Origin of the sequence: Actinomycetospora endophytica (assembly GCF_021026375.1) — a bacterium.
GTDB lineage: Bacteria > Actinomycetota > Actinomycetes > Mycobacteriales > Pseudonocardiaceae > Actinomycetospora > Actinomycetospora endophytica.
In genome coordinates this window covers 57,672-169,565 of the sequence record NZ_JAJNDB010000010.1, presented here as the reverse complement: position 1 = coordinate 169,565, position 111,894 = coordinate 57,672, and the positions used below count along the sequence as shown (strand labels likewise).

The window sequence follows — 111,894 nt, the reverse complement described above, 5'->3', positions numbered from 1 at the left end:
CGTACCGGATGGCGTCGGAGCTCAAGATGCCGCCCTGGAAGGTCAAGAAGGCCCAGGGGCAGGCCCGCGGCTGGGACGGCCCGGGCCTCACGCGCGCCATGTCGCTGGTCGCCGACGTGAACGCCGACGTCAAGGGCGCGGCGGCCGACCCGTCGTACGCGCTGGAGCGGGCGACGGTGGAGCTGGCCGCGCTGGCCGGGCACGCCCGCCGTCGTTGACGCCCGCCGGCGAGCTCGCCGGCGCCGTTGATCAGGGGCACGTCAGGCATCGCGGAGAGCTCAGCGCGGAGCGTGCTGTGCCCCTCGCCGCGAGGCGGCGCGACCACCGCTTGATCAGGGGCACATGAGCCATCCCGCAGGGCCCCTCGCGGCGCGTGGGGTGCCCCTCGCCGCGACGGGCCGCCGCCGAACCCACCCCCGAACACGACGAAGGGCACCGCCGACCACGTGAGGCGGCCGAGGGTGCCCTTCGAAGGGTCGAGCCGGGGTCGACTACTTGTTGTCGACGCTGTGCCGCGCGGCGCGGTGCGCCATGCGCGACTTCTTGTTCGCCGCCTGGTTCTTGTGGATGACGCCCTTGCTCACGGCCTTGTCGAGCAGGCGCCCGGCCTCGCGGCGGCGCTCGTCGGCGGCCGCCGTGTCACCGGACTCGACGGTCTCGCGGTAGCGGCGGATCGCGGTCTTGATCCGCGACTTCACCGCCTTGTTCCGCTGACGAGCCTCCTCGTTCTTGCGGTTGCGCTTGACCTGCTGCTTGATGTTCGCCACGGGGCCTTCGAACCTCGATCACTCGTGTCTTCTGGATGGTGCGGGCGCGCCCGGGAGCGACACAGGCGTCCAGCCCGCACGGCGCAGTAGCCATCAGATTACCAATCACCCATGGGCACACTGCCGGTCGGGGGCCATGGGACCATGAGGACGAAAGCCGTGCCCGAGCCCGAGCAGGAACGAGGACCTCGTTGAGCGAGACCACCACGACGCAGCAGTCGGCCCAGACCCCTGGCCGGCCCGGCACCGTGGGGTACGCCGACGAGACGTTCACCCCGCCGGAGCGCATCCGCAACTTCTGCATCATCGCGCACATCGACCACGGCAAGTCCACCCTGGCCGACCGGATGCTGCAGCTCACGGGCGTGCTGGGGGAGCGGGCCTACCGCGCCCAGTACCTCGACCGCATGGACATCGAGCGCGAGCGCGGCATCACGATCAAGGCGCAGAACGTCCGCCTGCCCTGGTACGCGGCCGGCCCGGACGGCGAGATGCGCGACCACGTGCTGCACCTCATCGACACCCCCGGCCACGTCGACTTCACCTACGAGGTCAGCCGGTCGCTCGCGGCGTGCGAGGGCGCGATCCTGCTCGTCGACGCCGCGCAGGGCATCGAGGCGCAGACGCTCGCGAACCTCTACCTCGCCCTGGAGCACGACCTCGAGATCATCCCGGTCCTCAACAAGATCGACCTCCCCGCGGCCGAGCCGGAGAAGTACGCCGGCGAGATCGCGCACCTCATCGGGTGCGAGCCGTCCGACGTGCTGCGCATCTCCGCGAAGACCGGCGACGGCGTGGGTGCGGTGCTCGACGAGGTCGTCAAGCGCGTCCCCGCCCCGGTGGGCGACGCCGACGCCCCCGCCCGGGCGATGATCTTCGACTCGGTCTACGACACCTACCGCGGCGTGGTCACCTACATCCGCGTCGTCGACGGGAAGATCACCCCGCGCGAGCGCATCCGGATGATGAGCACGAACGCGGTGCACGAGTTGCTCGAGGTCGGGATCATCTCCCCGGACCAGAAGCCCTGCCAGGGCCTCGGCGTCGGCGAGGTCGGCTACCTCATGACCGGGGTGAAGGACGTCCGGCAGTCCCGCGTCGGTGACACGGTGACGTGGGAGAAGCACGGCGCCGCCGAGCCGCTGGGCGGCTACCGCGACCCGCAGCCGATGGTGTTCTCGGGCCTCTACCCGATCGACGGCAGCGACTACCCGCTGCTGCGCGACGCGCTCGACCGGCTGCGGCTCAACGACGCGGCCCTGTCCTACGAGCCCGAGACGTCGGCCGCGCTGGGCTTCGGCTTCCGCTGCGGCTTCCTCGGGCTGCTGCACCTGGAGATCACCCGGGACCGCCTCGAGCGCGAGTACGGCCTCGACCTCATCTCCACCGCGCCCAACACCGTCTACCGCCTCGAGCTCGACGACGGCAGCGAGGCGGAGGTGACCAACCCCGCGGACTGGCCCGAGGGCAAGGTCGCGACGATCTACGAGCCGATCACCAAGGTCTCGGTGCTGGCCCCGGCGGAGTTCGTCGGCGCGATCATGGAGCTCTGCCAGTCGCGCCGCGGGCAGCTCGACGGCATGGACTACCTGTCCGACAGCCGCGTCGAGCTCCGCTACACCATGCCGCTGGCCGAGATCATCTTCGACTTCTTCGACGTGCTGAAGTCGCGCACCCGCGGCTACGCGTCGCTGAACTACGAGCCCGCCGGTGAGCAGGCCGCCGACCTGGTCAAGGTCGACATCCTGCTGCAGGGCGAGCCGGTCGACGCGTTCTCGGCGATCGTGCACAAGGACGCCGCCTACGGCTACGGCAACTCGATGGCCACCAAGCTGCGCGAGCTCATCCCGCGCCAGCAGTACGAGGTGCCGATCCAGGCGGCGATCGGCTCGCGGATCATCGCCCGCGAGACGATCCGCGCCATCCGCAAGGACGTGCTCTCCAAGTGCTACGGCGGCGACATCAGCCGCAAGCGCAAGCTGCTCGAGAAGCAGAAGGAGGGCAAGAAGCGGATGAAGACGATCGGCCGGGTCGACGTCCCGCAGGAGGCCTTCGTCGCCGCGCTGTCCACCGACCAGAGCGCCGTGGACAAGGCCAAGTCCGGCAAGAAGTAGCGGGGACCACCCCGGGGTGTACCGGCCGCGGTGTCCGGCTCGCGTAGACTGTTCGTGCAGGTGCCGAGCTGTCGGCCTGGGTGGGACCCCGCACGAGGCGGTCCGCGGACAGCTCCAACCGTCCGCCGTACCCCTCCGCGAAAGAGTTCTGTGACCAACGCTGCTGTCCTGCCCGATTCCGATCTTCCGCTCGACCCGTTCCTCGAGGACTCGGCCGACGCGACCGACCAGACCGCGACCGACGAAGCCGACCAGACCGACCAGGCCGATGACGACGGCGAGACCCCCAACGGGTTCGCCGCCCTCGGCCTCGATGAGCGCGTCCTCGGCACGCTGATCGACCAGGGCTTCCACACGCCCACCCCGATCCAGACCGAGACCATCCCGCTGCTGCTCGGCGGCCGCGACGTCCTCGGCCTGGCCCAGACCGGGACGGGCAAGACGGCGGCGTTCGCGCTGCCGCTGCTCTCCCGCATCGACCCGGCCGTGCGCGCCCCGCAGGCGCTGATCCTCACCCCGACCCGTGAGCTCGCGATCCAGGTCGCCGAGGCCATCGAGTCGTTCTCCGCCGGGCTCTCCCACGTGCACGTGGTCCAGCTCTACGGCGGCGCGCCCTACGGTCCGCAGCTCTCGGCGCTGCGCCGCGGCGCGCAGATCGTCGTCGGGACGCCCGGCCGCGTCGCCGACCACCTCGACAAGGGCACGCTCGACCTCACCGACGTCGGGTACTTCGTGCTCGACGAGGCCGACGAGATGCTGCAGATGGGCTTCCTCGACGAGGTCGAGAACATCTTCGGCATGCTGCCGGCCGACCGTCAGGTCGCGCTGTTCTCCGCGACGATGCCCTCGGCGATCCGCGAGGTGAGCCGCAAGCACCTCAACGCGCCCGAAGAGGTGTCGATCAAGGGCAAGACGACGACGGTGGCGAACACCCGCCAGCGCTACGTCGTGCTCCCCGAGCGCCTCAAGGCCGACGCCCTCGCCCGCGTGCTGCAGGTCGAGGACTTCGACGCCGCCCTCGTGTTCGTCCGCACCCGGCAGAACACCACCGACGTCACCGACGCGCTCAACCGGCGCGGGTTCGCCGCCGTCGCCATCTCCGGGGACCTCTCCCAGGCCCAGCGCGAGAAGACGATCGCCGACCTGCGCTCCGGGAAGATCGACGTCCTGGTCGCCACCGACGTCGCCGCCCGCGGGCTCGACGTCGAGCGCATCACCCTCGTCGTCAACCACGACCTCCCCACCGACCCCGAGTCCTACGTGCACCGCATCGGGCGCACCGGGCGCGCGGGCCGTTCCGGCGAGGCGATCTCGTTCGTCACCCGCGGCCAGATCCGGCTGCTGCGCGCGATCGAGAACACCACCCGCCAGAAGGCGGAGGAGATGTCGGTGCCGGGCACCGAGGAGGTCAACGACCGCCGCCGCGCCCGCTTCGCCGAGCGCATCACCTCCGCGCTCGCCGGTGAGAACGACGGCGGGGACCCGCTGGCGGTGTACCGGAAGATCGTCGACGACTACGTCGCCGAGCACGACGTCGACCCGGTCGCGCTCGCCGCGGCCCTGGCCAAGATGTCCCAGGGCGGCAAGCCGCTGCTGGTCGAGGAGCTGCCCGCCCCGCCGGCGCGCGGCGAGAAGCGTGGCCGCGACCGTGACGACAAGCCGGGCCGCGGGCAGGGCAAGGGCCGAGCGCCCGCCCCGTCGTGGTCGGTCGGTTCCGGCACGGACACCTACCGCATCGACGTGGGCCACAACCAGCGGGTGAAGCCGGGTGCGATCGTCGGCGCCATCGCCAACGAGGCGGGGCTCGACTCGGCCCACATCGGCCACATCGACATCCGCACCGACCACACGCTGGTCGAGCTGCCCGCGGACGTCCCGGGGCACGTGGTCAAGCGGCTGCAGAAGGCCCGGGTCGCCGGCCGGCCGATGGGGCTGCGCCGCGCGTCCGAGGGTGGGGGCTCCTCCTCCGGTGGGGGCCGCCCCGACCGCGGTGGGCGCCCGGACCGCCGGGAGCGCAGCCCGCGCTGACGCACCTCCCGCCGTTCTGACCGAAGGGCCCCGTCGCTCGATCTAATCGAGCGACGGGGCCCTTCGCTCGTTCCGCCCCGGGGCTCCGCGTTCCGGCGGTGGGCGCCCCTCGCCCATCTATTCGAGCGAAGGTGCCCTTCGCTCAGAACGGGGCCGGGACCGGGCCGGGACACGCGCCAGGAATGCCGGGAACCCGGCGCACGTCACACCGGATGGCAGTCGGTGCGCGACGCACCTACCGTCGAGGGGACGAGCGAGGGGAGAGCGGCGGATGGCGCGCTCGGTGGTGATCGTCGGCGGGGGCCCGCGGGGGACCGGTGTGCTCGAACGCCTCGCCGCGTCCGCCCCGGACCACGGCGTCGACGCCGAGCACCCGCTCGACGTGCACCTCGTCGACCCGTACCCGCCCGGCGCCGGCCGCATCTGGCGCACTGCGCAGTCCGAGCTGCTGTGGATGAACTCCATGGCCGCGGACGTCACGATGTACACCGACGACACCGTGACGTGCACCGGCCCGATCGTCCCCGGCCCGAGCCTGATCGAGTGGGCCGAGCAGGTCCGCGACGGCGCACTGGACGGGGAGACCCTCCCGGAGGGCCGCGTCGGCGACGAGGTACGCACGCTGCGGCCGAACACCTTCCCGACCCGCCAGCTGCAGAGCCACTACCTGGACTTCGTGCTGCGCCGCGTGCTCGACACCCTCCCCGAGGGGCTGCGGGTGCACCTGCACCGCGGCCGGGCGGCGGCGATCGTCGACGGCGACGTGCGGCGGGTTCGCATCGACGAGACCGACGGAACGTGCACGGAGATCGACACCGACGCCGTCGTGCTCGCCTCGGGCCACCTCGACGCCAGCCCCTCCGACGACGAGGCCGCGATCGTCGAGTCGGCCGAGCGGCTCGGCCTGCAGTACTTCCCGCCCGAGCAGACCACCGACTCCGACCTCGACGCGATCGAGCCGGGCCGCACCGTGATCGCGCGCGGCATGGGGCTGGCGTTCGTCGACCTGATGGTGCTGCTCTACGAGGGTCGCGGCGGCCGCTTCGTCGAGGACCTCACGGGTGACGACGACGGGTCCGGGCGCGGCCGGCTGGACTACGTCCCGTCGGGACGGGAGGTGTTCCTGCATGTCGGGTCCGGCCGCGGCGTGCCGTACCACGCGAAGACCGAGTACACGCTGCGCGGCCCGCGCCCGCCGCTGCCGCGGTTCTTCGGCCCGGAGCAGGTCGAGGAGCTGCTCACGCGGGGCGAGGTCAGCCTGCGCGACGAGGTGTGGCCGCTCATCGCCAAGGAGGTCGGCTGGGGCTGGTACCACGAGCTCCACCACGGCCATCCGGGCCGCGTCACCACGACCTGGGACGACTTCGCGGCCCGCTACGCCGCGCTGGACTGGTACTCGGAGGCGCGGGAGGCTCTGGTCGCCGAGGCGGTGCCCGCCGAGTCGGACCGGCTCGACTTCGAGCGCCTCGACCGCCCGCTCGCCGAGGTGGACGCCGACCTCGACACGTTGCAGAAGCACCTGCGCGAGTACGTCGCCGACGACCTGGCCCGCCACGTCGACCCGGCCCACACGGCCGAGCTGGGGGCGTTCACCGCGCTGCTGTCCGCGTACATGGTCTCGAGCGAGCTCGCGAGCCGCGGCGGTCTCACCCCGCGGTCGAAGGCCTTCGACCTGTCCTGGTGGCAGAACCTGTTCTCGTCGATGGCCAGCGGGCCGCCCGGGCCGCGGCTGCGTCAGCTGCTGGCGCTCTCCCGCGCCGGCTTCGTGACGTTCCTCGGCGCCGGGATCGACGTGCGGATCGACGAGGCCGACGACGACGGCGCGACCGAGCGCGCCGACCGGAGGCCCGGCTTCGTCGCGACCGGCGCATCGCTGCAGGGCGAGGTGCGCGCGCCCACGTTCGTCGACGCCCGCCTGGCCTCGCCCAGCGTGCGACGCACCGTGGACCCGATGCTCGCCTCGCTGACCGAGCACGGCGTGCTCGACGAGGAGACCCTGCGCTGGGAGGAACGCGCCACCCCCTGCGCGCTCGACGCGGTCGCCGAGCGCGTGGAGGGCGCCACCACGCCCGTCGTCGTGCACTCCACCGGTCTGGTTCCGGTGCAGGCCTCGGACTTCCGGGTGCTGAGCGGGCACGACGGCGAGCCGCATCCGCGACTCTTCGCCGTCGGCCCGCACACCACGGTGCGCCTGCCCGGGGCCTTCACCCGGCCGCGCACGAACAGCCTGAGCTTCCGCGCCAACGACGCGTGCGCTCAGGCGGTCCTGGCGAGCGCCACCGGCGCCTGAGTGGTGCCGGCCTCGCGCACGCGGGCCCGCTCCCGCAGCCGCTCGAGGGTCTGGCTGAGCAGTCGGGACACGTGCATCTGCGAGATCCCCAGCTGGGTGGCGATCTCGGACTGGGTCTGCTCGTGGATGAAGCGCAGCACGAGGATGCGGCGCTCCCGCTCCGGCAGGGTCCCGACGAGGTCCCGGACGAGCGCGCGTGCCTCGACGTGGTCCATGTCCGGATCGTCGTCGCCGAGCACGTCGGCCATCGTCGTGTCGGTGCCCTGGGTCAGCGTGGAGTCGAGGGACTCCGGGCGGTAGGAGTGGTGCGCGGAGATGGCCTCGATGACCTCCTCGCGGTCCATGTCGAGGTGCTCCGCGAGCTCGCTCGCCGTCGGCGCGCGCCCGAGCTGCTGGCTCAGCGTGGTCGACGCGGTGCCGACCTGCAGGTAGCGGTCCTTCACCCCGCGCGGCGTGCGGATGGTCCACGCCGCGTCGCGGAAGTGCCGGCGGACCTCACCCATCATCGTCGGGACGGCGTAGGACATGAAGTCACGACCCTGTGCGGGGTCGTAGCGGCGCAGGGCGTGCAGCAGGCCGATCGAGGCGACCTGCTCGAGGTCGTCGACCGACTCACCGCGCCGCGAGAAACGGCGGGCGATGTTGTGGGCGACGGGGCGGTAGGCGTCGACGAGCTGTGAGGTCAGCTCCTCGCGGCGACGATCGTCGTCCGAGCAGGTGGCGAGCTCGTCGAGCAGGGGGGCGTACTGGTCGTAGGCGCTGGTGCGCTCACTCATGCAGACCTCCGGAACGTGCCGTGAGAACGGCACGGGATGGTCCGCGGTGGCTTGCGGTCTGAACCACGTCGCGGGTCGCGTCTTGCTGTCAGGCACGGCGGACCACGACGGGTCGTTCAGAGGGGATGCGTGTCGCCTGGTGCCTGGAGAACCGGGACTGTGAGCTCAACCCTCGGGTCATCGGCATGCCCCACCACGCGGACGACCAAACATCGCCGCGTGGCGGGGCGTGCGGACTAGCGCGTGAAGACGATCTTGCCGGCGGTGTCGCCGTCGGACATGGCCTGGAAGCCCTTGGCCGCCTCGGTCATCGGCAGCTCCTGGCCGATCTCCGGGTGGATGCCGGTGGTGGCGACGAAGTCGAGCAGATCGCGCAGCTCGGTGAGGGTGCCCATCGTGGAGCCGACCAGGTTCTTCTGCAGGAAGAAGATCTGCGCGAGCTCGGCCGGCGGCTGGTTGCCCGAGGTGGCGCCGGAGCAGACGATCGTGCCGCCGGGCACCAGGGCGCGCACCGAGTGCTTCCAGGTGGCCTCGCCGACGGTCTCGAACACCGCCTGCACCTTGCCGGGCAGCTTCGCGTTGGACTCGAACACCTGGTGGGCACCGAGACGCAGCGCCAGCTCGCGCTTCTCGTCGGTGCGCCCGGTGACCCAGACCTGCATGCCGGCGGCCCGGCCGAGCGCGATCAGCGCCGTCGAGACCCCGCCCGAGGCGCCCTGGACGAGCATCGTCTGCCCGCCGCGCAGCCCGGACTTGGTGAACAGCATCCGGTAGGCGGTGAGCCATGCGGTCCCCATGACCGCACCGGACACCGCCGAGAGGCCCTCCGGACGGGGCAGCGCGTTGCGCTTGGGGACGACGACGTAGTCGGCAAAGCTGCCCTGCGCCCACTCGGTGAGCATCTTGCGCTGCGGGTCGAGGGTCTCGTCCTCCTTCCAGTCCGGGTCGCCCATGAGCGAGTGCAGGACCACCGGGGACCCGTCGTCGAGCGTGCCCGCCCCGTCGCAACCCAGGATCATCGGGAACTGCTCGGGCTTGATCCCGACCCCGCGCAGCGTCCACAGGTCGTGCATGTTGAGGCTCGCGGCCTCGACCTTGACCCGCACCCATCCCTCGGGCACCTCGGGGTCGGGACGCTCGCCCACCACCAGGGAGGCGAGCGGATCGTCGGCGTTGGGCTCGGACGCGTAGACGGCGAACATGGCACCGAACCTATCCGCCGGGTCCGACGCCCGCGATCGTGACGGGGGTCGGGACTCCGGCGGCGGCAGGCGACTCAGGCCGCCACGGCGTCCAGACCGCGCGGCCTGCCCTCGGCCTCCCGCTTCGCGACCTCCTCGCGCACGATCGGGATGACCTCCCGGCCGAACTCCTCGGCGTCGGCGAGCAGGTCGTAGCCGCGGGCGGAGAGGATGTCGACGCCGAGATCCCAGTAGTCGAGCAGGGCGGCGGCGACGGTCTCCGGGGTCCCGACGAGGGCCGTCGAGTTGCCTCCGCCCCCGGTGGCCCTCGCGGTGACCGTCCAGAGCGCCCGGTCGAAGCGCTCGCCGCGCTCGGCGACGGCGAGCAGGCGCTGCGACCCGGCGTTCTCCGGGTCGGTGAGGCGGTGCCGGTTGGTGAGCGGCTTCGTGCCGCCCTCGGTGCGCTCCTCGATCCGCGCGACCGTGGCGTACGCCTTCTCCCACGCGGCCTCCTCGGTGGCGCCGAGGATGGGCCGGAACGCGACCTGGATGCGGGGCATCGTCGAGCGTCCGGCCGCCCGGGCGGCGGCGTGCACCGTCGCGATCTGCCCGGCGGTGTCGGCGAGCGGCTCGCCCCACAGCGCGTAGATGTCGGCCTCGGCGCCGCCTGTTGCGTACGCGGCGTCCGACGAGCCGCCGAACGACAGCCGTATGCGGGGCTGCTGCAGCGGTTTGACGTCGGCGACGAAGTCGGTGAACGCGTAGTGCTCGCCGGCGAAGTCGAACGCCGTGGGACTCGTCCACGCCTGCTTGAGGATCTGCATGTACTCGCGGGTGCGGGCGTAGCGCTGGTTCTTGGACAGGGTGTCGCCCTCGCGGCGCTGCTCGTGGTCGTTGCCGCCCGTGATGACGTGGACGGTGACCCTCCCGCCCGACATGTGGTCCAGCGTCGCGAACGTCTTCGCGGCGAACGTCGGGATCGAGAGGTTGGGGCGGTGCGCGACGAGCAGCTGCAGCCCGTCGACGTGGTCGGCGATGTAGGCGGCCGCCTGGGCCGGGTCGGGGCTGCCCGACGAGTACGCGGTCAGGACGCGGTCCCAGCCGTTCTCGGCGTGGGCGGCGGCGAGGCGCAGGGTGTAGTCGGCGTCGAAGGGTCCACCCGAGCGCGGGTGGATCTCCGATCCGTCGTTGGTGGCGGCGATCCCGAGGAACTCGACGGGCACGGCAGGTCTCCGGTCTCCTGAGGTGTGGTGGGGGGCGTCAGGGACGACGACAGCCCGCGGACCACACCCGGCCCAGGTCGACGTGACGCCGACGCACCAGGGGTTGCACCCCACCCACGCTGCTCCGCCGGGCGTGGCCGGTCAAGCGGTTCACGACCCGCCGCCCGCCACCGGCGCCACACCCGCGCGCGCGTAGCCTGTGGCGCGTGCTGCACGCGGTGGCGACCTGGTGGGACGGCGTCGAGCTGTGGCTGACCCAGCTCGACTTCACGCTCCAGGTGATCATCGTCGTCGGCGTGCTCGGCCCGCTGTGCTGGGGCATCGCCGCGGTCGTCGACTCGGCCGTGGAGCGGACCGTCGCGTGGCGCCTCGCGGCGCAGGAGCGGCGCCGCGGCGCCGGGACCTGAGCGGGTGGACCGTCGCTACGCCCGGCTGTGGGTGACCGGCACCCTCGTCGTGCTCATCGTGCTGGTGATCGTGCTCAACCTGCGCTGAGCCAGGGGCTAGCGGACCACCCCGGCCCGCATCGCGAGGACCACCATCCGCGCGCGGTCCCCGGTGCCGAGCTTGCGGCCGATCCGGGAGAGGTGGCTCTTCACGGTCAGCGCGGAGAGCCCGAGGTCGGCGCCGATCTCGTGGTTGGAGTGGCCGTCGGCGACCGACTGCAGGACCTGCACCTCGCGGGCGGACAGCTCGATCGGGGCGTCGTCGACGCCGGGCACCCGGGCGCCTCCCGCCATGCGGGGCCCGGTGGAGAGGTCCGGCTCGAGGAAGCGCCGCGCCGCGCCGCCGATCTGGACCGACGACGTCGTGAGCAGGTAGGCCAGGGCGCCCGCCCGGAACGCCTCCCGGGCCGCCGCGGGATCGTCGGGGCCGCCGAGGACCACGGTGCGCCAGCCCTGCGCGCGGAGCTCGCCGACGAGGCCGAGCGCGCCCCCGTCGGGCAGGTTCAGGTCGACGACGGCGAGCTCGCACGGCGGGCCGGTGAGCACGCGGGTCCGCGCCGCCTCGGAGGTCTCCGCCTCGAGCACGTTGCCCGCGCCGGCCGTCACCAGCGACCGTGCGACGACCTCGCGCCGGTGCGGATCGCCGTCGACGAGCAGCACCGAGATGCGCTCCGGGATGGAGCCCGCCTCGCCCGCCGGCGTGAAGAACTTGCCGGCCGGCTGCTCCGCGTGCGGGAAGCGAGCCGCCGGAACGGCGGGGGAGACGGCCGTCGACGACGAGGGCCCGGAGCCCCCTCGTCGGGTGACGCCGTGCCCCGACGGGGTCGCGGCGTCCGGCCGGGCGAACGACTGGCGGTCCATGAGCGGGAACACACCACTCCATCGGCGGACCCCCGATCGGGCTTGAGACCCGAACCCGAGATTTTTCCGAGGCGGATTCGAAACCCTCGCTGACCTGCGGTTCAGCCCTCGGGAACCCAGCGTGGCGGGCGCTTCTCGGCGAACGCGGCGATGCCTTCCTGCCCCTCATCGGACGCAAAGAACTCAGCCGACAGGCTCAGCATCGTCGCGAAATCGGTAGCCATGTCCTCGGCCGGACGGCGGCGCAGCATCGCCTTGGTGGCCGCCAGCGCGGCCGGGCCCCCGCGGGCGAGCATGTCGGTGTAGCGGTCGATCTCGGCGTCGAGCGCGTCCGGGTCGACGGCGCGGTTGACGAGTCCGATCGCGGCGGCCCGGTCGGCGTCGAAGGTCTCGCCGGTGAGCATCAGTTCCTCGGCCGCGCGGGGGAGCAGGCGCGGCACCACCGGCACCGAGATGACGGCGGGCACGACGCCGATGCGGACCTCGCTGAACGCGAACGTCGCGCCCTTCTCGCCGCCGCCGGCCCGGGCGGCGATCGCGATGTCGCAGGCGGCGACCAGGCCCACGCCGCCCGCGCGGGCAGGGCCGGCGATCCGGGCGATGACCGGCTTCGGGGAGTTCCACAACGTCGTCAGGATGCCCGGGAACTCCTGTACGCCCTGGTCCCCGGCGCCCGCTCCCCGCGACTCGCGCAGGTCCATCCCGGAGCAGAACACCGTGCCGGTGTGCGTGAGGACGACGACCCGGACGGCGTCGTCGGCCAGGGCGGCGTCGAGGTGCTCGCGCAGTTCGCGGCGCAACTGCGCGGACAGCGCATTGCGGTTCGGTGGCGAGTCGAGGGTGATCGTCGCGCGGCCTGCCTCGACCTCGAGGTGCACCAGTTCGCTCATGGTCGGCCAGTCTGCCTCGGCCGTGCCTGGCTCAGCGGGTCCCCGTCGCACCGACCGTCGAAACGCCGCAGCTCACTCGAACGGGTGGATACGGCCATGAGGTGTACACCACAAGGGCCCGAACGGCGGTATTCGCAGCAACGCAGGTGGCAGACCTACGGTGTGACGTAGGCCACGGGAACCGATCGTCGCTGCGTGACGACGTGGCCACACGGGGTTTTGACGGTCCGTGTGTCCGCATGGTCAAGTTCCGGACATGCACACCGCCCGGCGCTTCGCGATGCGACGCCACGTCGACCTGCGTCTGCAGGCGAGCGCGCTGTGTGCCGGGTCGGCCGGCTGAGCTCCCCACTTTCTCCGGCCGACACCCGACGGGCCCTCGCGGCCCGCTGACGGCCCGGTCCTGCGCGACCGGTGATCCGTCTCCGGACGAACCCGTCCGTTCTGAACCCTCCTCCTTCGCCCCGCCGCACGGCGGGGCGGCGGCGCCCCGCGCCCGCGTGTGACGACGCGGTGCGGGGCGCCGCCTGAGGAGGGCCGTGGTGCTCCTCGACGTCCTCCCTGGCAGGCGTGGCGTCGAGGAGCACCTGTGCTCGACCCGTTCCCCGATCAGAGAGGTTCCCTCACGTGTCCACCTCGACACCAGCGGCGCGCCGTGCGCGCGCCGTTCTCGGCGGCCTGGCCGGCTCGATCGCCGCGCTCGCCGTCGCACCCGGCCTCGCGTCGGCGGCCACCGTCGACACCCCCGCGTCCGGCGCCGCCCAGCCCGGCGCCGCCCAGCCCGGGGCCGCCCAGCCCGGGGCCGCCCAGTCCGGCGGCCGGTCCGGTCTCGGACTGCCGCAGCTGCCGGAGATCCCGAAGGTCCAGGCGCTGCCCGGTGCCGGGGCGCTGGGCGCCGACCCGGTGACCTCCGTCGTCGGTACCGCGCTGTCCTCCTCGGCCCTGCTGGGCAGTGACGGGGCCACCACGCCGGACGACCCGACGCCCGCGCCGACGGGCCCGCAGTACGGCGCGAAGCCGGAGACCGTGCTCGGCGGCGTGCCCGTGGAGGGCACGCTGAACGCCGTCACCGGCGCCGACGCGATCGTGCCGGGCTCGGGTCCCAAGGACTACGCATGAGCGGCGGCGGTCGGCACCGCCGGCTGCTGGACCGGCTCTCGCTCCGGGCGAAGGTCGCGACGATCGTCGCCGCCCTCGCGGTGATCGCCGGGGGGATCGTGATCCCGACGGCGCTCTCGGCCCAGGCCGACATCGTGCCGCAGCGCCAGACGATCAAGGGCTCGGACGGCAAGGACTACTGGGTCGAGAACCACGTCGTCCCGGGTGCCGTCGAGGAGTCGACCGCCCAGGCGCAGGGGGTGGGGAAGCGGCCCGAGTACCTGGTGGTCTGGGCCGGCGACGAGAACGCCGCCGACACCGCGGTCCCGCAGGTGAAGAAGCTGCCGGGGTCGCTGGCCAAGCCGCTGGACACGGTGCGCAACGCCGCCCCGGGTCCGGACTTCCTGGCCGTCATCGACGCCACGAAGGGCTCGCCCGGGTACGGCAAGGTCGTCAACACCGCGACCGTCGGACCGCTGGTGGAGAACGAGCCGCACCACATGCAGTACGAGTGGCACAAGGGCAACACCGTCTTCGCCGGTGGCCTGTTCTCCGCGGTGACCTACATGTTCGACGTCTCGAAGCTGCCGAACGTCGGACTCAAGGGCATCAGCCTGCCGACCCAGACCAAGTGCGGCTCGGTGCCCGACGCCTACTGGACCAACAAGGACGGCAGCGCCTACGGCACCTACATGGGCGGCCCGGTCGCTCCGGGCCCGTGCCGCTACACCGGCGGGGAGGTCCGCTCCGGCAACGGGTTCGCCGGGTCTCCGGGTGAGGTCGTGAAGTTCGACCCGAACGGCAAGCTGATCAACGAGGCGCCGGCGGCGACCACCACGCCGGAGGACCCGAAGCAGTGCCTCGACCTGCCGGCGCTGTCGACGCCGACGTGCGCGAACCCGCACGGCATCCAGGTCCGCGAGGACCTCAAGACGATGGTCACCAGTGACTACGCCGAGCCGCGGGACATCATCCTGGACCCGGTGAAGGCGCCGTCGCCGAACCTGCGGCGCACCACGCTGCGGACCTGGGACATCTCGGATCCGGACCACCCGAAGGTCAAGTCGGTGAAGTACATGCCGACCGGGCCGCGCTCGAGTGCGGCGGACCCGCTGCACAACGAGAACCGGGCGATGATGGAGACCACGGTCACCAACCAGCCCGGCCACAAGGGCGCGTTCACGATGTCGATGCAGGGCGGCGCGATCTACTACACGCCCGACATCACCGCCAAGGACCCGCAGTGGCGTGAGGTCTACGACCTCACCGCGCTGGTCAAGAAGCTCGACCCCAAGGCCGACCAGGGTGCCGGGCTCAACGGTGGCTGGCTGCAGACCAGCCCCGACGACACGACGCTCTACCACGCGGTCATGGGTCGCCAGCCCGGTGCACTGGGCAAGGACGACAAGGGGACCGCGGGCGGCGTGATCTCGCTCGACATCTCCAAGCTCGTCGGTGACGGGACCGCCACGACGTGCTCGGTCACCACCCCGGCGCAGGAGACCAACCCCGGTCCGGGCTGCCCGAGCGAGAAGAGCGTGCTGCCGATCAATGGTGACGAGAAGGCCGGTGGCCCGCACTGGGGCGCGCTGGACAACCTCGCGCTCGGCCAGGACGGCTTCTACCACCAGACGACCCAGCCCGACCGGCTGTCCACGGCGAACTACTTCGTCGCCCGGACCGGCCTCGACGGCGACCACCGCGTCTGCATGGAGGACATCGGCAAGGGCGGCAAGATGACTCTCGACACCGCCTTCAAGGACGAGAACACCGGCCAGCCGTGTGTCGACTTCAACCGCGCCGACTGGCCGCACGGCCCGTTCGGCAACGCGAAGCCGCACTCCCAGCTGTTCGTGACCGCCGATGGTGACGTCAAGTAGCACCACCGCGGCGCCCCCGCCGAAGGCGTCGACCCACCCGGACCCGTCGTCAGACGGGTCCGGGTGGGCCGGCCCCCCGGCCGGCCGCCGCGGAGCCCTGCTGATCGCGGGCGCCCTGGCGCTCGCGACCGTGATCGGCCTCGTCGTGCTGATCACCACCGGTGTCACCGAGACACCCGACGCCGTCCCCGCACTGCTCTCGTTCATCGCACCGGAGGTCTCCCCGGCCTCCGTCGTGGTGCGGATCGTGCTCGTCGTCGCGAGCTCCCTCGCCGCTGGACTGGGGCTGGCGCGCGGGGTGATGGGGCCCGGCGCCAACTCAGCGACCGCGGCTCTCCGGGGGGCCGCGGTCGTCGCGGGTGCCGCCGTCGTCGTCGCCGGAGTCCTCGGCGACGCCGGGTGGCCGGCCGTCGCGGGTCACGTGCTCCTGGTCGTCGGCGTGGCGGCGCTCCCGCGGCGGACCGCGTCCGCCGCGGCCGTGCTGCTCGCCGCGACGGTCGCCCTCGAGGTGGCCGTGGTGCGTTGGGGGCCCGCGGCCGTGGTCGAGCTGCTCGTCACGGTGGTCCTCACCGTGGCGCTCGGCGCGGCCGCGGTCGCCGCGGTGCGGTCCGACGACGCGGTCGCCGCGCGCCGGGCCACGGTGCTGGGGGCCGCCGCGTCGCTCGTCGGCGCCGGTGTCGGGGTGGCGGTCCTCGCCATCGACGGCGCGGCGCCCGTCGATCTGCTGCGCTCGGTGCGCGGGATCGTCGCGCTGGCGCTCGTGGCGCTGCCCCTCGTGGCGGCGGCGCTGCTCGCCCCGTCGCTGCGGACCTCGCCCACCGCCGACGACGACACGGTGACCCGCCGGGCCCGGCAGTGGCACGAGCTCGCCCGGTGGTCGGCGGGGGCACTCGTCGTCGCGCTGGGCGGTGTTGCGCTGCTCGGCGCGCTGCCCGGCGCACCCCAGGGACCGCAGGGAGGCCGCGCGCTGCTGCGTCCGGTCACCCTCGGGACCGAGCGGGAGGCCGTGCTGGTCGCGCCGACCGCGGGCGGCCGGACCCTGGTCCGGCTCTCCGACGGCTCCGACCCGGACCCGGCGCACGCCTCGTCGGGCATGGACATGGGCGGCATGGACATGGGCGGCATGGGTGGCATGTCCACCCCGCCCCCGCCCGACCTGAGCCGCTACACCGTCTCGGCCGGCGGCACCCCGGTGCTGTTCGGGACACGGGCTGGTGCCCCCGGGCGCTGGGCCGTCGTCGACGTCCCGGCCGGCTCCGACGAGCTCACGCTCACCGGGCCGCAGGGCTCCGCGACGGTCCCGGTGGCGACGGGGTCGTCGGCCGCCGACGGCGCCACGCTCGCCGGTCCGGACGGGCCGGAGTGCGCGGACGCCCAGTTCGGTGACCTGCTCGGCGGCGGATCCGGGGTCGCGTGCCCCTCGTCGGCGCTGTCCCCGGCCGACGCCCGCACCGTCACCGCGGCGGTCAGCGACCTGCACTCCCGCGGGCTGCGCTCGCTGTACCTGGTCGGTGACGACTCGGCGCGCTCGCGGGCCGCCGTCGCCGCCGTCCGGGACACCGCGGCGCGGGTCGGGCTGGCGATCTCGGATGCCCCGCACCCCGAGGACGGGCTGCTCGTGCTGTCCGGGTGGGAGTCCGCGCACGCGACGCTGACCGACGTCACGGCGGCCGCCACGCGCGCGCCGACGTTCGCCGGGGGCCAGTTCCTGGCGCCCTGGCTGCTCACACCGGGGGTGCTCTCGGCGGGCTCGTCGACGATGTTCCCGCTGTCGTTCACCCCGCAGGACGCGACCCCGCGCGGGTACGCCGCTCTGCTCACCACGATCACCGGGGACGCCGCCCCGTCGTACGCGGGCTACCTGGCCTGGGCGCACGCACACGGGCTGCCTGACGGGCCGAACCGGCTCTACGCGGCCGCGGCGATCGACGTCATGCCGGGCATGCCCGGCATGTCGGGCGGTGACCGGGCCGGGGCGTGGTTCCCCGGCGGCGGGATCGTGCCGCTCTCGGGGCCGCTGTCGTGATTCCTCAGTCCTCTCCCACCGCCCCTGTGGAGGTGCCATGAACACCGTTCCCGCTCCGGCGGGCTTCACCTGGCCACGCCGTCTGCTCGGCGGCCCCGGCCATGAAGCCGAGCCCTCGTTCACCCGAGCGCCCGAGGCCCCGCCGACCAACCGGCTCGTCGTCGCGATCGGGCTCGTCATCTGGGTCGCGCTCGCGGCCGGGGTGTGGGCGACCGCCGGCCCCCGCATGGCGGCCGTCCTCGGGCTCGGCCTGGCGCTGGGCGTCACGCTGTTCCACTCCCGGTTCGGGTTCACCGGGGCGTGGCGCCAGCTGGTCGCCGTCGGGCAGGGCGCCGCGCTGCGCGCCCACATGCTCATGCTCGCGGTCGCCACCGTGCTGTTCGCGATCATCCTGTCCACCGGGGCGAGCCTGACCGGCACGGCCAGCCCCCAGCTGGGCCCGGTCGGCTTCCCGCTGATCGTCGGGTCGTTCCTGTTCGGCGTCGGGATGCAGCTCGGTGGATCGTGCGCGTCGGGCACGCTGTTCGCGGTCGGCTCCGGCCAGACGACGATCGTCTACACGCTGGTCGGGTTCGTGCTGGGGTCGCTCGCGTCGATCGGGACGTTCACGTTCTGGACGAAGACCGTCCCCCAGGGGCCGGTCGTCAATCTCGGCGCCATCCTGGGCTACCCAGGGGCCCTGGCCCTGTCCCTGGTGGTCATGGGCGCGATCGTCGCGGCGACCTACGCCGTCGGCCGCCGTCGCAACCCCCCGCCGGTCGACGCCCCGCCGACCGACCACGGGTGGTGGCGGGTGCTGCGCGGGTCCTGGCCGCTGTGGGTCGGGGCCGTGCTGCTCGGCGTGCTCAACGCCGCGGTGCTGGTGGTCTCCGGGCAGCCCTGGGGCATCACCTCGGCGTTCGGTCTCTGGGGTTCGAAGATCCTCGGAGCGTTCGGGGCCGACCCGGCGAGCTGGGCCTACTTCCAGGTGCCCGCCAACGCGAAGTCGCTGGCCGGGTCGGTGCTCGCCGACCGGATCTCGGTCCTCGACTTCGGGATCATGGCCGGCGCGCTGGTGGCCTCCGCGCTCGGCGGGGCGTTCGTGCTCCACCGCTCGGTACCCGTGAAGACGATCGTCGCCGCGCTGCTCGGCGGCATCCTCATGGGCTACGGCGCCCGCCTCGCCGGTGGCTGCAACATCGGCGCCTACTTCTCGGGCATCGCCTCGTTCAGCCTCCACGGCTGGGTCTGGGGCGTGATGGCCATCGTCGGAACCGTCGCCGGTCTCGCGCTGCGCCCCCTGTTCGGACTGTCCAACCCGAAGCCGTCCGACTCCCGTTGCTGAATCTCTTGAAAGGATCTGTCATGAACACGTTCACCCGGCTCGTCGCCGGCACCCTGGGTGCCGGCGTCCTCGCCGTCACCGGCGCCGGCCTGGCCTCGGCCGCCCCGACTGCCGCTCCCGCGCCCACCGACCCCGGCCACCTGACCCCGGAGCCCGGCGGCACCCAGACCTACCTGCTCGACGGGGTCGCCGTGCCGCTGCCCGAGGGCACCCTCGGGGTGCCCGAGGCGCTGCGGGCCGCGGTCACCCCGCTGGCGCTGCTCTCCGACGCCTCCGGCGAGAGCGCCCCGGAGAACGCGCCGCAGAGTGCCGCGGACGCGCCGGGCGCGTCGCAGCCCTCCTCCGGGTCCGGCGGGTACTGATGACGGACTCCCGGCGCGCCGATCCGGCCGCGACGGGGGCGGGAGTCCTGCTGGCCGCCGTCGGGCTCACCGCGGCGTGCCTGCGCTCGCCGGTCACGGCGGTGGGCGCCGAGCTCGGGTCGTTGCGCGCCCCGGCGGCGCTCGGTGGCCTCGGGCTCGGCGCCCTGGGCGCCGGGGTGCTCACCGCGATGCCGCTGGCGGTGTTCGCCGCGGCGGGCCTCGTCGCTCCCGTCGTGGTGCGCCGGGTCGGGTCGCGTGCGGTGGTTCTCGGCGGGCTCGCGGTGATCGCAGTCGGGGTGGTGGTCCGGGCCGCGGCCGGTTCCGTCGCGACGCTGCTCGCGGCGAGCGTCGTCGTGCTGGTCGCGGTCGCGTGGATCAATGTCGTGCTGCCGCCGTTGGTGGGGCCGCGGTCGCCGTGGGCGACCGGCGTCTTCTCCGGCGGGGTGCTCGCCGGGATCGCCGCGCCCGCGGCGCTGGCCGTGCCCGTCGGCTCGTCGTCCGGGCTGGGGTGGCGCGGCGGGCTCGGCGTCTGGGCGGTCGTCGCCGTCGCCGCGCTGGCCGGCTGGGCCGTCGCGGGCCGGTCGGCCACGGAACCGTCGTCGACGGCCGACCTGGTCACCCGGCCGATCACCCTCGCCGACCGGCGCCGGCCGGTTGCGCTCGCGGTGTTCTTCGGTGCGCAGAGCCTCGCCGCGTTCGCGGTGATGGGCTGGCTGCCGCAGGTCTACCGCGACGCCGGGATCCCGTCGGGCACCGCGTCGCTGCTGCTCGCCGTCACGGTGGTCCCGGCCCTGCCCGCCGCGCTGCTGCTGCCGGCCGCGGTGCGCCGCGGCCACGGCACCGCGCTCGTCGTCGGGATCGGCGCGGCGCAGGTGCTCGGCCTCGCCGGGCTCACCCTCGCCCCGGCCGGCGGCGCCTGGGTGTGGGCGGTCCTGCTCACCACGGCGCACTGGGGCTTCCCGCTCGCGATGGCCCTGATCGCCCGCCGCGCCGCCGGCGACCCCACCCGGCTGTCCGCCCAGGTCCAGGGCACCGGATACGCGCTCGCGGTCGTCGGGCCCCTGCTGCTCGGCCCGCTGCACGACGCCACCGGCGCCTGGACCGTCCCGCTCGCGCTGCTGGGGGTCGCCGCGCTCGTCCAGATCGCCGCGGGCCTGTGCATCACCCTCACCGACCCCGCTCCGGCGCCCATACCGGTGGCGCCGGACGCCCCCACCCTCCCGCTCCCTGCGCTCGTCACGGAGGACCGCTCATGACCATCGCCGCCCCGCCCGCCGCCCTGCCCCGCGTGTTCGACACCGGATCGCCCGTGGTCCTGCCCGACGGACGCCACGTCCCGGTCGCGGCGCTGAACAACGCCGCCACCACACCGCCGCTGGCCACCGTCGTCGACGCCGTCGTCGGGATGCTCGGGCAGTACGGAGCCCTGCACCGCGGCTCCGGACCGCGGGCGCGCGCCACCGTCGAGGCGGTCGAGTACGCGATCGAGGCCATCGAGCGCTTCCTCGGCCAGCCGCCGGAGAACACGCTGCTCTACACCACGAACACCAGCTCGGCGATCAACCAGCTCGCGCGGCTGCTCGACCTCGGGCCGGACGACGTCGTCGTGACCTCCGAGATCGAGCACACCAGCAACAACCTGCCCTGGCGCCACCAGAGCGCCGCGCAGGTCGTCGAGGTGCGGGCCGACGACGAGGGCGCGCTCGATCTGGGCCACCTCGCGGAGGTGCTGGACGGTCTTCGCGGCCGGGTGCGCCTGGTCGCGGTGACCGGGGCGTCCAACCTCACCGGGTACCGGCCCGACGTCGCCACCCTCGCGAGCCTGACCCACGACGCCGGGGCGCTGCTGTTCGTCGACGCCGCCCAGCTCGCGCCGCACCGGCGCATCGACATGGCGGCGAGCGGGGTGGACGTCCTCGCGTTCTCGGCGCACAAGGTCTACGCGCCGTTCGGCCTCGGCGTGCTCTCGCTGCCGCGCTCGGTGCTCGACCGGGCGCCGGTCGACCCCGGCGGCGGCTCGATCGACATGCTGGGCGCCGATGGTTCGGTGCTCTGGGCGCCGCCGGCCGAGCGGCACCAGACCGGTACGTGGAACGCCACGGGCATCGTCGCGCTCGGTGCCGCGGTGTCGGCGATCCTCGACGCCGGGTGGGGCACGATCGAGGCCCACGAGCGGGCGTTGACCGAGGTGCTCGTGGACCGGCTGGAGGCCGTCGACGGCGTGACGCTGACCGTGGATCCGCAGCGCTACCGCGTCGAGGACCGGATTGGCGCGGTGCCGTTCCGGGTCGCGGGGCTGCACCACGCGCTGGTCGCGTCCGCGCTCGAGGCCGAGCACGGCGTCGAGGTCCGCGCCGGGACGATCTGCAACCACCGGCTGGTGCGCCGCTGGGTGGGTGCCGACGACGCCGAGCAGGCCCGGGTGGAGGCCGCGATGGCCGGCGGCGACCGGCTCGCGAGCTACGGCGTGGTGCGCGCCAGCCTCGGGCTGCAGAACACCGTCGACGACATCGACCGGCTCGTCACCGGGCTCCGCGCGCTGGTGGCCGACGGACCGACGCTGAGCTACCGCGCGGCGCCCGCGGAGGAGTGCTGGGTTCCTTCGGCCTGACGGCCATGTGCGTGCGTTTCCGTGCTCCGACACGGAAACGCACGCACAGGTCCGTCAGGACGAACGGGGTGACCACGGCCACCGGAAGGTGTCGTCGCGTTGCCGGGTCCGGAGCACGCTGCTGGGCTCGGTGACGTGCCCCGTCGCATCCGCTTCAACGCCTTCGACATGAACTGCGTCGCCCACCAGTCCCCGGGGCTGTGGCGCCACCCCGACGACCGGTCGCCCGACTACCGGCACGTCCGGTACTGGACCGACCTCGCGCAACTGCTCGAGCGCGGCGTCTTCGACGGGATCTTCGTCGCGGACGTGCTCGGCACCTACGACGTGTACGGCGCGGACGCGACGGCGGCGGTGCGGCAGGGCGCGCAGATCCCGGTGAACGACCCGATGATGCTGGTCTCGGCGATGGCCGCGGTGACCGAGCACCTCGGGTTCGGGGTGACAGCGGCGACCGGGTTCGAGCACCCGTACCCGTTCTCCCGCCGGGCCTCGACGCTCGACCACCTCACCGGCGGACGATTCGGCTGGAACGTCGTCACCGGCTACCTGCCCGCGGCCGCGCGGGCGATGGGCGAGGCCGACCAGATGCCGCACGACCAGCGCTACGACCACGCCGACGAGTACCTCGAGGTGCTCTACCAGCTGTGGGAGGGCTCGTGGGAGGACGACGCGGTCGTCCGGGACCCGGAGCGCGGGGTGTTCACCGACCCGGAGAAGGTCCACCAGATCCACCACCACGGGCGGTTCTTCGACGTCGACGGGGTGCACCTGTCCGAGCCGTCGCCGCAGCGGACCCCGGTGATCTACCAGGCGGGCGCGTCACCCCGGGGCCAGCGGTTCGCCGCCGAGAACGCCGAGGCGATCTTCACCGGCGCACCGACGAAGGAGGTACTGCGGCAGACCGTCGCCGACATCCGCAAGGGGCTCGCCGACGCCGGCCGCGACTCCTACAGCGCGCGGATCTACACGATGCTGACCGTGATCACCGACGAGACCTCGGAGGCGGCGCACGCCAAGCACGAGGAGCTGGCCTCGTACTCCAGCGACGAGGGCGCGCTGGTGTTCATGTCCGGCTGGATGGGCGTCGACCTGTCCCGTTACGACCTCGACGATCCCATCGGCGACGTCGAGTCCAACGCCATCCAGTCCGCGGTCGCGTCGTTCCAGCAGGCCGACCCGTCGGGCAAGGAGTGGACGGTGCGCGACATCGCCCGGTGGGGCGGGATCGGCGGGATGGGGCCGCGGGTGGTCGGGTCGCCGTCCGAGGTGGCCGACGAGCTGCAGTCGTGGGTGGAGGAGACCGACGTCGACGGGTTCAACCTGCCGTACGCGATCACCCCGGGCTCGTTCGCGGACGTCGTCGAGCACCTGGTGCCGGAACTGCAGCGTCGTGGGGTGTACCCGACGTCGTACGAGCCGGGGACGCTGCGCCAGAAGCTCTTCGGCCGCGGGGACCGGCTGCCGGACGAGCACCGAGGTGCGTCGTTCCGACGCTCGTGAGCACTCCTTGACGCTATAGCGTCAAGGAGTGCTCACAGGCGCGAAGCGCACCTATGTCCACCCCCACCGCTGCGCGACGTCCGGGTGCGAGCGGACCCAGCCCCGGACCGCGTTGTCGCCGTACGCGGCGTGCAGCGGGTTGTCCGGGTCGTGCGCGGGGTCGAAGGCGGCCGGATCGGGCCCCAGTTCGGCGGTGAGCTCGGCCGGCAGCGTCAACGGCTCGACGACGGCGTCCAGGCGCGGCCCGAGGAAGAACGGCACCGAGTAGCGGTCGACCCCGGGCGGCGGGCTCGTCACCCGGTGACGGGTGGCGGTGAGGTACCCGCGGGTCGCGATCTCGAGCATCTCGCCGATGTTCACGACGTACCCGCCCGGCACCGGGTCGGCGTCGATCCACGCGCCGGGCGTGCCGTCGGGGGCGTCGGGCAGCTGGACCTGCAGGCCGCCGACGGTGTCCTGGTGCAGCAGCGCGAGGAAGCCGTAGTCCTTGTGCGCGCCGACGCCCTGGCGGCTCGTCGTCCCGCCCGGGTAGCGGACGATCTTGAGGTGCAGGTGTGACTCGTCGTCGAACCAGCGGTCGAAGTGCTCCGGCGCCTGGCCCAGCGACTCCGCGAGCCCGCGCAGGACCTCCCGACTGACCCGCAGCGCCTCGGACTGCCACGCGAGCACCGCGGTGCGCAGGCCGGGGAGCGCCGCCGGCCACCGGTTGGGCCCGACGAGGCCGGTCCAGGCGGGGTCGCCGACGCGGCGGGGGAGCGGCTCGCGCTCCGGCCCGACGTCGATCTGCTCGCGCTGGTCGGCCGTGCCGCCGGTCTGCTCGGTCCCGACGCGGCTGTACCCGCGGAAGTGCGGCGAGCCGGTGTTCTCGATCGCCCGCCGCTCGGCGACCGGCAGCGCGAAGAAGCGCCGGACGGCGTCGTCGAGCGAGCCCTCCAGGTCCGCTGAGACGCCGTGCCCGGTGACGATGAAGAACCCGACGTCGCGGGCCGCGCGGCGCAGCTCGTCGAGGAACGCCGGCCGGTCCGGGCCGTGCAGGCGGCGGAGGTCGAGCACCGGGAGGGTGGTCGGCGGCGCGGGGGAGAGGATCTCGCTCATCACCCTCGAGTCTGCGCCTCGGCGGACGGCTCCGCGGGCCGCGTGCTCCATGGGTCACACGCGCCCATGATCAGCAGGCCTGGATGGCTGCCGGAGCCATCTCCTGGAGCCACCCAGGCCTGTTGATCATTGCGAGCGGGCGTCCGTGATCACGAGCCGGCGACGGGGGTCCGCACCTGCCGGTCCGACGGCTCCAGCACGACGTCGTGCCGCACGCCGCCCGCGCCGATCGTCACCGTCTCGGCGCGCGGGCGGTACCCGGGCGCCGAGCAGATGAGCAGCGCGGAGCCCGGCCGGGCGCGCAGCGTGAACGCCCCCTCGGCGTCCGTCCGGGCCCGCCCGAGCTGGCGACCGCTCGGGTCGGTCGCGGTGAGGGTCGCGCCGACGGGTCGGCCGTCGGTCGCGGTGACCCGCCCGGAGATGAGGCCGCCCACCGGAGCCGCCGGAGTCGGAGTCGGAGTCGGCCGCGACGGATGCCCGTTGCCATCACCGTTCCCGACGACGGCGGGTGCGGCCGGCGGCGTCGAGGCGGCGGGCGGCGTCGTCGCCGGCGCGTGGTCGACGGTCGGCGCGGGCAGCGCCGGGCCGGCCGGGTCGCCCTCGGCAGGCTCGATGCGCTCGGTGACCGGGGTGTCCTGGTGGACGTACTTGCCGCCGCGGAAGAGCGAGGCGATGGCGCCGACCAGCGAGACCGCGATGGCGACGGCGAACACGACGACGAGGCCGTCGTGGAACGCCCCGGTGACGAGGTTCGGGAAGAACTGCTTGCCCACCAGCGTCGCCGCGTTGCCGGGCGGCAGCGCGCCGAGCACCTGCGGCCCGAGGATCTCCTGCATCGGGTTGTAGCCCAGGAACGCCGCGAACAGCGTCCCGACCGGGGGCAGGTTGGCCACGTTCTGCGCGACGTTCGCCGGGACGTTCTGCGCGGTGAGCCCGGAGAACAGTGCCGTGGGCATCGACGAGGCGAGCCCGGCGATGAGCATCGAGAAGAAGATGCCGATCGAGAGCGCCATGCCGGAGTTCTGCAGCGTCGACATCATGCCGCTGCCGGCGCCGCGCTGGTCGGCGGGCAGCGAGTTCATGATCCCGGTCATGTTCGGCGAGATGAACAGCCCCGAGCCGACGCCGTTGACGAACAGGATCGCCGCGAAGACCCAGTAGTTGAAGTCGGTCGGGACGAGCAGGAGCCCGACGAAGGTCAGCGCGACGATCACCAGGCCACCGGTGGCGAAGAGCCGTGCGCCGAACCGGTCGGAGAGCATGCCCGAGATCGGCGCCGAGACGAGGAAGCCGATGGTCAGCGGCAGCATGTAGATCGCCGACCACAGCGGGGTCTGCTCGTACTCGTAGCCGTGCAGCGGCAGCCAGATGCCCTGCAGCCAGATGATCAGCATGAACTGCAGGCCACCGCGGGAGAGCGCGCTCATCAGCGTCGCGATCAGGCCCGACGTGAACGCCCGGATCCGGAACAGTCCGAGGTTGAACATCGGCTGGCTCACGCGCGTCTCGACGAAGCAGAAGATCGCGAGGACGACGACGCCGGCGATGAGACAGGTGAGCACGAACGGGCTGGTCCAGCCCTCGGCGTGGCCCCCGTAGGGCTGGATGGCGTAGATGACGCCGACGAGCAGCAGGATCAGGCCGACCCCGAAGGTCAGGTTGCCCCACCAGTCGATCTTGTGCTGACGACGGCCGGCGGGGTCACGCAGCGTCTTGTACGCCCAGACGGTGCCGAGCACGCCGAACGGCACGCTGACCCAGAACACCAGGCGCCAGTCGACCTCGGAGAGCACGCCGCCGACGAGCAGACCGATGAACGAGCCACCGATCGCGGCCACCGAGTTCGTTCCGATGGCGAAGCCGCGCCGCTCGGCCGGGAACGCGTCGGTGAGGATCGCGGTCGCATTCGCCATGAGCATGGCGCCGCCGATGCCCTGCACGACCCGGATGAGGATCAGCCAGAGCGCCCCGCCGCCGCCGGAGAACGGGTCGAGGGCCAGCGCGATCGACGCGATGGTGAAGACCGCGAACCCGGAGTTGTAGATCTTCGCGCGGCCGTACATGTCGCCGAGCCGGCCCAGCGTGACCACCAGCACCGCGGTGACCAGCATGTAGCCCATGATCATCCACAGCAGGTAACTGATGTTGCCGGGCTGCAGCGGGTTGATGCCGATGCCCCGGAAGATCGCGGGCAGCGAGATGAGGACGATCGAGGAGTTCATCGTCGCCATCAGCACGCCGAGCGTCGTGTTCGACAGCGCGAGCCACTTGTATCCGGGGTGGTCCGGGTGGGTGCGCGACACGGGCGCTGCGGTTGCCGTCGTCATGGGCGGTCCCAAGTTTCTTTAGTGCGGGCAACGACATGAACGGTTGTAGTGTGCACCTATCAGGGCCGGGGAGCACCTGTGACCCTCGACCGAATCCCCGCTGCGCGCAGTCCCACACCGAGGGTTAGCTTGACGGGACAACTGTTCGTTCGGGGACGGTTCGAGGACGGGAGCTCTCGTGAAGATCGGTATGGCGGCACTGCGGCTCGTGGTGGGGCTGCTGTTCGTCGGGCACGGCATGCAGAAGCTGGCCGGCTGGTTCGGCGGCGGCGGGATCGAGGGCACCGCGGCCGGCTTCGAGAGCATGGGCCTCAAGCCGGGGCGGGACAACGCGGTTGCCGCGGGTGTCTCGGAGGCGGGCGGCGGCGCGCTGCTGGCCGCGGGCCTCGCGACGCCGCTGGCCACGACGATGATCTCCGGCGCCATGGGCTCGGCCTTCTACCACGTGCACAAGCCCAACGGCCCCTGGGTGACCAAGGGCGGCTGGGAGTACAACGCCGTCCTCACCGCCGCCGTGTTCGCGGTCGCCGCCGCCGGGCCGGGCAAGCTCTCGCTCGACCACGCCCTCGGCATCGAGCGCTCGGGCGCGGGGGTCGCGCTCGGCGCCCTCGGCGCCGGGGTCCTCGGCTCGGCCGCGGTGGCGGCCCGGGCGAAGTCGCTGGCCTGAGCAAGAACTGACGTCAGGGACGGGCCATCGCCGACGTCAGCCGCGGCCCGTCCCACGCCGACCCGACGAGGATCCGGCGCAGGGTGAGCAGCGGCCGCGTCGGGTCGACCGGACGCTCGCCCAACTGGTAGCCGGTGACGTAGCCCGCCTGGTCGAGGTGGGCGAAGTCGCCGGCGTTCCAGTCGCCGTAGGGATAGGCGAAGTGCCGCACCGGGGCGCCGACGATCGCCTCGAGCTCCGCGCGCGGCTTCACCAACTGCGTGTCCCAGTCCGCGCCGGCGTACCGGTCGGCGCGGTGGTGGTCGTAGGTGTGCGCGGCGACGGTGTGCCCGGCGTCGTGCAGGCGCTTCACGTCGTCGCGGGACATCCAGTTCGGCTTGCCCAGCGGCACCGTCATGACGAAGAACGTGGCCTGCATCGAGCGCCGGGCCAGCTCCGGGACGCCGGTGGTGATCTGGCTGCCCTGCGAGTCGTCGAAGCTCAGCAGCACCGGCTTCGGCGGCAGCGGCGCGCCGGTGGTCAGGTGGGCGAGGTGCTGGTCGGGGGAGATCGTCGAGTAGCCGCCGGCGTGCAGGGCGTCGAGCTGCGCGCGGAACGACGCGGGTGGGCAGATCAGCGTGGCGCGGGAGTAGGCCGAGTCGCCGGGACGCCAGTCGCGGAGCTGGTGCCAGCACAGCACCGGCACGTCGGCGGCCCGGGCGACGACCTGCGCGGCCGGGGCGGCGAGGTCGACGGCGGGTGCGGCGGCCGTCGTCGTCGGGGGGACGGGGCTCGTCGGCGCCGCCGGTGCCGGTGTCCCCGTGCCGCAGCCCGCGAACGCCGCCGCGCCGACGGCACCCAGCAGGACCGTGCGGCGTCGTACCCCCATGGAGTGAATCCTCCGTGACGGGGCTGCCGTCCGGGGGTCACGACACGAGGTCGGCCCGCAGCTTGAACTTCTGCACCTTCCCGGTCGGGGTGCGCGGCAGCTCGGCCACGACCTCCAGGCGCTCGGGGCACTTCTGCCGCGCGACCCCTTGCTCACCCAGGAACGCGCCCAGGGACTCGAGCGTGACCTCCGCCCCGGGCCGGGGCACGACGACGGCGCACGCGCGCTCGGTCAGCACCGGGTCCGGCACCGCGACGACGGCGACGTCCGCGACACCGGGATGGGCGTAGAGCAGGTCCTCGATCGCTTTGGCCGACAGGTTCTCCCCGCCGCGCAGGATGATGTCCTTGCTGCGCCCGGTCACCGTCAGGAACCCGTCGTCGTCGACGGAACCGAGGTCGCCCGTCGGGAACCAGCCCGCCTCGTCGAACGGTCGCGGCCGCCCGAGGTAGCCCGCGAACATCTCCGGCCCGCGGGCGAGCAGCAGCCCCGGACTTCCCGACGGCAGGTCGCGGCCGTCGTCGGGATCGACCACCCGCAGCTCGGCCGCGCCGATCGGCCGGCCATCGGTGCCCGCGCGCAGCTCCGCCGGGTCCGACGCATGCCCCGCCGTCGCCGTCGGGATCTCGGTGGAGCCGTAGACGCGGACGACGAGGCAGTCCAGCGCTGCCGTCGCGTCGAGGACCAGCCCGGGTGGCACGTCGGCGCCGCCGCAGGCGAAGACGCGCAGGGAGCTGACGTCGTGGGCGTCGCGCTCGGGGTGGTGGACGATCCCGTGCAGGAACGGCGTGGCGGCGACGGTGACGCTGCAGCGCCGGGCCTCGATCAGCGCCAGCGCGGCGCCCGGGTCCCAGACGTCCTGGTAGACGACGGTGGTCGCGAGCATCGTCGCGAGGTGGAAGCCGTAGAGGACTCCGGTGACGTGCGCGACCGGCGACGGCATCCACACCACGTCATCGCCGGTCAGTCCGAAGTGGGCGATCATGCTGGCGTCCTCGGTCGCGAGCGTCTCGTGGCAGTGCACCGCGCCCTTCGGGTCCGACTCGGTGCCCGAGGTGTAGAGCAGCACGGCGGGGTCGGTGGGCTCGCGGTTCTCGACGGCGCTGCGATCGGGCCCGTCGAGGTCGTCGAAGGTCGTCTCCCCGGAGCCGCGCACCACGACGACGTGCTCCAGGTCGGGCAGGTCCGCCCGCAGCCGGGTGCCGAGCGCGGCGTGGTCGAACCCGCGGAACGTCCCCGGCACGACGAGGACCCGCGACCGGGCGGTGGCCAGCGCGAACCGCATCTCCCGCTCGCGCAGGATCGGCATCAGCGGGTTCGACACCGCGCCGAGCCGGATCACCGCCAGGTGCGCGACGAGGGCCTCCCACCAGTTGGGGAGCTGGATCGACACGACGTCGCCGCGGGTCACCCCGAGCGCGCGGAATCCGGCGGTCGCGGCGCCGACGCGGTCGGCGAGCTCGGCGTAGGTGAGGGTCGTGGCGCCGTCGACGACGGCGGGTCGGTGCGGGGTCCGGGCCACGGCCTCGTCGAGGTAGTCGTCGAGCAGCCGGCCGGGCCAGTGCCCGCTCGCCCGCCACCGGGCGGCGACGGCCTGGTCGATCGCCGGGAACGTCAGGACGCCCACGTCGACCCGCCGTCCACCACCAGCGACGAGCCGTGCACGAACGCGGACATCGGGCTCGCGAGGAAGACCGCGGCGTCGGCGATGTCGCCCGGCTGCCCGGTCCGGCCGAGCGGGATGCGGCTCTGGCTGACCGAGCCGGTGTCGACGCGGCCGAGGTCGGTCCGGGTCATCTCGGTCTCGGTGAGCCCCGGGTGCAGGGCGTTGACCCGGACGCCGTCGGCGCCGAACTCGGCGGCCAGCGAGTACGCGAGCAGCCGGACCGCGCCCTTGGACATCGTGTAGACCGCGATGTCGGAGTTGCCCTTGATCCCGCCGGTCGAGGAGATCAGCACGAGCGACCCGCTGCCGGTGCCGCGCATCCTCCGGACCGCCGCCTGGGCGGCGAAGAAGGTGCCCTTGGCGTTGACGTCCATGACCGCGTCGTAGTCGGCTTCGGAGACCTCGAGCGTCGAGCCGCGCCGCGCGATGCCCGCGGCGGTGACGAGGACGTCGATCCCGCCGAAGTCGTCGGCGGCCGCGACGGCTCGCTCGGCCTGGGCGGGGTCCCGCACGTCGGTCTCGACGAAGACGGCCTCGGCGCCGGCCTGACGCACCAGCTCCACGGTCGAGGCGCCGCCCTCGCGGGGTTCGGCCTGTCGGTCGGCCACCACGACCGCACGGGCCCCGGCGAGGGCGAACCGTTCGCAGATCGCGCGCCCGATGCCGCTCGCGCCGCCGGTGACGACGGCGACGCCGTCCTGGAGCAGTGTCCCGCCTCGGGGTGCCTCGGCCTCGGTGCTCGTCATGGCCGCGATACTGCTCCTTGACCGACGTAGCATCAACATCGGCGTTGACTCGACGAGGAGGAAGAACCTGTGCAGCTCTTCGACCTGACCGGCAAGGTCGCGGTGGTCACCGGCGGCACGCGCGGGATCGGCCTGATGATCGCCCGCGGGCTGCTCGACGCCGGGGCGCGCGTCTACATCAGCTCGCGCAAGGCGGCGGCCGGCGACGACGCCGTCGCGGAGCTGTCGTCGCACGGGACCGTGGTGTCCATCCCGGCCGACGTGTCGACCGAGGAGGAGTGCTCGCGGCTCGCGGGGGAGGTCTCGGCGCGCGAGGAACGGGTCCACGTGCTGGTCAACAACGCCGGTGCGACGTGGGGTGCGCCGTTCGAGGAGTTCCCGGCCTCGGCGTGGGACAAGGTGGTCGACCTCAACCTCAAGGCGCCGTTCTACCTGACCCGGGCGTTCATGCCGCTGCTCGAGGCGTCGGCCGCCGCGGACGACACGGCGAGCGTGATCAACGTCGGGAGCATCGACGGGCTGCGAGTGACCCCGCTGCCGACCTACTCCTACTCGGCGTCGAAGGCCGGCGTGCACCAGCTGACCCGCGTGCTGGCCGCCGAGCTGGGACCGCGGAACGTGCGCGTGAACGCGATCGCGCCGGGCCCGTTCGAGTCGAAGATGATGGCCGCGACGCTGGCCGAGCGGGGCGACGAGATCGCTCGGAGCTCGGTGCTGGGACGCATCGGGCAGCCCGACGACATGGCGGGCGCGGCGGTCTTCCTCGCCTCCCGCGCGAGCGGCTACGTCACCGGTGCGGTCCTGCCCGTCGACGGCGGAATCTGGGCGGCGCACTAGGGATGGGCGAGAAGCGACTCCAGGCCACGCGGGTCGTCGACATCCGGCCCGACCAGGTCTTCACCCTGCTCGCGACCCCCGACCGGCACCCGGACCTCGACGCGTCCGGGACGGTCCGGGGCTCGCGGACCCATCGACCGGTGGGTGCCGTGGGCGACGTCTTCGTCATGGACATGCACGGCGAGGACATGGGCGACTACGCCGTCGAGAACCACGTCGTCGCGTTCGAACCCGACCGCGAGATCGCCTGGGCCCCGGCCACCCCGGGGGGCGACCGGGGTGGCCAGGTCTGGGGCTACCGGCTGGAGCCGTGCAACGGCGGCGGCAGCACCCGGGTCACCCACGTCTACGACTGGTCCGGCGTGACGATGGAGCGGCTCCTGCCCTATCTGCCCATCGTCGACGCGGACGGGCTCGCCGCGACGCTGGAGCGGCTCGCGGGGCTGGCCGAGCAGGCCTGACGGGGTCACGCCTGGGCTGACGGAGCGCTGCCCTGCTTGGCCTCCCGCTCGGCCTGGTGCTTCGCCGTCCAGGCGTTGATCGCGTCCCACTGCTTGGCGGCCAGCGGGTCGCGCACGCTGCGCGTCCAGGCCTCGTTCGCCAGCAGTCGCCGGTCGGTCTTCTTGAAGATCGGCATCACGTGGTTGGCGAACAGGTGGTAGTGGTGCAGCGTCGCCTCCCAGGGCGCCCAGTTGTGGGCGAACATCAGGTAGGAGCCGAACCCGCCCTTCGACTGCTCCTCCAGGCGCTCGATCTGAGTGATCGCGTCGGAGACGGTGCCGATGACGCCCATCCCGCTCTCGATGACGAACTCGATGCGCTCCTTCGTGTTCTCACCCTGGACGCCCAGCTGCGGGGCCGCCGCGGTGTGCTGGAGGTAGTCGAACCACTCGTTGATGCCGTACTCGACGTCCTTGATCGCCTGGTCCTTGGTGTCGGCGATGTGCATCGGCCCGACCAGGCGCCAGCCGTCGCGGCTCGGGTCGGTCCCGAACTCGGTGGCCCGCTCCTGGACGACGTCCCAGTGCAGGGCCAGCGCGTCGAAGCCGGCGGCGCTCATGGTCGCGCCGATGGAGATCATGCCGAGCCCGTGCTTGCCCACCAGCCGCGGACCCGACGGCGAGACGATCGCAGCGGTCGCGATCTCGGGATGCGGGTCGGAGTACGCGTCCATCTGCAGCCGCGCCTCGACCAGCTTGTAGCGGCCGGTGTCGATGGAGATCGGCTCGTCGCTGGTCAGCAGGTGCATGAGCACGTCGACGTCGGTCTCGAGCGCTGCCCGGGCATCGGCCGGGTCGAGGCCGAACATCTGCGCGTCGGTGGCCAGCGCTCCGGGCCCGACGCCGAGCATCGCGCGGCCGCGGGTGAGGTGGTCCAGCAGGATCAGGCGGTCGGCCACCAGGAAGGGGTTGTGGTACGGCAGCGAGAGCACTCCGGTGCCCAGCTTGATGTGCTTGGTCACCTGCGCCGCGTGGGCGATGAACAGCATCGGGTCCCCGATGAGCTCGACCCCGCACGAGTGGTGCTCGCCGAACCAGGCCTCGTCGAACCCCATCTCGTCGAGGCGGACCACGAGATCGAGGTCCCGCTGCAGCGAGTACGTCGGGTTCTGGCCGACGGGGACGTGGTGGGGCGGCAGGAAGATGCCGAAGCGCATGCGGGACACGGGGACTCCTTCATCGGCCGGGACGGTCGGCTGGTGATCGAATGTGTGACGCCGATCACTACGTCCGTCAACATACTCGTTGACGGTCGTCCGAGGAAGAAGTCCCGGAGCTGTTCGGGGTCAGGCGCGCTCGCGCAGCGCGTTCTCGGCCCGCTCGGCCAGCAGGAACTTGCGGGCGCGACCGGACGCGGTGAGCGGGACGTCCGCGACGTCGATCTCCTCGACGTGGCGGGGGACCTTGAACCGCGCGAGGTGCTCGGTGCACCAGGCGACGAGCTCGTCGGTGTCGACGGTGTGGTTCTCGCGCGGCACCACCCAGGCCCAGCCGACCTCGCCCCGGCGCTCGTCGGGCACGGGCACGACGAAGGCCTGGTGCACGCTCGGGTGCCGGGCCAGCACCGTCTCGACGTCACCGGGGACGACCTGCTCCCCGCCGCACCGGTAGCTGTCCTTGGTGCGCCCGACCAGGTGGAGGTACTCGTCCGCGTCGAGGATCCCCAGGTCACCCGTCTTCAGCCAGCCGTCCGAGGTGAACGCGGCCGCCGTCGCCTCGGGGTTGCGGTAGTAGCCGGCGGTGACGCCGGGGCCGTGGCAGACGAGCTCGCCGACCTCACCATGCGGTAGATCGGACCCTGTGGCGGTGTCGATCACCTTGTAGACGACGAGGCGGCCGTCGAGGTCCGGGTCGCCGGCCACCCCGGCGCGCTTCATCCGGCCGTTCGTGGTGGCCCGTCGCTCCGGCGGGTCCTCCGGCCAGGTGCACGTTGTGGACGCCGTCGTCTCGCTCATCCCGTAGCCGGTGACGACCTCGCCGGGGGAGAGGACCTCGTCGATCTCGGGCCAGATGCCGTGCGGCGAGACCCCGCCCGAGGAGTAGAGGTGCGTGAGCGACGACAGGTCACGCGGCTCGGCGCGCTGGACCCGGATCAGCTCGGCGGTCATCGTCGGGATCATCAGGGCGTCGTCGGCCCGGTGGTCGGTGATCGCGTCGAGGATCGTCGCGGGGTCGAAGGTCAGGCGCGTGACGATGCAGCCGCCGACGAACGGCACCGTCAGGAGCCCTTCGACGTAGCCGTACACGTGGAAGAGCGGCAGCGAGAACACCACGCGGTGGGCGTCGGTGTACGCGCGGCCCCAGGTGGAGCCGTACGCGGTGCGCAGCAGCATGTCGTGGGTGAGCTGGACGCCCTTGGGCTCGCCGGTGGTGCCGGAGGTGAACAGGACGTCGGCGACGTCGTCGGGGTGGCCGGCCGGGTGGGTGATCGGTGCGGTGTCGCTGAGGTCGGCCAGGGTGCGGACGCCGGTTCTCGGTTCGCCCGGCCCCGTGGGGTGTACGACGACGTGACGCAGGGCCGGGAAGGCGTCCTCGCCCAGGTCGTCGAGCATCGCCAGGTAGTCGAGGCCGCGGAAGCCGTCCATCGTGATCAGCACCGACGCGTCGGAACGCCGGACGATGAACCCGAGCTCGGCGGTGCGGTTGGCGACGTTGATCGGCACCGTCACCGCGCCGAGGCGCGCGATCGCGTAGCGCACCGCGACGAACTCGGCGTAGTTCGCGAGCACGACGGCCACGTGGTCGCCGTGGCCCACGCCGAGCGCGGCGAGCCCGCCCGCGAGCCGGTTCGACCAGTCGCGCATCTGTGCGTAGGTCCAGGTCCCGGCCTCGGTGACGACGAAGGGTCGGTCGGCGAACTCCTCGCACGCGGCGTCGAGCGCGCCTGCCAGGGTGCGCGGGGTCCACGTCGGGAAGCGCTTCTCGATGGCGCCGCGACGCTCTGCCGCGGACAGCCGGTGGGTGGTCACGACGCCACCGCTTCGCGGGCACCGGTGAAGCGGAACCCGTCGTAGTCGTCGGCGACGACCTTCTCGAGGACGCGCCGATACCCGCGCACCCCGCCGACGTAGGGCATGAACACCTGCGGCTTGCCGGGCACCTCGGCGCCCATGTAATAGGAGGCGGCCCTCGGGTACAGGGTGGCCTCGGCGCGCTCGTTGACGTGCGCGACCCAGTCGGCCTCGGCCTGCCCCGAGGCCTCGACCTCGTCGGCACCCTGCTCTGCCGCGTGGTCGAGTAGGCCGGCGATCCAGTCGACGTGGGCCTCGATGGAGAGCAGCACGTTGGACAGCAGTGACGGACTGCCGGGCCCGGCGATGACGAACAGGTTGGGGAACCCGGCGACCCCGACCCCGAGGTACGTGCGCGGGCCGGCGTTCCAGTGCTCGCGCAGCGTCAGCCCGTCCCGTCCGACGATCTCGGGCTTGAGCAGCGCGCCGGTCATGGCGTCGAAGCCGGTGGCGAAGACGATCGTGTCCAGCTCGACCTCACCCGCCGTCGTACGGATCCCGTGCTCGGTGATCCGCTCGAGCGGGGTCTCGCGCATGTCGACGAGGTCGACGTCGTCGCGGTTGAAGGTCTCGAAGTAGCCGGAGTCGACCGGCGGGCGCTTGGCGCCGAAGGGGTAGCCGCGCGGCATCAGCCGCTCCGCCGTCGTCGGGTCGTCGACCTTCTCGGCGATCTTCGCGCGGATGAAGTCGGCTGCGGTGTCGTTCGCGCGCTCGTCGAGCATGAGGTCGTAGTAGGCGAGCAGGAAGCCGAACCCCGCCGTCGTCCACTGCTGCTCGTAGAGGGCGCGGCGGTCGTCTTCTGCCACCTCTCGCGCGGATTGCTTGTTGGGCTTGAAGCCGAGCCCGCTCGGGGACCGGCGCGCCCGTTCACGCCGCTCCGGGTAGGTGGCCTTGACCTCGGCGTCCTGCTCGTCGGTGATCGGGGCGTTGTTGGCCGGGATCGAGTAGTTCGGGGTGCGCTGGAAGACCGTGAGGTGCGAGGCCTGCTCGGCGAGCACCGGGACGAGCTGCGTCCCCGACGAGCCGGTGCCGATGACGCCGACCCGTCTCCCCGTCATGTCGACGTGCTCGTGCGGCCACGCGCCGGTGTGCAGGATGCGGCCGCGGAAGTCCTCCTGGCCCTGGAGCTGCGGCTGCTTGGTGACCGAGAGCTGGCCGGTGGCCATGACGAGGTAGCGGGCGGACCAGTCGCCGTCGTCGGTCTCGACGTGCCAGCGGTGGGCCTGCTCGTCGTAGGTGGAGCGGGTCATCCGGGTGTCGAGGTGGACGTCGCGGCGCAGGTCGAACCGGTCGGCCACGTGCTCGACGTAACGCAGGATCTCCGGCTGGGTGGCGTAGCGCTCGCTCCAGCGCCACTCCTGCTCGAGATCGGGGTCGAACGAGAGGGAGTAGTCGTAGCTCTCCACGTCGCAGCGCGCGCCCGGGTAGCGGTTGACGTACCAGACCCCGCCGAGCCCGGCGTTCGCCTCGATCACCGCGACGTCGAGGCCGCGCTCGCGGAAGGTGTGCAGCGTCCGGAGCCCGGCGAAGCCCGCCCCGACCACGACCATGTCGACCTGTCGCACGATCGTCCTCCTCCGGTTCCAGGTGCTTCCGGAGGTTAGGACGACCCCCTGACAGCGTCAACGCCTCTGTTGACGGTGTCGGGGGTGCTGCCTAGGTTGGCCGGTGAGCGGCACGGCACCCGACGAAGGAGTGGGACGTGGACTTCGAGCACCTGATCTACGAGAAGGAGGGTCGGATCGCGACCCTCACGCTCAACCGTCCGAACCGGGGCAACGCGCTGTGCCGCGCGCTGCGCGACGAGATGGACGTCGTGCTCGACGATCTCGACTCGGACGACGACACCCGCGTACTCGTCGTGAAGTCCAACGGGAAGAACTTCTGTACCGGGTACGACCTCACGGAGTGGGCCTACCTCTGGGGCACCGCCGAGACGCCGAGCCGCCCCGAGGACGCACGGCCGCACCGTCGGGCGCCGATCTTCTCCCGTCGTGAGTTCCACGAATCGCGCGAGCGCTGGATGCGGCTCTGGCGCATCCGGCAGGCGACCATCGGGGTCGTGCGCGGGGCCTGCGTCGCGGGCGGTCTCGATCTCGCCGGGGTGCTCGACATCGTGTTCGCCGCGGAGGATGCCCGCTTCGGCCAGCCCGAGGCCCGCACCATGGGCGAGATCCACATGTTCGGCATGTGGCCGGTGCACCTCGGGATGCGCAAGACCAAGGAGTGGCTCTTCACCGGCGACGAGATGACCGGGATCGAGGCCGCCGAGTTCGGCCTGGCCAACCGCGCGGTGCCGGCGGACGAGGTCGAGGACGTCGCCTACGCGTACGCCGAGCGGGTCGCGAACGTGCCGCTCGAGATGATCTACGCGCACAAGGAGTCGACCAACCGCTGGTGGGACGCCATGGGCATCACCTCGGCGATCGCGGCCGCGAACGACGCCGACGCCATGGCGATCGCCGGGCCCGCCATGCAGGACTTCGAGCGGATCCAGCGGGCCTCCGGGGTACGGGCCGCGGTGGAGGACCGCGACGCGCCGTTCAAGGAGCACCGCACCTACTGGGAGGCCTATCAGGCGGGGAAGAAGTAGCTCGGCGTCGCCGTTTGGAGGCGACCGTCAGGTCGCCGTCCAGCGGGGCAGGCGTTTCTCCGCGAAGGCTCGCGCGCCCTCCTGTGCGTCGGCGGTGGCCTTGATGGCGTGGAGCTCGGTCCGCTGGCGCGCCCAGGCCTCGTCGGGGGGCAGGTCGGAGGCCGCGAGCAGCCGCTTGGTCGCCGCGAGGGCGAGCGGTGCGTTGCGGGCGATCCGGGTGGCGAGCTCGACGGCGGCGTCCTGAGCCGTTCCGGGGGCGACGAGGCGGTTGACCAGGCCCCAGCCGTGGGCGTCGGTGGCGGTGAACCGGTCACCGGTGAGGGCCAGCTCGGCTGCCTTCGCGCGGGGGATGCGGTGGGGGAGTCGCAGGAGGCCGCCCGACCCCGCGATCAGGCCGAGCCCGACCTCGGGCAGGCCGAACGTGGCGTCCTCGGCCGCCACCACGAGATCGCACGCGAGGACGAGCTCGCATCCTCCGGCCAGCGCATAACCCTCGACGGCGGCGACGAGCGGCTTGGACGGCGGCGCCTCGGTGAGGCCCCCGAAGCCGCGGCCCGGGACCTCCGGAGCGTCGCCGTCGAGGAAGGCAGCGAGGTCCATGCCGGCGCAGAACGTCCCGCCGGCGCCGGTGAGGACGCCGACGGCGAGGTCGGGGTCGCCGTCGAGGTCGTCGAGCGCGGCGGCGAGCGCCCGGCTGGTGCGGCCGTCGACGGCGTTGCGCTTCGACGGCCGGTCCAGAGTGATGACGAGAACCCCGTGTCCCGGCCGGTCGATCCGCACCGGGGAGGCGTCCGCGCCCGTGGTCATTCCCGATCTCCCGTCGCCGGTTGAGGCACCACGCCAGTGTCGTGGGCCGGGCCGTCGACGGCGACCCGGGCGTGAGTGTCAGACCCTCGAACTAGTGTGCGAAGCATGGCAGTGATGGTGGGCATTCCGGTCGGGCCTGGTGGTGAACACACCTGGCCTGACGACGACTGCCCGCCGGAGGACGCGTTCTCGCTGGAGACCGCCGCCTTCCAGGAGGAACTGCCGCAGCAGTGGCTGCTCGCGATGGATCCGGCCGAGGCGCCGGGGCAGTGGACCGAGGCCGGGCTGGCGGCGGCGTTCCGAGCGGAGAACCACGTCACCTGGCGGCGCTGGCGGTGGATCTGGGAGGCCTGGCGGGCCGCGGCGGACACCACCGAGCGGGTCGCGCAGCGGTCGCGGCCGGGGAAGATCCCGGCCGGCGTGCTGGGCTGGTCGGAGCAGTTGGGGGCGGCGCGGATCGAGTTCGCGCGTCAGATCCTCGTCCGGTTGCCCGCGCTGGGGGAGGCGATGCGGGAGGGCTGGCTCGAGCAGGACAAGGCGTCGATCTTCGTGGGGACCGTGGCTGACCTGGATGACGCGCAGGCCCGGCTGGTGGTCGAGCGGCTGCTGGGTCGGGCTCCGACGTTGACCCATGCCCAGTTGCGGGCGCGTGTGGAGGCGACCGCGGCGGCGGTCGATCCGGGGTGGGCCGAGGCGCGTAAGGCGGCGGCGATCGCGCGGCGGCGGGTGTCGTTGCGGGCGGCGCCGTCGGGGTCGGCGGAGCTGTCGGGGGTGGATTTGCCGCCGGAGCCGGCGCAGGACGCCTACGACCGGATCGTGGCGCTCGGCGATGTGGTGCATGGCCGGCTGCGGGCGGTGGGGCGGGAGGCGCCGCAGGGTCCGATCCAGACCGAGGTGTTGTTGGTGCTGACCGGCCCGGACGGCGCCGGGCTGTGGGACGCCGACGTCATCGAACTCGTGCTGGCCCGCTTCACCGACCCCGGCACCGGGTCCGACGACAGCGGCCCCGACCCCGAGCCCGGCCCCGAGTCCGGCCCTGACGGCGGCCCTGCTCCTGGCACTCCGGACGGCGGCCCGGGGCCCGAGGGCGGCGGCGCCGCACCTGACGAGGGTCCCGGCGGCGACCGGTCCGGCGGCGACCCTATTGACGACGGAACCGACGCCCGGCTCGGAGATGACTCCGACGCCGCCGGCGAGGACGGTGACCGTCCCGGCGGCGAGCCCGACCCCGGCGAGCCCGCACCCGACGGACGACCACCCGACGACGACGCCGCAAGCGGCGGCCCCGACGATCCCTGCCCCGCTGACGAGAGCGATCTTGACGACGCGGCCCCAGTTGACGGCGCCGGCGGATCAGCGCCGCGGGCGGTGCCGTTCCGGGCCCGGACCGCGATCCGGCTCGGGCTGCGCACCGTGCTGGGCCTGGACCGTCGCCCCGGCGAGATCACCGGCCACGGCTCGGTGTGCTGCTCCACCGCCCGGCAGTTGGCCTGGGACCGCACCGACACCACCTGGCGGGTCCACCTCCACGACACCGACGGCGCCCTCGAATGGCTGCTGACCGTCCGCCCACCCTCCTGCGGGCCCCCAGGAGCAGGCGGCCGGCGACGACGCCACGTCGTCGAACTGACCGCCCACACCGACGAACTCGACGACCTCACCGCCGGCCGCGGACTCGACGGTGTCGGGGTCGGCGGGCTCATCGGCACGGACGCGATCACCCTGCTCGACCGAACGGTCCGCGCGCTAACCGCAGGCCGCGCCCGCCCACCCGAGCAGCACCCGGCGGTCACCACCGCCGCCGCCCACCGCCGCCGCCCCGGCGCCGAACTGGCCCGCTGGGTCATCGCCCGCGACCGGACCTGCCGCGGCATCGGCTGCAACAGCCAGGCCGTTGGCGCCGACCTCGACCACACCCTGGCCTGGGACGACGGCGGCCAGAGCACCGCCGACGACCTCGGCCCGCTCTGCCAAGCCGACCACCTGTTCAAACACGACCCCGACTCCGGCTGGACCCTCGAACAACCCGAACCAGGCGTGTTCATCTGGACCAGCCCGACCGGCACCCACCACACCAAAACCCCGGAGCCCTACGACCCACTCCCCGACCCACTGGTCCCGACCGACGGCAGCCCGTTCACCCTGCCCGCCGACCTCTACAGCCCCGCCCCACGCACCCCCGACCCGTACACCCCCAAACGCAACCGCCACGGCTACATCACCCAGGCCGCCCGCCGGACCGCGGACGACTTCGAACGCCGTGCCGCCAGAAAGGCCGGCCATGAGGCATCCGAGACGGACCGGCGCTACCCCGAGGAGCCGCCGTGGTGAGCCACCATCTGGACACCGATCCGAGGCTGGTCAACACTGCAGTTGACCGGAGCGACGGCGAGGAGGCTCGACGTGAGCGGCACACGGGTGGAGATCCACCCCCTGGGCGCGCTGATGCGGCGGTTCGCCGTCGACTGGCTCGACCGCGCGGACCCCGCGGTGCCGCGCGAGATCATGGCGCCGGGCTACACGATCCGCATCGGCGGTTATGTCCTCGAGAACCGCGACGCGTACGTCGAGACCACGTCCGAGCAACTCGCCCGCTTTCCCGGCCTGACGATCACCGTGCACGACGCGATCTACTCCGATGACGGTCGGGCCGCCCTGCGGTTCACCGAGCACGGGGCGTCCGCACGGGGAGGCGCCGCCGCGTGGCGGGGGATCGGTCTCTTCAGCTCGCACGGCGGGGTGCTCGTCGACAACGACTGCGAGGAGGACTATCTCGGGCGGCGTCGCCAGCTGCTGGCCGGCGAGCCGGATCCGGTCGATCCGCCGATGGTCGCGCCCTGGACCGAGCCGCCCACGCCCGCCGATCCGGAGGCGGAGAAGCTCGTCCGCACCTGGGTCGACGGCGGAGGACCGACCGGCGAGGAGCCGGGGATCGTCCACGACGACGCCTGCGCCGACGCTCCGAGCACAATGCTGCTCGACGTCGACGGCTGCACCACGGACGCGGTGTTCGCGGCCGGACGACGGGTCGCGTTCCACGCCGTACAGCGCGGTCGCTACCGCGGCGGCCTGCCCGACGTCGAGGCGGCGCCGGGGACGTCCGCGGAGCTGCGGATCGTCGGGCTCGTCGAGGTGGGCGCCGACGGAGCGATCAACGGCCATGTCGTGCGGGACCGCCTCGGGCTCCGCCGGGCGCTGACCGACGGAACAGGAGCCGGGGCATGACACGAGCCGATGCGACGGGTACCGCTGCCGCAAAGGACGGCGCCGCGCCCGCACTCGCCCCCGAAGCCGCTGACCTGCTGCGCCGCCTCATCGAGCTGGGCATGCGCCCCTACGACGAGATCGGCGTGCTCCGGGCGCGGCACGCGGTGGAGTCGTCCCGCTGGATGCAGGGCGACAAGCTCGAGGGAGTGAGCACCCGGGACGTGCTCGTCGCCGGCGGAGACGGCCGCGTGCCGGCGCGCGTCTACCACCCCGATCCGGGCACGACGCTGCCGTTGACGGTCTGGTTCCACGGCGGCGGGTGGGTGGCCGGCAGCGTCGCATACGCGGATCGGCCGTGTCGGGCGATCGCGAAGGAGTCGGGCACGGTCGTCGTCTCCGTCGAGTACCGACGCCCGCCGGAGACGCCGTTCCCCGGGCCCCTCGACGATGCCGTCGCCGCCACGACCTGGCTCGCGGAGCACGCCGCGGACCTGGGCGCGGACGCCACCCACCTGACCATCGCCGGGGACAGCGCAGGCGGGAACCTCGCAGCCGCGGCGGCTCGACGACTCCGCGGGCGCCTCGACCTCCAGCGCCAACTGCTCGTCTACCCCGCGCTCGCGCCGCCCGACCCCGAGAAGCACCCCTCGCACTCCCACTTCGCCCAGGGCTACATGCTCACCGCACAGGACATGGCCTGGTTCTGGCGCCACTACCTCGACGGCCGCGACCCCGTCGCCCCCGTCCCGCCCGACGCCGCCCCACTCTTCACCGAAGACCTCGACGGCCTCGCGCCGACCTCGATCGCGGTGGCCGGCTTCGACCCGCTGCGCGACGAGGGCATGGCCTACGCCGAGCGGCTGCGCGACGCGGGTATCGACGTCCACCTCCGGGAGTGGCCCGAGATGATCCACGGATTCCTCGGGATGGGCGGTGAGCTCGCACAGACCGCCGAGCTGATCGCCTGGATCGCCGGCGAACTCAAGGCCGCGAGCACATGAGCATCGCGGTCATCGGCGGCGGCACCATGGGCCAGGGGATCGCCTACGTCTTCGCGGCCGCCGGGATCGACACCACCGTTGTCGAACCCGACCAGGACCGAGCCGCGGCGCTGATCGACGGCCTCGTCGCCCGTGCCCGCACGGGAGTGGCGAAGGGCCGGGTCGAGCAGGCGGTGGCTGATGGGATGCCCGGCCACCTCCAGGTCGTCGGGGAGGTGAAAGCGCTCGACGAAGGCCTCGAGCTCGTCATCGAGTCCGTCCCGGAGATCCCCGCCCTCAAGACCGAGGTGCTGACGAAGGCCGAGGCACGGTCACCACGGCTGCTCGCCACCAACACCAGCTCGATCTCCGTCGACTCGCTCGCGGCAGGCCTGAGCAGGCCGCAGGACTTCCTCGGCATGCACTTCTTCAACCCGGTCTGGTCGCTGCCGCTCGTCGAGATCGTCCGCGGCGCCGTGACCAGCGACAAGGCGCTGGCAACAGCCCAACAGCACGCCACCACCCTCGGCAAGGAGTCCATCGTCGTCGCCGACGTCCCCGGCTTCGCGACCAGCCGGCTCGACAACATCGCCGCCTTCGAGGCGATGCGCATGCTCGAGGAGGGCGTCGCCACCGCCGAGGACATCGATCGCGCCGCCGTCCTCGCCTACGGCCATCCCATCGGTCCGCTGCGCCTGTCCGACGTGGTCGGGCTCGACGTCCGGCTCGACATCGCCCGGCTCCTCGAAGCCGAGTACGGCGAGCGGTACGCGCCGCCCGCGGTCCTCGAACGACACGTCGCGGAAGGCCGGCTCGGGCGCAAGACCGGCCACGGGTTCTACGACTGGTCGTGAACGCGTTGACGCCCGACCGCACCCCGGTCTAGCGTCAACATCACTGTTGATGGCCGACAGGAGGCGACGTGGCCGACGGAATCGTCCGGGACGACCTGCTCGTCGACACCGACGAGCGCCGGGCCCTGCGCGAGAGCGTGGCCAAGCTGGTCGGCAGCTACGGACGCCGCTACTTCCAGGACGTGACCCGCCGCGGCGCGCGGCCCGACGAGCTCTGGGCCGAGATGGGCCGCGCCGGCTACCTCGGGGTGCACCTGCCCGAGGAGTACGGCGGCGGGGGCGGTGGCCTGACCGACCTGGCGATCGTCATCGAGGAGACCGCGGCCCAGGGCTGCCCGATGTTCATGCTGGTCATCTCGCCGGCCATCGCGGGCTCGCTGCTCACCGCGCACGCCACCCCGGAGCAGAAGGACACCTGGCTGGCCGGGATCGCGGACGGCACGAAGCGGATCGCCTTCGCCATCACCGAGCCGGACGCGGGGACCAACACCCACAACATCACGACGACGGCGCACGCCGACGGCCCGGACACCTGGCGGCTGCGCGGACAGAAGTACTGGACCTCGGGCATCGACGACGCGGACGCCGTCATCGTCGTCGCGCGCGGGTCCGAGCCCGGCCCGCAGGGACGCCACCCGATCTCGATGTTCCTCGTCCCCACCGACGCGCCCGGCTTGAGCTTCCAGCAGATCGACTCGTCGCTGCAGATCCCGGAGAACCAGTTCACGACGTTCTTCGACGACGTCGCCGTCACCCGCGACGACCTCATCGGGGTCGAGGGGGCGGGCCTTCGACAGGTGTTCGCCGGCCTCAACCCGGAGCGCGTGACGGCGGCCGCGCAGGCCAACGGCATCGCCCGCTACGCCCTGGCCCGCGCCGCGCGCTACGCCACCGACCGCAGCGTGTGGTCCACGCCGATCGGCGCGCACCAGGGCATCGCGCACCCGCTGGCCGCGTGCTTCGTCGAGGTCCAGCTGGCCCGGCTCATGACGATGCACGCCGCCCAGCTCACCGACGCGGGAGCCGACCCGGCGGCCACCGGCAGCGCGTCCACCGTCGCGAAGTACGCGGCGGGGGAGGCGGTCGCCAAGGCCGTCGACCAGGCGATCCAGACCCACGGCGGGAACGGGCTGTCGAACGAGTACGGCCTGTCCGACCTGTGGTTCGCCGCGCGGATGTTCCGCACCGCCCCGGTGAGCCGGGAGATGGTCCTCAACCACGTCGCCCAGCACAACCTGGGCCTCCCGAAGAGCTACTAGAAGAGCCGCCGTCATGACCGCACCCGCGGCGCCCGTCATGGACGCCTCCCTCGGCGACCTGCTCACCCGGGTCACGGCGCTGGGCACCGACCGCCCCGCGATCACCCTCGACGACCGCACCGTCACCTTCGGGGAGCTGGACCGCCGCGCGAACCAGGTGGCCCACGTCCTCACGACGACGGGTCTCGTCCCCGGCGACCGGCTCGCCGTGCTGCTGCGCAACACCCCCGAGTTCCAGGAACTGCTGTTCGGGGCCGCCCGGGCCGGTGTCGTGCTCGTCGCGCTGAACTGGCGCCTCGCCGGTCCGGAGCTCGAAACGATCCTCACCGACGCCGACCCGCGGCTGCTCGTCGCCGGGCAGGAGCATCTGGCGCTGATCCCGGACGACCACGATGCCCGGACGATCGTCCTCGAGACCGACTACGAACCCTGGCTCGCGGACGCGCCCGACAACGAGCCGCCGGACCACGAAGCCACCCCCGACGACGTCGTGCTCCAGCTCTACAGCTCCGGCACCACCGGCGCCCCGAAAGGCGCCCGGCTGACGCACGCGAACCTGGCCTTCACCCCGCGGATGGGCCGTGAGTTCTACGCGATGGGCCCGGACTCGGTGAACCTCGTGCCGTCGCCACTGTTCCACATCGGCGGGGTCGGCTATGGGCTGACGGCCCTCGGGCAGGGCGGGCACACGATCCTGCTGTCCGACCTCTCGCCGGCGCACCTGCTCGAGCAGATCGAGCGCCACCGCGTGACCCACGCGTTCGCGGTTCCGGCGGTCATCGGCGCGCTGCTCACCGCCCCGCGCATCGGCGAGGCCGACCTGACGAGCCTGCAGCGCATCGCGTACGGCGGCGCCCCGATGACCGAGGCGCTGCTGCGACGGGCCATCGACGCGCTGGGCTGCGGGTTCATGGCGGTCTACGGCATGACCGAGACCGCGGGCACCGTCGTGACCCTGGCCCCCGACGAGCACGACCCCGGCGGACCGCGGGCGCACCTCCTGCGCTCGGTGGGTCGCCCGCTGCCGTGGCTCGAGGTCGACGTCGTCGACCCGGTGAGCGAGCAGTCGGTCGGCCCGGGCGAGGTCGGCGAGATCCGCGTCCGCTCGGGCCAGAACACGCCGGGCTACTGGAACCGCCCCGAGGAGACCGCCGCGACCCTGACCGACGGGGGCTGGCTGCGCACCGGCGACGCCGCCTACCGCGACGCCGAGGGCTACCTCTACCTCCACGACCGGATCAAGGACCTCATCATCTCGGGCGGCGAGAACATCTATCCCGCCGAGGTCGAGAACGCGCTGGCGGCGGACCCGACGATCGCCGACGTCGCCGTCATCGGGGTGCCGTCCCCGCGGTGGGGCGAGACGGTCAAGGCGGTCGTCGTGCCCGCCCCGGATGCGACGATCGAGCCGGCAGCGGTCCTCGAGCGGGTCCGGGAACGGCTGGCGCGCTACAAATGTCCGACGTCGATCGACGTCGTCGAAGCCCTGCCGCGCAACGCGGCGGGCAAGGTGCTCAAGCGCGAGCTCAGGGCGCCGTACTGGGGTTGAGGGGAGACCGACTGCGATGACCAGCGGCATCGGCAGGCGCCGCGCCGCCGCGCGCGACGAGGGCGGAGCCGCCTACCAGGAACGTCGGGTCGAGATCCTCAAGGCGGCCGGCGAGGTCTTCAAGCGCAACGGCTTCCGCGGCACCAAGATCGGCGACATCGCCGAGGCGATGGGTCTGGACCGCGCGACGATCTACTACTACGTCGGCAGCAAGGAGGAGCTCTTCCACCAGGCCGTCGGCGACGCCGTGGAGCGCAACTGCCTGCGCGCCGAGGAGCTCCTCGCCGGGCCGGGGAACGCCGAGGAGAAGCTCCGGACCCTGATCACCGAGCTGATGGTGTCCTACGCGGACAACTACCCGTACCTCTACCTCTACATCCAGGAGGACCTCGGCGCGCTCGCATCGCGCTCGCAGTGGTCGCGCACCATGGCGCGGTTCAACAAGCGCTACGAGAACGTCGTCGTCGCGATCGTCGAGGACGGCGTGGCGGACGGGTCGTTCCGCACCGAGACCCAGCCGTGGGTCGTCGCCTACGGGATCATCGGGATGGTCGCCTGGTCGAACCGGTGGTTCCATCCCGAGACGTCGTCGGTCCCCGCCCGGGAGATCGGCGCGGCCTACGCGGCGACGGTCCTCGGTGGTCTGCGGCGTGGGGGAACCGCAGGGGAGGTCCCGTCATGAGCGCCCGCCACGACGACATCACCGAGCCCGGCCCGCCCCGGCTCGAGGAGGTCTCCGACGGCATCCACGCCTACGTCCAGCCCGACGGGACGTGGTGGATCAACAACACCGGCTTCGTCGTCGGGCCGCAGGGCGTGATCGCCGTCGACGCGTGCTCGACGGAGCGGCGCACCCGTGCCTTCCTCGACACCATCGCCACGGTCAGCTCCGCGCCCGTCCGCACGCTGATCAACACCCATCACCACGGCGACCACACCTTCGGCAACGTCCTGTTCTCGGGCGCCACCGTCGTCGCGCACGAGAAGGCGCGCGCCGAGGCCATCGCGTTCGGCCCGGCCCGCGAGCTGCCCTATTGGCAGAACCCGGACTGGGGCGATCTGCCGCTCGACCCGCCGTTCCTGACCTTCACCGACCGCGTCGCGATCCACGCCGGGGACCTGCGCGGTGAGGTGATCCACGTCGGCACCCCCGCCCACACCACCAACGACTCGATCGTCTGGTTCCCCGAGCGCTCGACCCTGTTCTGCGGCGACCTGGTCTTCAACGGGGGCACCCCGTTCCTGCTCATGGGCTCGGTGACCGGGGCGGTCGACGTACTCGAGAACGTCCTGGCGCCGCTGGACGCGCAGACGATCGTGCCCGGTCACGGCCCGGTGTTCCACGACCGCGCGCCGGTCGACGCGACGCTGGACTACCTGCGGTTCGTGCTCGACGTGGCCGCTCGGGGCCGGGAAGCCGGGGTCAGCCCGCTGCAGGCCGCGCGCGACACCGACCTCGGCCGGTTCACCGACTGGCCCGACGCCGAGCGCATCGTCGGGAACCTCCACCGGGCATACGCCGAGCTCGACGGCCTGGAGCGGGGCGGGTCGATCGACGTGTTCAGCGCGCTCGACGACATGGTCACCTACCACGGGGGCCCGCTGACCTGCTTCGCCTGACTCAGATCTTCATGACCGTTCTCTGAGCGATGAGCGCCTCGCTGACGTTGCGGACGAACTGCTCGGGATTCTGCGTCAGCTCGTACCAGTTCGTGCGGATGACCACCCAGCCGTCGAGCACCAGCGCGTTCTGTCGAGCGGAGTCGCGGAGGAACGCGCGCAGGTCACGGTGGTATGCCCATCCGTCGATCTCGACGAGCACCCGCAGGGCGATGAACGCCAGATCGAGCACCGCGAGTCCGTAGCCACTCAGCCGGACCTCGTGATCGGCCACCCATCCGTCCATCCCGCCTCCGCGCAGCGCGTGGTGAGCGGTCCGCTCGGCCTCGGATCGCGCACCTCCGCCGGCGAGTACCAGGAGCCTCCGGACCGTCTCCGTGCCTCGCCGACCTGCGGTTCGGGTCTGGGCGCCGCGCAGCTGCTCGAGGGTCACGGTCCCCTTGCCCAGCACGCGGTCCATCAGCCGGGCACCGGCAATGAGGTCGAGGTCCGCCGCAGCGGCGAGCACCGTCGTCGGCCTGGTGCTCACCGCCAGGCCGTCGAGGACGACGCGATCCTCGGTAGCCACCGCCCGTCGGAGAATCCGAACCCCGGGTCGGGGGCGTGGACGGTGCTGGTGGGGCATGGCGAGCTCGACCTCGTCCGGCGGGATGTCGATCATCCGCCACCAGTACGCGGCCGAACCTCCGACCAGCGTCGCGTCCGGGCCGAGCGAGAGCATCGCGGCCCGGATGCGGGTGCGCGGGGTGGACGGGTGGTCGGCGGCTCGGAGCACTCGGTACAGCTCGGGAACCCACTCGCCGCGTCCGACCTTCGCCGCGATCGCCGCCCTCGAGTACCCGGCTTCGTCGGCCTGTGCGACGGTGAAGACGCCCTCCTGGTCGCGGATTCGGTCCCGGAAGCGGGCGGCACGTGCATCGATCCTCATGGGGCTACGACGCGATCCGGGCCCGATCGGCTCCCTCGGGAAATCGAAGATCCTGATCCTGGTCGCGCGTCCTGGCGCCGCTTGGGCGTGTCGCACCCGGGACCGAGATCTTGGAGCGGGGAGGGCAGGCGGGTCACCCCGCTGATCGCCCTGGGTCGTCCGGATCACGAACGTGGCAGACGGGCGTCTCACATGGCAGGCTTGGGCCTCGTGCCAGCCTCCGGAGTTCGCCTCGTGGCCCGTCGCCACGTCGACTTCGGCCGCGTGTACAGCTGCGCCTGTCTGTTCTCCTGACGCCCGCCCGGAAGCGCCCGGCGTCGTCGACCTCCTGACGACGCCCGCGCCCCCGCGTGCCGGGACATGACCGTCCCCGTCCACGACCCCGCCGACACCCGCGCGGGGCCGCCCCAGGAGAACCCCGACCCGTGACCCGAACCCGTCCGTGGCGCGCGCTCGCCGTCGCCGCCCTCGCCGTCGTCGCGCTCCTCGCCGCCGGCTGCACCCGTGCCGCCGAGTCCCCCTCGGCTCCCGTGGCCGACCAGGGCCCCGCGGCCCAGCTGCGGCTCGGCTACTTCCCGAACATCACCCACGCCGGCGCACTCATCGGGGTGCAGAACGGCCTGTTCGCGCAGAACCTCGGCCAGACCAAGCTCGCGACGCAGACGTTCAACGCGGGCCCCGAGGAGACCGCGGCGCTGCTGGGCAACTCGATCGACATCGGGTTCATCGGCTCCGGGCCGGCGATCAACGCCTACAAGCAGAACCCCGACGGCATCCGGGTGATCTCCGGCGCGACCTCCGGCGGCGCGCAGCTCGTCGTGCGCCCCGGCATCACGACCCCGCAGCAGCTCCTGGGCAAGAAGATCGCCACCCCGCAGCTGGCGAACACGCAGGACATCGCCCTGAAGAAGTGGCTCAAGCAGAACAACCTGCCGATCGGCACCGGGCCGAACGCGGTCGAGGTCGTCAACATCGACAACGCCCGCGCGCTCGACGCCTACAAGACGGGCCAGCTCGACGGCGGGTGGCTGCCGGAGCCGTACGCGTCGCAGTTCGTACTGCAGGCCGGCGCGACGCAGCTCGTCGACGAGCGGACGCTGTGGCCGAACGGGCAGTTCCCCACCACCGTCGTCATCGCCCGGGCCGACTACGTGCAGGCCCACCCGGCCACCGTCGCCGCGTTCCTCAAGGGCCTCGTCGCCGCCGAGACCCTCGGCACCACGGACCCGACCGCCGCGAAGGCCGCCGCCAACGCCGGACTCGGTGCCTCGGGCAGCAAGCCGCTCCCGCAGAACGTCCTCGACCGGGCGTGGACCGCGGTCAGCCTCAACCCGGATCCGCTGGCCTCGATCTTCCCGCAGCTGGCCCAGGACGCGGTGACGGCGGGAACGGCGAAGTCCGCCACCAACGTCAAGGGCCTGTTCGATGTCGGGCCCCTGAACCAGGCCCTGACCGCGGCCGGGCGTCCCACCGTGGACGCCGGCGGCCTCGACCAGAAGTAGCTCCACCCACCTCCCGGAGGGCATCCACCATGACCGTCACGCTCGAGCGACCCGGCCCCACGCCCCGGACGGGGCCGCCCGCCGTCGAGGTCAAGGGCGTCTCGAAGGTCTTCGGCCGGGGCGACGACGCCGTCGTCGCGCTCGACGGCGTGGACCTCTCGGTCGCGCCCGGGGAGTTCGTCTGCCTGCTCGGGGCGTCGGGCTGCGGCAAGTCGACCCTGCTCAACGTCGTCGCCGGCCTCGACCAGCCGACGACGGGGACGGTGGACCGGTCGTCGTCGCGGCCGGCGGTGATGTTCCAGGAGTCCGCGCTGCTGCCGTGGCTCACCGCGGGGCGCAACGTCGAGCTGCCGTTGCGTCTCGCGGGGGTGGGCCGCGGGGCGCGCCGGGAGCGGGCCCGCGAGCTGCTCGAACTGGTCCGCCTCGACGGGCAGGCCGAGAAGCGCCCGCACGAGCTCTCCGGGGGGATGCGCCAGCGGGTCGCGCTGGCCCGGGCCCTCGCGGCGGCCACCGGGCTGGGCGGGTCGGGGGCGACCGAGGTCCAGCCCGGCGTCCTGCTCATGGACGAGCCGTTCGGGGCGCTCGACGCGATCACCCGCGACTTCCTGCAGGCCGAGCTGCTGCGCGTCTGGGAGGCGACGGGCACGACGATCCTGTTCGTCACCCACGACGTGCGGGAGTCGGTCCGGCTGGCCGAGCGGGTCGTGCTGCTCTCGTCGCGGCCCGGCCGGGTCGTGCGGGAGTGGGGCACCGGTGTCGACACCGACCCCGAGGAGCTGCACGGCGACATCACGACCGAGCTGCGCGAGGTGATCTCGGCGCATGGCCGCTGAGGATCGGCCGGTACTCACCGAGGACCGCGAGTCGGACGGGACGCTCGACGTCGGGCGTGGTCTCGATGCGCTCGACACCCCGACCGAGCATCGCGCCCCGTGGTGGAAGCGGTTCGCGACGAGCGTCGTGCCGCCGGTCGTCGCGGTGGTCCTGTTCATCGTCGTCTGGCAGATCCTGTGGGCCTCCGCGATCTGGCCGGAGTTCAAACTGCCCGCGCCCGGGGCGGTGTTCGGCGAGATCGGCACCCAGCTGGTGAGCGGCCAGGCGTTGTCGATCATCTGGACGTCGATCAGCCGCGCGGTGCTCGGCTTCCTGTTCGCGGTGATCATCGGGACCCCGCTGGGCCTGCTGGTCGCGACGGTGCCGGTGGTGCGCGCGGCGATCGGGCCGATCCTCTCCGGGCTGCAGAGCCTGCCGTCGGTCGCGTGGGTGCCGGCGGCGGTGCTGTGGTTCGGGCTGACCGACCAGACGATCTACTTCGTCGTCCTCATGGGCGCGGTGCCCTCGATCGCGAACGGGCTGGTCTCGGGCATCGACCAGGTGCCGCCGTTGCTGCCGCGGGTCGGGCACGCGATGGGCGCCTCGCGGGCGCAGTCGGCGCGGCTGATCATGCTCCCGGCGGCGCTGCCCGGGTTCCTGGCCGGGCTCAAGCAGGGCTGGGCGTTCTCGTGGCGCTCGCTCATGGCCGCCGAGCTCATCGCGACCTCACCGAGCCTCGGGTTCGGGCTGGGCGCCTACCTGAACTACGGGCAGACGCAGTCGGAGATGGAGGTCGTGATCGCCGCGATCATCCTGATCCTCGTCGTCGGCATCGGGGTGGAACTGCTCGCGTTCCGGCCGGCCGAGCGGCGGATCCTGCGGGCGCGGGGGCTGGCAACGGGACCATAGGTGCGCTGACGCGCCTCAGGGGCGCGAAGCGCGCCTGCCGGGATCCTCCGGACCCCACAACGTCGTCGGGATCTCGCGCTGCACGGCGGGGATGACCTCGGTGGCGAACCGCTCCAGCACGTCCTGCTGCTGGGACCAGGGCAGCACCGGGTTGATCGAGACCGACTGCAGGTCGTGGTGGTAGCTCTTGTGGTAGTCGACGATCTTCTCGGCGACCCGCTCGGAAGTGCCCACCAGCGCGGGCCCGTGCGCGACCGCGTCCTCGATCGTCGTGAACGACATCGTCTTGCCCCTGCGGGTGTCGCCGGCGTGCGCGGCGGCGAGCTTGGCGGCCATCGCCTCGTAGATCGGACGGTACTGCGCGATGGCCTCCTCGTCGGTGTCGGCGAGGAAGAGCCCTCCGGAGCCGGAGCCGACGTAGCCGACCGACGGGTCGTGCCCGTGCTCGGCGAGCTTCTCGCGGTAGCGGTCGATCAGCACCCGGTAGGCCTCGCGCGGCTGGAGCGCGTTCGCCGAGAACAGCGGGTCGCCCCACCTCGCGGCGAGGTCGACGGCCTGGGTCGAGGTCGCCGAGCCGTGCCAGATGCGGAACGGGCCGTCGAAGGGACGGGGGAAGGTCGTGACGCCGTGGAGATCGGCGTGGTGGGTGCCGACCCAGTCGACGTCGGTCTCGCGCAGCAGCCGGCGCAGCAGTTCGTAGTTCTCGGTGAGGTACTCGTACTGGCGGCCGAGCTCGAGGCCGAACATGCCGAAGTGCCGGTCCTCGTTGCCCTTCCCGATGACGATCTCGAGCCGGCCGCCGGAGAGCTGGTCGACGGTGGCGTAGTCCTCGGCGACGCGGACCGGGTCGAGCAGCGACAGCACCGTCACCCCGGTGGAGAGCAGGATGCGGTCCGTGGCCTGCGCGAGGGCGCCGAGCAGCACCGTCGGCGCCGAGGACACGAACTCGCCGGCGTGACGCTCGCCGACCGCGTAGGAGTCGAACCCGAGCCGCTCGGCACGGACCGCGGTCTCGACCACGCGCTCCAGGCGCTCGTGCACGCTGATCAGCTCGCCCGTCACCGGGTGCGGGGCGTGCGGGACGATGTCGAGGACCTGGAAGCGCATGGTCGGGCTCCTTCGCGGCGGGTTCGGACCGGCGGCCGGTGTCAGACCAACGGAGGCCCGGGCCGGTCCCCGGGCTCGTGGCGCAACGGCGGGCCGACGGCGATCCGGGCGCCGGGAGTGCGGCCGTGGCCCCAGCCGATCGCCTCCCGGTAGCTCCCGAGTGTGCCGCCCACGTCGGCCTCGTCGAGCCTCTCGGGCAACGGATCGCGTTCGGGCGCGACGAACAGCGCGTCGACCGGGCACCAGGCCTCGCAGAGGAAGCAGGTCTGGCAGTCGGCCTGCCGGGCGATGACGGGAACACCGCCCGAGCCGCGGTCGAACACGTCGGTGGGGCAGATGTCCACGCAGCGGTCGCAGCCGATGCAGCGTTCCGCCGACACGATCTCGATCACGCCGCCACCTCCAGGGCCGCCGTGCGGGTCCACGGCTCGTCGAGCCCGCCGACGTCGAGGCGCTGGTGCCAGGCCGGGTCGAGGCCTGGCCGGTCCTCACGCTTGTGCATCCCGCGGGACTCGTCGCGGGCGAGCGCGGCGGTGTACATCCAGCGGGCGGTGGCGGTCATCGCGGCGGCCTCCCGGGCGCGCCACGGGTCGTCGTCGACCAGTCCGTCGCGGGCCTCGCGCCAGAGCCCGTGCAGCTTCTCGAGCGCGGGCCAGAGCCGGTCGCCGTGACGCAGGTAGTTGAGGTCGTACGGGAGCACCTGGCCCTGGACCTCGCGGATCACCTCGCGCGCGGCGAGCCGCCCGGTTCCCGTCGGACGCAGGCCCGCACCGCCGGCACCCGTCGCGACCCGGTGCCGGTCGGTGGCTGTGCGGGCGTACCGGGCCGCCGCGCAGCCGGCCCAACTGCCGGACGACAGCGCCCACGCCGCGTTGTGGCTGCCGCCGCCGGTGAAACCGCCGCAGATGTACTCGCGGGTCGCGGTGTCGCCGGCCGCGTACAGCCCGGGGACGTCGGTGTCGCACGCGGTCGAGGCGAGCGCGATCCCGCCGGTGCCGCGGACGGTGCCCTCGGCGAGCAGCGTGATCGGGAACCGGTCGGTGAACGGGTCGATCCCGGCCCGGTCGAACGCGAGGAAGAAGTTCGGCTGGCCCCGACGCATCGCCTCCCGCTCGGCCGGCCCGGCGTGGTCGAGGCGGGCGAGCACCGGCTCGGAGAGCAGCGTCCGGGCGATCACCGACCGTCCGCGGGTGCTGCCCGCGCCCTCGAGCACGGTGCCGTCGGCGCGGTAGAACGAGGCGTAGCTGTAGTACGCGGTCTTGGTGACCGAGCTGTGCGCGGGCGCGATCGCGTAGGCGTTGGAGAACTCCATGCCCGAGAGGTGTGCCCCGACCTCGGCGGCGGCCAGCGTCCCGTCCCCCGTGTCGACGTGGGTGCCCAGCGCACCGCTCGCGAAGGCGCAGCCGCCGGTGGCGAGCACGACGGCGCCGGCCCGCACCCGGTAGTCCCCGCCCGCCTGACGACGTTGCCCGACCGCGCCGACCACGGCGCCGTCGGCGTCGGTGAGCAGCTCGAGCAGCGGGGAGTGGTCGAGGATCCGGACCCCGGCGCGGCGCACCAGCATCCGCATCCGGCGCATGTACTCGGGGCCCTGAACCCCGCGCCGGATCTGGCGGCCCTCGTCGTCGACGGGGAAGGGGTAGCGGCCGCGCTCGGCGAACTCGTTCATCCCGGCGTAGGTCTCGTCGAGCACGCGGGCCATCCAGCCGCGGTCGGCGAGGTACCCGCCGAGCGCCTCGCGGGAGGCCATCGCCGCCTCGCGGGTGTCCGGGTCGGGCTCGACGTACCAGACCCCGGTGCCCGCCGCGGCCGTCGCGCCGCTGGCCCCGCACCAGCCCTTGTCGACGAGCACGACGTCGGCTCCGGCGTCCGCGGCCCGCAGGGCGGCCCAGGTACCGGCCGGGCCACCCTCGGCGACGAGGACGTCGGTCTCGATCTCCAGCGGCGCATCGGTCACGGGCGCGGTCCTTCCTGCTCGGGGACAACGGGTTCCGGCGGCGGCAGCGCGCGCAGCCGCAGGGTGAAGACCTGGTTCCGGTCGGCGCGGCTGCCCGGGGACCGTCCGTGGCCCCAGCCGATCCAGCCGCGGTACTCGCCGAAACGGCCCTCGCGGGCGAGCGCCTCCTCGTCACGCAGCGGCGAGTCCTCCGGCGCCGGGCCCGAGAGCGGTGCGACGAACAGCGCGTCGGTGGGACAGTGCGCCTCGCAGAGGAAGCAGGTCTGGCAGTCGGACTGTCGCGCGATCGACGGCCGGCCGCGGGAGTCGGCGTCGAAGACGTTGGTGGGGCAGACGTCGACGCAGATCGCGCAGTCGATGCAGCGGGCCTCGCTGATCACCTCGATCACGACGCGATCACCGCCTCGCGCGGCCGGTCCGCGATCACCGCGATGTCGTCGAGACCCCGCACGCGCAGCCGGTGGGTCTGCGCGGGATCGGTGTCGGGGTGGTCGCCGCGCAGGTGCATCGCCCGCGACTCCGGCCGGGCGAGCGCCGCGGAGTACATCCAGCGGGCGTGGGCGACCATCGCGGCGGCCTGGCGGCTGTGGGTGCCCGGTCGGTCGGCGGGGGCGAGGCCGTCGACGACCTGTTCCCAGAGCGGGTCGAGCACGGCGAGCGACTCGCGCAGGCTTGCCCCGGTGCGGAAGCGGTTGAGCTCGAGCGGCAGGACCCGGGACTGCACGGCGGCGACGACGTCGTCGTACCGACCCCGTGGTCGTCCGACCGGCCGCAGCCCGGCCCGCCCTGCCGGGGTGGCCCGGCCGGCGGCGCGCGGGCGGTGGCGGGCGGCCGCCGTTCCCGCCCAGCTGCCCGACGAGATGGCCCAGGCGCCGTTGTGCGAGCCGCCGCCGGTGATTCCGCCGGTGATGTCCTCCCGCGAGGCGGCGTCGCCGGCGGCGAAGAGGCCGGGCACCGTCGTCGCGCAGCCCTCGCCGGGGACGGCGATGCCACCGGTGCCACGCACCGTGCCCTCGAGCACCGCCCGGACGCCGAAGCGCTCCCGGAACGGGTCGACGCCCATCTTGTCGAACGGCAGGAAGAAGTTCGGCTGCGACCAGCGCATCTTCTGGTGCAGCTCGGGCTCGGCGCGGTCGAGCCGGGCGTACACCGGGCCCTCCACCATGGCCCGCTGCAGCGCCGGGCGGCCCATGCCGCCGATGTCGAGCTCGGTGCCGTCCGCGCGGCTGTAGGTTGCGAACTGGTACATGAGGCCCTTGGTCTCGGCGCCGAACGCGGGGGCGGTGCCGTACTGGTTCGAGAACTCCATCCCGGAGAGCTCCGCGCCGACCTCGGCGGCCATCAGCGCGCCGTCGCCGGTGTCGACGTTGCAGCCGAGCGCGCCGGACAGGAACGCGCAGCCGCCGGTGGCGACGACGACCGCGCCGGCCCCGATCGACCAGGGCGCGTTGCCGTGCTGGCGGTGCACTCCGGCGGCCCCGACGACCGCGCCGTCGTCGTCTCCCAGCAGCTCGGTAGCGGGGGACTGGTCCACGACGACGACCCCGGCGCGTCGGACCCGTCGTCGTTGCAACCGCATGTACTCCGGTCCCTGCAGGCTGCCGAGGTAACGCTCACCCGGGCGGTGCTCGTCGTCCGGGAAGGGGTAGCCGGCCGCGGCGAGCTCGTGCACCGCGTCCCAGGTCCGCGCCACGGCCGCGGCCATCCGGCGCGGATCGGTCAGGAAGCCGCCCTCACGGGTGCGGGTCTCGATGGCGCGCTCGCGGGCCTCGCCCTCCGGCGGCACGAACCACAGGTTGTTGCCGCCCGCGGCGGCGGCGCCGCTGGTACCGCACCAGCCCTTGTCGACCAGGGCGACGCTCGCGCCCTCGGCGGCGGCCGCGAGTGCGGCCCACGTGCCGGCGGGGCCGCCGCCGAGGACCAGCACGTCGACACGGGCCGGCACCGCCACCGGCCGTCGGGCGCTGCGGCGCACCCGGCCCGTCACGCCCGACCGCCCGGCGCGACCCAGGACCCGACGTCGAACGGCGCGGACGCGAGCTGCTGGGAGACGAGGAAGTCGAGCGTGGTCCTCGCGGTCGTGACGTCGGTCGGGGTGATCGCCGGGTTCCCGAACTCCGCGGCCGGATAGGACTGCGCGATGATCGCCTGCGGGAGCCCCGAGATCTTCGCGGCCCAGGCCTGGTAATCCGACGGGTCCTTCGCGATCCCGGCGGCGGTCTCGGCGATCGCGGCGTTCCACGCCTGCGCGAGCTGCGGGTACTTCGTCGCGGCGTCGTTGCCGATGGTGATGTAGCTGTTGCCCGGCAGGCCCGGGTGGGCGCTGGCCTTGTCGATCACCGCGTAGCCCTTGGAGGCGAGCTGCGGGGCGACCGGGACCGGCGCCGCGTAGGCCGCGATGTCGCCCTTGTCGAGCGCCTGCTGCGCGCTGTTGGTCAGCAGGAAGGTGATCTTGACTTGCGAGGCGAGGCCGGCCTGCTGGAGCAGTCCCACCAGGTAGCGGTGCATGTACGAGCCCTGCTGCGTGGCGACGGTCTTGCCGCGCAGGTCGTTCAGCGAGGTGATCCCGCGACCGGCGATCAGCCAGGCGTCCTGGCCGCGCAGGCTGACCCCGGAGAGCTGGGTGGGCAGGTTCGCGGCGCGCCCGGAGACGGCGGGGGTGTCGCCGAGGACGCCCATGTCGAGGGAGCCGCCCTTGAGGGCCTGGTTGAGGTTGGGGCCGTTCGGGAAGGACGTGAACGCCACGTCGCCGATCCCCGTGTCCTTCAGGTGGCGCTGCAGGACGCCCTGGCTGGCGGCGTAGCTCTCGACGCCGTAGCCCTGGCCGCTGCCGGTGACGATGATGCCGACCCGCAGCGTCGGGGTACCGGAGCCGCCGGACGAGCACGCCGTGAGGGCCAGCAACAGCAGGACGGGGACTGCGGCACGCCGGAGCAGGCGGATCACGGGGTCTTCTCCTCGGGGAGATCGGTGGTGGGGTCCTGGACGCCGAGCCAGGACAGGAGCTGGTCGCGGTGGGTGCCGAACGCCGGGCCGCTGGGGTCGCGGGGGCGCGCGAGGTCGACGGGGATCTCGTGGGCCAGGGCGCCCTCGCGCAGCACGACGGCGCGGTCGGCGAGGGTCACCGCCTCGTCGACGTCGTGGGTCACGAGGATCGCCGTGAGGCCCCGGCGGGCGCAGAGGTCGGCGATGAGGCGCTGCATGCGCAGCCGGGTGAGCGCGTCCAGGGCGGCCAGCGGCTCGTCGAGCAGCAGCAGGTCGGGATCGCGGACGAGCGCCCGGGCGAGGGCGACCCGCTGGGCCTCGCCGCCGGAGAGCGTCTTCGGCCACTGGTCGGCCAGGTGGGCGAGCCCGACCTCGCGCAGTGCCTCGGTCGCGCGCGCCCGCACGTCGGGCCCGCGCAGCCCGAACGCGACGTTGCGCCACGCGCGCTGCCAGGGCAGCAGACGCGGCTCCTGGAACGCGATCGACACTCGGGCGGGGACGCGCACCTGACCCTGCGCCTCGCGGTCGAGGCCACCGAGGATCTTCAGTAGCGTCGTCTTGCCGGAGCCGCTCGCGCCGAGCAGGGCGAGGAACTCGCCCGGCCGCACCTGCAGGTCGACCCCGCGGAGGATCTCGCGCTCGCCGAACCGCCGGCGGATGTCGCGGGCGTCGACGGCGAGGGGCGGCGACGTGGTCTCGGGGACCTGGTCGGTCCCCGGGAGCAGTGAGGTCATGTCAGCTCGCCTCCAGACCCTGGCGCCAGGTGAGCAGGACCCGCTCGAGCACGCGGACGACGAGGTCGGAGATCAGCCCGAGCAGGGCGTAGATGACCAGGCAGACGACGATCCGGTCGGTGCGCAGGTTGTCCTGGGCCTGCAGCATCAGCGACCCGATACCGCCGTCGGAGGAGATCTGCTCGCCGACGACGAGCGCGAGCCACGCGATCCCGAGCGCCAGCCGGAGCCCGACCAGGATGTTCGGCAGCGCGCCGGGGAGCACCACCGAGCGGATGACGCTCCAGCGGCCGGCCCCGAACGTGCGGGCCGCCTCCACCAGGCGCGCGTCGACGTTGCGGATGCCGACCAGCGTGTTGACGTAGACCGGGAAGCAGACGCCGAGGAAGACCAGCGCGATCTTCGGGGTGTCCCCGATGCCGAACCAGAGGATCAGCAGCGGGGTGATCCCGAGGAAGGGCAGCGTGCGCAGCATCTGCATCGGGCTGTCGATCACGTCCTCGCCCAGGCGCAACAGGCCCGAGGCCAGCGCCAGCACCAGGCCGACCGGGACGCCGAGCGCGAGCCCGGTCGCGGCGCGCTGCAGCGAGGTCAGCAGCGCGGTGTCGAGGTCGCCGGAGGCGAACATGTCGCCCGCGGTGCGGATGGTGTCGAGCGGGGAGGACAACGTGTCCGGGGTGAGCACCCCGATCTCGGCGAGGACCTGCCAGAGGACCAGCAGCGCGACGACGACGAGGGTGCGACGGACGGCGCGCGGGACCCGGCGTCGCTCCCGGGCGGCGCGCAGCGGCAGGTCACGCAGCGCGGGGACGGACGGGGACGCGCGGTCGGGGACGACCGGTGGTGCGGACACGGGTGCCCTTCGGGTTCGGTGGGCCCCGGGCGCGCGCAGCCGTCACCCGCCGTTCCCGGGAGAGGGGACGGACGGAGGTGGACGTGCGGAGGTAGCGCGGTCCGGGAGGACTCGGGGGCACGGCTCGTGCGCGAGCGGCGTGCCGGGTCGGGCTCTAGGAAGAGCGACAGACCGCGCTGGCGGTGCGCTTGAAGTCGAGGTGACGGCGGCGGCACAAGGCGAGCTCACCCATGCCGTCCTCCTCGTGGTGGTGGTCCGATCCGGAGGACTGCTTCCGGGTCGGTCCCTGAATCTTGTGACGCAGGTTGCAGGAGGGTCAAGGGTGCCGACGGCGCTGTGTGACCCGTCTCAGTGACTTGTGTCGACAACCGTCACGCATGGTGATCAAGGTCGGCGGCGGTGTCCGAGCACGGCACGGAGGGCGCCGTCATGGTCGACGACGCCCTCCGGGTCCGGGCCTGCTCAGACGGTCGCGGGCAGCTCGGCGCGGGTCCAGGTATTGACGAACTCCAGGCCGCTGCGCTGGAAGAGCTGCGTGACGGGGCAGCGGCGCTCGGTCTCGGAGATCAGGGTCTCGAACTGCTCCGCGGTCGCGTCGGTCTCGACGGTGGCGCGCACCTCGACCTTGTCGAAGTTCGCGTTGCCGTCGGCGCCGCCCACCAGGACCGCGGTGTCGAGGTCGCCCTGGATGTCGAAGGACCACTGCCCGAGCGAGACGCCGAGGTCCTTCGCGACGAGGCTGGCGGTGACCTGGTTGCACGAGGTCAGCGCGCCGAGCGCGTAGAACAGCGGACTCGGGGCGGAGTCCTGGCCGCCGAAGGCCGGGTAGGCGTCGGCGGTGAAGACGTGACCGCCCTCGCCGCCGGCGGTGAGGGTCTGGAAGACGCCGGTGCCCTCGCTGTGGACGGCGAAGGGGACGACGGACTCCTTGGGCGCAATGGCCATGACAGAGCTCTCCTGGGGGCAGACGTGATCACCGGCCGCGGAGTGCGGCCGGTCGGGAGGGGTGCGCGGGCGCGCGGAACCGGATCCCGGAGGAGCCGGGCGGACGAGCGGAGGCTCAGCGGACGGGACGACAGCCCATCGACGGCGTGCGGCAGAGGTCGACGTGCAGACGTCGGACCAGAGCCGGACTCATGACACCTTTCCTAGTCGATCCCGCGCTGATCGCCAAGCCCGCCCTGCCTCACAGGAGGGGGAGCACGCCCTCGCCCACCTGGTAGGCCTCCTCGAGGTGGGGATAGCCGGACAGCACGAACTCGTCGATCCCGAGCTCGTGGTACTCGGCGATCCGCTCGGCGACCTGCTCGTGGCTCCCGACGAGGGCCGTCCCCGCGCCACCGCGGACCAGCCCGACGCCGGCCCACAGGTTGGGGCTGATCTCCAGGTCGTCGGCCGAACCGCCGTGCAGCGCGAGCATCCGCTGCTGCCCGACCGACTGGCTGGTGCGCAGCGCCGCCTGCGCCCGCTCGATCGCGGCGGGGTCGAGCGCCTCGAGCATGCGATGCGCCTCGGCCCAGGCCTGTTCCGCGGTGTCACGGGTGATGACGTGCAGACGGATGCCGAAACGGATCTCCCGGCCGGCCTCGTCGGCCAGCTTGCGCACCCGGCCGATCTTCTCGGCGACCAGCGCCGGCGGCTCGCCCCAGGTCAGGTAGACGTCGGCGTGCCGGGCGGCCACGGGCAGCGCCGCTTCCGACGACCCGCCGAAGTAGATCGGCGGCGTCGGGTCCGGCGGCGCGTAGGTCTGGGCGCCGACGACGCGGTACTGGTCCCCGGAGAAGTCGAACGGCTCGCCGCCCCAGGCGCCCCGGAGCACCGTCAGGAACTCGTCGGTGCGGGCGTAGCGGGAGTCGTGGTCGGCCCAGTCGCCGAAGCGCTGCTGCTCCACCGCGTCGCCGCCGGTGACGATGTTGAGCATCAGCCGGCCGTCGGAGATCCGCTGGTAGCTCGAGGCCTGCTGCGCCGCGAGCGTCGGGGAGATCAGCCCCGGCCGGAACGCGACGAGGTAGCGCAGCGTCCGGGTCTCGCGCAGCAGGGCCGCCGTCGTGATCCAGGCGTCCTCGCAGAACGTCCCGGTCGGGGTGAGGACGCCGGTGAAGCCGAGGTGCTCCGCGGCGCGGGCGATCTGGGCGAGGTAGTCGATGTCGGCGCCCCGGGCGGCGTCGCCGACATCGCCTCGGTCGGCATGACGACGCGCGACGATGCCGCGCGCGTCACCGGACGTGGGCAGGAACCAGTGCGGGACGATCATGGTGCGGCCCCCTTCGCTTCGAATCGGTGGTCGACGATGTCGGCGAAGCGCACCCGCCCGGGGATCACCCCGGCGTCGGAGAACGCGTCCGCCAGCTCCTGCTCCGAGGCGACGAGTCGGTCGTCCATCGGTACCGGGAGGTCGGGGCCGCGGGCGGCGGCCAGCTGCGTGACGGGCAGCGCGAGCTTGGTCTCCTTGCTCCAGACCACGGCCCGCTGGTCGCGGTGGGTGTCGGAGTAGCGCATGGCGGCGTCGACCCGGCGCAGGAAGTCGGCGATCGCCGCCTGCTTGCGGGCGTCGGCGAGCGCCTCGTTGCTCGCGACCTGGAACGAGTACCCGTTCGCCGTCCCGTCCCCGGTGGCGATCACCCGCGCGCCCGCCTCGAGCTGGGCCTGCGCGGTGTAGGGATCCCAGGTGGCCCACGCGTCGACCTGGCCCTGCTTGAACGCCGCGTAGGCGTCGCTGGGCTGGAGGTAGCTCGGGTCGACGTCGTCGAGCGTCATGCCCGCCGCGCGCAGCGTCTCGAGCAGCTGGCCGTGGGCCGAGGTCCCCTTCCCGACGGCGATGCGCTTGTCGCGCAGGTCGGCGACGGTGCGGATCGGGGAGTCCTTCGGGACGAGGATCGCGTCCGAGACGACGTTGCCCTGCGAGGCGGAGACGAGCTGGACGCGGGCCTTGGCCGCCGCCGCGAAGATCACCGGGGTGTTGCCGGTCTGGCCGAGGTCGATCGCCCCGGCCCGGGCGGCCTCGATGAGCGGCGGGCCGGCGGTGAACGTCGTGAACTCCACCCGGTACGGCATCCCGGCGAGCAGGTTCGCCGCGCGCAGCAGCGACGCCACGCCGCCCTTCTGGTCGCCCACCCGCAGCACGACGCCCGTCGGGTCGGCGGGCGGCTGGACCGGGGGCCGCGAGCGCGGCACCGAGGAGCAGCCCGTGACGAGCAGGGCCAGCGCCACGAGGGTGACGACGACGGCCCTACGTCGTCGCATCGTCGATCACCCCGAGCTCCGCGAGCACCGTGGCCCGCAGCGCGCTCGTGTCGTGACGGGGGCGGGGACCCGGAGCGTGGTCGGCGACGATGCGCCCGCCGTCGAGGACGACGACCCGGTCGGCCAGCGCGAGCGCCTCGTCGACGTCGTGGGTGACCAGCAGGATCCCGGGGCGGTGGCGCGTCCAGAGGTCGAGCACCAGGTCGTGCATGGCGATGCGGGTCAGCGCGTCGAGGGCGCCGAACGGCTCGTCGAGCAGGAGCAGCTCGGGCTCGCGGACCAGCGCGCGGGCCAGCGACGCCCGCTGCGCCTCGCCGCCGGAGAGGGTGAGCGGCCACGCGTCGGCCCGGCCGGTCAGCCCGACCTCGTCGAGCGCCCGGCCCGCGGCCTCTATGGCGTCGTCGCGGTGCAGCCCGAGCCGGACGTTGTCGCGGACGCTGCGCCACGGCAGCAGCCGCGGCTCCTGGAACGCGACCGCGAGCGACCCCGGGACCTCGACGGTGCCCGAGACGCCCTCGGCCGCGGTGTCGTCGAGCCCCGCGAGCACCCGCAGCAGCGTGCTCTTCCCCGACCCGCTGCGCCCGAGCAGCGCGACGAACTCGCCGGGCGCGACGGTGAGGTCCAGCCCGTCCAGGACGCGGCGCCCGCCGAAGTCCCGGACGAGCCCGGCGACGTGCGCGGGTGCGGTCTCCGCGGGGGTGCTCACGAGTCCGTCCCGGCGATCGTCGGGCGCCAGCGCAGCGCCCGCCGTTCCAGGGCCCGCACCAGCGCGTCGGTGCCCAGCCCGAGCACGGCGTAGACGACGAGGCCCACGACGATGACGTCGGTGCGCAGGAACTCCCGCGCGTTGTTGATCATGTAGCCGAGGCCGGTGTCGGAGGACACCGTCTCGGCGACGACGATCGAGAGCCAGGCGATGCCCAGCGCCAGGCGCAGGCCCGTCAGGGCGGACGGCAGCGCGCCGGGCACGACGACGTGACGCAGGATCTCCCGCCGGTCGAACCCGGACACCCGGGCCATCTCGAGCAGCTTGGGGTCGACCCCGCGGACCCCGGCGTGCACGTTGAGGTAGATCGGGAAGAGCACCCCGAGCGCGACGAGCAGGATCTTCGGCGTCTCGTCGACGCCGAACCACAGGATGAACAGCGGCACCAGTGCGAGGTGCGGCATCGTCCGCAGCATCTGCACCGGCGGGTCGACGATCAGCCCGCCCCAGCGCGACAGGCCCGACCACACGCCGAGGACGAGCCCGACGAGACCGCCGATCAGGAAGCCGGCGACGACCCGCCCGAGCGAGATCGCGAGGCCCTCGGGCAGTTCCCCGCTGCGGGTGACGTCGACGGCCGCGGTGACGACGCGCCAGGGCGAGGCGAGCTCGTCCTCGGCGAGCAGGCCCGTCGTCGACGCGAGCTGCCAGACGACGACGATCGCGATCGGGCTGATCCAGCGCTGCCAGGTCGGGGTTCGACGACGGCGTCCCGACGGCGGGTCGGTGCGGGTCGGTTCGGAGTCGTAGGTGCGCGCGGGCGCGCCCGGGAAGGTGGTGGACACACGGGCTCCGGGTGTGGAAGGAGTGAGGCGGCGTGTGTCACGAACAGGTGGTGGCGTCGAGGCGCATGAGGTCGACGTGGCGACGCCACGCGAACCGCCAGCCCCGATCCATGACCTGATCGTGCGGAACCGGACGCGTCGACGCAACCCGGAGTGTTCGACCGATACCGGTGTGCAATCACACGCCGGTCGGGAATCGTCCGTCGGCTGACGAGCACGGACGTCGACACCGGGGGAAGCGGCCGGAGGGTGCCCGGTAATACTGACGTCCGTGATCCTGACGCCGGCCGGGTCGACCGGCGCCGTGGCCGGGAGCGGTCTGACCCACCAGCGCCGGTGGGAGAGCGCCAGGCTCGCGGTCTTCGAGCTGGTCCTGCTGGTGGTCCTGCTCCACGTCTACGACCTCGTCGCGCCGCACGCGGCCGGGGACGTCACGGACGCCGACGCCCACAGCCGGGCGGTGTGGGGCCTCGAGAGCGCCTGGGGCATCGACGTCGAGCCCAGCTGGTACGCGGCGCTGGCCGGCCACCCGTGGTTGTCCGGCGCCGCGCACCTGTACTACGCCGACAGCATCTATCTCGCCCCGGCCCTCGTCGCGATCCTGCTCGTCGTCCGGGACGTCGAGGGCTACCGCAGCATGCGCACCGCCTTCGTCGCGACCACGCTGATCGCCTACGCGGCGTTCTGGCTCTACCCGACGGCCCCGCCCTGTCTGCTGCCCGGATCGGGCCTGACCTGCGGGGAGCCGGCGCCGCCGGACCCGTTCGCCGCGATGCCGTCGCTGCACGTCGCGTGGGCCGGGGTGGTGGCGATCGGCCTGGCGCTGCTGTCCACCCAGGCGTGGGTGCGCGCGCTGGGCGTCGTCCATGTGGTGGTCACGATCGCGGTGGTCCTCGCGACCGGGCACCACTTCGTTCTCGACACCGTCGCGGGGCTCGTGGTCGCGGCCGGGGCGTTCGCGCTCACCCGGGTGCTGCCCGGGCGGGAGGCGTCGCGCGGATCGGACCCGATTCCCGTGCTCATCTGATCGCGGCCACGGTCGGCCCGGGTCAACACGAGATCAGGGAGTCACGACGTGGCCCGACGGAGATCCGCTCGACCCGTAGCGGCGCCCTCGCCGTGCGGAAAGCGCTCACAGGCGCGAGAGCGCACCGACGACCCGACGCCCGACCTCCCGGTGCGCCGCGAGGATCGCCGCATCGAGGACCGGGACGTCGGGGTGGCGCTGCGCGGCCTCGTGCAGCGTGACGGCCACCGGGTCGACGACGGGTACGACGACGGCGAGCAGGCACCCCAGCGCCGCGGGGTGGCGGTGGTCGGGCGGCTCACCGGGCCCCAGCGACTCGATCGCCCCGCCGAGCGTGCCCTCCCTCGTCCGGCGGGGGTGGCTCAGTCGCGCGGCGGCCTGCCCGAGGATCGCCAGGTCGGTGGTGTCCACCCGGAGCGCCCGGAAGGCCACCAGGTCGTCGCCGGCCGGCGACGTCCACGCCCCCGGGGCCTCGCGCAGCACCGGGCGCAGGGCCACCGCCAGGCGCTGGAGCGCGCGGAACGCGACCCGCGAGGCGAGTGGCACCGGCAGCCCCGGCCCGACGACGGCGGTGACCGGCAGGGTGCACGAGTCAGTCGTCGCGGCGATCCGGATGGCGCGGTCCGCGTGCGCGTCCTCGGCCCGCCCGCACGCCACGAGCACGCGCTCGGCCGCGCCCAGCAGCGCCGCGACCTCCGGCACCACCGGCGCCAGGTAGGACGCGACGGTGGGTCCGGACGGCGCGGTGTCGACCGGTCGGCGGGTGCCCGGACGGCGCTCGGGCCGGCTCATCGCAGCAGGTCGCGCGCGGTGAGCAGGGCGAGGTAGGCGTCCTCGAGGTCGCCGGCGGCCAGGTGCGCGCAGGCCACGCGCACCGCCGGGACGGCCGCGACGGGGCCGTCCTCGCCCACGCGCTCGAGGTGGCGGTCGACGGCGTCGCGCAGCATCTGGTCGAGGTGCCGGCGGGCCGCGTAGGTGGAGGGGCCGTAGTCCACCTCGTCGAGGCTCGCGACGGCCGCGGTCACGGCGCGCAGCAGCGCGATGGTCGTGCTCGGGCGGCGGCGCACCGGTCCCGCGGCGGGGACCGGGGCGGCGCGGTGGGGCTGGGGGTCGGACAGGAGAGTCACGGTGGGGCCGTTTCGGTGGAGGCGCCGGGCCGCCGCGTCAGAGGCGGGGCCGCGGGCGCGGGGTGGACGGCGTCGCCGCGGTTCTGCTCCGGCCGTCGGGGGCGGAGGGTCGCGGGCGGGGCCGATCAGGAACGCGAGCGGCGGGGACCCGGGCGACAACAGGTCGCGGCCAGGCGGCACAGGTCGACGTGAAGACGTCGAACCAGCGGCCGGCCGGGGGTCACGGGTCCACTGTTCCGCATCGGTGGCCCGTTGACCAGCAACGGCCGTCAGATCCAGTACGGGGCGGGGCCGGACCCGTCGTCGCGCGTCAGGCCCTCGCCGGACGAGCGCCCGCTCAGCCAGGCCAGCAGCTCGGCCTGGGTGCCCCGCACCCACGGGGCCGGCGGGCCCAGCTCGCGCTGCAGGTCGGTGTCGGACGCCGCCAGCCGCAGCGGGGGCAGCGGGTCGCGGCGGGCGAACTCGAACAGGATGTCGTCGAGAATCCAGCGCGCGGTGGCGGACGGGATGTCGGCGAAGCCGTAGCCGAGGGCGAGGTCGACGTGGTGGACCTCGATCTCCCGCACCCGGATCCACGGCAGCGCCGCCGGCCCGCGCAGCTCGCCGGGGCGCATCCGCACCTGGGCGTCCCACGCGTGGTCCGGCAGCTCCTGCATCGTCGCGACGAACGCGTCCGAGGCGTCGGTGACGTCGTCGATCAGCGCCGCGACCGGACGCCGCGCGCCCGCCTCGATCTGCTCCGCGCGGAACTCCATGCTCGGGTACTGCGGCACCTCGCGGCCCTCGGCGGCCCCGGCGAGCAGCCGCCGGTAGCTGTCGGCGGCCCGCGCGACGTGGGTGACGACGTGCCCGCGCGTCCACGGCGGGATGAGCGTGGGGCCGGCGACGTCGGCGTCGTCGAGGGTCGCGAGGGCGGCGACGAACCGCTCGGTCGCGGCGGTCACCGCGGCCAGGGAACCGTCCAGGTCGGCGTCGGGCGCCGGCGACCCGGCGTGGGCGAGAGGCCCCTCCGGGGCGGAGGCGGGGCGGCTCATCGCAGCAGGTCCCGGGCCGTGAGCAGGCCGAAGTAGGCGTCCTCGAGGACGGCGGCGGCCAGATAGGTGCAGGCCACCCGCACGGCCGAGACCGCGCCCGTCGGGGGCTCATGAGCGGGCAGTGCGTCGCGCAGCATCGCCTCGATCGTGCGGCGCTGCCGGGCGTCGAGGCTCGTCGTCGTGCGGGCGTCGCCCAGCTCGCGGATGACGGCGGTGACCGCGCCGAGCAGGGGATCACCGGACCGTCCCGGTCGGGGCGCCCCGCGGCGGGGCGTGCCGGTGCGGGACCGGACCGGAGGTGCCGGCGGCGAGGAGGTCGCGCGGTCGGCGTGGGCGAGCAGCAGTTCGGGGGAGGACACGGGTCTCCTCGGTGAGGTGGCCACGGCGCAGAGCGCGCGGGCCGAGCGGACTGGTCAGGAGCTGCGCAGGCCCCGACATCCGCTGGTGACGACGAGGAGAAGATCCACGTACGTCCGACGTACGAGGTCCCTGCCCGGTCCGGTCACTCGACGATCATGGCATGGATCCACCCTCCGCGACCACGGCGCCACCCGGCGTGAGGTCACCCACAGCCTTCCCGTTCCGGATGATCCGGCTGCCTAGCGTGACGGGCCATGTGCCGGACGCGACTCACCCGACGCCGTTGCACCGACCTGATGCGCTCCCGGTCCGCCCTCTGTCGGTGCGTGCGCCAGCCAGGCCCGCCGACGAGGGGATCCGCATGTCCGCGATCGAGCATGACCCGACCGCCACCACCGACCTGACCAGCCGCGTCCCGCGCCGCCGATGGCTCGTCACCGGGCTGGTCCTCGTCATCACGACGGTGGCGTTCATCGACCGCGTCAACCTCTCGGTCGCCGCCCCGGTCCTGATCCGCGAATTCGGCACGAACACCGCGGTGATGGGGCTGCTGCTCTCCAGCTTCAGCTGGACCTACACCCTGCTCAACCTGCCCGCGGGCCGGCTCGTGGACCGGGTCGGACCCCGCGTCGCCTACACCGGTGCCCTGCTCGTGTGGTCGGTGGCGAGCCTGGCCGGCGCGGGCGTGAGCTCGGCCGGCGCGATGTTCGGGCCGCGGCTGCTGCTGGGCGTCGGTGAGGCGCCGTTCATCCCCGCCGCCGTACGCACCCTGTCCGACTGGCTGCCCCGCTCCGAGCGCGGTCTGGCCTCGGGTGTGTTCATCTCCGGGGTCGCGCTCGGGTCGGCCGTCGGGCCGCCGATCCTCGGCGCGGTCGTCTCCGCGGCGGGCTGGCGCGCGGGCTTCCTCGTGACCGCCGCGCTGTCGCTCGTCGTCGCCGTCGTCTGGTTCCTCTGGTACCGCAGCCCCGGGACCGACCCGCGGCTCTCGGCCGCCGAGCGCGCGCTGATCGAGGCGGACCAGGAACCGGTGGAACGCGTCGGGGCCGCACCGTGGCGGGTGCTGGTGCGCCACCGGGACGTCTGGGCCCTCACCGCCGGCTACTTCTGCCTGCTCTACATCCTCTACACCTTCGTCAGCTGGGTCCCGGGCTACCTGGTCGCCGACCGGCACATGACCCTGCTCGGCTCCGGGTTCGCCACGGCGGTCCCGTGGCTCTGTGCGGTCGTCGTGACGATCGTCGGCGGGAAGCTCGTCGATCTCGCCGTCCGACGGGGCCTGCGCGTCGTCACCGCGCGCAAGGTCGTCCTCGTCGGCGGCATGGTCGCCGCGCTCGCCATCCTGGGCACGGCACTGACCGGATCGTCGGTCGTCGCGATCGTCTGCCTGTCGGTGTCGACCTCCGGGATCTCGCTGGCCAACGGCGCGTGCTGGGCCGCGACCCAGGACGTCGCGCGCCGGTCGGGGCTGACCGGGTCGGCCGCAGGATTCGTCAACGGGATCGCGAACGTCGGCGGGCTGCTCGGCCCGATCGTCACCGGGTATCTCGCCTACGCCACCTACTCCTTCGTCGTGCCCCTGGTGGTAGCGGCCGGCCTCGCGCTGGTGGGCGCGCTCGTCTGGCTAGGTGCGCTGCGCGCCGGTGAGCACTGATCCGTGCCAGGGCATGGATGAGTGCTCACGAGCGCGCAGCGCACCTACGGTGATCGGGACCCGACGAGCACCGAGGAGGCACCGTGTCCGACCCCGCACCGCAGCAGGTGGACCTGCTGGAGGGACTGCGCACCACCCCGTCGCGGCGCTACCTGGCGGAGACCCCGATCCCGGACGCCGTGCTGTGGGAGCTGCTCGACACCGCGATCCGCGGCCCGTCCGGCGGCAACCGGCAGCAGTGGGGCTGGATCGTGGTGACCGACGCGGACGTCAAGGCGCGGATCGCGAGCTGGTACCGACAGGCCTGGGAGAACGCGTACGGGGTCCGGCGCGCGGAGCTCACCGACCCGTCCCGCGTCGACGCCGAGATCGGGCTGACCCCGGCGTCCTTCCGGGCGGCGGACCACCTGGCCGAGCACCTCGCCGAGGCGCCGGTGTTCATCGTCCCGGTGCTGCGCAACGCGGCGGACTCGACCGACAAGCGGCTCGGCTCCTCGATCTACGGCGCGGTTCAGCACCTGCTCCTCGCGGCCCGCGCGTACGGGATCGGCGGGGTCCTGACGACGCTGCACCTGATCGGGGAGCAAGAGGTGAACGAGCTGCTCGGGCTGCCCGACGACGTCGCGACGATGGGGCTGGTGCCGCTCGGCTACCCCGCCCGGGGCCGCTGGTCGGTCCCGCGGCGGCAGCCGGTCGAGGAGGTCGTGCACTGGGAGCGGTGGGGTCGGATCAGAGCTCGTCGACCGGACGGAGCATGAGCGTCGCGACGGTGCTGATGACCGCGGTCAGGGCGAGGAACCCGCAGGCCAGCCACGGTGAGCCGCCCGCCGCGGCGAGCAGCGAGGTCAGGATGAGCGGCGTCAGGCCCGAGGCGTAGATGCCGCTGCCCTGGAAGACGAGCGACATCCCGGTGTAGCGGGTGCGCGTCGGGAACAGCTCCGCGAACAGCGTCGCCTCGGCGCCCGACTGCACGCCGTAGACGAGGCCGAGCAGCAGCACGAGCACGGCGACCACGATCGGCAGCGACCCGGTGCCGAGCCCGAGGAACGCCGGGTAGACGGTGAGCCCGAAGACCACGCAGCCGCCGGCGAAGACTGCCCGACGGCCGAAGCGGTCGGCGAGGCGGCCCGCGACGGGGACGACCGCGGCGGAGACCAGCGCGGCGACCGTCACGGCGACCAGCACCTCGGTCTTCGGCATCTTCACCGTCGTGACGGCGTAGGTGAGGACGAAGACGCCCCAGGTGTTGAAGGCGGCGCCCTCGGCCCACCGGGCGAGCAGCCCGAGCCCGAGGTTGCGTCGCGACGCGGCGTCGCGGACGACGTCGAGCACCGGCACGCGGGAGATCTCGGCGCCCTCCTGCAGCCGCCGGAAGGCCGGGGTCTCGAACACCCGGAGCCGGACGACGAGCCCGATGGCGACGAGCACGATGCTGACGAGGAACGCGAGGCGCCACCCCCAGGCCAGGAAGTCCTGGTTGTCCATGGCGGCGCCGAGCAGTGCGAACGCGCCGGTGCCGAGCGCCAGGCCGAGCCCCAGACCGATCTGCGGGCTCGAGCCCCACAGCCCGCGCCGCCCCGGCGGGGCGTACTCGACGGCCATGAGGACCGCGCCGGCCCACTCCCCGCCGAGCGCGATGCCGCCGAGGACGCGCAGCACCACCAGCAGGATCGGCGCCCAGATCCCGATCGAGGCGTAGGAGGGCAGGACGCCGATGAGCGCCGTCGCCGCCCCGGCCAGGGCCATCGTCGCGACCAGGGTCGCCCGGCGCCCCACCCGGTCGCCGAGGTGCCCGAAGAGGATCCCGCCGATCGGGCGGGCGACGAACCCGACCGCGAAGGTCGCGAACGACAGCAGCGTTCCCACGGTCTCGTTGCCGGCGGGGAAGAACAGCGCCGGGAACACCAGGCTCGCGGCGGTGGCGAAGAGGAAGAAGTCGTACCACTCGATCGTCGTGCCGATCAGCGACGCGATCAGGACGGTGCGGGCCTGGTCCGGTGGGTCGGTCCGGGCCTCGTCGGGAGTGGTGTCGGTCGTGGTCATGGGCTGTCCTCGCGCGGCATCGGGCCCGGCGGCGCGCGCGGGCCGGCCGGGGTGGGAAGCGTTCGGTCACGTCCCGGCAGGGCCTGGTGCGGCGGGCCGGGAGGTGGTGCTACTCAGGCCGGACAGGCCTGGGTGCGACGGCGGCCGTGGTCGACGTGGCGACGCCGGGCGAGCGGGACCGAGGGCAGCACGGCACCGGGGCGGCGGCAGACCACACGCGTCCCGGGCATGGGTGGTCATCGTGCCCTCCCGGACGACCCGGCGAAAGCCGAACGCGAATTCACCCACACGGGTGGGTACGGCGGTGTGATCCCGGGCACTCCGCCTAGCTGATTGCGCCCAACGGAATCGCTGATCACGCGGTCGGGATATGACGCAGGTCACCAACTCACGGGAGCCTCACGGGCTCGGCGAGGCTCCGGGATCGATCGGCGCTTTTGACCGCGCGAGATCCGACTGTCAGCTTCTCCGTCGTGCGCAACCACTTCATGCTCGCCGGGCGGCGACACGTGGATCTGCTGCGCACGTGCAGCGCGCTCTGTCCCTGATCGAGGGCACCTCTCTCCCGCCGCTGCCTGATCCGCCGACCGTTCCCGAACGGATCGGCGTGGCTTCCCCCGCGCGTCGAGCTCTCGGCGCGCGCGCCCCCGTCCCGCTCCGACGCCCCGGTGGCGTCGGCGGCATCGCGTCGACGGGCACCACCTGCTCCCCGAAGGAATTCTCATGATCAAGACACGATGGATCGCGGTCGCGGCCGCGACGCTCGTCCTCCCCCTGACCGCGGCCGGTCCGATGGCTTCCGCCGCGCCCTCGGCGCCGGCGATACCCCACGCGGCGCCGGCACCCCCGATCCCGCCGACCGACCCGACCAAGCCCGTGACCCTGTGCAACAACCTGCAGGGCGGCACGTGCGTCGGCGGACCCAGGGCGGACACCCTCATCGGCGGTCAGAAGATCGACCACATCTTCGGCGGGGGCGGTGACGACGACATCGAGCAGAACCTCATCTTCCTGCAGGGCAGCAGCGACGACGCCCACGGCGGCCCGGGACGGGACTGCATCGACGGCGGCGGCGGTGACTCGCAGCAGTTCGGCGACGACGGCGACGACAACGTGCCCTGCGAGTTCACCGCCTTCGTCGACCCGGAGGCGGCGCTGACCAGCGGACCGGGCGACGACACGATCCACGGTGGCCGGGGCAACGACTCCATGGACGGCATCTTCGACAGCGACACGATGTACGGCGACGAGGGCAACGACCTCATCAACGACCCGTACCCGAACGACCAGGACAAGGAGTACGGCGGGCCGGGCGACGACGTCCTCAACGCCTCCGACGGCGGCAACGACGACCTCGTCGACGGCGGCCCCGGCAACGACACCTGCATCGGCGACCCGGGCGACACGTTCGTCAACTGCGAGCACATCATCCGCTTCTTCGGACCGCTGCTCGTGAACCCGGCCGGGCTGCCCGTCCCGCTGCCCCGGGCCCTCGGGGCCAACCCCAACGCCGTGGTGCCGGCGCTGCCCCCGGCGACGACGACGTAGGTGCCTTCCGCACGTCGATGCCCGGCCCCCCGAGGCTGGGGCCGGGCATCGGTGTCGTGCGGATCAGGTCACTGGTTGGTACCTCCCTTGGTGCTGTTCTGCGATCCGGTGCCGGACGAGCCGGTGCCCGCGGAGCCGCTGCCCGTCGAGCCGGAGCCCGAACCCGACGTCGAGCCCGTACCGGAGCCCGAGGTGCTGCCGGTGCCCTTCGAGGTGCCGCCGGTCGTCGAGGTGCCCGTCGTGGAGGTGCCGTCGGTCGAGGTCCCCGTCCCGGTGGTGCCCGTCGAGGAGTCGGCGGACCCGGTGGGCTGGCAGACCTTGCTGCCGTCGGCGAGGACGGCGCCGCAGGTCGGGCCGGTCTTCTCGGTGCCGGTCCCGGGCGGCGTCTGACCGCCGGGACCGGTCCCGTCCTTCGCGGTGTCCTTGCCGCCGTTGGGGTCGAGGGTCTTGTGGCCCGGGAGCTTGACCGGGGTGCGCGTCGTCGAACCGTCGGGGTTGACGATCGAGCCGTCGCCCTTGGTGATCGAGCCGTCGGGGTTGACCTTGTCGGGCGCCACGGCGGTGAACTTGGACTTGAAGTTGCCGTCCTGGCCCCAGACGACGACGTTGTTGCCGCTGATCACGGTCGCGGTGCCGTCGTAGTTGAAGATGACCTTCGGCTGCGGGTTCAGCGGGGCGCCCTTGTCGTCGACAGCCGTGCCGTCGGCCCGGATCGTGAAGCCCGGGACGGTGGTGGTGCCCCCGACCGGCAGCTGGATGGTCTGCGGCGGGATCGTGATCGTGGTGCGCTCGGTGCCGTCCGGGTTGAAGGTCTTGCCGTCGACGGTGACCGACCCGTCCGGGTTGACCACGCCGCCGGCCGGGATCGGGGCCTTCGGCGCCCGGATGCTGCCGTCGGGGTTGAGGATGCGCCCGTCGGAGAGCAGCACCGACCCGTCGTAGTTGTAGCGCGCGGTCAGCGACGAGGGGTTGGGCCCGGGGTGCGGCTTGGGGTCGGGCTTGCCGGGGACGACCACGACGCCGCCATTGTCGATCGTCGTGAACCGGAACTGGCCGATGGCGGCGGCGGTCGGGGTGACCGTGACCGCGTCGGAGGCCCCGGCGCCGGCGGTGAGCGGGTTGCCGTTGAAGCACTTGACGGTCGGCTCGCCGTAGCTGTTGACCAGCACCGCGGTGCCGGCCGCGAGGACCGCGGGCCGCTGGACGAACGCGCCGTCCTGGTAAGGGTGGTCGGTGACCGAGGTGGCGGCGCGCAGCACCACCGGCGAGAGGCTGTTGACGAACGCGGGCACGTCGCCGGCGCCGATCCCGAAGACCCCGCCGAACGCGGCGAGCTTGGCCGGGTCGGCCTGCAGCTGGGACAGGAACGCCGCGTCGTCGCAGGACGGTGGGGTCGTCGCTGCGTAGAGGCCGTTGGTGTCACCGGCCTGCGGGCCGGTCGCGGACACGGCCGCGACCTGCGGGGCGTCGGTGCCGAAGGGGCTCGTCGTCGGGTTGGCCCCGGCGAACGAGGTGGTCTGCACCGCGGCGTCGGCCGAGGTCCCCGAGAGCGCGATCCAGGTGCCGGCACCCCCGGCGACGAGGCCGGCCGCGATCAGCCCGGCGACGATCTTGCCGGCGAGCGGGCGCTTGCCGCGCGGGGGCTTCGGCGGTGGAGGCGGCGGGACCGGACCGGGGAACGTCCGGCCGGGGTACGACGCGGCGTCGGGACGCGGGGTCCCGAACTGCTGGGCCGGGACGGGGTGGACGGTGCGGGGGTCGAAGTTCGTCATGGAAGGCTCCTCGGCGCTGGTCCGGGGCCTCGGTGACCCCGTCTCGCTGATGGGAGAAGCCTGTCGCGATCGGGCCCGCACGACTAGCGTGTACGCCCCCGACCTCCCCGGGGAGCACCCCAGCGCCGGGCGGGGGTTGTCCCTACCCACCGGCCACGGGGACGCGGGCCGGACGGGCGGCCGCCCGCGGTACCAGCAGCGAGAGCACCGCCGCGACCGCGCACAGCCCGCCCGCCGTCAGCCACGCCGAGGTGTACGAGCCGGTCGAGTCGCGCAGCAGCCCGGCCCCGAGGGCGGCGATCGCCGACCCGATCTGGTGCGACGCGAAGATCCAGCCGAAGACGACCGGCGCGCGCTCGCCGAAGTGCTCGCGGGCCAGAGCCACCGTCGGCGGCACCGTCGCGACCCAGTCCAGGCCGTAGAACACGATGAACGCCCAGATCGGCGGGGTGGCCGACGGCCCGAGCAGCAGCGGGAGCACGGCCAGCGACGCGCCGCGCAGCAGGTAGTAGGCGATCAGCAGCCGTCGCGGGTCGATGCGGTCGGTGAACCACCCCGAGGCGATCGTCCCGGCGACGTCGAACACCCCGACGACGGCGAGCAGCCCGGCCGCCGTCGTCGCCGGCATGCCGTGGTCGTGCGCGGCGGGGACGAAGTGGGTGTTCACCAGGCCGACGGTCGTCGCGCCGCAGATGGCGAACCCGCCGGCGAGCAGCCAGAACGGGCCGGTCCGGGCCGCGTCGCACAGCACCGTCAGGGCGTGGCGGACGGCGCCGCTCGAGACAGCAGGTGCCTGCGGAACGTCGACCGGCGACGCTCCGAGCGCGACGGTGCCGACGTCGCTCGGCCGGTCGCGCAGCAGGAACACGACCAGCGGCACCACCAGCAGCGCCCCGGCGGTGACGACCAGCGAGGCCGGCCGCCAGCCGTGGGTCGACGCCAGCGAGGCCATCAGCGGGAGGAACACCAGCCCGCCCGCGGACTGCGCCGCCGTCAGCACCCCGCTGACCAGCCCGCGGTGCCGCACGAACCAGCGCCCGGTCACCGTCGCGACGAACGCGAGCGCGGTCGCCCCGGTCCCGACGCCGATGCAGACGCCCCACAGCAGCACCAACTGCCACGGCGCGTCGACGAAGACCGTGAGCCCGCTGCCCGCCGCCACGAGCAGCAGCCCGACGGTGACCACGCGGCGCATCCCGAAGCGCTCCATCAGCGCCGCGGCGAACGGCGAGATCACGCCGTAGAGGACCAGGTTGACCGACACCGCCGCCGAGATCGTGCCGTGCGACCAGCCGAATTCGGAGTGCAGCGGGTCGATGAGCACCCCCGGCGCGGAGCGGAACCCCGCCGCGCACATGAGGGCGACGAAGGCGGTGACGGCGACCGCCCAGGGCCAGGTGTTCGCGCGCAGGCCCGACGTGACGGGGGGCGTGGTGGTGGACACGGGAGATCACCTTCGTCGTCCCGTGACCGCCGAACCAGTGGCCGGACCGCCGACATGTGCCAAGATCGGGCCATGGTGCATCGCGTGGCGGTCCTGGCGCTCGACGCCGTCGTCGGGTTCGACCTCCCGATGGCCTCGCAGATCCTCGGCGAGGCGCAGCGCGACGGCGAACCGCTCTACGACGTGCGGGTCTGCGGGGTCCAGCGCAGTGTGCGGGTGACCAGCGGGTACCGCCTCGAGCTCGACCACGGGCCGGAGGCGCTCGCCGAGGCCGACACCGTGGTCGTCCCGGGCACCCACTGCGTCCCGGTGCGCCGCGACGGGATCCTGCCGCCCGAGGTGGCCGAGGCGCTCGCGCTGGTCCCGGCCGGGGCGCGCTGGATGTCGATCTGCACCGGGGCGTTCGTCCTCGCCGCCGCCGGGCGCCTGGACGGCCGCCGCGCGACGACGCACTGGGCCCGCGCCGCCGAGTTCCGCCGGCTGTTCCCCGCCGTCGAGCTCGACGAGGACGTGCTCTTCGTCGACGAGGGCGACCTGCTGACCTCGGCCGGACTCGCTGCGGGGATCGACCTGTGCCTGCACGTGCTGCGTCGCGACCACGGCAGCGAGGTCGCGAACGCGGTCGCGCGCCACGCGGTCGTCGCACCCTGGCGTGACGGCGGGCAGGCGCAGTTCATCGACGTGCCGGTCCCCGAGAGCCGCGGCGACGGCGGGACCGCCGCGGCCCGCGCCTGGGCGCTAGCGCACCTGGCCGAGCCGATCGCGGTGGCCGACCTGGCCGCCGTGTCCGCGATGAGCGTCCGCACCTTCACCCGACGGTTCCGGGCCGAGACCGGCCGCTCGCCGGCGGCCTGGCTGCTGGCCCAGCGCCTCGTCCACGCCCGGCACCTGCTGGAGACGACGACGTTGCCGGTGGACCGGGTGGCGGCCGCGTCCGGGCTGGGCAGCGCGTCGTCGTTGCGCGCGCACCTCGGGGCGAGCCTCGGGATGTCCCCGCTGGCCTACCGGCGGCGGTGGGCCTCGGCCTGAGCGCACAGCAGAACGCCCGGCCCTTGCTGAGGGGCCGGGCGTTCGTCGTGGGTGGTCAGGTCACTTCTCGGCGCCCTCCTTGCTGTCGGTCTTCGAGGTGCTCGTCGTGGAGCCGGAGTCCTTGGTCGCCGAGCCGGTGTCCTTGGCTGAGGTCTCGGTCTTCGAGTCGGTGGCCGGGGTGGTGTCCTTGGTGGCGGAGTCCGCGGAGCCGGTCGGGAGGGCGCAGGTCGCCGGGGCGGCCGTGTCGGTGACGACGGTCTGGCAGTTCTTCGTGACCTGGGTCGTCGTCTTCTGGCCGGTCTGCCCGGTCGTCGTCGGGTTGTGGTCGACCTTCGTGGCCTCCTCGCCCTTGCCCTTGTCCTTCTCGCCGGCGGCCTGCTGGGCCTTGGCCGCGGCGTCCGCGTCCTTCTGGGCCTGGGCGGCGAGGTCCTTGGCCTTCTGCTCGGCCTCGTCGGCGGCCTTGTTCGCGTCGGCGACCTTCTGGTCGGCGGCCAGCAGCTTCGCCCGGGCGGCGTCGGCGTCCGCCTTGGCCGTGCCCTGCGCGAAGTGGGCCCGGTCGAGGTCGAACTGCAGCGAGTTGAGGTACCAGGTCGGGAACGGCGGGGTCGCGTTCTTCGCGTTCGTCAGGGCGATCTGCGCCTTGGCGACGGCGTCGTTCGCGGCGGAGAGCTTCCCGTCGGCGGCGGCCGAGGCGGTGCCGGCGTTCTTGGCGTCGGCGGTGAGCAGGTCGGCGTTGAGGCGGGCCGCGTCGGCGTCCTTGCGGGCGGCGTCGGCGTCGGCGCGGGACTGCGTGGCCTTCTTGGCGGCCTCGTCGGCCGCCTTCTTCAGCGCCTCCGGGTCGGCCTTCGGCGGGGCCACGACGACGACGCGGCTGTTGTCGACGCTCGTGAACTGGAAGCTGACGATCTCCGTCGTGGTGGGGGTGACGGTGACGGCCCCCGGAGCCTCCGGGCCGGCCGTGAGCGGGTTGCCGTTGAAGCACTTGACGGTCGGCGCGCCGTGGTCATCGACCAGCACCGCGGTGCCGGCGGCGAGGACGGCGGGCTGCCCGGTGAAGGCGCCGTCGGCGTAGGGGTGGTCGGTGACCGAGGTGGCGGCGCGCAGCACCACGGGCGAGAGGGTGCTGATGAAGCCGGGGACGTCGGCGGCGTCGTGGCCGAACACGGCCCCGAAGGCGGCGAGCTTGGCCGGGTCGGCCTGGAGCTGAGCCAGGAAGTCGGCGGTGTCGCACGACGGCGGGGTGGTGGCGGCGTAGAGGCCCTTCGTGTCACCGGACTGGGGGCCGGTGGCGGCGACGGCGGCGACCTGCGGGGCGTCGGTGCCGAACGGGTTGGTGGTGGGGTTGGCCCCGGCGAACGAGGTCGACTGCACGGCGGCCTCGGCGGGGGAACCCGAGAGGGCGATCCAGGTGCCGGCCCCACCGAGGACCAGACCGGCGGCGACGACGCCGGCGACGATCTTGCCGACCAGCGGGCGCCGGGGCTTCGACGGGGGCGGCGGGACCGGGCCCGGGAACTGCTGACCCGGGAAGCCCTGCGACGCGAGGCGCGGGTCGCGCGGGGTGCCGAACTGCTGGGCGGGGTAGGTGTGGACGGCGCGGGGGTCGAAGGTCGTCATGGCCAGGCTCCTCGGTGTCCCGGGGGCCTCGGCGACCCCGTCTCGGTGATGGGAGAAGCCTGTCGCGATCGTGATCGCGGAACGATCGTGTGCGCCCCCGAGCAGGGCGGGGAACACCCGCCGTCGCGGGGAAGGGTTCTCCCTACCCCGCTCGCGAGGTGCGCTGTCGCGCTCGTGAGCACAAATTGACGTCATAGCGTCAATTTCTGCTCACAAGCGCGACAGCGCACCTACGGACACCACCCCGGCCAACCGCGCATCCCGGACCAGGTGCACGACGGAGACCCCGGGATCGAGCCGCGCCAGCGCCTCGGCCGCCGTCTCGCCGGTCCCGATCCCGACCGGCGGAGCCGCCGGAACCGGCACCGCGGCATCGGGCGACCCGCGCAGGTCGTCGGGAAGCAGCAGCGCCAGTACCTCGCCCGCCGCCGGCGGAAACCGGTCGGAGCGTCCCGCCAGGACCACCGGCAGCGCCGAGTGCCCCGACGACTCGAGCACCATCCGCGCTTCGCCCACCGACGTCCCGACGGGCACCGACACCACCGTGGACACCAGCGACGCCAGGGTCCCGGGGCGGTCGTCGTCGAGGAAGCCCTGCCGGCGCAGCCACTGCTCGGAGTGGTACTTCGACAGGTAGGCCCGCCCGGAGTCGGGGAGGATCGCGACGACGACGGCGTCCGGCCCCGCCTCGCGCGCGACCCGCAGCGCCGCGGCGGCCGCCGTCCCGGACGACCCGCCGACCAGCAGCCCCTCGGTCCGCGCCAGCGCGCGGGCGGTCAGGATCGACTCGCGGTCTCCGATCGGCAGGACCCGGTCGACGACGTCGGGCCGGTAGACCTCGGGGTAGCCGACGTCGACGGTCTGCGGGTGCCAGTAGTGCCCGGCCGCCTCGACGGCGAACGGGCTCCCGTCGCCGCCGCTGAACAGGCTGGTCTCCGGGTCGGCGCCGACGACCTGCACCCGGCCGCCCGACACCTCCCGCAGGTACTCGCCGGTCCCGGTGATCGTCCCGCCGGTGCCGATGGTGGACACGAGATGGGTGACCCGCCCCGCCGTCGCCTCCCAGATCTCGGGGCCGGTGGTGCGGCGGTGGACGTCCGGGTTGGCGGGGTTGCCGTACTGGTCGGCGAGCCAGCCGCCGTCGGTCTCCTTGGCGAGGCGGGCCGCGTAGGCGACGACGTGATCGGGGTGCTCGCGGGGGAGCCCGGCCGGCGTCAGCACGATCTCCGCGCCGTACGCGCGCAGGGCGTCGAGCTTCTCGACCGCGGTCTTGTCCGGCAGCACGAACAGCGAGGAGTACCCCCGCGCCGCCGCGACCTGGGCGAGGCCGAGCCCGGTGTTGCCGGAAGTGCCCTCGACGATCGTGCCGCCCGGCGGCAGCGCCCCCGACTCCTCGGCGTCCAGCACCATCGCCAGCGCCGCCCGGTCCTTCACCGACCCGCCCGGGTTGAGATACTCAAGCTTCGCGTGCACCTCCGCCTCGGGCGCCGTCCGGCCGAGCCGCACCAGCGGGGTGCCGCCGACGAGGCTCAGAAGTGAGTCGGCCGCCGTCACGACTGCGCCAGCGCGTCCGACCTCAGGGGTGCGAGTCCCAGGTGGTCCCGCAACGTCGTCCCGGAGTACTCGGTGCGGAACGAGCCCTTCTCCTGCAGCAGCGGCACCACCTGGTCGGCGAACACGTCCAGCCCGCCCGGGGTGATGTGCGGGACGAGGACGAACCCGTCGGAGGCGTCCTCCTGCACGAAGCGATCGATCGTGTCCGCGACGCGCTGCGGTGTCCCGACGAAGGTGTGCCGCCCGTTCTTGCGGATCACCACCTCGCGCAGCGACAGGCCCTCGGCCGCACCGAGCTCACGCCACTCGTTCGCCGTCGCGACCGGATCCCGGTACATCCGCACGCTCGCGCGGCCCTTGGAGATGTGGCCGCCGGAGTCGACGTCGTCCTCGGTCTTCGGGTCGAAGCTCGGGACCGGGCCGTCCGGGTCGACGTCGGAGAGGTCGCGGTTCCACACCTGCTCGGCGAACGCGATCGCCGTCTGCGGCCCGACCTGCTGGTACTGCACCTGCCGGGCGTTCTCGGCGGCCTCCTCCTCGGTGTCGCCGAGCACGAACGTCGCGGCCGGGAGGATCTTGAGGTCTTCGTGACGGCGGCCGAACTGCGCCAGCCGGGCCTTCACGTCCGCGTAGAACTCCTGGCCGGCCGAGAACTCGGCGTGCCGGGTGAAGATCGCGTCCGCGGAGGCCGCCGCGAACTCCCGGCCCTCCTCGGAGTCGCCGGCCTGGATGATCACCGGGCGGCCCTGCGGGCTCCGCGGCAGCGGGAACCGTCCGGAGATGTCGAACTGGTCGGAGTGCACGTCGAAGGCGCCCTCGTCGGGACGGCGCAGGAACTCCCCGGACGCGGCGTCGGCGACGATGCCGTCGGAGTCCCACGAGTCCCAGAGCGTCTGGGCCGTCGAGAGCATCTCCTGCGCGCGCAGGTAGCGCTTGTCCTTGGGCAGGTAGCCGCCGCGGCGGAAGTTCTCGCCGGTGAACTCGTCCCAGCTGGTCACGACGTTCCAGGCGGCGCGCCCGTGCGAGAGGTGGTCGAGCGAGGCGAGCTTGCGGGCCACGTCGAGCGGCTCGTTGAAGGTGGAGTTGACGGTGCCGGCGAGCCCGATCCGCTCGGTCACGGCCGCCATCGCCATGAGGATCGAGACGTTGTCGGGGCGCCCCATGACGTCGAGGTCGTAGATCTTGCCGCCCTGCTCGCGCAGGCGCAGCCCCTCGGCGAGGAAGAGGAAGTCGAACTTCGCGCGCTCGGCGGTCTGCGCGAAGTGGCGGAACGACGAGAACTCGATGTGGCTGCCCGACGCCGGGTCGCCCCAGACCGTCGTGTTGTTGACGCCGGGGAAGTGCGCGGCGAGGTGGATCTGCTTGCGGGGCTTGTCGCTCATGTCAGCCCTCTCTCACGCGTGCGCGTAGCGGTCGGCGGGGCGGGGGAGTCCGAGCAGGTCGCGGAACGTCCCGGGCTCGCCCCAGGCGCTGCGGGTCAGGCCGCGGCGGGCCAGTTCCGGCGCGAGCTCGCGGGTGATGCGGGGCAGGTCGGACGCGGTGACCGCGGGGCGCAGCCGCGCGCCGGACAGCCCGGCGGCGGCCCACGACTCGAGGGTGTCGGCGACCTGCCCGACGGTCCCGGCGAGGATCGCCGCGTCGGAGCGCAGCGGGGCCACGGCGTCGAGCCGCGAGAGGTGCGCCCGGGCCGAGGCGGCGTCGTCGTCGAGCACGACGAGCAGGTCCCCGACGACGAGCAGCGGGTCGCCGGTGCGCCCGACCTCGGCCTCGGCGGCCCGGGTCGCCGCGAGCGTCGTCGCCGCGTCGCCGGTGGGGCCGTCGCGACCGGCACCGTCCGGCGTCGTGAACACGACGTCGGCCGCGCGGGCGGCGAGGCGGTAGGCGGTGTCGACGTGCGCGAGCGCGGTGACGACCGGCTGGCCCTGCGGCGGGCGCGGCGTGATCGACGGGCCGCGGACGGCGAAGTGCGAGCCGACGAAGTCGATGTAGTGCAGCTTCTCCCGGTCGATGAACCGGCCGGTCGCGACGTCGCGGATCTCGGCGTCGTCCTCCCAGGAGTCCCAGAGCCCGCGCTGGACCTCGACGTGGTCGGCGGTCTCGTCGAACAGCGACTCGCGGGTCTCGGCCTTCGGGTCGCGGCGGCCGAACAGCGCCGCCTCCGCCGGGTCGGCCGACACCTTGATCCGCTGGCCGGCACGCCCGCTCGTGACCCAGTCGAGCGTGGCGATCTGGGTGGAGACGTGGAACGGCTCGGTGTGGGTGGTGATCACCGTCGGAACGATCCCGAGGTGCTCGGTCACCGGGCCGACGCGCTGCGCGATCAGCGTGGCGTCGAGGTGGCCCTCGGAGCGGTCGGTGCGGCCCTCGTCGGAGGGTTTCCGCACGGCGGTGAACCCGTCCTCGATCGTCACGAACGACGCGAAGCCGGCCTCGGCCGCGCGGGCCTGGTCGACCCAGAACTCGGGGCCGAACTGGTCGCCGGGCCGGGCGCCGGGTTCGCGCCAGGACGCCGGGTGCCAGCCGGTGCCGTCCAGGGCGATGGCCAGGTGGAACGGCGGGGTGCTCATGACCGAGCCTCCTCGTGTGGTGCGCGCACGGCCTCGAACGAGGGCCGGGCGCGCAGCGTGAAGCCGAGCTGTTCGTAGAGCCGGATTGCCGATGTGTTGTCGGCCGACGCGTGCAGGATCGGGAGCTCGCCGCGGGCGCGGATGCCGGCGGCGATGGCCAGGACGAGGCGGGTGCCGAGGCCGCGGCCACGGGCGGACGGGTCGGTGCAGACGGCGCTGATCTCGGTGGCCCCGGGCACGCGCAGCCGCTCACCGGCCATCGCGACGAGCCCGACGAGGTCGTCGTGCACGCCCAGGTAGGTGCCCAGCTCGTGGGTGCGCCGGGCGAACGGGCCGGGCTGGGTGCGTCCGACCAGCGCGAGCATGTCGTCGACGTCGTCGTCACCGAGGACGTCGAGGGTGTCGTCGTGCGCCGCGGGCGCGTCCGGCTCGAGCACCATCTGCACGCCGGGCAGGTGGCGGGCGAGTTCCCAGTCGGCCGGCAGGTCCAACTGACCGGGGGCGCGTACGACGACGACCCCGCCCGGGCCGGCGAGGGTGGCCGCGTCGTCCCACTCCTCCGCGTCGCGCGGCGGCGCGAGGAACGGGGCGACGTCGGGGTGGTAGCGCACGGCGGCGCCGTGCCGGACGGCGAGGTGCGCGTGCGGCCCCTCGAGTGCGGCGCGGACGGGCTCGTCGAGCGCGGTCGTGGCGGGTGCGTTCACCCGGGTCCTCCCTGTCGGTACTCCGGCGACGGGAGTGACGACCTACAGACCCGGGGGCGAGCCGTGGCCGTCGAGCCACCGGCGCGACACGAGCAGGATCACCTCACCACCGTAACCACGGCGGGCCCTCGCCGTCGGGGTGAAAGCCCGCACAGGTTGCCGCGGCATGGTCCCGCCCGCATGGCTGGAACGGGAACGGCGCCGCCCCTCGGTGAGGGACGGCGCCGTCGTGCGTGGTGCTCGGGTGTCAGGCGTTCTGCGCGGCGCGCTTCGGCAGCACCCATCCCGGACGCGGGAAGTGGCAGGTGTAGCCGTAGGGGATGCGCTGCAGGTAGTCCTGGTGCTCCGCCTCGGCCTCCCAGAAGTCGCCCGCGGGCTCGACCTCGGTGACGACCTTGCCCGGCCAGATGCCGGAGGCGTCGACGTCGGCGATCGTGTCGAGGGCGACGCGGCGCTGCTCGTCGGACGTGTAGTAGATCGCCGACCGGTAGCTGCGCCCGACGTCGTTGCCCTGGCGGTTCTTCGTCGACGGGTCGTGGATCTGGAAGAAGAACTCCAGGATCTCGCGGAACGAGATCGTGTCGGGGTCGAACACGACCTCGACCGCCTCGGCGTGGTCGCCGTGGTTGCGGTAGGTCGCGTTCGGGGTGTCCCCGCCGGAGTAGCCGACGCGGGTGGAGATCACGCCGGGCTTCTGGCGCAGCAGCTCCTGGGCTCCCCAGAAGCAGCCGCCCGCGAGGATCGCGGTCTCGGTGGCCATCAGATGAGCCTCCTTCGTGCTCGGTGGTACTCACTTCAACACACGCAGGCCCAGGAGCGTTCCCCCATAGGTGCGCTCCCGCGCTCGTGAGCAGTAATTGACGCCATAGCGTCAATTACTGCTCACAAGCGCGAAGCGCACCTAGAAGTACCCGTTCACCGGCAACGGCTCCCCGCTGATGGCCAGCCGGCCCAGCGCGGCCGCCTTGTACGACGCCGGGTTGTGCAGGGTGATCGTGCGGATGTTGCGCCAGTGCCGGTCGAGGTTGCGCGCCCGCCCGGACGCCGACGCGCCGCCGACGTCGAACAGCGTCGTCGCGGCGTCCGTCGCGACCCGGTCGAGGTGCACCTTGACCGCGCAGATCGCGATCGACGCGGCCCGGCCCACCTCCTCGGTCGGCTCCCCGGCACGCACCGCTGATTCCGCCGCCTCGACCGCGGCAGCCGCCGACGACACCGCCGACTCCGCCATCCACGCCGTCGAGACCAGCCGCCCGACCGTCTCCTGCAGGATCGGGTCGTCGACCGCCCGCGGCGCCGGTGCGTGATCGAACGTCCGCGACCGCCCGCGGACCAGCGCAGCGGCGTCGCCGACCACACTGCGCAGGATCCCGGCGATCACCGCATGCAGGTAGAGCTGCAGGAACGGCACGTCCCCGGCCGGGCGCGGCGCCACGCGATCCCGCACGACGAGCACCTCGTCGGACCCGACGACGACGTCGGAGAACGACGTCGTGCCGGTGCCGGTCCGGCGCTGGCCCATCCCGTTCCAGTCGTCGCCAACGGTGACGCCGTCGCGGTCGGCCGGCACCAGCACCGTCGCCAACCGGTCACCCTCGACCCGTGCTGCCACCGCGATCCAGTCCGAGTACATCGTCCCGGTGCTGTAGTACTTGACCCCGTTCAGCACCCACCGGCCGTCGATCTCGTCGAGCCGCGTCGCGAACTCGTGCGACCCCGCCGTCACCGCACCGGTCTCGCTGATCGCGTTCCCGAAGACCTTCCCGGCGCGGACCTCGTCGAGCCAGCGCCGGCGCACGTCGGGATCGGCGATGCGCAGGAACCCCAGCACCTGGCTGTAGTGCGTGCGCAGCACGTGCGCGACGACGGGGTCGGCCTCGGCCAGGTCGACGACGAACGCCAGCAGCTCCGGGATCGACGCCCCGTGCCCGCCCTCGGACACCGGCAGCGACAACGCCCCGAGCCCGGCCCGCGCGACCGCCGCGACCTGCTCGAACGGACTCTCGTCGGCCAGCTCCCGCGCGGCCGCCCCGGCCCCGATCTCGGCGAGCAGGGCGGTCACGGCCGAGGAACCCAGCGGGGCGGGGGAGGTCGGTGCGTTCACCGGCCCGATCCCACCAGCTCCCGCTCCACCTGGCGCGACGGATCCGGCGCGAGCAGCGCCGCCGCCGTCGTGAGGACCGACAGCCCGCCGAACGCGAGGACGATCCACCACGGGCGCCCGTCGCCCGCCACCAGCAACGACGCCGCCACGAGCGGGGCGAACCCGCCGGAGAGCACGGAGCCGATCTGGTAGCCCAGCGAGGCGCCGCTGTAGCGCACCCGCACGTCGAACATCTCCGCGAACCAGGCGGCCTGCGGGCCGTACATCGAGTCGTGCAGCAGGTTGATCGCGATGACGGCCGCGAGCACGATCAGCAGCGTCGAGCCGGTGTCGACGGCGACGAAGAACAGCACCAGCCCGGCGGTGCCGCCGATCGAGCCGAGCAGGTACGGCCGCCGTCGCCCGACCCGGTCGGAGAGCAGCGCCCACAACGGCGTCGTCGCCAGCCCGAGCGCCGAGACCACGACGACGGCGAGCAGCCCGGCCGACGACGCCTTGCCCAGCTTCTGTGCGACGTAGGTCAGCCCGTAGGTGGTGATCAGCGTGTAGAGGCCGATCTGGGAGAGCCGCAGGCCGGTCGTCAGCAGCACCTCGCGGGGCGCGGTCCGCAGCACCTCGACGACCGGGAGCTTGGCGACGGCGCCCTCCTGACGCAGCGCGCGGAACTCCGGCGCGTCCTCGAGCCGCAGCCGGATCACCAGCCCGACGACGACGAGCACCGCGCTCGCCAGGAACGGGATGCGCCAGCCCCAGGCGAGGAACGACTCGGTGTCGGTCACCGCGCGCACCAGCGAGAGCGAGCCGGTCGCGAGCAGCATCCCGGCCGGCGAGCCGATCTGGGTGAAGCTGCCGAACCAGCCGCGGCGCCTCGGCGGCGCGTGCTCGGTGGACAGCACCGCCGCCCCGCCCCACTCGGCGCCGACCGCGAAGCCCTGCAGCAGCCGCAGCACCACGAGCAGCGTCGGGGCCAGGGCGCCGATGCTCGCGTACCCGGGCAGCACGCCGATCAGGGTGGTGGCGCCGCCCATCGTGACCAGGGCGGCGACGAGGACCGCCTTGCGTCCGACGCGGTCGCCGACGTGCCCGGCGACGATCGCCCCGATCGGGCGCGCACCGAACCCGGCGGCGTAGGTCGCGAACGCGGCGAGGGTCCCGGCGGTCGGGCTGACGGACGGGAAGAACAGCGTGTTGAACACGAGCGCGGTGGCGGTCGCGTAGAGGTAGAAGTCGTACCACTCGATGGCGGTCCCGACGCCGCTCGCGAGCGCCACCCGCGTCGGGGTGGTCGGCGGCGGGGTCGGGCTCGTCATGGCGGTCACGGGCTGGTCTCCTCAGTGGGGTGGACGGTGAGCAGGGCGGTCATGCCTGCGCGCCGGCGGGCGCCCGGCGGGCCAGCTCGGCGCGGACCAGCGGCAGCAGGTCGCGCCCGTAGGCGACGGCGTCGTCGATCGGGTCGTAGCCGCGGATGAGCAGCGTCGTGACCCCGAGGTCGACGTAGTCGAGCAGCGCCGCGGCCACCGTCTCCGGGGTCCCGACGAGGGCCGTGGAGTTCCCGGCCGCGCCCGTGGCGGCCGCGGTGGCGGTCCAGAGCGCGCGGTCGTGGCGCTCGCCGCGGTCGGCGGCGGCGAGCAGGCGCTGGGACCCGACGTTGGCCGGGGTGCGGTCGTGCATCCGCGTCCCGGTGAAACTGCCGGCGGCGCCACCGGTGCCGAGGATGCGGTCCCGGATGTCGTGGGCGCGGGCCCAGGCCTGCTCCTCGGTGGCGCCGAGGATCGGCCGGAACGAGACGCTGATGCGCGGGAGCGTCGTGCGGCCCGCCTGCCGCGCGGCCTCGTGGACCGCCACGATCTGCTCGGCGGTCTCGGCGAGCGGCTCGCCCCAGAGCGCGAACACGTCGGCGTGCTTCCCACCGACCCGGTACGCGGCCGGCGACGATCCACCGAAGTAGATCGGGATGCAGGGCTGCTGGCGCGGGCGGACGTCGGGGGAGACGTCCTCGAGGTGGTAGTGCTCGCCGTCGTGGTCGAAGGGCGTGGGGCTGGTCCAGGTCCGGGTGACGATGTCGAGGTACTCGTCGGTGCGCCGGTACCGGGCGTCCTTGTCGAGGTGGTCGCCGTCGCGGCGCTGGTCGGCGTCGTTGCCGCCCGAGATGACGTGCATCGCGACGCGTCCGCCGGAGAGCTGGTCGAGCGTGGCGAACGAGCGCGCGGCCACCGTCGGGGCGACGAACCCGGGCCGGTGCGCGACGAGGAACCCGAGCCGCTCGGAGTGCGAGGCGCCGTACGCGGCGACCTGCAGGCCGTCCGGGGTGGAGGCCGAGTGTCCGACGAGCACCTTGTCGAAGCCGCCCTGCTCGTGGGCGTCGACGAAACGGCGGACCACGGCCGGATCGACCGGCGGGCCGGACGCCGGGTGGATCTCGGAGACGACCCGGGTGCCGATCATGCCGATGAACTCGACCGTGGTCATGGGACTCTCCTGGATCAGGGTGTCGCGTGGGGTGACCCGGCGTGACAGCGGCAGCCGTCGGCACGGGATCGAGACCGGTGGGGGCGGAGCCGCGTGGCTCGACGACCCGGGTGATCAGCGCTCAGCGACAGAGCGCGGAGGCGACCCGCAGCAGGTCGATGTGCTCGCGCACCACGAGCTGCGTGCCGGTCATGGTGGGCGACGCTAAGCGCACGGCCCGTCACTCTCAAGCGGCAGCCGCTGGGATCGTCGTCTCAGACGGCGACGACGGGCCGTGACTGGTCAGAGGCGTCCTTGCGCCCGTCGCGCGGAGTGCGGTCGAATCATGCGCATGTGCGCGTGCGGCCTCGAGGCCTTCTGGCCGAGCCGTCGCGTCCAGGAGTTCGATCAGTGGTGTCGACGGGCCGCGTGAGCGCGCTTTCTCCGTCATCCGCCCGCTGACGGAGCCCGCCCCTCTCCGCGGCCGGTTCGCGCTGACCACTCGAACTCCCACCGTCCCGGAAGGACGAACCATGTCGGTCACCGACGAGTACCTGCAGAACAACGAGACCTACGCCGCGGGCTTCGCCGGCCCGCTGCCCCTCCCGCCCGCCCGCAAGACCGCCGTCGTCGCGTGCATGGAACGCCCGCTCAACGTGTACGGCGTACTGGGCCTGCAGGAGGGCGACTCGCACGTCATCCGCAACGCCGGCGGCATCGTCGCCGACGACACGATCCGCTCCCTCGCGATCAGCCAGCACCTGCTCGGTACCGAGGAGATCGTGCTGATCCACCACACCGACTGCGGCATGCTGACGTTCTCCGACGAGCAGTTCGCCGGAATCCTCGAGCAGGCCTCCGGTGAGCGCCCGAACTGGACCGCGAACTCCTTCCCCGACCTCGAGGGCGACGTCCGCGACTCCATCAAGCGGATCATCGACAGCCCGTTCGTGAAGAACAAGTCCTCGGTGCGCGGGTTCGTCTTCGACGTGGCGACCGGAAAGCTTCACGAGGTGAGCTGAAGCTCTCGTGAGCACTAATTGATGCCCTGGCGTCAATTAGTGCTCACGAGCGCCTCGGCGCACCTGCGGGCCGCCTCCAGACCCGCCGTCGTGCGCTCCGTCCCACGGCGGGCCACCGCGCCCTCGAGCAGCAGGAACAGGTGCTCGGCGAGCGCCTCGTCGTGCTCGACCAGCCGCGCGATCTCCGCCTGCACCGCCGCCTTGTGCTCGACGATCACCGCGCGCCCCGGGTGCCCGTCCGGCAGTTCCGCCGCGGCCCGCTGGAACGCGCACCCCCGCTCGGTGTCGAACCACGGGTGCGCGAGGTAGGTGTCGAACAGCGTCAGCACCGACGGCTCCTCGGCCAGCCGTTCCTGCAGGTACGACCACCACCGGTCGTGCCGCTGCCGCAGGTACGCCGCCACGAGCGCGGCCTTCGAGCCGAAGCAGTCGTAGAGCGTCTTCTTGGTGACGCCGGCCGCCTCGGCGATGCCCGCGACCCCCACCGCGGTGATGCCCTCGTCGTAGAACAGCTCCGAGGCGCGCTCGAGGAGCTCGCGGCCGGCGGGCGTCGTCATGTGTCCGAAGGTATACCGACCGGTGGGTTGACTTCGAGCGCCCGCGCCGTGTTTTCTCGACGTCGCCACTAAACCAGTCGGTATACCTCAGGAGGACGACCATGCGGGCCGTACTGCTCACCCGTCACGGCGGGCCGGACGCGCTGGAGTACCGCGAGGACGTGCCCGACCCGGAACCCGGACCCGGCGAGGTCCGCATCCGCGTCCGGGCCACCGCGCTCAACAACACCGACATCTGGACCCGCGAAGGGGCCTACGGTGCTCCCGACGACCCGGTCGCCCAGCACGGGTGGCGCCGCGAGGCGTTCACGTTCCCGCGCATCCAGGGCGCGGACGTCGCTGGCGAGATCGACGCCGTCGGGGCCGGGGTGTCGGCCCAGCGGGTCGGGGAGCGGGTCCTCGTCGACCCGATGATCTACGACGGCGACGAGCGCGCCCTCGTCGTCACCGACTATCTCGGCAGTGAATACGACGGCGGGTTCGCGGAGCTGGTGACGGTGCCCGCCGGCAACGCCCACGCGGTGCGCGGCGACCTCGACGACGCCGAGCTCGCCAGCCTCCCGACCGCGGGCACCACCGCGATGCGCATGCTCGGGCGCGCCGGGCTCGTCGCGGGCGAGACGGTGCTGGTCACGGGCGCGTCGGGCGGGGTCGGGTCGGCGGCGGTGCAGATCGCGAAGGACCGCGGCGCGCGGGTGGTCGCGGTCGCCGGCGAGGCCAAGCACGCGGCGATCCGCGCGCTCGGGGCGGACGTCGTCCTCGGGCGCGACGCCGACCTGCTCGCCGCGCTGCACGCCCAGGGGATCGACGAGGTCGACGTCGTCGCCGACGTCGTCGCGGGCAAGGCCTTCGGCGACCTGCTGCGGGTGCTCGCGCCGCTGGGCCGCTACGTCGTCGCCGGCGCGATCGCGGGCCCGCTCGTCGAGGCCGACCTGCGCACGATCTACCTGCGCCAGCTCACGGTGGTCGGCTCGTCGTTCGGCACCCACGCCGACTTCGCCGCCGTCGTCGACGCCGCGAACCGGGGCGCGCTGCGCCCGCTCGTGGCCGGCCGGTACCCGCTCGCGGAGCTGGGTCGGGCGCAGGCCGACTTCGTCGCGAAGGACTTCGTCGGGAAGCTGGTGGTGGAGCCGTGATCCGGGCAGACGGGATTCGGGCACTGACGTTCGACGTCGTCGGGACCCTCATCGACTTCGAGACCGGGATCCTCGACGGCGTCCGGTCGGTCGCGGGAGGGCAGGGTCCCGACGACGAGGCGGTGCTGGCCGCGTTCGGCGCGGCCGAGGGCGTGCAGCAGGAGCTGACGCCGGAGATGCCGTTCACCGCCATGCTGGATCCGATCTCGGTGCGGCTGGCGGCAGACATTTCGCTCCCGGGACTGACCGGCAGCCCGTCGCCGCTGCGCCGCTCCATCGGGTCGTGGCCGGCGTTCCCGGACTCGGTCGAGGCGCTGAAAGTCTTGGGGGAGCGGTACCTGCTCGTCGCGGTCACCAACGCCGACCGGCCGGCCCTCGACGCGATGGCCGCGACGCTCGGCGAGCCGTTCGCGGACGGGGTCACGGTCGACCAGGTCGGCGTCAACAAACCGGACCGGCGGATGTTCGAGACGGCGCTGGAGCGGCTCGCGGCGGCGGGGGTCGCGCGCGACGAGGTCCTGCACGTCGCGCAGAGCCAGTACCACGACATCGGCGCCGCCCACCGGCTCGGCCTGGCCACCTGCTGGGTGCAACGCCGCCGCGGGCGGGAGGGCTACGGGGCCACGCCGGCGCCGACGGACGTGACGACGCCGGACCTGCACGTCGGGTCGATGGCCGAACTCATAGGTGCACTTCGTGCTCGTGAGCACAAAGTGTCGCTATGACGACACTTTCTGCTCACGAGTGCGGAGCACACCTAGCCCGAATGGATCCCGGAGTGCCGTCGCTTGACTGATGCGTCCGCGCAATGCGGAGAGACACGATCGAGGGGACCCTCTCCCGACCGCTCGGAGAATCCTCATGCCCTTCAACACCTCTCCTGACGGCGCCCAGATCTTCTACAAGGACTGGGGCAAGGGCCGGCCCGTGGTGTTCAGCCACGGGTGGCCGCTGACCTCGGATGCCTGGGACGTCGAACTGAAGATGGTGGCCGACCACGGCTTCCGCGGGATCGCGCACGACCGTCGCGGGCACGGCCGCTCGTCCCAGACCTGGGACGGCAACGACATGGACACCTACGTCGCCGACCTCGCCGCGCTCATCGAGAACCTCGACCTGCGCGACGTCGTGCTCGTCGGGCACTCCACGGGTGGCGGCGAGGTCGTGCGCTACGCGGCGCGGAAGGCGAACGGCCGCGTCAGCAAGGTCTTCACGGCCGGCGCCATCCCGCCCGTCATGATCAAGTCCGACAAGAACCCCGAAGGGCTGCCCCTCGAGGCCTTCGACCAGATTCGCGCCGGTGTCCTCGCCGACCGCTCGCAGTTCTACAAAGATCTGTCCGCGCAGTTCTACGGTACCAATCGCGACGGCAGTCAGATTTCGCAGGGCGCGCGCGACGACTTCTGGCGGCAGGGCATGACCGTCGGACTCAAGGCCGCCTACGACTGCGTGAAGGCGTTCTCCGAGAGCGACTTCACCGAGGACCTCCAGGCGATCGACGTCCCGATGATCATCGCGCAGGGCGACGACGACCAGATCGTCCCGATCCACGACGCCGCGATGAAGGCGGTCCCGCTCGTCAAGAACGCCGAGCTCAAGGTGTACCCAGGCGCCCCGCACGGGATCGCCGGCCCGTACCAGCAGGCGCTCGACAAGGATCTCCTGACGTTCATCTCATAGGTGCGCTGACGCGCTCGTGAGCACTAATTGACGCTCTGACGTCAATTAGTGCTCACGAGCGCGAAGCGCACCTACGCGCGCATCCCCGCCGCGAGCGTGTCCCCGGCCTGCGGGTCGATGACCAGGAACGAGCCGGTCGCGGCGACGCGGTCGTAGTCGTCGAGCGGCAGCGGCTCGGCGACGGTGATCGCGACGTGCCCGATGTCGTTGATCTCCAGGCCGTCCGGGTCGGGCTCGCGGGCGAGGGTCTGCACGTCGAGCCGGTCGAGCACCGCGGTGATCATCGCCTGCACGGTGTGGGTGCCGTGCTTGACCAGCAGCTTGCGCCCGGGCACCAGCGGCTTGTCGTGCAGCCACGCCAGGGTCGCGGAGAACTCGGTGACCGCCTCCGGGGCGTCGTCGGCGGCGGCGATCACCGCGCCGCGGGCGACCCCGAGGTCGTCGGCGAGGCGCAGCACCACGCTGTCGCCCGCCACGGCCGAGTCCACCGAGCCCTCGAACCGGTCGATGCCCTCGATCGTCGTGCGCTGGCCGTCGGGCAGGACGACGACGGGGTCGCCGACCCGCACGGTGCCCGCCCCGACCAGTCCGGCGTACCCGCGGTAGTCGGGGTACTCGGCGGTGCGCGGCCGGATCACGGTCTGCACCGGGAACCGGAACGGCGCGGCGGCGTCGGGCCCGTCGACGGGGACGGACTCGAGGTGGTCGAGCAGCGTCGGGCCGTCGTACCAGGGCGTCCGCTCGGAGGGCACGACGACGTTGTCGCCGACCTTCGCCGACACCGGGATCGTCACGACGGCAGTGTCGTCGGAGTCCCCGTACCCGAGCGACTGCGCGATCTCGACGAACTCCTTGGCGATCGTCAGGTAGGTCGTCTCGTCGTAGTCGACCAGGTCGATCTTGTTGACGGCGAGCACCAGGCGCGGCACGCGCAGCAGCGCCATCACCGCGGCATGACGACGGGTCTGCTCGACGACGCCGTGGCGCGCGTCGACGAGCAGCACCGCGAGCTGCGCGGTGGAGGCGCCGGTGACGGTGTTGCGGGTGTACTGGACGTGGCCGGGGGTGTCGGCGAGGACGAACGAGCGGCGCGGCGTCGCGAAGTAGCGGTAGGCCACGTCGATCGTGATGCCCTGCTCGCGCTCCGAGCGCAGCCCGTCGACCAGCAACGACAGGTCGGGGTCGCCGCCGCCCTGGGTGGCGCGCTCCACGGCCTCCATCTGGTCGGCGAGCACCGACTTGGTGTCGTAGAGCAGGCGCCCGACGAGCGTCGACTTGCCGTCGTCGACGCTCCCCGCCGTCGCCAACCGCAGAAGATCAGTCTCGACGAGTCCAGCTCCGCTCCGCTTCGTGTCCGGCGCCATCTAGAAGTAGCCCTCCTTCTTGCGGTCCTCCATGGCGGCCTCGGAGAGCCGGTCGTCCGCGCGCGTCGCCCCGCGCTCGGTCAGCCGGGACTCGCGGACCTCGGCGAGCACCTCGTCCAACGTCGTGGCGGTGGACTCGACGGCGCCGGTGCACGACCCGTCGCCGACGGTCCGGTACCGGACCGTCTTCGACACCACGGTCTCGCCGTCGCGCGGTCCGCCCCACGGGCCGGAGGTGAGCCACATGCCGTCGCGGGCGAAGACGTCGCGGTCGTGCGCGTAGTAGATCGTCGGCAGCTCGATGCCCTCGCGGGCGATGTAGCGCCAGACGTCGAGCTCGGTCCAGTTCGACAGCGGGAACACGCGCACGTGCTCGCCGGGCTTGTGGCGCCCGTTGTAGAGGTTCCACAGCTCGGGGCGCTGCCGACTCGGCTCCCAAGCACCGAACGCGGTGCGGAGACTGAAGATCCGCTCCTTGGCCCGCGCCCGCTCCTCGTCCCGACGACCGCCGCCGAAGACCGCGTCGTGCCGGTTGTCGGCGATGGCGTCGAGCAGGGGAGTGGTCTGCAGCGGGTTGCGGGTGCCGTCGGCGCGCTCGGTGAGCCGGCCGTCGTCGAGGTAGTCCTGGACCTTCGCGACCTCGAGCGTCAGCCCGTAGCGCTCGACCACCGCATCCCGGAACGACAGCACCTCGTCGAAATTGTGCCCGGTGTCGACGTGCAGCACCGGGAACGGCACCGGCGCGGGCCAGAACGCCTTGCGGGCCAGGTGCACGAGCAGCATCGAGTCCTTGCCGCCGGAGAAGAGGATCACCGGGCGGTCGAACTCGCCGGCCACCTCGCGCATCACGTGGATGGCCTCGGACTCGAGGGCGGCGAGCTGGTCGTGCGCGGTGGTCTCGACGGTGGCGGTCATCCGTGCAGCCCGCACTCGGTCTTGGTGAAGCCCGCCCAGCGGCCGCTGCGCGGGTCGGCGCCCGGCGCCGGCTTGGCGGTGCACGGCTGGCAGCCGATCGACGGGTAGCCGTCGGCGACCAGCGGGTTCACCAGCACCGCGTTCTCCGCGATGTAGGCGTCCATCTGCTCGTCGCTCCAGTGCGCGATCGGGTTGACCTTGACCAAAGAGTGCCGCTCGTCCCAGGTGACCAGCGGCGTGTTCGCGCGGGTCGGGGCCTCGACGCGGCGCACTCCGGTGACCCACCCGTCGTAGTTCGCGAGCGTCCGCTGCAGCGGGATGACCTTGCGCAGGTTGCAGCACTGACCGGGGTCGGTCGCGAAGAGGTCCTTGCCGATCAGCTCGTCCTGCTCGGCGACCGTCTGGTCCGGGTGGGCGTCGACGATGTTCACGCCGTAGACGTGCGCGACCGCGTCGCGGGTCCCCAGCGTCTCGGCGAAGTGGTAGCCGGTCTCGAGGAACAGCACGTCGACGCCGGGCCGGGCCTCGGCACCGAGCTTGACCAGCACCGCGTCCTGCATGTTCGACGCGACGATCAGCTTCTCGCCGTAGGTCTGCGCGGCCCACTCGAGGATCTCGTGGGTGAGCTCGAGGTGGTCGGTGCTCGACTCGAGCGAGGCGAAGCGCTCGCCCGCCGCCAGGGCGTCCGCCCGTCGGGTGTCGGCCTCGGTGCTGGTCACTGATGTGCTCCCGTCAACGCTGACGTCACGGATCGGGTGACGACGAAGGTGCTGCGGCAGTCCGCGCACTCCCAGGCGCCCTCGGGGGTCTCCCGCGGGCGGAGGTCCTGCTCACCGCAGTAGGGGCAGTACTGCACCGGGAAGGACCTCACGACAGCTGGCCCTCCTCGGCGCGCACGACCCACTGGGCGAAGCGCTCGCCGGCCTCGCGGTGTTCCACGAAGTTGCGCACGACGCGCTCGACGTAGGGACCGAGGTCGGCGGAGAGGACCTTGTGACCGCGCAGCTTGCGGCCGAACCCGGAGTCGAGACCCAGCCCGCCGCCGAGGTGGACCTGGAAGCCCGCGGCCGGGTTGCCCTCGGCGTCGTTGACGATCTGGCCCTTGAGCCCGATGTCGGCGACCTGCACCCGCGCGCACGAGTTCGGGCAGCCGTTGAGGTGGATCGAGATCGGCGTCTCGAGCTCGGGCGCGACCTCGCCGAGGCGCTTCTCGAGCTCCTCGACCAGCTCGCCGGCGCGGTTCTTGGTGTCGACGAACGCGAGCTTGCAGAACTCCAGCCCGGTGCAGGCCATCGTCGCCCGGCGGAACACCGACGGCCGCGCGGGCAGCCCGAGGTGGTCCAGCGCCGTCGTCAGGGTGTCGAGCTGCTCCGGCGGGACGTCCAGCACCAGGATCTTCTGGTACGGCGTGAGCCGGACCCGGCCCGACCCGACGTCCTCGGCGGCCTTCGCGACGCCGACCAGCGTCGACCCGCTCGTCCGGCCCGCCGGCGGCGCGACGCCGACGTACTTCTTGCCGTCGACCTGGTCGTGCACGCCGATGTGGTCGATGGTGCCGGCGATCGGGTCCGGGGCCGGGCCGTCGACGAGCTTGCGGTGCAGGTACTCGTCCTCCATGACCTGCCGGAACTTCTCCGGGCCCCAGTCGGCGATGAGGAACTTGATGCGGGCGCGGGTGCGCAGCCGGCGGTAGCCGTAGTCGCGGAAGACCGCGACGACGGCGTGCCAGACGTCGGCGACCTCGTCGAGCGGGACCCATGCGCCGAGCCGCACCGCGAGCTTCGGGTTGGTCGAGAGGCCGCCGCCGACGTGCAGGTCGAAGCCCGGCCCGTGCTCGGGGTGGTTGACGCCGACGAAGCTGACGTCGTTGACCTCGTGCGCGACGTCCTGCTGGCCCGAGATCGCGGTCTTGAACTTGCGGGGGAGGTTCGCGAGCGAGCGGTCACCGATGAAGCGCTCGACGATCTCGTCGACGGCGGGCGTGCCGTCGATGATCTCGTCCGCGCTGATCCCGGCGACCGGCGAGCCGAGGATCACGCGCGGGCAGTCGCCGCACGCCTCGGTGGTGTAGAGGTTCACGGCCTCGAGGCGCCGCCAGATCTCCGGCATGTCCTCGACGCGGATCCAGTGCAGCTGGATGTTCTCGCGGTCGGTGACGTCGGCGGTGTCGCGCGCGAAGGTCTGGCTGATCTCGCCGATGACCCGCAGCTGCTCCGTCGTCAGCCCGCCGCCGTCGACCCGCACCCGCAGCATGAAGTGCCGCGCGTCGAGGAGCTCCTCCTCGACGTGGCCGGTGTCGGTGCCCGGATAGCCCTCGGCGCGCTGGGTGTAGAGCCCCATCCAGCGGAAACGCCCGCGCAGGTCGGCCGGGTCGATCGAGTCGAACCCGCGGTGCGCGTAGATGTTCTCGATCCGCGCGCGCACGTTGAGCGGGTGGTCGTCCTTCTTGGACTGCTCGTTCTTGTTCTGCGGCTCGCGGTAGCCCAGCGCCCACTGCGCCTCGGCCTTGCCCTTGCGGGGCTTCGGTTTGGCCTTGACCGGCTTGTCGTCGGGGACGTCCTTCACACCGAGCGGGGTGGTCTCGGCGTAGGACTCCTCGGGCGTCGAGGCGCCTTCGCTGGACGGAGCGCTGGTCATCGGTGGTACGTCCTCCGGGGCGCAGGACACACGCGAGATCGACCCCGTGGGCCTGCCCGCGCGGCACCTGCTGACGGTCGTGGTGGTGGGTGCCCGACGCGCGGGCGGTCAGCGGCGCTGCTCAGCAGGCCGGGCAGAGTGCGCTGGCGACGCGCGCGAGGTCGACATGGGGTCGGCCGACGAGCATCGGGTCCAGGGCACTCACGACGACCAGCGTGCCATGTGCCGTGTCCTGATTCCACCGCATGTGGTGCTTCGCGCTCCGCGCACGTGCGTGTGTTTCCGTGCCTGGGCACGGAAACGCACGCACACGTGCCGGAGGCACGAACGGCGCGCAGGCACAATCGGGTCGTGCCTTCCGTGCCTCCCGGCGGCGAGCCCGCCCCGGCCGACGGCGCGCTGCCCCCGTCCGCGCTCGACGGGCTGGGGACGCGCCCGTTCGGCGTCTACGTCCACGTGCCGTTCTGCGCGACCCGCTGCGGGTACTGCGACTTCAACACCTACACGGCCTCCGACCTGGGGCTCTCGGGTTCGTCGGACGACCCGGCATCGCCCGCGTCGTGGTTGGAGGGGCTCCGGCGGGAGCTGGATCTCGGCGCGTCGGTGCTCGGGAGTGCTCCGCCCGCCGACACCGTCTTCCTCGGCGGAGGAACGCCCTCCCTGCTCGGGGCCGAAGGCCTGGTCGCGGTGCTCGACGCGGTGCGCTCGTCGTTCGGGCTCGCCCCCGGCGCCGAGGTGACGACGGAGGCCAACCCCGAGTCGACGACGCCGGGCCTGCTCGCGGCCATCGCCGACGCCGGCTACACCCGGCTCTCGCTCGGCATGCAGTCCGACGTCGACCACGTGCTCGCGATCCTCGACCGTCGTCACACCCCGGGTGCTGCGGTGTCGGTGGCCTCGGCGGCTCTCGAGGCCGGGCTCGAGCACGTCAACCTCGACCTCATCTACGGCACGCCCACCGAGACCGAGGCCGACCTGCGCCGCTCGCTCGACGCGGTCCTGGCTTCCGGCGCCGACCACGTCTCGGCCTACTCGCTGATCGTCGAGGAGGGCACGGCGCTCGGACGCCGTGTGGCGCGCGGCGAGCTGCCGATGCCCGACGACGACGTCCTCGCCGACCGCTACGAGATCGTCGACGACGTGCTCTCGGCCGCCGGGCTCTCCTGGTACGAGGTCTCGAACTGGGCGAAGGCCGTCGAGGCGCGGTGCCGGCACAACCTCGGCTACTGGTCCGGCGGCGACTGGTGGGGCGCCGGGCCGGGCGCGCACTCACACGTCGGCGGGGTGCGCTGGTGGAACGTCCGGCACCCGGCGCGGTACTCGAAGATGCTGGCCGCGGGGGAGTCGCCGGCCGAGGCGCGGGAGCTGTTAAGCGGGGCGGAGCGGCGCTTCGAGCAGGTGCTGCTGGAGCTGCGGACGGTCGACGGGTTGGCGGCATCGGTGCTCGACGACGACGGGCGCGCGGCCGGGGAGCGCGCGGCGGCGGACGGGCTGCTGGTCGGGTCGGCGTGGGAGGACGGCCGCGCGGTGCTGACACGGCGCGGGCGGTTGCTCGCCGACGGATTGGCGATCTCGCTGACCGGGGCGTGACCGCTGCGGCGTTCGGCCCGTGGAGCGTCGCCTTGTCGCGGGGAATCGCCCTCCCCGCACCGCCTTGTCGTTGTGAATCAGAACGACAAGGCGGCGCAGGGACCGTGGTAGCCCGCGACAAGGGCGAGTGATGATCTACGCGGGCAACGGGAGCTGTTCAGAGCGCCAGGTCGGGGCGTCGCGGTCGCCGAACCAGGCGACGAGTGACCCGTCCTCCACCGCTGCCCCGGGGAGTGGGAGCGCCGAGCCGTCGCCAGGCCAAGGCTGCCCGATCTGACGCGAGATCTCGTCCTGCACATGCCCGAGTACGGCCCTGGCCGCGGTCGCCGCCCGTTCGCCGGCGGGGCGCGGGTCGTCACCGTCATCGAGGATCGCGGCCGTCCCGTTCCGGCTCTTGCGACCATCGTCGCCGACCACGACAAGGTCGGGGCCGTCCGTTGTGATGGAGAAGCCCGAACTCCCCGCTAGCGCGCGGAGTTGGTCGCCCAAGAAGGCCGTCAGCTCATGGGACAAAGCATTGGTTCGGGACAAAGTAGTGCTCCGCTCCGAAGCGATCCGTGTGCCAGGCCTCGATGGATACGAACGAGCCAGGCGGCAGGTCGGCAGGGTTGACGCTGCCATGTGGCTGGTAGTCCTGGTCCTTGTGGTCGACCTTCCGGTTGTTCACGTAGACGTCAGCTTTCCACGGACCATCGTTGCGCCAGCTCTCGTACATGGCAATGTTCCACGCGACGAAGCGGTTCGGGCTCGTTCGGATGTTGATCTGTCCGGTGTTTCCCCTGAAGCTGATGTCGGTGCACTGCGGGATGACCGATCGTGGGGCGTTCTCAGTGGCGGCCGCCGAGGCAGGCACGAGCAGACTCGCGGTGACGACCCCGGCGATGAGAAGAGCGAGGCTGAGCTTCATGTCTTGCCTCCCGTGAAGTGGTCTTCACCCCCTTGGAGACACGTACAGGCCGTTCGGTTCCACACGATCACGAGGCGCACTGCCGAGCATCGTTTCGCTGGTCAGCGCCAGGTGCCGCACCCGACTACGGATGAGCAGCACCTTCCTGCCGGCCCGGTTCGAGGCGCTCATCTCGAACGTCGTCAGGTACTCCTCGAGCGCGAACGTCCGCGCGATTGGCACCGTCAGATGCCCAGCCGCCGCCAACTTCGCGACGTCAGCGAGGGCGCCGTCGGGAAGCTCGTCACCGATGTTCGTCCGCACGCGACATCCCGGGCGGACTCGATGCCGCGGAGCCCGGCCAGCACCGGTTTCCACCACGACCTCGTGCAGATCCCGATCGACGACGTCGCGCCCACGCCCGGTCGTGCTCGCGACCCGGGGCGAGTCGCCGGAACCCTCGTCCGGGAGGCGCGCACGCTCGCCGTCGAACTGCTGGGCCCCGACGACGTCAGAGGTTGATCGTCGTCAGCTTCTTGCTCGCCCCGAACGCCATATAGCGGTGCCCGGACAGGACCAGGCTGAGCATGATCGCGCCGACGAGCAGCAGGACCAGGCCGACCGCGCCGTAACCGAGCACCAGGCTCGTCATGGCGCCCGCGAAGACGGCCTCGACCACGAGATCGCGAAGTACCCGGATCATCCGACGACCGCCTTTCTCCCGCTACGCGTTCGGACCATCGACGCTAGTGCGTTCGGCGGGGTCGTCTCGTCCACCGATGCGGTGGATCCGGACGGTCAGCGTGGTGGCTGCAGGTGGTCGGCGACGCCGTTGTCGTGGCGCTGGTAGTCCAGTGCGGTGGCGCGGAGGGCGTCGCCGACCGAACGGGCACTCCCGACTTCGTGGTCGATCGCGGCCAGTCCCTCGGCGGCCTTCGGCTCGTACTGCGTGGCGAACGTCCGGGCCTGGTCGTCGGTCCCGAGGTAGTTCCCGAGGCCGTCGAGCGTGCTGCGCAGCGCCGTGAGCGCGTCGGCGACGATCCCCGCGGCCTCGTCGAACCGTCCGGCCGCCGCGGTCAGCTCGCCCGGCTGGGTCGCGAACCCGTCGTCGGCGGTCACGGGAACCAGATGCTGCGGTCGTCGAACACGAAGCGGATCGAGTCGGGCGGCTCGTGGCCCTGGCTCATGATCCGGGTGATGGCGGCGACGAGGCCCTCACCGGCGGCGTTCTCGTCCAGCGTGGTGCCGCGGGCGTCGACGACGATGTCGCCGCTGCCGTTGCGGGCGAGCCTTCCGTTGGCCTCCAGGATCGCGTTCTCGACGGCGGCGCCGGTCGGCTCGGCGGGGCGCATCAGCTCGGTGAGCCGGCCGCCGTCGGCGGGGGAGGAGCGGACGAGCGCGGCGGGATCGGGGCGGGCGTGGACGCTGTGGCCCTCGTCCTCGAGGAGCGTCGCGGCGGGTCGTTGCGCCGGGGTGAACGTGGCGGTCGGGGTCTCGTGGAGGCCGACCCTGAAGAGCGGGCCGAGCGCGCCGCGGTTGGCCGGGTCGAGGGCGGCGGTGATGCGGCTGTCGAGTTCGGCGAGGTCCTCGGCGGCGGACCTCGGCGCAGGGGCACCGCCGGCGACAGGGCGCACCCCGGCCGCGACCCCACCCAGAGCACCGCTCAGCAGCCCACCCGCCGTCGCCGACGTGGCGACCTCAGCGGTCGAGTACCCGCCGTCGTGAAAGGCCTGGACGCGCAGCGGCTGCGTGACCGCCATGTTCACGACGGCGCCCTCGACCGCGCCGAACGTGATCCCGACCAGCGCTCCGGCGACGATCGTCGCCGCCGTCGCGGACAGCTCGACCCCGATCGCGCTCGCCGCCGCGACGAGGCTCGCGCTCACCCCGGCGGCCGCCGCGGCCGACGTCCCGAACGTCAGCCACGCGAGCCCGACCCCGGCGACGATCGTCGCGCCCGCCGTCATCGCCAGTTCCTCGACCCGGCGCTTGGCGTCCGCGACGGCGTCGGCGTACTCGGTGAGCGCCGCGCTCAGGGCCCGGGCACCGACGGCGTCGTCGTGCAGCGTCTGCTCATGCTGCTGCCAGGCCGCAGCGAACATCCGAGCAGCGTCACCGGCCCAGTGGGTGGTGGCCTGGGCGGCGCCCGCGCGGCCGACGTCGACCGCCCCGTCCAGCGCCCCCGCCATCCGCGCCCAGGCCCGTGCTGCCTCGCGCAGCTTCTCCTCGTCCGCGGACGGCCACCACAGTCCGACCTCGGAGACGATCTCGTCGACGCCCACCGCGCCGACGCTAGGCGGGCGAGCCTCCCGAGATGTCGCGTTTCGGAGAATCGGTCCGGACGAGCGTCGTGATCCGGACCCACGACGGCGTCGTCGGGGTGGATCCGAACCCGAAGCGGACCGGTGGCTTCACGGGCGTCATGGCGCCCTGGTCCTGGCCGTCGACGTGGACGGTCGCGGCGGTGATGCGGTGCAGGTCGCGGGCGCCGTAGTACTCGGTGCGTCCGCCGCCCGCGCTCCCGACGGTGCGGACGCCGGGCAGCACGCGGCGGGCGATCGCGTCGATGGTGGCGATCCAGCGCGGGGCGGTGGCGAGCCGCGTCGGGACGGCGCGGAGGAGCAGGCCGAGGAGGTCGCGGCGGCCGAGGTGGAGCGTGGCGGTGAGGTCGCCGGCGGTCAGATGTGCCCGGTGGTCGTCCTTGACGAGCTCGACCGGCACGAGCCGGACCTCGTCGAAGGTGTAGGTGGCGCTGACGAAGTCCGCGACCTGCTGGTCCGGGGCGAGCAGCACCCGGTGGCCGTCGGCGTGCTCGACCATGACGTCGGTGAACGCGCCATAGGGCGACGACGGCCAGTGCCCGACGACGAGGCGCAGCCCGGACGCCGTGCCCAGGCCGCCGATCCAGCCGTCGAACCGGTCCAGTGGTGATCCCATCACCGGTGAGTGTCGGTGGTCGCGCGGGCCGCCGCCTGGGCGCTCAGTCCGCGAGCACCTGTTCGCGCAGGATGTCGGCGTGCCCGCTGTGATGGGCGAGCTCCCGCAGAACCTGCAGATAGACCCAGCGCAGCGTGCGGGGCCCGCTCCGATGGCCGGTCACGACGGCGTCGAGAGACAGGCTCGTAACCGCCTCCCGGGCCGTCGCGCACGCCTCACGGTGGGCGGCGGTGACCGAGGCGACCGTGTCGGCGGTGGTGAGCCGGAACGACTCGTCCGGGCTCCCCACCAGGCCGAGCTCCTGGCGGGGCCGGCCGCCGACGCACTCCTCGAACCAGACGCGCTGCATCCAGGTGACGTGCTTGAGGAGTCCGAGCAGCGTCGTCGCCGAGGGGACGAGCCGGCGGCGGGCCTGCTCCTCGGACAGACCGTCGAGGGTGGCCTCGATGGCGCGGCGGTACTCCTCGACGAACGCGTCGAGCTGGGTGCGTTCGTCGGCGAGCAGCACGTCGAAGGAGCCCGGCGACGATCGTTCCGGCACAGCTCAGCTCCGGGTCCGCGGGAGACAGCACTTCTTGTACTTGGTGCGGGAGCCGCACCAGCACGGGTCGTTCCGACCGGGCGGCCACTCGAGCAACGGCCCGGAGGCGACCGCCTCGACATCCTCGCCCTCGAGGGTCGCCGTGAGCAGCTCCGGGGTCGCGACCTCGACCGGCATCGGGCCCACCTCCAGCAGGACCTGCTCGACGTACATCCGGTGCTCCTCCCACGTCGCGCCGAGCGACTCCGCGCGGTCCGGGAACGTGGCGAGCATCTGGTCGAACGCGGCCTCGGGCCAGAACAGCATCTCGGGCTCGGGGGAGTCGCCCTCGAGCTCGTCCATCTCCTGGTCGATCTCGTCCGGTGGCAGCCCGAGATCCCGGCGGACGGCGCGCCGCTTCGTGGCGAGGGCGTACTCGATCTCCTCGGCTTCTTCTCTCGCGGTGGACCCGGTTTCCGCGCGCTCGACGATGTCGACGGCTGTCGCCAGCGCGGTCGTCAACCACTCCTCGGCCAGCTCGGCGCGGCCGTTCTCGGTGAGCGCCTCGGTCACGTAGAGCGCGGCCATCTCGTCGCGGGTCAGCAGGTGGCGCAGCGCGCGGGCCTCGCGCATGCCCTCGTCGTCGTGCCCGAACCGCAGCAGCAGGTCGGCGTGCCGGCCGCGGGTCCAGTTCTCCTCGTCCGTGCCCTGCGCCGCCGTCACCGACCGCCGCGAGAGGGCGATGGCCTGGTCGCCGTCTCGGCGCTTCTCGGCGAGGTCCGCGGCGAGGCCGAGTGCGTAGGTCCGGTCGGCCTCGTCGGCCAGTCGCCCCTCGTCGACGACGGCGAGCAGCGTGTCGATCGCGGGGCCCGGATCGTCGGCGACGATGGCGTCGTGGGTGATCTCGGTGAGGTCGTCCTCGGTCAGGAGTGTGGCCACACTCAGAACGGTAGGGGGAAAGCGGCGGCCGGCGCAGGGGTGGCCGTCACCGGGCCGGGCTCGATGCCGCCTCGAGTATCTCGTCGGCGAGGCGCGGGATGAGGCGATCGCCGTCGAACCGGTATCCGAAATCGGCCCAGGCCTTGAGTTCGCGTTCGACCAACTCGCCCAAGGCCCCGGGCTGGAACGCCCGTGCGTGGGTCGCAGCGCTCCGGCAGCGGGAACGGTCGGCCGCGTTGGGGAATGGCTCACTGACCGTCATGACGAGCCAGCCCGGCTGAGGGCGGTCGGCCGATGGAGGATGTCGTCGACCAGGCGCGGGACCAGGGCGTCGCGATCGTCGCGATATCCCAGGTCGACCGCCCGCTCGATCTCGCGGCAGATCAGCTCGCCCAGCAGTCCGGGGTAGACCCGGCGGGCATAGGCGGCGGCCGCGCGGTATCGGGAGCTCTCGTGCGGAGCGAGTCGTCGCATGACTTCCCCCTGTCACCATCTGTCATTCCACGACGCGTTTACTGCGCCCTTCAGTGGCCCATCGCCGCGCGCGTGGAATGCAGTATCACAGAAAGCGACATCAACGGCCCATGCATAACTCTTCTTACGCCGAACAGGTGACGCAATGGGGTTCGGTGGACTGTTCCCGGTGTTTCGGCAAACTGCGGGAACCTTTTGTCGACAGCACCCGTCGTCGGTGGATGAGAAAGGGCTGTCAGTCCTGAGGCGTGGGCCGCGGAACCGCTCCCGACGCGAACAGCCCGTCCCACCCCGTGAACGAAGCCAGCAGCCCTTCGGCGACCTCAGGACTGCCGAGCTCGCCCGTCCCGCTCGCGACCGCAAGCAGGAGGTAGAAGTAGGCGCTGTGGAGCTGCTTGCCCGGGTCGCCGGTGTGCGCCGTCAGCTCGCCCTTGATGGCGGGCATCACCCGCATGATCAGGGTGGTGACGCCGGGTCCCTCGGAGAGCTGGTGCGCGCCGGCGACGAGCGCGTCGCGGGCCGTCCCGACCCCGTCGTCGTCGGGTGGGCTGGTGGGCGGCTCGATCTCGTGCGCGTCGCTGAACGCACCGAACAGGACCGAGATGACCTGGGCCGCCGCGTCGTCGTCGTAGTCCGCGCCGGGGTTGGCGTCGGAGAACAGCCACTTCGCGAGCCCGTCGATCAGGGCGTACTCGAACGCCGGCACCCGCTCGCGACCCAGCGCTCCGAGCAGCCTCGCGGCCTCGGCGGTCCAGTCGTCGTACTCACCCATGCCTCACCCTCCGACGTCGCGGGACCGTACCCACCGGCACCGACAGGGTTCGGGTGCGGTCAGTCGTAGATGACGGCGAGCCCTCGTCGGCGGAGGTCGTCGAGGCCGTTCTGCATCGCCTGCAGCTGCTCGGGCGTGTGCCCGACCCAGTCCTCGATCTCCCCGACGACGCGGACGGGCTCGGTGGTCCGGTAGGAGCGGGTGGGGTTGCCGGGCAGCTTCTTGTCGGTGACGTTGGGGTCGTCCTCGAGCGCGCCGGTGGGTTCGACGACGTAGATGCGGCCTCGGCCCTCGCCGGCGGCCAGTTCGGCGCCCCACGTCGCGGCGTCGAGGGTGGCCGTCACGTAGACGTGGTTCATGATCCGTCCGGCCTCGAAGTTCGACTCGCGGCCGGGCACCAGCTGGTCGCCGACGGCGAGGTCGGCCTTCGTCCCGTGCAGCAGCGCGCCCGACTCGTAGACCTCGAACGGCGTCGGCGGGGTCATCTCGCTCCTCTGGCCGGGATCCGGACCGCCATCCTCGCGCGACGACCTCAGCCCACCCGGACCGACACCTCGGTGCCGCCCTTGTAGGGCAGGCGGACCGAGACGAAGCCGTTCGCCGGGTGCCGGACCCAGGCCACGTAGTCGGCGTAGTCGCCGCGCATCACCCCGACGTTGTCCGTGATCACCACCGCGCCCGGGCGCAGGTGTGGAGCGACGAGGCGGAGCACGTCGAGGGCCGCGTCGGGGAAGCCGTCGTTGAGCATGAGGTCGACCGGACCATCGAGGTCGCGGAGGGTCTCCAGGGCGTTCCCGACGCGGATGTCGACGTGATCCGCCAAGCCCGCCTCCCGGACGTGGTCGCGGGCGCGCTCCGCCTTCGCCGGGACCATCTCGGTGCCGATCACCGTGCCGCCGCCGTTGTCGCGCACGGCGGCGGCCAGCCAGATCGTCGAGACCCCGAACGACGTCCCGAACTCGACGACCCGCCGCGCCTGCACCGCGCGGGCCTGCGCGTAGCAGTAGGCGGCCTGCTCACGGCCGAGCGCGAGGAACGCGTCGCCCATGTCGTCGGCCGCCGTGGGATTCGCTCGTCGGGGGCGCCCTAGCGCGAGCGCGGGCAGGTCGGGGACGAGCCGCAGAAGGAGCGTCGGCAGCTGCCGGTCGTTCGCCGCGTGCAGGCGGCGCAGCACGGCGGCAGCCTGCGGATCGAGGAGCGTGAGGGGATCGCGGCTGGTCATGGCACTATTGTGAGTAAACCTTCACCCCGGGCGAAACTCGCTTTCGCCCGCCGTCGTGAGGAGCGGCATGCGCCCGGAGCACCGTCGCCTGGAGCCGCGCAAACAGCCCCGTCAGGTGCGGGCCGAGCTCACCCGCGAGCGCATCCTCACGGCGGCTGCTCACGTTCTCGCCGAGTACGGGTACGCCGCGGGCACCACGAACCGCATCGCCGAGCGCGCCCGGGTCTCGATCGGCTCGCTCTACCAGTACTTCCCGAACAAGGACGCGATCCTGGCGGAGCTGCTCACCCGCCACCTCGCCCCGCAGGCCGGCGGTCCGGGACCGGAGGACCGAAGCCGTCCGCTCGTCGACGTCGTGCGCGACCTGGTGCGCGCCGCGATCGATCATCACCGTGAGGACCCCCGGCTGCTGCGGCTGATGGTCGAGGAGGGGCCGCGGTCGCAGGCTCTCATCGAGCAGATCGGCGACGTGCGGGCGGCTCGCGTCGGCGCGCTGCACGAGCTCCTCGCGAACCATCCCGAGGTGGCCGTCGACGACGTCGAGACCGCGGCCGCGATCATCGACGCGGGGGTCGAGCTGATCGTCCACCAGCTGGTCGCCGATCCGGCACTGGTCGCGGTGGAGCGCCTGGAGTCCGAGCTCGTCGCGATGCTGACCCGGTATCTCACCGGGGGCGGCGGGGGATGACCTGGTGTCGTCATTCTGGACAGATATGACGGACGGATTTGCACAATCGAACGACGTGTGTGTGATCGGGTACCGACGGTGCATTGTTGCGATTCGGGTTCCCGCCACGGGTCGGATGATTTTCAGGCATCCGGTCGAGCATGGCTGGCATTCGTTCGCTCTTCCGCGCTGATGTCTGTCTGGGGGAGTGGGCCGCGCGTACTCTTTCCCGCCACATTGACGGCTGCCCGATTCCGGCAGAGGAGCATTCGATGTCGACGACCACCGGTCGCCCCGCGTCCGCCACCACCGACTCCGCCATCCGGCCCTTCCAGATCACGGTGGCCGAGGACGATCTGAAGGACCTGCGCGGTCGGATCGCGGCGACACGATGGCCCAGCGCGGAGCTGGTCGGCGACCGCTCGCAGGGGGTGCAGCTGGCCACCATGCAGGCGCTCGCCCGGTACTGGGCCACGGAGTACGACGGCCGGCGGGTCGAGTCCCGGCTGAACGCGCTGCCGCAGTTCACGACCGAGATCGACGGCGTGGACATCCACTTCCTGCACGTCCGGTCCCGGCACGAGGACGCGCTGCCGCTGATCATGACCCACGGCTGGCCCGGCTCGGTCGTGGAGATGCTCGACGTCGTCGACCCGCTCGTCGACCCCACCGCCCACGGCGGCACCGCCGCGGACGCGTTCCACCTCGTGCTGCCGTCGCTGCCCGGGTACGGCTTCTCCGCCGAGCCGGCCGAGGTCGGGTGGGACCTCGCCCGGACCGCGCGGGCCTGGTCGGAGCTCATGCGCCGGCTCGGCTACGACCACTACGTCGCCCAGGGTGGCGACGTCGGCGCCGGCGTCACCGACACCATGGGACGGCTCGGCCCCGACGGGCTGGTCGGCATCCACACCAACCTGCTCGTCCCGGCGCTCAACGACCCGACGTCGCTGCCCAACGACGGGACCGCGGAACGCGCCGCGCTCACCGCTCTCCAGACCTTCCAGACCAGCGGCAACGGCTACTTCGTCGAGATGGCGACCCGCCCGCAGACCATCGGCTACGCGCTGCTGGACTCCCCGGTCGCCCTGGCCGCGTGGATGATCGACCACGACACCGACGCCTACTACAAGATCGCCGGCGCATTCATCGACGGCCGCCCCTCGGGCAACCTGACCCGGGATCACGTCCTCGACAACGTGACGGCCTACTGGCTGTCCGGCACCGGCGCGTCCGCGGCCCGCTCCTACTGGGAGGCCTACGGACCGGACGCCCCCGCCGCGGGCAGCAAGCCACTCCCGACGCCCAAGATTCCGGTCGGCTTCAGCGCCTTCCCCGGCGAGATCTGGCGGACGCCCCGCAGCTGGGCCGAGCAGTCCTACCCGACCCTGAACTACTTCGGCGAGGCCGAACGGGGCGGCCACTTCGCCGCCTGGGAGGAGCCGCAGCTGTTCGCGGCGGAGCTCCGGGCCGCGTTCCGGCCGCTGCGCTGAGGAGGGTCACGACGTCGGGCCGTTGCGGCGGACGTGGTGGGCGATCTCGTCGGCGGCGTCGACCACGGTCTGCCACCGGTCCGGCGTCGGGGTGGGGCCGGCCTCGGCGATCGTCTCGAGCAGGCGGGCGGCCATGAGCAGCGTGACCTCCCGCGGGAAGGGCGGGTAGCGACCCGGGGACGCGATGCGGTCGCGCAACGCCACCGCCGCCTCCTGGAGCTCGGCGAGCTCAGTCGCGGTGGGCGTCTCCGCGGCCATCGGCTGGTCACCCCACCCGTCCTCGCCGCGGTCGTTCTGCTGGTCCTGGGCGTCAGGGTTCATCGGGCGTCCGTCATCTCTCGTCGTACTCCGGTGCTCACCGTTATACCGAGTCCGTCCCCATCAGAGGAGGTCATGATGACCGACATCGACCAGGAAATCGTGCTGGCGCATTTCATCGTTTCCGACGACGTCGAGCGCTCTCGCCGCTTCTACACTGAAATACTCGGCGGGAAGGTGGCCTTCTCCGGGGACGTGACCTATGTGGCGCTCTCCAACAGCTGGATCATCATCAATGTAGGCGGGGGCCCGACCGACGACAAGCCATCGGTCTCGCTGGAGCCGCCGAGCGATCCTGACCGTGTCAGCAGCTTCCTCAACATCCGGGTCAAGGACATCCACGCCGTGTACGCCGAATGGAGTGCCCGGGGTGCGGAGTTCCTGACGCCGCCCAAACAGCACGACTACGAGATCCGCTGCTACCTCCGCGACCCCGACGGGCACCTGATCGAGGTGGGGCAGACGACGGACTTTGAGGGGGACTGGGCGCCGGCTCGATGGCCGTCGGGTGCGACCGGGTAGCTGAGCGGGCCGCCCGCGGTGACCAGGCCCAGAGTAAGGACGGCATCGGCAACCCGGAGGTCAACGATGTCCGGCGACTCCAGTACCGTCCTGACACGACCCGCCGCCGGACCGGGACCAGGGTCCTGGCGGAGGGTTGAGTTCTCTTCCCCCGATGCCTCGGCTAGGCGTCATCGTCCGGGTCCACGATCTCCGATTCAATGACCTCAACTAAACCGCCCTCGGCCGACCCTTCGTCGTCGATCAGAGGCAGCCCGTATTTCTCGCGCAGAAAGCGCTCCATGTACAAGTGCTCCGCGTCGTCGACGACGCGTGCCAGCGTGCGTGCGTTGAGTCCGGCACCCGTGGCAACCCCTACGACCGGAACGGCCAGGGCAAGCTTCTTCTTCGTGATCGTCATGCCGAGCGTCCTATAGACCGCCTGAACGACCCGAGCTACCTGGTTCTTGCTCAGTTGGTTCCACGTCTGGCGTCGCGCAAGTTGCTGCACAAGGTTGTTGAGCTCTCGGTAAGCGACGAGCTTGCCCGCGTCTCCGGCAAGACCCATCGACAGCACACCGAGGGCGTAGAGCCGCTCCGAGGGATCGTCGATGTCGTAGCCGTAGTAGGCCGCTACGTGTGCCACTGCCCGGTTGCTCCCGACGATGTTCCCAGCGACGTCGGTCGCCATGGCCGCCACGATGGTTCCTACGCCGGGCGCAGCGCCGACGCCGCCGACGGCCGCCCCGCCGGCCGCGACCATCGTTCCGCCCGACGCCACGAACCCGGTTCCGGCGCCCTGAACCGCCGAAGCGCCCATGTACGCGAGCTCCAACCGTGGCTTGACCTTCTGGACATCCTTGCACTCCAGCTTACGGATGTCCTCAATCTCCTCAACGGGATATCCGCGCTTGCGATAGCCCTTGAGGACGGCTTGCTTTCGCACAGACGCCGCCCCCGCCCGCGCTCCAGCCTCGGTAAGACCCTGTAGCGCCTGGTTCAGCAGCTCGCCGAACTTGTCGGCGTTCGGAATCATCTCCACCGCTGCGCCGACACGCTCTCGCGTCTTGTCGGTCGCCTTGGAAGCTACCGTCCGCCAAGACGCTGGGACCAGCTGGCGACTACTTGAGTGGAACCGCCTGGCCTTCCACGCCTGGATGGCCCGCCAGTACCTCTCGTCGTCCGGTGTCATGCCGTGAGGCTCAACCGTCAATCGTTCCCCCTTGGTCGACTCGCGAAGGGAGGCTACCGATCGCCTTCCGACCGAGCCGCGCCTGTCGACCGTCCGAGGGAACGGAGCCGTGGCACGATCTCGGTCGTGGCCTTCCTGGACGAGCTCGCAGCCCGCGAGGCGGCGATGCGATGGCTGGACGAGCGCACTCAGCTCGGCACCCAGCCGGTGAAGCAACCTGACGTTTCGAGCTTTCCGTTCCAGGGCGAGAGGGTGTCGCTCCTCCTCCGGCAGCAAGGAATCTGTAAGCCGCGACAGCTCGAGGCCGCGCTGTCAATCCGGACGACATGGACGCCTCCCGGAGGCAAGCCGCCCTACGAGGACGCCGAAGGCCCCGACGGGCTTGTGCGCTATGCATACCGCGGCAACGATCCAGAGTTCTTTGAGAACCGCGCGCTTCGCCTTGCATACCAGCATCAACTGCCTGTGATCTGGTTCGTTGCGATCGAGCCGAGCGTC

General features: G+C 72.8%; 110 protein-coding genes (2 of these 110 running past the window's edge). 43 read left to right on the top strand and 67 right to left on the bottom strand.

Translation table 11 applies throughout. The features are described 5' to 3' along the window. Positions 1-218: the 3' end of a DNA polymerase III subunit delta gene (holA, locus tag LQ327_RS32000; RefSeq protein WP_230740533.1), read on the top strand. Its footprint begins 790 nt before the window's first position; 218 of the gene's 1,008 nt are visible here — the last part of the coding sequence; its start codon lies off the left edge, out of view; it ends in the stop codon at positions 216-218. 273 nt (positions 219-491) lie between these two features. Here the strand turns inward: holA and rpsT are convergent, their stop codons facing one another. Beyond that, positions 492-767: a 30S ribosomal protein S20 gene (gene rpsT / locus LQ327_RS31995; protein WP_230740531.1), complete on the bottom strand. Its 276-nt coding sequence runs from the start codon at positions 765-767 to the stop codon at positions 492-494. 248 nt (positions 768-1,015) lie between these two features. Between rpsT and lepA the strand changes: the two genes are divergently transcribed. The 3 genes from lepA to LQ327_RS31980 all read left to right on the top strand — a co-directional run bounded on the left by lepA (position 1,016) and on the right by LQ327_RS31980 (position 7,199). Further along, on the top strand, positions 1,016-2,881 hold the full coding sequence (lepA, locus tag LQ327_RS31990; protein ID WP_230740720.1) for a translation elongation factor 4: 1,866 nt from the start codon (positions 1,016-1,018) through the stop codon (positions 2,879-2,881). A 150-nt stretch (positions 2,882-3,031) separates the two neighbouring features. After that, the gene (locus LQ327_RS31985; RefSeq protein WP_230740529.1) at positions 3,032-4,909 is read left to right on the top strand and encodes a DEAD/DEAH box helicase; all 1,878 of its coding nucleotides are present in this window, start codon (positions 3,032-3,034) and stop codon (positions 4,907-4,909) included. A gap of 271 nt (positions 4,910-5,180) precedes the next feature. After that, a complete protein-coding gene (locus LQ327_RS31980) occupies positions 5,181-7,199 on the top strand; it encodes an FAD/NAD(P)-binding protein (RefSeq protein ID WP_230740527.1) in 2,019 nt (672 codons plus the stop codon). Here LQ327_RS31980 and LQ327_RS31975 read toward each other — a convergent pair. The 3 genes from LQ327_RS31975 to LQ327_RS31965 all read right to left on the bottom strand — a co-directional run bounded on the left by LQ327_RS31975 (position 7,166) and on the right by LQ327_RS31965 (position 10,379). Then, a complete protein-coding gene (locus LQ327_RS31975) occupies positions 7,166-7,975 on the bottom strand; it encodes a SigB/SigF/SigG family RNA polymerase sigma factor (protein WP_230740524.1) in 810 nt (269 codons plus the stop codon). The two genes, LQ327_RS31980 and LQ327_RS31975, sit on opposite strands and share 34 nt — an antisense overlap. A 236-nt stretch (positions 7,976-8,211) precedes the next feature. Next, entirely contained in the window at positions 8,212-9,177 is a 966-nt protein-coding gene (locus LQ327_RS31970; RefSeq protein ID WP_230740522.1) for a quinone oxidoreductase family protein, read from the bottom strand. A 74-nt stretch (positions 9,178-9,251) separates the two neighbouring features. Beyond that, positions 9,252-10,379 (bottom strand): LLM class flavin-dependent oxidoreductase, encoded by a 1,128-nt coding sequence (locus LQ327_RS31965; RefSeq protein ID WP_230740520.1) that lies wholly within the window; start codon positions 10,377-10,379, stop codon positions 9,252-9,254. 206 nt (positions 10,380-10,585) lie between these two features. Here LQ327_RS31965 and LQ327_RS31960 point away from each other — a divergent pair, with 206 nt between their 5' ends. Continuing rightward, on the top strand, positions 10,586-10,786 hold the full coding sequence (locus LQ327_RS31960) for a hypothetical protein (protein ID WP_230740518.1): 201 nt from the start codon (positions 10,586-10,588) through the stop codon (positions 10,784-10,786). Between the two features lie 96 nt (positions 10,787-10,882). Here the strand turns inward: LQ327_RS31960 and LQ327_RS31955 are convergent, their stop codons facing one another. Further along, positions 10,883-11,485, bottom strand: coding sequence for a LuxR C-terminal-related transcriptional regulator (locus LQ327_RS31955; RefSeq protein WP_443611923.1), 603 nt, complete (start codon positions 11,483-11,485; stop codon positions 10,883-10,885). A gap of 302 nt (positions 11,486-11,787) precedes the next feature. Next, the gene (locus tag LQ327_RS31950; RefSeq protein WP_230740516.1) at positions 11,788-12,576 is read right to left on the bottom strand and encodes an enoyl-CoA hydratase-related protein; all 789 of its coding nucleotides are present in this window, start codon (positions 12,574-12,576) and stop codon (positions 11,788-11,790) included. Between the two features lie 627 nt (positions 12,577-13,203). Between LQ327_RS31950 and LQ327_RS31945 the strand changes: the two genes are divergently transcribed. From LQ327_RS31945 to LQ327_RS31910, 8 genes are all read left to right on the top strand, one after another. Then, positions 13,204-13,695 (top strand): hypothetical protein, encoded by a 492-nt coding sequence (locus LQ327_RS31945; protein ID WP_230740514.1) that lies wholly within the window; start codon positions 13,204-13,206, stop codon positions 13,693-13,695. Beyond that, positions 13,692-15,554: a hypothetical protein gene (locus LQ327_RS31940; protein WP_230740512.1), complete on the top strand. Its 1,863-nt coding sequence runs from the start codon at positions 13,692-13,694 to the stop codon at positions 15,552-15,554. Before LQ327_RS31945 ends, LQ327_RS31940 begins: the two co-directional genes overlap by 4 nt. After that, the gene (locus LQ327_RS31935) at positions 15,538-17,580 is read left to right on the top strand and encodes a hypothetical protein (protein ID WP_230740510.1); all 2,043 of its coding nucleotides are present in this window, start codon (positions 15,538-15,540) and stop codon (positions 17,578-17,580) included. The genes LQ327_RS31940 and LQ327_RS31935 overlap by 17 nt, the downstream gene beginning before the upstream one ends. Positions 17,581-17,617: 37 nt before the next feature. Next, positions 17,618-18,904, top strand: a complete 1,287-nt coding sequence (locus LQ327_RS31930; RefSeq protein ID WP_230740508.1) for a YeeE/YedE family protein — start codon at positions 17,618-17,620, stop codon at positions 18,902-18,904. A 20-nt stretch (positions 18,905-18,924) separates the two neighbouring features. Further along, positions 18,925-19,266 carry a hypothetical protein gene (locus LQ327_RS31925; protein ID WP_230740506.1) on the top strand — a complete coding sequence of 114 codons (342 nt, stop codon included), beginning with the start codon at positions 18,925-18,927 and terminating at the stop codon, positions 19,264-19,266. Then, the gene (locus LQ327_RS31920; protein ID WP_230740504.1) at positions 19,266-20,522 is read left to right on the top strand and encodes an MFS transporter; all 1,257 of its coding nucleotides are present in this window, start codon (positions 19,266-19,268) and stop codon (positions 20,520-20,522) included. The genes LQ327_RS31925 and LQ327_RS31920 overlap by 1 nt, the downstream gene beginning before the upstream one ends. Then, positions 20,519-21,877 carry an aminotransferase class V-fold PLP-dependent enzyme gene (locus LQ327_RS31915; protein WP_230740501.1) on the top strand — a complete coding sequence of 453 codons (1,359 nt, stop codon included), beginning with the start codon at positions 20,519-20,521 and terminating at the stop codon, positions 21,875-21,877. The genes LQ327_RS31920 and LQ327_RS31915 overlap by 4 nt, the downstream gene beginning before the upstream one ends. 135 nt (positions 21,878-22,012) lie before the next feature. After that, positions 22,013-23,380, top strand: coding sequence for an LLM class flavin-dependent oxidoreductase (locus LQ327_RS31910; protein WP_230740499.1), 1,368 nt, complete (start codon positions 22,013-22,015; stop codon positions 23,378-23,380). A 51-nt stretch (positions 23,381-23,431) separates the two neighbouring features. Here the strand turns inward: LQ327_RS31910 and LQ327_RS31905 are convergent, their stop codons facing one another. Together LQ327_RS31905 and LQ327_RS31895 are read right to left on the bottom strand one after the other, a co-directional pair. Next, a complete protein-coding gene (locus LQ327_RS31905) occupies positions 23,432-24,475 on the bottom strand; it encodes an isopenicillin N synthase family dioxygenase (RefSeq protein ID WP_230740497.1) in 1,044 nt (347 codons plus the stop codon). A 149-nt stretch (positions 24,476-24,624) separates the two neighbouring features. Next, positions 24,625-26,802, bottom strand: a complete 2,178-nt coding sequence (locus tag LQ327_RS31895) for an MFS transporter (RefSeq protein WP_308286414.1) — start codon at positions 26,800-26,802, stop codon at positions 24,625-24,627. Positions 26,803-26,980: 178 nt separating this feature from the next. Here LQ327_RS31895 and LQ327_RS31890 point away from each other — a divergent pair, with 178 nt between their 5' ends. Then, positions 26,981-27,469 carry a DoxX family protein gene (locus LQ327_RS31890; protein WP_230740495.1) on the top strand — a complete coding sequence of 163 codons (489 nt, stop codon included), beginning with the start codon at positions 26,981-26,983 and terminating at the stop codon, positions 27,467-27,469. A 13-nt stretch (positions 27,470-27,482) separates the two neighbouring features. Here LQ327_RS31890 and LQ327_RS31885 read toward each other — a convergent pair whose 3' ends face one another. From LQ327_RS31885 to LQ327_RS31875, 3 genes are read right to left on the bottom strand one after another with little or no spacing between them, the layout of a single operon-like run. Further along, positions 27,483-28,337 (bottom strand): polysaccharide deacetylase family protein, encoded by an 855-nt coding sequence (locus tag LQ327_RS31885; RefSeq protein ID WP_230740493.1) that lies wholly within the window; start codon positions 28,335-28,337, stop codon positions 27,483-27,485. A 37-nt stretch (positions 28,338-28,374) separates the two neighbouring features. After that, positions 28,375-29,964 (bottom strand): AMP-binding protein, encoded by a 1,590-nt coding sequence (locus LQ327_RS31880; protein ID WP_230740491.1) that lies wholly within the window; start codon positions 29,962-29,964, stop codon positions 28,375-28,377. Next, complete coding sequence (locus LQ327_RS31875) at positions 29,952-30,749, bottom strand: SDR family NAD(P)-dependent oxidoreductase (protein ID WP_230740490.1); 798 nt, start codon at positions 30,747-30,749, stop codon at positions 29,952-29,954. Before LQ327_RS31875 ends, LQ327_RS31880 begins: the two co-directional genes overlap by 13 nt. A 69-nt stretch (positions 30,750-30,818) precedes the next feature. Here LQ327_RS31875 and LQ327_RS31870 point away from each other — a divergent pair, with 69 nt between their 5' ends. Both LQ327_RS31870 and LQ327_RS31865 read left to right on the top strand, forming a co-directional pair. Further along, complete coding sequence (locus LQ327_RS31870) at positions 30,819-31,586, top strand: glucose 1-dehydrogenase (RefSeq protein WP_230740488.1); 768 nt, start codon at positions 30,819-30,821, stop codon at positions 31,584-31,586. 2 nt (positions 31,587-31,588) lie between these two features. After that, entirely contained in the window at positions 31,589-32,047 is a 459-nt protein-coding gene (locus LQ327_RS31865; RefSeq protein WP_230740486.1) for an SRPBCC family protein, read from the top strand. 5 nt (positions 32,048-32,052) lie between these two features. On the opposite strand, the gene LQ327_RS31860 is transcribed toward LQ327_RS31865, so the two are convergent. The 3 genes from LQ327_RS31860 to LQ327_RS31850 form a co-directional block, all read right to left on the bottom strand. Next, complete coding sequence (locus LQ327_RS31860) at positions 32,053-33,243, bottom strand: LLM class flavin-dependent oxidoreductase (RefSeq protein WP_230740714.1); 1,191 nt, start codon at positions 33,241-33,243, stop codon at positions 32,053-32,055. 129 nt (positions 33,244-33,372) lie between these two features. Beyond that, positions 33,373-35,055 (bottom strand): class I adenylate-forming enzyme family protein, encoded by a 1,683-nt coding sequence (locus LQ327_RS31855; protein WP_230740484.1) that lies wholly within the window; start codon positions 35,053-35,055, stop codon positions 33,373-33,375. Then, complete coding sequence (locus LQ327_RS31850; protein WP_308286413.1) at positions 35,052-36,662, bottom strand: flavin-containing monooxygenase; 1,611 nt, start codon at positions 36,660-36,662, stop codon at positions 35,052-35,054. The genes LQ327_RS31855 and LQ327_RS31850 overlap by 4 nt, the downstream gene beginning before the upstream one ends. 137 nt (positions 36,663-36,799) lie before the next feature. Between LQ327_RS31850 and LQ327_RS31845 the strand changes: the two genes are divergently transcribed. Next, positions 36,800-37,690 carry an enoyl-CoA hydratase-related protein gene (locus LQ327_RS31845; protein WP_230740482.1) on the top strand — a complete coding sequence of 297 codons (891 nt, stop codon included), beginning with the start codon at positions 36,800-36,802 and terminating at the stop codon, positions 37,688-37,690. Positions 37,691-37,717: 27 nt separating this feature from the next. On the opposite strand, the gene LQ327_RS31840 is transcribed toward LQ327_RS31845, so the two are convergent. Beyond that, positions 37,718-38,497, bottom strand: coding sequence for a crotonase/enoyl-CoA hydratase family protein (locus LQ327_RS31840; RefSeq protein ID WP_230740480.1), 780 nt, complete (start codon positions 38,495-38,497; stop codon positions 37,718-37,720). Positions 38,498-38,602: 105 nt separating this feature from the next. Here LQ327_RS31840 and LQ327_RS31835 point away from each other — a divergent pair, with 105 nt between their 5' ends. From LQ327_RS31835 to LQ327_RS31800, 8 genes are all read left to right on the top strand, one after another. After that, positions 38,603-40,828 carry a DUF222 domain-containing protein gene (locus LQ327_RS31835; RefSeq protein WP_230740478.1) on the top strand — a complete coding sequence of 742 codons (2,226 nt, stop codon included), beginning with the start codon at positions 38,603-38,605 and terminating at the stop codon, positions 40,826-40,828. Positions 40,829-40,900: 72 nt separating this feature from the next. Continuing rightward, positions 40,901-41,722, top strand: a complete 822-nt coding sequence (locus LQ327_RS31830) for a nuclear transport factor 2 family protein (protein WP_230740476.1) — start codon at positions 40,901-40,903, stop codon at positions 41,720-41,722. After that, positions 41,719-42,705, top strand: coding sequence for an alpha/beta hydrolase (locus tag LQ327_RS31825; RefSeq protein WP_230740474.1), 987 nt, complete (start codon positions 41,719-41,721; stop codon positions 42,703-42,705). Before LQ327_RS31830 ends, LQ327_RS31825 begins: the two co-directional genes overlap by 4 nt. Continuing rightward, complete coding sequence (locus LQ327_RS31820) at positions 42,702-43,538, top strand: 3-hydroxyacyl-CoA dehydrogenase family protein (RefSeq protein WP_230740472.1); 837 nt, start codon at positions 42,702-42,704, stop codon at positions 43,536-43,538. The genes LQ327_RS31825 and LQ327_RS31820 overlap by 4 nt, the downstream gene beginning before the upstream one ends. Before the next feature lie 68 nt (positions 43,539-43,606). Then, complete coding sequence (locus LQ327_RS31815; protein ID WP_230740469.1) at positions 43,607-44,797, top strand: acyl-CoA dehydrogenase family protein; 1,191 nt, start codon at positions 43,607-43,609, stop codon at positions 44,795-44,797. 13 nt (positions 44,798-44,810) lie between these two features. Continuing rightward, positions 44,811-46,346: a long-chain-fatty-acid--CoA ligase gene (locus LQ327_RS31810; protein ID WP_230740467.1), complete on the top strand. Its 1,536-nt coding sequence runs from the start codon at positions 44,811-44,813 to the stop codon at positions 46,344-46,346. Positions 46,347-46,362: 16 nt separating this feature from the next. After that, positions 46,363-47,028 carry a TetR/AcrR family transcriptional regulator gene (locus LQ327_RS31805; RefSeq protein WP_230740465.1) on the top strand — a complete coding sequence of 222 codons (666 nt, stop codon included), beginning with the start codon at positions 46,363-46,365 and terminating at the stop codon, positions 47,026-47,028. After that, positions 47,025-47,966: an MBL fold metallo-hydrolase gene (locus LQ327_RS31800; RefSeq protein ID WP_230740463.1), complete on the top strand. Its 942-nt coding sequence runs from the start codon at positions 47,025-47,027 to the stop codon at positions 47,964-47,966. Before LQ327_RS31805 ends, LQ327_RS31800 begins: the two co-directional genes overlap by 4 nt. A 1-nt stretch (position 47,967) precedes the next feature. Here LQ327_RS31800 and LQ327_RS31795 read toward each other — a convergent pair whose 3' ends face one another. Then, complete coding sequence (locus LQ327_RS31795; RefSeq protein ID WP_230740461.1) at positions 47,968-48,894, bottom strand: endonuclease domain-containing protein; 927 nt, start codon at positions 48,892-48,894, stop codon at positions 47,968-47,970. 425 nt (positions 48,895-49,319) lie between these two features. Between LQ327_RS31795 and LQ327_RS31790 the strand changes: the two genes are divergently transcribed. The 3 genes from LQ327_RS31790 to LQ327_RS31780 are packed head-to-tail and all read left to right on the top strand — an operon-like array spanning position 49,320 to position 52,118. Continuing rightward, a complete protein-coding gene (locus LQ327_RS31790; protein ID WP_230740459.1) occupies positions 49,320-50,396 on the top strand; it encodes an ABC transporter substrate-binding protein in 1,077 nt (358 codons plus the stop codon). Between the two features lie 29 nt (positions 50,397-50,425). Next, entirely contained in the window at positions 50,426-51,229 is an 804-nt protein-coding gene (locus LQ327_RS31785) for an ABC transporter ATP-binding protein (protein ID WP_230740457.1), read from the top strand. After that, positions 51,219-52,118, top strand: coding sequence for an ABC transporter permease (locus tag LQ327_RS31780; protein ID WP_230740455.1), 900 nt, complete (start codon positions 51,219-51,221; stop codon positions 52,116-52,118). The genes LQ327_RS31785 and LQ327_RS31780 overlap by 11 nt, the downstream gene beginning before the upstream one ends. A gap of 15 nt (positions 52,119-52,133) precedes the next feature. Here the strand turns inward: LQ327_RS31780 and LQ327_RS31775 are convergent, their stop codons facing one another. The 13 genes from LQ327_RS31775 to LQ327_RS31715 all read right to left on the bottom strand — a co-directional run bounded on the left by LQ327_RS31775 (position 52,134) and on the right by LQ327_RS31715 (position 64,548). After that, positions 52,134-53,225: an LLM class flavin-dependent oxidoreductase gene (locus LQ327_RS31775; RefSeq protein WP_230740453.1), complete on the bottom strand. Its 1,092-nt coding sequence runs from the start codon at positions 53,223-53,225 to the stop codon at positions 52,134-52,136. 41 nt (positions 53,226-53,266) lie between these two features. After that, entirely contained in the window at positions 53,267-53,617 is a 351-nt protein-coding gene (locus tag LQ327_RS31770) for a 4Fe-4S dicluster domain-containing protein (RefSeq protein WP_230740451.1), read from the bottom strand. After that, positions 53,614-55,182, bottom strand: a complete 1,569-nt coding sequence (locus LQ327_RS31765; protein ID WP_230740450.1) for an FAD-dependent oxidoreductase — start codon at positions 55,180-55,182, stop codon at positions 53,614-53,616. The genes LQ327_RS31770 and LQ327_RS31765 overlap by 4 nt, the downstream gene beginning before the upstream one ends. Then, positions 55,179-55,571 carry a 4Fe-4S dicluster domain-containing protein gene (locus tag LQ327_RS31760; RefSeq protein WP_230740447.1) on the bottom strand — a complete coding sequence of 131 codons (393 nt, stop codon included), beginning with the start codon at positions 55,569-55,571 and terminating at the stop codon, positions 55,179-55,181. The genes LQ327_RS31765 and LQ327_RS31760 overlap by 4 nt, the downstream gene beginning before the upstream one ends. Beyond that, on the bottom strand, positions 55,568-57,169 hold the full coding sequence (locus LQ327_RS31755; RefSeq protein ID WP_230740445.1) for an FAD-dependent oxidoreductase: 1,602 nt from the start codon (positions 57,167-57,169) through the stop codon (positions 55,568-55,570). Before LQ327_RS31755 ends, LQ327_RS31760 begins: the two co-directional genes overlap by 4 nt. After that, positions 57,166-58,128, bottom strand: coding sequence for an ABC transporter substrate-binding protein (locus tag LQ327_RS31750; RefSeq protein WP_230740443.1), 963 nt, complete (start codon positions 58,126-58,128; stop codon positions 57,166-57,168). Before LQ327_RS31750 ends, LQ327_RS31755 begins: the two co-directional genes overlap by 4 nt. Further along, positions 58,125-58,901, bottom strand: a complete 777-nt coding sequence (locus LQ327_RS31745) for an ABC transporter ATP-binding protein (RefSeq protein ID WP_230740440.1) — start codon at positions 58,899-58,901, stop codon at positions 58,125-58,127. Before LQ327_RS31745 ends, LQ327_RS31750 begins: the two co-directional genes overlap by 4 nt. A 1-nt stretch (position 58,902) precedes the next feature. Then, positions 58,903-59,754: an ABC transporter permease gene (locus LQ327_RS31740; protein ID WP_230740438.1), complete on the bottom strand. Its 852-nt coding sequence runs from the start codon at positions 59,752-59,754 to the stop codon at positions 58,903-58,905. A 462-nt stretch (positions 59,755-60,216) separates the two neighbouring features. Further along, the gene (locus LQ327_RS31735; protein WP_230740435.1) at positions 60,217-60,699 is read right to left on the bottom strand and encodes an OsmC family protein; all 483 of its coding nucleotides are present in this window, start codon (positions 60,697-60,699) and stop codon (positions 60,217-60,219) included. A 241-nt stretch (positions 60,700-60,940) separates the two neighbouring features. After that, on the bottom strand, positions 60,941-62,008 hold the full coding sequence (locus tag LQ327_RS31730) for an LLM class flavin-dependent oxidoreductase (protein WP_230740433.1): 1,068 nt from the start codon (positions 62,006-62,008) through the stop codon (positions 60,941-60,943). Then, on the bottom strand, positions 62,005-62,997 hold the full coding sequence (locus LQ327_RS31725; protein ID WP_230740430.1) for an ABC transporter substrate-binding protein: 993 nt from the start codon (positions 62,995-62,997) through the stop codon (positions 62,005-62,007). Before LQ327_RS31725 ends, LQ327_RS31730 begins: the two co-directional genes overlap by 4 nt. Further along, a complete protein-coding gene (locus tag LQ327_RS31720; RefSeq protein WP_230740428.1) occupies positions 62,984-63,703 on the bottom strand; it encodes an ABC transporter ATP-binding protein in 720 nt (239 codons plus the stop codon). The genes LQ327_RS31725 and LQ327_RS31720 overlap by 14 nt, the downstream gene beginning before the upstream one ends. After that, the gene (locus LQ327_RS31715) at positions 63,700-64,548 is read right to left on the bottom strand and encodes an ABC transporter permease (RefSeq protein WP_230740426.1); all 849 of its coding nucleotides are present in this window, start codon (positions 64,546-64,548) and stop codon (positions 63,700-63,702) included. The genes LQ327_RS31720 and LQ327_RS31715 overlap by 4 nt, the downstream gene beginning before the upstream one ends. A 271-nt stretch (positions 64,549-64,819) precedes the next feature. Here LQ327_RS31715 and LQ327_RS31710 point away from each other — a divergent pair, with 271 nt between their 5' ends. Continuing rightward, positions 64,820-65,575, top strand: a complete 756-nt coding sequence (locus tag LQ327_RS31710; RefSeq protein ID WP_230740424.1) for a phosphatase PAP2 family protein — start codon at positions 64,820-64,822, stop codon at positions 65,573-65,575. 105 nt (positions 65,576-65,680) lie between these two features. Here the strand turns inward: LQ327_RS31710 and LQ327_RS31705 are convergent, their stop codons facing one another. The 4 genes from LQ327_RS31705 to LQ327_RS31690 all read right to left on the bottom strand — a co-directional run bounded on the left by LQ327_RS31705 (position 65,681) and on the right by LQ327_RS31690 (position 68,095). Further along, the gene (locus LQ327_RS31705; RefSeq protein WP_230740422.1) at positions 65,681-66,367 is read right to left on the bottom strand and encodes a hypothetical protein; all 687 of its coding nucleotides are present in this window, start codon (positions 66,365-66,367) and stop codon (positions 65,681-65,683) included. Next, a complete protein-coding gene (locus LQ327_RS31700; protein ID WP_230740420.1) occupies positions 66,364-66,702 on the bottom strand; it encodes a hypothetical protein in 339 nt (112 codons plus the stop codon). The genes LQ327_RS31705 and LQ327_RS31700 overlap by 4 nt, the downstream gene beginning before the upstream one ends. A 269-nt stretch (positions 66,703-66,971) precedes the next feature. Further along, positions 66,972-67,736 (bottom strand): maleylpyruvate isomerase family mycothiol-dependent enzyme, encoded by a 765-nt coding sequence (locus tag LQ327_RS31695; protein ID WP_230740418.1) that lies wholly within the window; start codon positions 67,734-67,736, stop codon positions 66,972-66,974. Then, a complete protein-coding gene (locus tag LQ327_RS31690) occupies positions 67,733-68,095 on the bottom strand; it encodes a hypothetical protein (RefSeq protein ID WP_230740416.1) in 363 nt (120 codons plus the stop codon). Before LQ327_RS31690 ends, LQ327_RS31695 begins: the two co-directional genes overlap by 4 nt. A gap of 362 nt (positions 68,096-68,457) precedes the next feature. Here LQ327_RS31690 and LQ327_RS31685 point away from each other — a divergent pair, with 362 nt between their 5' ends. After that, positions 68,458-69,747 (top strand): MFS transporter, encoded by a 1,290-nt coding sequence (locus tag LQ327_RS31685; RefSeq protein ID WP_230740414.1) that lies wholly within the window; start codon positions 68,458-68,460, stop codon positions 69,745-69,747. 83 nt (positions 69,748-69,830) lie between these two features. Further along, a complete protein-coding gene (locus tag LQ327_RS31680; RefSeq protein ID WP_230740412.1) occupies positions 69,831-70,505 on the top strand; it encodes a nitroreductase family protein in 675 nt (224 codons plus the stop codon). Here LQ327_RS31680 and LQ327_RS31675 read toward each other — a convergent pair. Next, positions 70,477-71,790, bottom strand: coding sequence for an MFS transporter (locus LQ327_RS31675; RefSeq protein ID WP_230740410.1), 1,314 nt, complete (start codon positions 71,788-71,790; stop codon positions 70,477-70,479). The genes LQ327_RS31680 and LQ327_RS31675 overlap by 29 nt on opposite strands. Positions 71,791-72,513: 723 nt before the next feature. Between LQ327_RS31675 and LQ327_RS31670 the strand changes: the two genes are divergently transcribed. Next, a complete protein-coding gene (locus LQ327_RS31670) occupies positions 72,514-73,338 on the top strand; it encodes a calcium-binding protein (protein ID WP_230740408.1) in 825 nt (274 codons plus the stop codon). A gap of 68 nt (positions 73,339-73,406) precedes the next feature. Here LQ327_RS31670 and LQ327_RS31665 read toward each other — a convergent pair whose 3' ends face one another. Continuing rightward, positions 73,407-75,110 (bottom strand): DUF6777 domain-containing protein, encoded by a 1,704-nt coding sequence (locus tag LQ327_RS31665; protein ID WP_230740406.1) that lies wholly within the window; start codon positions 75,108-75,110, stop codon positions 73,407-73,409. A 142-nt stretch (positions 75,111-75,252) separates the two neighbouring features. Beyond that, complete coding sequence (locus LQ327_RS31660; RefSeq protein ID WP_230740710.1) at positions 75,253-76,467, bottom strand: MFS transporter; 1,215 nt, start codon at positions 76,465-76,467, stop codon at positions 75,253-75,255. A gap of 159 nt (positions 76,468-76,626) precedes the next feature. Between LQ327_RS31660 and LQ327_RS31655 the strand changes: the two genes are divergently transcribed. After that, positions 76,627-77,583 (top strand): GlxA family transcriptional regulator, encoded by a 957-nt coding sequence (locus tag LQ327_RS31655; protein WP_230740404.1) that lies wholly within the window; start codon positions 76,627-76,629, stop codon positions 77,581-77,583. 60 nt (positions 77,584-77,643) lie between these two features. Here the strand turns inward: LQ327_RS31655 and LQ327_RS31650 are convergent, their stop codons facing one another. From LQ327_RS31650 to LQ327_RS35375, 10 genes are all read right to left on the bottom strand, one after another. Beyond that, positions 77,644-79,200 carry a DUF6777 domain-containing protein gene (locus LQ327_RS31650; RefSeq protein WP_230740402.1) on the bottom strand — a complete coding sequence of 519 codons (1,557 nt, stop codon included), beginning with the start codon at positions 79,198-79,200 and terminating at the stop codon, positions 77,644-77,646. Positions 79,201-79,410: 210 nt separating this feature from the next. Continuing rightward, on the bottom strand, positions 79,411-80,754 hold the full coding sequence (locus tag LQ327_RS31645; RefSeq protein WP_230740400.1) for a PLP-dependent cysteine synthase family protein: 1,344 nt from the start codon (positions 80,752-80,754) through the stop codon (positions 79,411-79,413). Further along, positions 80,751-82,136 carry an NtaA/DmoA family FMN-dependent monooxygenase gene (locus LQ327_RS31640; RefSeq protein ID WP_230740398.1) on the bottom strand — a complete coding sequence of 462 codons (1,386 nt, stop codon included), beginning with the start codon at positions 82,134-82,136 and terminating at the stop codon, positions 80,751-80,753. Before LQ327_RS31640 ends, LQ327_RS31645 begins: the two co-directional genes overlap by 4 nt. 12 nt (positions 82,137-82,148) lie before the next feature. Beyond that, positions 82,149-83,321 carry an LLM class flavin-dependent oxidoreductase gene (locus LQ327_RS31635; protein WP_230740396.1) on the bottom strand — a complete coding sequence of 391 codons (1,173 nt, stop codon included), beginning with the start codon at positions 83,319-83,321 and terminating at the stop codon, positions 82,149-82,151. Then, on the bottom strand, positions 83,318-84,025 hold the full coding sequence (locus tag LQ327_RS31630) for a GNAT family N-acetyltransferase (protein ID WP_230740394.1): 708 nt from the start codon (positions 84,023-84,025) through the stop codon (positions 83,318-83,320). The genes LQ327_RS31635 and LQ327_RS31630 overlap by 4 nt, the downstream gene beginning before the upstream one ends. Positions 84,026-84,272: 247 nt before the next feature. Further along, positions 84,273-84,785, bottom strand: a complete 513-nt coding sequence (msrA, locus tag LQ327_RS31625; protein WP_230740392.1) for a peptide-methionine (S)-S-oxide reductase MsrA — start codon at positions 84,783-84,785, stop codon at positions 84,273-84,275. Between the two features lie 141 nt (positions 84,786-84,926). Then, positions 84,927-86,129, bottom strand: a complete 1,203-nt coding sequence (locus tag LQ327_RS31620; RefSeq protein ID WP_230740390.1) for an acyl-CoA dehydrogenase family protein — start codon at positions 86,127-86,129, stop codon at positions 84,927-84,929. Beyond that, positions 86,126-87,439 (bottom strand): MFS transporter, encoded by a 1,314-nt coding sequence (locus LQ327_RS31615; RefSeq protein WP_230740708.1) that lies wholly within the window; start codon positions 87,437-87,439, stop codon positions 86,126-86,128. The genes LQ327_RS31620 and LQ327_RS31615 overlap by 4 nt, the downstream gene beginning before the upstream one ends. Positions 87,440-87,488: 49 nt before the next feature. Further along, the gene (locus LQ327_RS31610; protein WP_230740388.1) at positions 87,489-88,598 is read right to left on the bottom strand and encodes an LLM class flavin-dependent oxidoreductase; all 1,110 of its coding nucleotides are present in this window, start codon (positions 88,596-88,598) and stop codon (positions 87,489-87,491) included. 121 nt (positions 88,599-88,719) lie between these two features. Continuing rightward, the gene (locus tag LQ327_RS35375; protein ID WP_372460796.1) at positions 88,720-88,812 is read right to left on the bottom strand and encodes a putative leader peptide; all 93 of its coding nucleotides are present in this window, start codon (positions 88,810-88,812) and stop codon (positions 88,720-88,722) included. Positions 88,813-89,110: 298 nt separating this feature from the next. Here LQ327_RS35375 and LQ327_RS31605 point away from each other — a divergent pair, with 298 nt between their 5' ends. Further along, positions 89,111-89,599, top strand: a complete 489-nt coding sequence (locus LQ327_RS31605; protein WP_230740386.1) for a beta-class carbonic anhydrase — start codon at positions 89,111-89,113, stop codon at positions 89,597-89,599. 32 nt (positions 89,600-89,631) lie between these two features. On the opposite strand, the gene LQ327_RS31600 is transcribed toward LQ327_RS31605, so the two are convergent. After that, positions 89,632-90,156, bottom strand: a complete 525-nt coding sequence (locus LQ327_RS31600) for a TetR/AcrR family transcriptional regulator (protein ID WP_230740384.1) — start codon at positions 90,154-90,156, stop codon at positions 89,632-89,634. A gap of 101 nt (positions 90,157-90,257) precedes the next feature. Between LQ327_RS31600 and LQ327_RS31595 the strand changes: the two genes are divergently transcribed. The 3 genes from LQ327_RS31595 (at position 90,258) to LQ327_RS31585 (ending at position 92,972) form a co-directional block, all read left to right on the top strand. After that, a complete protein-coding gene (locus LQ327_RS31595; protein ID WP_230740382.1) occupies positions 90,258-91,292 on the top strand; it encodes a zinc-binding dehydrogenase in 1,035 nt (344 codons plus the stop codon). Continuing rightward, positions 91,289-92,017: an HAD-IA family hydrolase gene (locus LQ327_RS31590; protein WP_230740380.1), complete on the top strand. Its 729-nt coding sequence runs from the start codon at positions 91,289-91,291 to the stop codon at positions 92,015-92,017. Before LQ327_RS31595 ends, LQ327_RS31590 begins: the two co-directional genes overlap by 4 nt. Positions 92,018-92,153: 136 nt before the next feature. Beyond that, positions 92,154-92,972 (top strand): alpha/beta fold hydrolase, encoded by an 819-nt coding sequence (locus LQ327_RS31585; protein ID WP_230740378.1) that lies wholly within the window; start codon positions 92,154-92,156, stop codon positions 92,970-92,972. A gap of 71 nt (positions 92,973-93,043) precedes the next feature. On the opposite strand, the gene LQ327_RS31580 is transcribed toward LQ327_RS31585, so the two are convergent. The 5 genes from LQ327_RS31580 to LQ327_RS35370 form a co-directional block, all read right to left on the bottom strand. Further along, complete coding sequence (locus tag LQ327_RS31580; protein ID WP_230740376.1) at positions 93,044-94,336, bottom strand: sulfate adenylyltransferase subunit 1; 1,293 nt, start codon at positions 94,334-94,336, stop codon at positions 93,044-93,046. Next, entirely contained in the window at positions 94,337-95,251 is a 915-nt protein-coding gene (cysD, locus tag LQ327_RS31575; RefSeq protein WP_230740374.1) for a sulfate adenylyltransferase subunit CysD, read from the bottom strand. Beyond that, positions 95,248-95,970 carry a phosphoadenylyl-sulfate reductase gene (locus LQ327_RS31570; RefSeq protein ID WP_308286412.1) on the bottom strand — a complete coding sequence of 241 codons (723 nt, stop codon included), beginning with the start codon at positions 95,968-95,970 and terminating at the stop codon, positions 95,248-95,250. The genes cysD and LQ327_RS31570 overlap by 4 nt, the downstream gene beginning before the upstream one ends. 148 nt (positions 95,971-96,118) lie before the next feature. After that, positions 96,119-97,888: a nitrite/sulfite reductase gene (locus LQ327_RS31560; protein ID WP_230740370.1), complete on the bottom strand. Its 1,770-nt coding sequence runs from the start codon at positions 97,886-97,888 to the stop codon at positions 96,119-96,121. A 121-nt stretch (positions 97,889-98,009) separates the two neighbouring features. Then, positions 98,010-98,135 carry a putative leader peptide gene (locus LQ327_RS35370; RefSeq protein ID WP_372460795.1) on the bottom strand — a complete coding sequence of 42 codons (126 nt, stop codon included), beginning with the start codon at positions 98,133-98,135 and terminating at the stop codon, positions 98,010-98,012. Between the two features lie 104 nt (positions 98,136-98,239). On the opposite strand from LQ327_RS35370, the gene hemW reads away from it, so the two are divergent. Beyond that, positions 98,240-99,478, top strand: a complete 1,239-nt coding sequence (gene hemW, locus LQ327_RS31555) for a radical SAM family heme chaperone HemW (RefSeq protein ID WP_230740368.1) — start codon at positions 98,240-98,242, stop codon at positions 99,476-99,478. 502 nt (positions 99,479-99,980) lie between these two features. Here the strand turns inward: hemW and LQ327_RS31550 are convergent. Continuing rightward, positions 99,981-100,385, bottom strand: a complete 405-nt coding sequence (locus LQ327_RS31550; protein ID WP_230740366.1) for a hypothetical protein — start codon at positions 100,383-100,385, stop codon at positions 99,981-99,983. A gap of 24 nt (positions 100,386-100,409) precedes the next feature. Beyond that, on the bottom strand, positions 100,410-100,688 hold the full coding sequence (locus LQ327_RS31545; RefSeq protein ID WP_230740364.1) for a hypothetical protein: 279 nt from the start codon (positions 100,686-100,688) through the stop codon (positions 100,410-100,412). Between the two features lie 21 nt (positions 100,689-100,709). Here LQ327_RS31545 and LQ327_RS31540 point away from each other — a divergent pair, with 21 nt between their 5' ends. Then, positions 100,710-100,886, top strand: coding sequence for a hypothetical protein (locus tag LQ327_RS31540; RefSeq protein WP_230740361.1), 177 nt, complete (start codon positions 100,710-100,712; stop codon positions 100,884-100,886). On the opposite strand, the gene LQ327_RS31535 is transcribed toward LQ327_RS31540, so the two are convergent. The 11 genes from LQ327_RS31535 to LQ327_RS31490 all read right to left on the bottom strand — a co-directional run bounded on the left by LQ327_RS31535 (position 100,876) and on the right by LQ327_RS31490 (position 107,228). After that, positions 100,876-101,067, bottom strand: a complete 192-nt coding sequence (locus LQ327_RS31535) for a hypothetical protein (protein ID WP_230740359.1) — start codon at positions 101,065-101,067, stop codon at positions 100,876-100,878. The genes LQ327_RS31540 and LQ327_RS31535 overlap by 11 nt on opposite strands. Positions 101,068-101,162: 95 nt before the next feature. Next, complete coding sequence (locus tag LQ327_RS31530) at positions 101,163-101,483, bottom strand: hypothetical protein (RefSeq protein ID WP_230740357.1); 321 nt, start codon at positions 101,481-101,483, stop codon at positions 101,163-101,165. After that, positions 101,480-102,646: a WXG100 family type VII secretion target gene (locus tag LQ327_RS31525; RefSeq protein WP_230740355.1), complete on the bottom strand. Its 1,167-nt coding sequence runs from the start codon at positions 102,644-102,646 to the stop codon at positions 101,480-101,482. Before LQ327_RS31525 ends, LQ327_RS31530 begins: the two co-directional genes overlap by 4 nt. 10 nt (positions 102,647-102,656) lie before the next feature. After that, positions 102,657-103,301 (bottom strand): hypothetical protein, encoded by a 645-nt coding sequence (locus LQ327_RS31520; protein ID WP_230740352.1) that lies wholly within the window; start codon positions 103,299-103,301, stop codon positions 102,657-102,659. A 43-nt stretch (positions 103,302-103,344) separates the two neighbouring features. Beyond that, the gene (locus tag LQ327_RS31515; protein WP_230740350.1) at positions 103,345-103,842 is read right to left on the bottom strand and encodes a DinB family protein; all 498 of its coding nucleotides are present in this window, start codon (positions 103,840-103,842) and stop codon (positions 103,345-103,347) included. Positions 103,843-103,845: 3 nt separating this feature from the next. Next, positions 103,846-104,760 carry an SEC-C domain-containing protein gene (locus LQ327_RS35110; RefSeq protein WP_230740348.1) on the bottom strand — a complete coding sequence of 305 codons (915 nt, stop codon included), beginning with the start codon at positions 104,758-104,760 and terminating at the stop codon, positions 103,846-103,848. A gap of 46 nt (positions 104,761-104,806) precedes the next feature. Continuing rightward, positions 104,807-104,932 (bottom strand): hypothetical protein, encoded by a 126-nt coding sequence (locus LQ327_RS34375; protein ID WP_269071344.1) that lies wholly within the window; start codon positions 104,930-104,932, stop codon positions 104,807-104,809. Between the two features lie 86 nt (positions 104,933-105,018). After that, positions 105,019-105,234 (bottom strand): hypothetical protein, encoded by a 216-nt coding sequence (locus tag LQ327_RS31505; RefSeq protein WP_230740346.1) that lies wholly within the window; start codon positions 105,232-105,234, stop codon positions 105,019-105,021. A 235-nt stretch (positions 105,235-105,469) separates the two neighbouring features. Further along, positions 105,470-106,006, bottom strand: a complete 537-nt coding sequence (locus tag LQ327_RS31500; RefSeq protein WP_230740344.1) for a hypothetical protein — start codon at positions 106,004-106,006, stop codon at positions 105,470-105,472. Positions 106,007-106,065: 59 nt separating this feature from the next. Further along, complete coding sequence (arr, locus tag LQ327_RS31495; protein WP_230740342.1) at positions 106,066-106,491, bottom strand: NAD(+)--rifampin ADP-ribosyltransferase; 426 nt, start codon at positions 106,489-106,491, stop codon at positions 106,066-106,068. A 47-nt stretch (positions 106,492-106,538) separates the two neighbouring features. Then, positions 106,539-107,228, bottom strand: a complete 690-nt coding sequence (locus tag LQ327_RS31490) for an O-methyltransferase (protein WP_230740340.1) — start codon at positions 107,226-107,228, stop codon at positions 106,539-106,541. Between the two features lie 67 nt (positions 107,229-107,295). Here LQ327_RS31490 and LQ327_RS31485 point away from each other — a divergent pair, with 67 nt between their 5' ends. Together LQ327_RS31485 and LQ327_RS31480 are read left to right on the top strand one after the other, a co-directional pair. Beyond that, the gene (locus tag LQ327_RS31485) at positions 107,296-107,916 is read left to right on the top strand and encodes a TetR/AcrR family transcriptional regulator (RefSeq protein WP_230740339.1); all 621 of its coding nucleotides are present in this window, start codon (positions 107,296-107,298) and stop codon (positions 107,914-107,916) included. Between the two features lie 251 nt (positions 107,917-108,167). Then, on the top strand, positions 108,168-109,385 hold the full coding sequence (locus LQ327_RS31480) for an epoxide hydrolase family protein (RefSeq protein WP_230740336.1): 1,218 nt from the start codon (positions 108,168-108,170) through the stop codon (positions 109,383-109,385). Between the two features lie 6 nt (positions 109,386-109,391). Here LQ327_RS31480 and LQ327_RS31475 read toward each other — a convergent pair whose 3' ends face one another. Further along, positions 109,392-109,706 (bottom strand): hypothetical protein, encoded by a 315-nt coding sequence (locus LQ327_RS31475; protein WP_230740335.1) that lies wholly within the window; start codon positions 109,704-109,706, stop codon positions 109,392-109,394. Positions 109,707-109,781: 75 nt separating this feature from the next. On the opposite strand from LQ327_RS31475, the gene LQ327_RS31470 reads away from it, so the two are divergent. Beyond that, the gene (locus tag LQ327_RS31470) at positions 109,782-110,225 is read left to right on the top strand and encodes a VOC family protein (RefSeq protein WP_230740333.1); all 444 of its coding nucleotides are present in this window, start codon (positions 109,782-109,784) and stop codon (positions 110,223-110,225) included. 163 nt (positions 110,226-110,388) lie between these two features. On the opposite strand, the gene LQ327_RS31465 is transcribed toward LQ327_RS31470, so the two are convergent. Next, on the bottom strand, positions 110,389-111,396 hold the full coding sequence (locus LQ327_RS31465) for an EcsC family protein (protein ID WP_230740331.1): 1,008 nt from the start codon (positions 111,394-111,396) through the stop codon (positions 110,389-110,391). Between the two features lie 126 nt (positions 111,397-111,522). On the opposite strand from LQ327_RS31465, the gene LQ327_RS31460 reads away from it, so the two are divergent. Then, on the top strand, positions 111,523-111,894 hold the 5' end (the start) of the coding sequence (locus tag LQ327_RS31460; protein ID WP_230740329.1) for an HNH endonuclease. The gene runs 534 nt beyond the window's last position; only the first 372 of its 906 coding nucleotides appear in the window; the start codon lies at positions 111,523-111,525; its stop codon lies off the right edge, out of view.

What these genes read in the sequence shown, in the direction of transcription:
- LQ327_RS31660 (WP_230740710.1), bottom strand. Translation starts at nt 76,467, where the DNA reads ATGTGCGCGGCGGGGTTCCGCTCCGCGCCGGGGGTGCTCATCGACCCG.
- LQ327_RS31560 (WP_230740370.1), bottom strand. Translation starts at nt 97,888, where the DNA reads ATGACCAGCGCTCCGTCCAGCGAAGGCGCCTCGACGCCCGAGGAGTCC.
- LQ327_RS31860 (WP_230740714.1), bottom strand. Translation starts at nt 33,243, where the DNA reads ATGCGCTTCGGCATCTTCCTGCCGCCCCACCACGTCCCCGTCGGCCAG.
- LQ327_RS35370 (WP_372460795.1), bottom strand. Translation starts at nt 98,135, where the DNA reads ATGCGGTGGAATCAGGACACGGCACATGGCACGCTGGTCGTCGTGAGT.
- LQ327_RS31875 (WP_230740490.1), bottom strand. Translation starts at nt 30,749, where the DNA reads ATGACGAGCACCGAGGCCGAGGCACCCCGAGGCGGGACACTGCTCCAG.
- LQ327_RS31705 (WP_230740422.1), bottom strand. Translation starts at nt 66,367, where the DNA reads ATGAGCCGGCCCGAGCGCCGTCCGGGCACCCGCCGACCGGTCGACACC.
- LQ327_RS31485 (WP_230740339.1), top strand. Translation starts at nt 107,296, where the DNA reads ATGCGCCCGGAGCACCGTCGCCTGGAGCCGCGCAAACAGCCCCGTCAG.
- LQ327_RS31605 (WP_230740386.1), top strand. Translation starts at nt 89,111, where the DNA reads ATGTCGGTCACCGACGAGTACCTGCAGAACAACGAGACCTACGCCGCG.
- LQ327_RS31835 (WP_230740478.1), top strand. Translation starts at nt 38,603, where the DNA reads ATGGCAGTGATGGTGGGCATTCCGGTCGGGCCTGGTGGTGAACACACC.
- LQ327_RS31650 (WP_230740402.1), bottom strand. Translation starts at nt 79,200, where the DNA reads ATGACGACCTTCGACCCCCGCGCCGTCCACACCTACCCCGCCCAGCAG.
- LQ327_RS31980 (WP_230740527.1), top strand. Translation starts at nt 5,181, where the DNA reads ATGGCGCGCTCGGTGGTGATCGTCGGCGGGGGCCCGCGGGGGACCGGT.
- LQ327_RS31670 (WP_230740408.1), top strand. Translation starts at nt 72,514, where the DNA reads ATGATCAAGACACGATGGATCGCGGTCGCGGCCGCGACGCTCGTCCTC.
- LQ327_RS31580 (WP_230740376.1), bottom strand. Translation starts at nt 94,336, where the DNA reads ATGGCGCCGGACACGAAGCGGAGCGGAGCTGGACTCGTCGAGACTGAT.
- LQ327_RS31975 (WP_230740524.1), bottom strand. Translation starts at nt 7,975, where the DNA reads ATGAGTGAGCGCACCAGCGCCTACGACCAGTACGCCCCCCTGCTCGAC.
- LQ327_RS31810 (WP_230740467.1), top strand. Translation starts at nt 44,811, where the DNA reads ATGACCGCACCCGCGGCGCCCGTCATGGACGCCTCCCTCGGCGACCTG.
- LQ327_RS31735 (WP_230740435.1), bottom strand. Translation starts at nt 60,699, where the DNA reads ATGGCCATTGCGCCCAAGGAGTCCGTCGTCCCCTTCGCCGTCCACAGC.
- LQ327_RS31520 (WP_230740352.1), bottom strand. Translation starts at nt 103,301, where the DNA reads ATGGGATCACCACTGGACCGGTTCGACGGCTGGATCGGCGGCCTGGGC.
- LQ327_RS31615 (WP_230740708.1), bottom strand. Translation starts at nt 87,439, where the DNA reads ATGACGAGCCCGACCCCGCCGCCGACCACCCCGACGCGGGTGGCGCTC.
- LQ327_RS31490 (WP_230740340.1), bottom strand. Translation starts at nt 107,228, where the DNA reads ATGACCAGCCGCGATCCCCTCACGCTCCTCGATCCGCAGGCTGCCGCC.
- LQ327_RS31595 (WP_230740382.1), top strand. Translation starts at nt 90,258, where the DNA reads ATGCGGGCCGTACTGCTCACCCGTCACGGCGGGCCGGACGCGCTGGAG.
- LQ327_RS31915 (WP_230740501.1), top strand. Translation starts at nt 20,519, where the DNA reads ATGACCATCGCCGCCCCGCCCGCCGCCCTGCCCCGCGTGTTCGACACC.
- LQ327_RS31535 (WP_230740359.1), bottom strand. Translation starts at nt 101,067, where the DNA reads ATGATCCGGGTACTTCGCGATCTCGTGGTCGAGGCCGTCTTCGCGGGC.
- LQ327_RS31885 (WP_230740493.1), bottom strand. Translation starts at nt 28,337, where the DNA reads ATGGGGGTACGACGCCGCACGGTCCTGCTGGGTGCCGTCGGCGCGGCG.
- LQ327_RS31775 (WP_230740453.1), bottom strand. Translation starts at nt 53,225, where the DNA reads ATGCGCTTCCAGGTCCTCGACATCGTCCCGCACGCCCCGCACCCGGTG.
- LQ327_RS31905 (WP_230740497.1), bottom strand. Translation starts at nt 24,475, where the DNA reads ATGAGCGAGATCCTCTCCCCCGCGCCGCCGACCACCCTCCCGGTGCTC.
- LQ327_RS31655 (WP_230740404.1), top strand. Translation starts at nt 76,627, where the DNA reads ATGGTGCATCGCGTGGCGGTCCTGGCGCTCGACGCCGTCGTCGGGTTC.
- LQ327_RS31730 (WP_230740433.1), bottom strand. Translation starts at nt 62,008, where the DNA reads ATGATCGTCCCGCACTGGTTCCTGCCCACGTCCGGTGACGCGCGCGGC.
- LQ327_RS31480 (WP_230740336.1), top strand. Translation starts at nt 108,168, where the DNA reads ATGTCGACGACCACCGGTCGCCCCGCGTCCGCCACCACCGACTCCGCC.
- LQ327_RS31585 (WP_230740378.1), top strand. Translation starts at nt 92,154, where the DNA reads ATGCCCTTCAACACCTCTCCTGACGGCGCCCAGATCTTCTACAAGGAC.
- LQ327_RS31540 (WP_230740361.1), top strand. Translation starts at nt 100,710, where the DNA reads ATGCCGCGGAGCCCGGCCAGCACCGGTTTCCACCACGACCTCGTGCAG.
- LQ327_RS31695 (WP_230740418.1), bottom strand. Translation starts at nt 67,736, where the DNA reads ATGAGCCGCCCCGCCTCCGCCCCGGAGGGGCCTCTCGCCCACGCCGGG.
- LQ327_RS31840 (WP_230740480.1), bottom strand. Translation starts at nt 38,497, where the DNA reads ATGACCACGGGCGCGGACGCCTCCCCGGTGCGGATCGACCGGCCGGGA.
- LQ327_RS31920 (WP_230740504.1), top strand. Translation starts at nt 19,266, where the DNA reads ATGACGGACTCCCGGCGCGCCGATCCGGCCGCGACGGGGGCGGGAGTC.
- LQ327_RS31930 (WP_230740508.1), top strand. Translation starts at nt 17,618, where the DNA reads ATGAACACCGTTCCCGCTCCGGCGGGCTTCACCTGGCCACGCCGTCTG.
- LQ327_RS31500 (WP_230740344.1), bottom strand. Translation starts at nt 106,006, where the DNA reads ATGGGTGAGTACGACGACTGGACCGCCGAGGCCGCGAGGCTGCTCGGA.
- LQ327_RS31925 (WP_230740506.1), top strand. Translation starts at nt 18,925, where the DNA reads ATGAACACGTTCACCCGGCTCGTCGCCGGCACCCTGGGTGCCGGCGTC.
- LQ327_RS31800 (WP_230740463.1), top strand. Translation starts at nt 47,025, where the DNA reads ATGAGCGCCCGCCACGACGACATCACCGAGCCCGGCCCGCCCCGGCTC.
- LQ327_RS31785 (WP_230740457.1), top strand. Translation starts at nt 50,426, where the DNA reads ATGACCGTCACGCTCGAGCGACCCGGCCCCACGCCCCGGACGGGGCCG.
- LQ327_RS31465 (WP_230740331.1), bottom strand. Translation starts at nt 111,396, where the DNA reads ATGACACCGGACGACGAGAGGTACTGGCGGGCCATCCAGGCGTGGAAG.
- LQ327_RS31635 (WP_230740396.1), bottom strand. Translation starts at nt 83,321, where the DNA reads ATGAGCACCCCGCCGTTCCACCTGGCCATCGCCCTGGACGGCACCGGC.
- LQ327_RS31550 (WP_230740366.1), bottom strand. Translation starts at nt 100,385, where the DNA reads ATGAAGCTCAGCCTCGCTCTTCTCATCGCCGGGGTCGTCACCGCGAGT.
- LQ327_RS31665 (WP_230740406.1), bottom strand. Translation starts at nt 75,110, where the DNA reads ATGACGAACTTCGACCCCCGCACCGTCCACCCCGTCCCGGCCCAGCAG.
- LQ327_RS31610 (WP_230740388.1), bottom strand. Translation starts at nt 88,598, where the DNA reads ATGACCACGGTCGAGTTCATCGGCATGATCGGCACCCGGGTCGTCTCC.
- LQ327_RS31600 (WP_230740384.1), bottom strand. Translation starts at nt 90,156, where the DNA reads ATGACGACGCCCGCCGGCCGCGAGCTCCTCGAGCGCGCCTCGGAGCTG.
- LQ327_RS31725 (WP_230740430.1), bottom strand. Translation starts at nt 62,997, where the DNA reads ATGCGACGACGTAGGGCCGTCGTCGTCACCCTCGTGGCGCTGGCCCTG.
- LQ327_RS31825 (WP_230740474.1), top strand. Translation starts at nt 41,719, where the DNA reads ATGACACGAGCCGATGCGACGGGTACCGCTGCCGCAAAGGACGGCGCC.
- LQ327_RS31795 (WP_230740461.1), bottom strand. Translation starts at nt 48,894, where the DNA reads ATGAGGATCGATGCACGTGCCGCCCGCTTCCGGGACCGAATCCGCGAC.
- LQ327_RS31745 (WP_230740440.1), bottom strand. Translation starts at nt 58,901, where the DNA reads ATGACCTCACTGCTCCCGGGGACCGACCAGGTCCCCGAGACCACGTCG.
- LQ327_RS31470 (WP_230740333.1), top strand. Translation starts at nt 109,782, where the DNA reads ATGACCGACATCGACCAGGAAATCGTGCTGGCGCATTTCATCGTTTCC.
- LQ327_RS31780 (WP_230740455.1), top strand. Translation starts at nt 51,219, where the DNA reads ATGGCCGCTGAGGATCGGCCGGTACTCACCGAGGACCGCGAGTCGGAC.
- LQ327_RS31935 (WP_230740510.1), top strand. Translation starts at nt 15,538, where the DNA reads ATGGTGACGTCAAGTAGCACCACCGCGGCGCCCCCGCCGAAGGCGTCG.
- msrA (WP_230740392.1), bottom strand. Translation starts at nt 84,785, where the DNA reads ATGGCCACCGAGACCGCGATCCTCGCGGGCGGCTGCTTCTGGGGAGCC.
- LQ327_RS31820 (WP_230740472.1), top strand. Translation starts at nt 42,702, where the DNA reads ATGAGCATCGCGGTCATCGGCGGCGGCACCATGGGCCAGGGGATCGCC.
- LQ327_RS31805 (WP_230740465.1), top strand. Translation starts at nt 46,363, where the DNA reads ATGACCAGCGGCATCGGCAGGCGCCGCGCCGCCGCGCGCGACGAGGGC.
- LQ327_RS31970 (WP_230740522.1), bottom strand. Translation starts at nt 9,177, where the DNA reads ATGTTCGCCGTCTACGCGTCCGAGCCCAACGCCGACGATCCGCTCGCC.
- LQ327_RS31865 (WP_230740486.1), top strand. Translation starts at nt 31,589, where the DNA reads ATGGGCGAGAAGCGACTCCAGGCCACGCGGGTCGTCGACATCCGGCCC.
- LQ327_RS31895 (WP_308286414.1), bottom strand. Translation starts at nt 26,802, where the DNA reads ATGACGACGGCAACCGCAGCGCCCGTGTCGCGCACCCACCCGGACCAC.
- LQ327_RS31675 (WP_230740410.1), bottom strand. Translation starts at nt 71,790, where the DNA reads ATGACCACGACCGACACCACTCCCGACGAGGCCCGGACCGACCCACCG.
- LQ327_RS31475 (WP_230740335.1), bottom strand. Translation starts at nt 109,706, where the DNA reads ATGAACCCTGACGCCCAGGACCAGCAGAACGACCGCGGCGAGGACGGG.
- arr (WP_230740342.1), bottom strand. Translation starts at nt 106,491, where the DNA reads ATGACCCCGCCGACGCCGTTCGAGGTCTACGAGTCGGGCGCGCTGCTG.
- LQ327_RS31505 (WP_230740346.1), bottom strand. Translation starts at nt 105,234, where the DNA reads ATGCGACGACTCGCTCCGCACGAGAGCTCCCGATACCGCGCGGCCGCC.
- LQ327_RS31940 (WP_230740512.1), top strand. Translation starts at nt 13,692, where the DNA reads ATGAGCGGCGGCGGTCGGCACCGCCGGCTGCTGGACCGGCTCTCGCTC.
- LQ327_RS31685 (WP_230740414.1), top strand. Translation starts at nt 68,458, where the DNA reads ATGTCCGCGATCGAGCATGACCCGACCGCCACCACCGACCTGACCAGC.
- LQ327_RS31640 (WP_230740398.1), bottom strand. Translation starts at nt 82,136, where the DNA reads ATGAGCGACAAGCCCCGCAAGCAGATCCACCTCGCCGCGCACTTCCCC.
- cysD (WP_230740374.1), bottom strand. Translation starts at nt 95,251, where the DNA reads ATGACCGCCACCGTCGAGACCACCGCGCACGACCAGCTCGCCGCCCTC.
- LQ327_RS31950 (WP_230740516.1), bottom strand. Translation starts at nt 12,576, where the DNA reads ATGAGCGAACTGGTGCACCTCGAGGTCGAGGCAGGCCGCGCGACGATC.